This window comes from Kitasatospora sp. A2-31 (assembly GCF_022288725.1).
In the GTDB taxonomy this organism is placed as follows: Bacteria; Actinomycetota; Actinomycetes; order Streptomycetales; family Streptomycetaceae; genus Kitasatospora.
Genome location: NZ_JAKNTA010000001.1, coordinates 764156 through 876805 on the forward strand (window position 1 = coordinate 764156; position 112650 = coordinate 876805).

The following is a 112650-nucleotide window of genomic DNA, read 5'->3' on the forward strand; positions in this document are numbered from 1 at the left end:
ATGAGGTCGGTGCGGGCGCCGCGGCCGGGGCGGGTGGCGTGGGCGTACATGACTTCGGCAGTGTTGTAGATGGACTGGCCGCCCCGGCCGGGGGCGCGGCCGACGGTCGTGACGTTGAGGCGGCGCAAGGCCTTGGAGGCGGTGTCCGTGGAAGCGGCGCCCATGTGGTCCGCGGCCTGCTGAAGTGTCCACGTCTCGTCGCTGTCCCAGCGCTCGACCTCGGCGACGTAGGCGTTGTCGACGGCCTCCCAGCTGCCGGTGATGCGCCAGCCGGCGTCCTCCAGGAGCTGTTCGGCTTCGCGGATGGCCTGGTTGATGTCGCCGTCGCGGGCGTCGACGGTGGTTTCGGCCTGGAACACGTCGGTGCCGGTGGACACCCAGCTGATGACTTCCTCGCCGTCGTTGTCGTAGTCGTGGGCCTCGTCCGGGAGAACGGTGACGTCGCAGTTGTCGCCGGCCAAGCAGGAGACGTCGTTGACGAGCCAGGCGGTGAAGTGGGTTCGCATGGGGCGTGGTCCTTTCAGAGGGATGTGATGGCGGTGCGGATGCCGGCGACGGCGTGCTTGAAGATCTCGTCGCGGGTGGCGATGCGGGAGTCGGTCCAGCCGAGGCGGCAGTGGAGCTTGCCGTCGGCGGTGTCGAACCAGACCTTGGAGAGGCTGCCGAGGATGAGGCGGGCCTGGGAGTTGGAGATGGCCTCGTCGCGGTAGGTGGCGTCGGAGATGTTGCCGGACTTGTAGTAGGACACGTCCAGTCCTGCGAGCTCGGCCCAGTTGTCGAAGTACACCCGGTCCATGCCGTTGCGCTGCCAGCGCTTGCCGCCGATGGCAACCATCGCCTCGGGGGTGAAGACGACCGGGCGGCGCTTGCGGAGGAGGGTGGGGAGCTTGATGCGGTAGGCAAGGGAGGCGGCGTCGATGGCCCAGCGGCCGGCCTTCTTGACGGCAGCGACGGCGCCGGTGCGGCACCAGGTGCGGATGGTGGCGACTGTGACTCCGGCCTGGGTGGCGGCGTTGGTGGCGGTGATGGCGGTCATCGGGCCCTCCCTCTCTCGACCCTCCAACTATGTCCGACCGTCGGACATAGTGCAAGAGGGTTGCCCCAAATGGGCTACACGGGAGGCGAATTCCCGGCAATAGGACGCCCCGCCTTCCTCCGGGAGGGCGGGGCGTCTCGTCGTGCACGACTACGGGCAGTTCTCACCGAACTTGACGGCCTTGAGCGTGACCGGCTGCCCGGTGAGCGTGGCGCCGGCTGGCGGGTCCTGGGAGCACACCTGCCAGTTCGAGGCCACCAGGACCATTCGGTTCTGCGTGGTGGCGTCCTTCGCGCTGATTGACGTGGCCTTGTCGAGGGTGTCGTGGACGATGGAGACGGCCTTGCCCTTGAAGTCGGGCATCACCGTGCCCGCCTTGGTGGGGGCACTGGCGCCTTGATCCTGAGTCGGGCACTGCTCGTCCAGCTTCACCGCTCCCATGTCGATCTTTGCGTTCGTCGGCTGCTCGCCCGGCGCGGGCGTCTGGGCGCACACCTTCCAGTTGCGGTCATCGATCTGATTGCGCGACCGGCCAAGCGCGTCGTGGCTGGTCAGCGTGTAGAAGCCGGCGGCCTGCGCGGCGTTCTGGGCGGACTGCAGTCCCATCCCGACGAAGTTGGGGAGGGCCGCGGCCTTGACCTGGGGGCCGGCGGGCGCGGTGGCGGCCGGGGCTGCCGAGGGGGGGGCGGCGCCTGCTGGCGGGGGTGCTGCGGCGGTGCTGCTTCCGCTGCTGCTGGTGGGGGTGGGGTCGCAGGCGGCCAGGCTGAGGGTGGCAGCGGCGGCAAGGAGGGTGAGGGTGGTGCGGCGCATGGTCCCCCCTGGGACTGGTGCGGTCGTGGTGGGGAGACCGTATCGACGTGCGCTCGGGTGGGTGTGGAGAGTGACGAGTCCGTGACTGGTTTGTGCCCTACCCGCCAGTCACGCCGCGGCGGCGAGCGCCTTCTTCGCCTCGGTCTTGCTGTCCGACCACACCTTGTAGTGCTCGCCCCGCTCACGCGCTGCGGCGAGGTCGGGGTGTGCGACGACTGCGGCGGCGGCTGCGAGGTAGGCATCACGGAGGCGGTCCAGCTCGGCCTGCTCGGCGTCGTCCCAGGTGCAGCGGGCGATGACGTCGTCGGGGTGCTGCTCGCGTCGGCGGGTCTGCACGGTGAGGCAGTAGTCGGCCATGGCCTGCTCGGCGGTGAGTGCGGCCTGCTGGAGGGCTACGAGATCAGACACCCGTCCATGGTACGAGAGTCCACCGACAGGACGTCCTCACCCCGCTAGGCTGCGGCCATGATCAAGGCTGTCGTGTTCGATGTTGGGGAGTGCCTGGTCGACGAGACCAGGGAGTACGGCACGTGGGCGGACTGGCTGGGTGTGCCGCGACATACGTTCGTGGCCCAGTTCGGGGCGGTGATCGCGCAGGGCCGGGACTACCGGGAGACGTTCCAGGTGTTCCGGCCGGGCTTCGACCTGTACGAGGAGCGCGAGAAGCGGGCCGCTGCGGGTAAGCCTGAGAGTTTCGGCGAGGCGGACCTCTACCCGGATGTTCGGCCCGCCTTCGCTCGGCTCCGGGCGGACGGCCTGTGGCTGGCCATCGCCGGCAACCAGACCGTCCGAGCGGGCGGCATCCTCCGTGAGCTGTTCACGGCCGACGTGGACCTGATCGGCACGTCGGACGACTGGGGCGCGAGCAAGCCGGACGCGCTGTTCTTCGAGCGGGTCGCCGAGGTGACGCCGGCCGCGGTCGACGAGATCCTCTACGTTGGCGACCGGCTCGACAACGACGTGCTGCCGGCGGCCCGGGCGGGGATGCAGACGGCGCTGATTCGGCGCGGGCCGTGGGGCTGGATCCAGCAGCACGACCCGGCCGCCGAGCAGGCCACGTTCCGCATCGACTCCCTCGCGGAGCTGCCGGAGCTGATCGCGAAGGCTAACGCTGCAGGGAGCTGAGGGTCGCGGACCAGGAGTAGAGGCGGTCGTCCACGCGCCGGACGGCCGCCGAGTCCTCCCACGGGGTGAGCGCCCGGCGGGCTTCGCGTACCCGGTCCATGCCGGTGGCGTACCACGTGATGGCGAGCTGGTCGAGAGCCTGCTCCAGCAGTGCGCACGCTTCCTCGGGGCGCCGGGCGGCGGCCTCGACGGCGGCCAGGTCCCCAAGGACGACGACGCGCTGCTTGCCGTCGGCTTCGGGCAGCTCGGCGAGCGTCTGCTCCAGGGTGGTCCTGGCCTGCGGGATCAGGCCGGCCAGCAGCTCAGTGTTGCCGCGGAAAGCATGCAGCCTCACCGGGCTGAACCAGGTGAACCAATCCGGGCTGGTGGCGTCGCCGCCCGCGGCGAGCGTCTCCTCCGCCCGCCGCAGCAGAGCCAGTGCGCCGCGGTGATCGCCGCACCGGGTGAGGCATTCAGCCTCGACGGCGTCCAGCCACGCGAGCATTTCGGCGGACGCGGGCGAGCGGCGGGCGTAGGTGCGGGCGGCCTGCATGCGTTCGCGTGCGTCGCCGAGACGGCCGGCCCATCCGGGGACGAATGCGTTGTGGGCGAGGATGGCCGCGCCGAGCAAACTGTCGTCGGCCTCGCCTGCAGCTTGGAGCGCACGGACGAACGTGGCGTCAGCTGCGTCGGGCTGGCGGAGGTCGAAGAACTCGATCCGGCCCACGAGCAACAAGCTCTCGGCGAGCGCTGCGGCGAGGATCCGCCGGGCCGTGCCGGAGGTCTCGCCGAGGAGTGCTGTGCCTAGGCTGGCGTGCTCGCTCACGGCCCGATGCAGGATCGCCGGCGCGACGGACAGGTAGAGGCGGCGGTGAGCTTCGGTCACTATCGCGTAGTCAGCCCCGATGGTCCCGGGCTGGACACCGCTGCGACCAGGGGGCCGGGGTAGTGCAGCACGGAGAACCGTGACCGCAGGCTGCACGGGGACAGCGGGTGCCGCGGGCTGGGCCGGGCCGGCCCCCTGGTCCCACGGCGGCCGGAAACCGAGGTCCTCGATCGGCAGGTGGAGGACGTGGATGAGGAGTCGCTGGTAGTCCTCCTGAGGCCACGGCGGCTTGCTGGATTCCCAGCGCCGGACCTGGCGGACGCTTACAGCGATGCCTGCCAGGCCGAGCTGGGGAGCGGCTTTGGTGAGGGCAGTGGCGAGAGCCTGCTGGCTGCTGTAGCCGGCCGCGAGCCGGGCCGCCTTCAGCGCGGTGTTGGGCACGGTGTCCTCCGCGGAGCCGATGTTGGCTCAACACTACGGGGAGGTCGGCCTCTTAGGGGACTGCTCGGGCATATGACCGGCCACTAGGTCCTGTAAGAGTCCTCAAAGAGTCCTCTGCGAGACCTTCAGGACGTCCGCTTTCGGGACGACGATTATCCCTGCCGCCAGTTGGCGGTAGCAGCCTACTGGCGGAGGTATCTCGCCGTGCCCTCGGCTCAGCAACCCACCCGTGCCCAGCTTCAGGCACAGGCCTGCATCCGTTGCGGCTGCGAGGGTGGCGAGCTGGTTCCGGCCGGCCACTACCCCATGCCGACCAGCCAGGGGCGGGCCCCGCTCAGCTGGGCCGTCGTCGCTCACCCTGCATGCCTGAAGGAGCCGCAGTGACCGCCACCCCCGACCAGCAGCCCCCGGCCGAGCCGGAGCTGCGGAGCATGGCTGACATCATGGGATCGACGCCGCCCGCGCTGCCGCCGGTTCAGGAGTCGGAGCAGTGAGCGTTGCAGGCGGCGTGGCCCTCGGCACACTGTTGCCGCCTGTGCCGCGGTGCGGGGAGTGCCACCAGCTGGCGACCCGACACGCCGATGCGACGGCGCGGTTCGACCGGTCCGCAGCGGTGGACATCCGCGTACTCATGGAGCGGCATCAGTACCGGGCACACCGGTGATCGACGACCAGGCCGCCTACCGGGCGGCCGCAGACCGTGAGCGGTGTGGGGCTCCGCAGCCGCTCAGGCTGACGGCCGCGTTCGGTATCTCGGTGTCTGCGGTACTCGTGCTGGCAGTGCTGCTGCTGGTTGCCGCGAGTCGCTGAATCGGCTCCGGCTCCCTCGCGTCCGCGCCACCATGGGTGGCCTGGTCGCATCACAGAGGAGGCCCCTTGAGCGCCACCGTCCCGTATGACCGTCAGGGCCGCTGGCCTGGGCGTCGCGGCGGAGCCGCAAGCCCGACCCGGCAGAAGCGCCACCCCCCTATGCCGCCGCCGGATCAGATTCCGGTGGTCGAGGAGATCGAGGAGGACGAGATGCACGACGACGGCCAGAACCCCGCGTCCGGGGGCTCGGGCGGGATCGGCGGTCCGAAAGCTCCGCCGGCCGGGCCGAGCACCCCGCCGCCGCCGAACCCGCCCCCGACCGAGTAGGCACTGGCCCCCTGGCTGGCCGTGCGGCGGCGCGGTCGGCCAGGGCTACTTCAGGCGAATCCGCCACCGGTCTGTGGGCAGCACCATGTCCGCGGTCTCGACCGGCCGACCAGTGCTGCTGTACCGCGTGCGCTGGATCAGCCAGGCTGGCACACCGTGTGGCAGGCCGAGCTGGTCTCCCTCTGCTGCTGTGAGCTGGTGGAGTTGAGCCTCCGCGCTGCACTGCTGCCAGGTCCGGGCCCGCTCACCCGTCCACCAGGTGGTGACGAGGTGGCTGGGCCGGGAGTCGGGGTCGAGGCATTCGTCTCGGCGCCAGCGGAGGCGGGTTCCGACCGGGACGCGTAGACGGGCGGCGAGGTCGACGTCGGCTCGGCTGCTGCCCGTGGCTCCGTCGCCGGTGGGGTATGGCCAGTCCCGGTCCGGGTCAAGGAGGGTACGCACAGCAGGAGGATGCGCCACGAAGAGGCGCGTTCGCTGGGTTCCTTCGAGTTCTCCGCGGCGCCGTAAGAGGGTCATGGCGAGGCGTACGGCCGCGTCGGTCTCGCCGAGTTCGGCGGCGAGCTTGGCCCGGGAGGGGAGTTGGCGGCCGGGGGGCCATTCGCCGCTGGCGATCCTGCGGCGGATCTCTGCGGCGACGCGCTGGTATGGCGGCGCGACCCGAGGCATGCACGTCCCTGTACGTCGTCACGGTGGCCGGTAGGTGGCTGTGACCAAACCGTAGGGGGGCGTTCGAATGCTTGGGCGCCCAAGACCTTGCGCAGGTCAGAGGCTCGGATCAAGCTGTTAGTACAAAGCTGAACGGGTTGAACGATCAAAGGGACTAGTGTTCGAATACCCCGGTTGGCCATAAGCCCACACCCCCACATGCACCTCGGGAGCTCCCTGCACCCGAGGCCCAACGCGCCGAGGTGGCCTACGACCACCCCTCTACCTCGGCGTGAGCGCCCCCGGCCGTCCAAACCGGCCGGGGGCGCTTCCACATCCGCCCCGCACCTGACCTGCACGAATGCCATGATCATTTAGGGGGAATTTAGGGGCGGCGCCCCCAGAGCCAGACATCAAACAGACTCAGATGCCATACAGGAAGCCTACATACGCGACTGCGGCCCAGGTCGGGACATCTGCCCTGACCTGGGCCGCAGCCTACGTTTCAGCTGTTCAAGCTGTGGGCGCGGACGGTTTCGAACCGCCGACATCTGCTTTGTAAGAGCAGCGCTCTACCGCTGAGCTACGCGCCCCCGGCGTGGCCCGGGAGGGGGCGACGACGACTGCCTAGGGTACCTGGTCCGGACGGTGGTCCGGTGCAGGTGGTCAGTGAGTGGGACGGGTGGGGTGCCGGTGGGGTGGGGTGATCGGGAAGAATGGGCGGAGGATCAGCGGTCGGAACAGGGAGCGCGCAGTGAGGGTGGCCGGCGGGAGCAGGCGGGGGCGGCGGCCGGGGAGCGCGGTGGCCGAGGCGCTGGTGCTGCCGCTGGTGGTCGGGGGTGCGCTGGCGGCGGCCGGAGCGGCGTCGTTCGGCAGTGCGGGCACTGGGCGCGGCGGCTGGTGGGGGCGGCGCAGCGGCGAGGGGATGCGGGCCGAGGCGAAGGCGGCCCGGGACGCGGCGCAGCAGGCGTTCTACGAGCTGGACTCGACCCAGCGCGAGGTGCGGCTGGCCGTGGAGACGGTGCGCGCGGCTGCGGACGGCGCGACGGCCCAGCGGGCGGCGGCGGACTTCGAGGCGATCTCCGGCCGGGTCGACCAGGTGACGGTGAACTACCTCGCGGCGCTGGACGCGCACGATCTGGACGCGGCGGAGCTGGAGTCCGGGGCGGCGGCGCGGGCGCGGCACCAGTTGGAGGACGTGAAGGGGCAGCTCGGTTCCGCGCAGGCGGAGCTGAACGGCTTCCTGGAGCGGCTACAGCCGGTGCTGCAGCACGCGGAGTCGCAGCTGATGCGGGTGACGCCGGCGGTGGAGCAGGCGAAGCGGTCGCTGCTGGCGGCGACCACCGCGCTGGAGGCGGTGCGCGGGGCGGGGCTGAAGGCGGACGACCTGGCGGCCCGGCTGGCCGAGCTGGCGCCGGAGCTGGGCCGGCTGAACGAGGGCGCGGCCCGGCACGGCGTGGCGGCGACGCTGCAGCGGGCCGAGCGGGTGACGGAGCGGGCGGATGCCATCGCCGCGGACGCGGAGCACCTGCCGGAGCGGGCCCGGGAGATCGACCGGCGGGTGGCCAGCCTGCGGACCCGGATCCAGGCGCTGGAGACGAAGGCTGCCACGGTCGAGCCGGCGCTGAGCGAGCTGCGCCGGCGGTTCTCCACGGCGTGCTGGCAGGACCTGCAGCGGGTGCCGGACCAGGTCGCGGAGACCGGGCGGGCGGCGGAGCAGAAGCTCACGGAGGCGGCGCGGGCGCGCGACGAACAGCGTTGGGCGGACGCGACGGGCGCGATCGGCACGGTGCGCGCCCTGCTCGACACCGCGGACGGCTCGGTGGTCGCGGTGAACGAGCGGCTGCGGCAGCTGAACGAGGTGCAGCACGATCCCAACCGGGAGGTCGAGCGGACCAGGTTCGCCCTGCGCGACGCGCAGCGGCTGGCGATGGCGGGACGGCAGGCGCCGGACCCGCGGCACGCCGCCCCGCTGGACGCGGCGGTCGGCCGGCTGGACCGGGCGGTCGCGGAGCTGGAGGCAGCCGGCCGGCACCCCGACTACTGGCACTTCCTCACGGAGCTGGCGGGGGTGCGGGAGACCGCGGCGCAGGTGGTGGGGATGATCCGCGGGGACATCGGCGGCCACCGGTAGGACGTACGGGAGCGGGCAGCGGCGGAGGCGGCGTAGGGGGAGACGGCGGGAGCGCGGGGGCCGCGCGCGACGGAGGTGCAGGGGGGCGGGACAGGGAGGGTGAAGGGAGAGGGGAGAGGGGAGAGGTTCCCACGAAGGGTTACCCGCGAGTAACTTCGTGGGCTAGAGTCGCGCCATGGCTCGTAAGCGCAACGTCTCCGCCCGCACGTTCCGGCGCGGCATCAACCTCTGGCCGCCGTTCCTCTTCGCCGGGATCAAGGTCCTGGGCGTCTCGGACGACTACCGCCGGGCGAAGGTCCGCCTCCGGCTCGGGCGGCTGAACCGCAACTGGGTGGGCACGCACTTCGGCGGCTCGATCTTCGCGATGACCGACCCGTTCTGGATGCTGCTGGTGATGCAGAACCTCGGCCGCGACTACGTCGTCTGGGACGCGGCCGCCGAGATCAGCTTCGTCTCCCCCGGACGCGGCGACATCTTCGCCGAGTTCGTGCTCACCGAGGACCGCCTCGCCGAGATCCGCGAGCTCACCCAGGACGGCAAGAAGGCCCTCGTCTGGTTCGACACCGAGGTGCTGGCGGCGGACGGCTCGGTGGTCGCCCGGGTCCGCAAGCAGTTGTACGTCCGGGAGAAGCGCCGCACGCCCTGAGGCTGGGTACCCTGCCGGTATGCCACGTTACGACTTCCGCTGCCGCTCCTGCGGGGCCACCTTCGAACTCCGCCGCACGATGGCCCAGGCCAACGACCCGGCGGTCTGCCCCCAGGGGCACGAGGACACCGTGAAGCTGCTGTCGACCGTCGCCGTCACCGGCGCGGCCTCCGGCGGCGCCCCGCGGCAGGCCCCGTCCGGGGGCGGGGGCGGGGGCGGCGGCTGCTGCGGGGGCGGCTGCTGCGGCTGAGCGGCCGGTCGCCCCGGGGCGTCCGCGGCCCAGGGCCCGGGACCGCGGCCACGGACGCCCCCGCCCACGGACAGCCCTGCCGGGCGGGGCGGCGCTGCCGGACGGGTCACCCCGCCGCGACGGCGTCCACCGCGTCGACCGCGCCGCGCACCCGTGCCAGGAACTGACGGACGATCTCCTCCCCCGCCGCCACGCCGACCTGATCGAGCGCGGTGACGCCCGGTGCCGTCCAGCCGCCGTCGGCCAGCTCGCCGTGCCCGGGGCGCCAGGCGGCGTCGGCCGCGAGCAGCAGGTCCGCGTCAAGCAGCGAGTCGCCGGCCGCCAGCACGGTGGCCCCGCCGACCCGCCGCTCGACCTCGGCCAGCGCCGCGCTCTTGCTGAGCGGCGCCGGCACGGCGTAGACCTTGCGGCCCTGCAGCGAGACGTTCCAGCCGCGTTCGGCGCACCAGCCGGTCAGCTCATCCAGCCAGCCGACCGGCAACCCGGCGCGCTCCACGACCAGGTAGGCGAAGAGGTCGTCGGCGACCCGCCGCTTGTGCGTCCACTCCGGGTCGGCGCAGAGCGCCAGGTGCTCGACCACCTCGGCCAGCGGCACCGAGGTCGCGGCCAGGCGGCCGGCCACCTCCGCCTGCCAGTCCTCGTCCGGCACGCCGTCGACCAGCAGGCGCCCGCCGTTGCTGCAGATCGCGTAGGCGGGGATCCAACCGGGCGTCGGGCCGGGCAGGTTGACGCGCTCGTACTGCGTCCTGGTCCGGGTGGTGGCCGGCACGAGCACGGCCTCGCGCGCGAGCTCGACCAGCATGGCGGCGGCCCGTTCGGTCATGAACGACAGCGCCTTGCCGTCGTGCACCTCGACCGAGAGCAGGCGCGGGGCGAGCCGGTCGGGCACGTCGAGGGCGAGGGCGCGGTTGGAGTAGATCAGCGTGCGGTCGAGGTCGCTCGCGACCAGGAAGCTGCCGGTGCTGCTCATCGGGTTCAGGACTCCTTCAGGAGGACGGCCGTGCCGGAGGCGCCGGTCGCTCCGCGGCTGTAGCGGGGGTGGATCAGGCCGACGCACGAGTACGGCAGGTCGTCCACCTCCTCGACGGGGACGCCGCGCTGGGCGGCGAGCAGACGGACGTGGTCGAGGTCGGCGCCGGCGCCGCGCCGGGCCAGCACCCGCCAGGGGACGCGGCGCAGCATGACGCGGGTGGTCTCGCCCACCCCGGGCTTGACCAGGTTGACGTTGTCGATGCCGTACTCCACGCTGATCCGCTCGACGGCCGCCCAGCCGGCCCAGTCGGGGGCGCGGTCGGCGCCGGCCAGCTGGTCGGCCGCTGCCAGGGCCTCCTCGCGAACGGCGGCGAAGTGGTCGGAGACGGTGTCCAGGAAGGCCCCGGAGACGTCGGCGCCGGCCAGGTCGGCGTAGTGCTTGGCGCCGTGGAAGTCGTCCGGCCCGATCAGGTCGGCGCGCAGCACGGTACGCGAAACGAGGCCGGAGACGGTGGAGTTGAGGCAGGCCGACGGGATCAGGAAGTCGTCGCGGGTGCCGTAGGTGCGCACGCAGCGGCCGGGGTCGGCGAGGACGGCGAGCTCGGGGTTGAAAGCGGTGCCGGCGACGGCGTCGGCGAGCTCGCGGGTGATCGCGCCCTTGCCGGTCCAGCCGTCGACGAAGACCACGTCGGGGGCGTGGTGGTGGGCGGCCAGGTAGCGCAGCGCGACGGGGTCGATGCCGCGGCCGCGGATGATCGAGACCGCGTAGTGCGGGGTGTCCAGACCGTGCGAGAAGGCGAGCCAGCGGCGGATCAGGATGCCCACCGGCGTACCGGCCCGGGCCAGCGAGGCGAGGACCACGCCGCGGCCGCGCTCGCGCACCAGCGTTTCGGCGACGGTGCCGACGGCGACGGCGATCCGGCGGGCGGAGACCCGCAGCGCCTGGTGGAACAGCTCCTGGTACTCCGGGCTGGGCTGGTACTCGACCGGCAGCGACTCGGCGTAGTGGGCGCCACCGCTCTGGACGGCCTCCTCGCGCTCCTCGGTCGGGGCCTCCAGGGCGACGTCGGAGAGGTCCTTGAGCAGCCAGGCCACCTCGTCGGCACGGTAGGAGGAGAAGTCGGGGCCGTACTGGGGACGCGGCAGGCGCACCGGGCGGTGCGAGGGCAGCACGGCGAGGACCACCCGGTCGGTGACCTGTCGCAGCTGGGTCAGCAGGGCCCGCTCGCCCTCGTGCAGCGCCGGGGTGTCGGCGACGTCGTCGACCACCAGCACGACGGTGTCGAAGCGGCGGCCCGGGTCGGTGCCGGGTGCGACGTTGTAGACGAAGCGCTCGCGCGGGGAGTCGTCGCTCGGGTCGTCGTGAGCGGGGAAGGCGAGCCGGGTGCGGATGGCGTAGCCCGGGTCGTCCACGGCGAGGACGGGCGAGCGGGTGGTGGTGGAGTAGTGGACCCGCTCGTCTCCGTGCGGGAGCCGCTCGGCGAGGGCGCCGGCCAGGCGCAGCGGGGCGTACATCAGCTCCTCGAAGCCGAGGACGAGCACCCGGCCGGCGGCCCGGCTCTCGGCCGGCCCGGCGTCGCCGGCACCGTCGCCCTCCACGCCGCCCACCGCATCCCCGGCCGCCGGCTCTCCCGTTACCGGCTCGACCGCTGCTGCCAGCTGGTCGGCCAGTCGCGGCAGCACCGCGTTCAGTTGCTCGCGGTGCGCGGCGGTGAACCCGTGCCGGCCGCCGTCCGGCAGGTCCTCCGGCCAGTCCAGCTCGACCCGGACCAGCGGGGCCGGCACGGTGGCGGGCGGTTCCGGCGCCGGGCCGACCTCGGCGATCAGGCGCTCGGCGCGGTCCAGGATGTCGGCCGGCAGTTCCACGCGACCGCCGGCGGCGGCCACCAGGTCGAGGCGGGTGCCGAGTTCGGCCGCCGTGTCGGCCAGCCGGGCACGGTCCGCCTCGCCGCGCAGGTCGACCAGTGCCACCACCACGTAGTGGTCGCGCGGGTGGAGGCGGTGCAGCTCGCGGATGGTGTTGAGCACCGTGTTGCCGGTGGAGAACTCGTCGTCCACCAGCACGAGCGGGCCCTCTCCGGCCAGCAGGCCGGGATCCGCGGGCAGCAGCAGGTGGGAGGTGGCATGCGAGTGCTCCTCCTCGAAGCCGCCGACCGGGGCCACGCCGGCGACCGGGCGGCGGGTGGAGTGCAGGTAGGGGGCGTCCAGGCCGTCGGCGACGCTGTGGCCGAGCCCGGTCGCGGTCTCCGCGTAGCCGAGCACGACGGCGCGCGCGGCCGCCGCCTCGCCGAGCAGTTCGCGCACCCGGCGGCCGAGGTCGAGGCCGGCGCCGTGCACCACGGACGGGCGCTGCGGGACGTGCTTGCCGAGCACGGTGGAGACCAGCAGGTGCGCGCGCTTGCGGTTCTCGCGCAGGGCCAGCCCGACCAGTTCGGGGAGGCGGTCCGAGCCGGTCAGGGCGACTCCGGCACGGTCGGCCACCCAGCGGCCGGTCCACTCTTGCTGTGCTGTCACTACGGGTCCTGCCTTCGATGGTGCGAGTCGTGCGGGGTCCTGCGGATCGTGCGGGTCATGCGGATCGTGCGGGGTCCTGCGGATCGTGCGGATCGGCGGGGTCCTGCGGGTGGTGCGGGGTCGTGCAGGTGGTGCGGGGGTCACGCCCAGGGCGTGAACGGTGCCGGCGGACGCCCCCGGCAACCCGGCAACCCGGTCACCGGGCCACCCGGCCACCCGGCCACCCGGCCACCGGGAACCGGCGCGAGGCCTCAGCCACAGAGGCAGGCCGAGAGCAGTTCGGCGAAGCTGACGTCCTCCCGAGCCACCCCGAACACCTCGGCGCGCAGCAGCACCCGCTCCGCCCACGCCCGGTGCGGCTTGGCCTCGTTCATCTTGTTGGTGTACGCCGAGCGCAGCACGCCACCGCCGCCGCGTTCCTGGTCGAGGATGTCCCGGGCGTCGCAGTACTCCTCGTGCGTGACCACCGAGAGCGCGTGCACGGCGGGGACGTGGCTGGGGTGGATGCACGTCTTGCCGAGCAGGCCGTTGGCCCGGTCCAGCTCGAACTCGCGGATCAGACCGTCCAGGTCGTGCTCGATGATCCGCTGCCGGACCGCCTCCCCGGAGGGCTCGGCCTCGGCGAACGGGGTGCGGCGCAGCTGCGGCTTGAACATCCGCTCCTGGACCGGGAAGTACTCCCAGACCGGCCCGGTGACGGTGAACCCGGTGCCGTCGGCCCTGCCGAGCACGTTCACCACGTCCCCGATCACCGCCGCGACCAGGGCGACGTCGTACGCCGTGAGGTCGGGCGAGCGCCGCAGGCCGTACGCCGAGCAGAGGTCGGTCACGCCGAGCCGGACGGCGAGGACGCGCTCGCGGTACTTGTCGAGCAGGCGGGCGATGCCGAACAGCTGCTCACGGCGGGTCTCCAGGTGCGCCAGCTCGGGGGACTCCAGGACCGGCATCGCGAACAGCCGCCGCCCGGTGGCCGCCTCGGCGGCGGCCAGCGCCTCCAGGTACTCCGCGCCGCTCTCGTCGGTGAACTTGGGGAACACGAACCCGGTCAGCAACCCGATCGCCGGGCCGAGCCGCTCGGCGAGGTCGGTGATCTGGGCGGCGGCACGCACCCTGATGAAGAGGAGGGGCAGATTCTGTGCGCAATCGATGGAGTTTTCGACCCCCGCGGCGCCCGCATTCGGCTGCGCGCCCCCGCCCTCCGCGACCGCCCCCGCGGAGGTTCCCCGGGCTGAGGCACCCCCGGCCGGCGTCTCCCCTGCCGAGGCGCCCCCGGCCGACGCCTTCTCCGCCGACGCGTCCGCCCCCACCGCCTCCTCGAACAGGGCGCCGAGCTGCGCGACCAGATTGGCCTCGGCGCCGGTGACCTCGTGGTCGGCGATCGAGTCCTCCAGGCAGAGCACCATCGAGACGACGCCGCGGGCCGCCTGCTTGCGGATGTCCGCCTTCAGGCCCGGCCGGGTGGCCGGGCTGTAGAGCGTGGCGCCGAGTGCGGTCGCGAGCACGGCCGCGTCGCTCTCCGGGGAGAAGTCGCGGGGCGGTTCGAGGAAGAGCCGGCCGCGTACGTCGTCGGCGAGGTGGCCGAAATGGCGCAAGGTGCTCTCCTCAGGGGTTGCGACCGCTTCTCAGCGGGGTTCTGGGTGTGCGAAGGGCTCGTCGGGCGGGCCGAGGGGGCTCGACGGGGGCTCGGGGTGCCGGAGGCACCGGGACCGGGCACGGGGCACGGGGCGGGCGGCGATGGGCGGGCGGCGATGGCGGGTGGAAGCCGGAGGAGGGGCGCCGGTTCGGGCGCCGGTTCGGGCGCGGGTCCGGTGCGGCATCGGGCGGACGTCGGGCGGGAGGTCGGGCGGGGTGTCGTGGTGCTGGACTCGGAACGGGACCGTCGGATCCCGCCCCGCACGGACGGGTCCTCCGGAGGATCAACCGACTCTCCGGGCGTGGTGGTTCCCGGGCATGCGCTCCTGCCACCCCCTGCCGAACCCCTTGCCGAACCCCGCCGGAGCCTTGCGGACCCTCCCGGGGCCTCTGGCCGCCCATCGTACGGACGACTTCCGGTCGAATGCGGTTCCGAAACATCGAATTCTCGGAAGATTACCCTCCGCTTCACAAAGCGCAAGTGTTGGCAAAGTCGCCCCGGTTCGCCACCTTCGGTCACGTTGTCCGAAGGGGTGGCGAACAGGCAGGATGGTCGGCTATGACGCACGTGATGGCCAAGGGCGCCAACATCGCACTGCCGGTCGCGGCGGTCCGCGCCGTGCTGCGCTGGAGCGCCACGCCCGGTGCGCCGGACGTGGACGCTTCCGCGCTGCTGCTCGGCGCCGACGGCAGGGTCCGTTCGGATGCCGACTTCGTCTTCTACAACCAGCCACGGCACCCCTCCGGCCTGGTCCGCCACCTGCCCAAGCAGCAGACGGCCGGCGGCGCCGAGATCGCCGACACCGTGGAGGCCGAGCTCGGCAAGCTGCCGCTCGACGTCGACCGGGTGGTGCTGGCGGGCTCCTCCGAGGGCGGTTCGTTCCGCTCGGTGACCGGCCTGCGGGTCCTGCTCTACGACGCCGCCGGCGGCGAGGGCGCACCCGCGCTCGCCGAGTTCGCCATGCCCGAGGCCGACGACGTGACCGCGCTGGTCGCGGGCGAGCTCTACCGCCGGGCCGGGGCCTGGAAGTTCCGGGCCGTCGGCCAGGGGTACGCCTCGGGCCTGATCGGCCTGGCCACCGACTTCGGCATCACCGTCGAGGACGAGACGGGCGCCGGGACGGGCGCCGGCGCCGCCGCTCCGGCCGCCCCGGCGGTGGACCCGCGCACCGCGCTGCCGGACCCCCGCCCCGCCCCTCGCCCGGAGCCCGGCACGTACACCCTGGCCCCGGCAGTCCCGCTGCCCGCCGCGCCGCAGACGCCCGCGCCGCCCACCGCCGCGCCGACCGCGGGCGTCCCGGTCAACACCCCCCCGCCGCCGACCGCGCCGCCCACGCTGCCGCCCACCCCGCCGGCGCCCCCGACCACCCGGCCGGGGTACGGCTACCCGCAGCCGCAGCACGCCCAGCAGCAGGGTGGCTACGGCTACCCGCACCAGCAGCCCCAGCAGCCCCCGCAACAGGGCGGCTACGGCTACCCCCAGCCGGCACCGAACCAGCCCTACCCCCAGCCTCAGCACCCCGAGCCTCAGCACCCCCAGCAGCAGCATCCCCGACAGCAGGGTGGCTACGGCTACCCGCACCAGCAGCCCCAGCAGCCCCCGCAACAGGGCGGCTACGGCTACCCCCAGCCGAACACCGCTGCGCAGCCGCAGCACCAGCCCCCGCAGCACCAGGGGCAGCACCAGGGGCAGGGGCAGCGGCCGGCCGGCGCCGAGGAGTTCGCGCTGCCGCCGCAGGGCCCCCAGTTCCAGCCCCGCTGAGCCACCCGGCCGCCGGAGGACCCACCGGCGGCCGGCCGGTCAGCTGCTCTTGTACCCCCGCTGCCACTGCATCCCGAAGCCGTACAGCCGGTCGATGTCCGCCTGGAACCCGTTCACGTACCGCACCTCGCGCCGCACCGTGAGCGTGTTGTCCCCGGTGTTCTCGATCAGCACCACGGCGCAGGAGCGCGCGGCGTGGGCGCGCTCCTCCAGCTTGATCTCGATCCGCGGACCGGTCTGCGGCACGATCGTCACCACCGCGTTGGCCTGTTCGAAGGCCGGCGTGCCGTCGTAGATGTAGACGAAGATCAGCAGCCGCTTGAACTGGTCCTTCTTCTCCAGGTTGACGTACATCGTCTCGCCGGACGGCGCCCCGTACTGGTCGTCCCCGCTCAGCTTGACGTAGGGCGCACGCTGGAGGTCGCCGAAGTAGCCGCCGAGCGGCTGGACGACACCGCGGCTGCCGTCGGCCAGTTCGTACATGCAGGCCAGGTCGAGGTCCACGTTCACCTGGGCGTGCTGCGCGTCCGGCTCCATCGGGCTGAGGATGCGGGGGTTGAAGAACCGCCGCAGCGCGTCCCGGCCGGACGTGCGCGGGGCCTCTATCCGGTTGGTCCAGTGCAGATTGACGTAGAGGTAGCCGGTGGTGGCGGCCGCCCCGGTGATCGCGTGCTGCGGGGTGGACTTGGTGAGCGTGACCTTGTACTGCCCGCCCGGGTCGAGCGTGTTCCGCTCCCCGCGCAGGTACTCCCAAATCGAGGCCATCCCAGTCCTCCCCCAGGGCCGCCAGGCGGTCTGACGGTCCGCCGTTCCATGATCGGGCATCACCGCGCCCGCCGGGTACCGAACTCCCTACCCACCCCGGCACCCGGGACACCGCCGAGCGGCGCCGACGGCCGCGGCAGGGTACCGCCACCCCCACCGGCGGGTCGATTGGCGGGCCGAAGCTCCCCTCCCGTAACATGCCGCCCCCTCGGACGCGATATCGTCTTGCCGCACAGGTGTCCCGCCCGCCCCCGTCCAGGGGTGCGGAGGCGCACCGGCAGCAGCGACGCACCGTCAGGACCCGGTCCGGGGAGGGTTCCTGTCCTCGCGTGTCGCACTGTGACCTGTCCCCTGCGGAAACCCGAGGCCCGACCCGCAATGAACCTGACCTCCATACAGCTGGTCTGGACCGTCATCGGCGGCGCAGCCCTGCTGTTCACCGCCATCCTGGTGGCGACGCTGCGCTTCAAGAACAACAGCAAGACCGAGGAGCCCGGCGACTCCTGGGAGCGCAGCGAGGAGCGCCGCCGGCGCAAGGAGATGATCTACGGGATCTCCTCCTACGTCCTGCTGTTCTGCTGCGCCGGCGTCGCGGCCGCGCTGTCGTTCCACGGCCTGGTGGGCTTCGGCAAGGAGAACCTCGGCCTCTCCAACGGCTGGGAGTACCTCGTCCCGTTCGGTCTGGACGGCGCGGCGATGTTCTGCTCGGTGCTCGCCGTGCGCGAGGCCAGCCACGGTGACGCGGCGCTCGGCTCGCGCCTGCTGGTCTGGGTGTTCGCCATCGCCTCGGCCTGGTTCAACTGGGTGCACGCCCCGCGCGGCGTGTCGCACGACGGCGCCCCGCAGTTCTTCTCCGGCATGTCGATCTCGGCCGCGATCCTGTTCGACCGTGCGCTGAAGCAGACCCGCAAGGCCGCGCTCCGCGAGCAGGGCCTGGTCCCGCGCCCGCTGCCGCAGATCCGGATCGTGCGCTGGATGCGCGCCCCCCGCGAGACCTACGCGGCCTGGTCGCTGATGCTGCTGGAGAACGTCCGCAGCCTGGACGAGGCCGTCGAGGAGGTGCGCGAGGAGCGTCAGGCGAAGCTGGACGCCAAGCTGCGCGCCCGGACGGCCGACCGCCGCGAGCGCGCCGAGCTCAAGGCCATCGCCCGCCAGGGCGGCATGCTCGCCCGGGCCCGCGGCGGCCGCCAGGTGCCCGCCCTCACCGCCGCCGGAGACGGCCCGAGCGCTACGGAGCCTGCCCTAGCCGCCGGAGCGGACGCCACCACCTCCCAGAACGCCGCCTCCTCGCTGGAGCCGGCCTCGCGCAGCGCCCTGGAGGCCGGCCGCCGCCCGCGGGCCGCCGTCGGCACCTCGTTCGGCTCCTCCTCCGCCCTCGGCTCGTCCTCCTCGCTCGGTTCCTCCTCGCTCGGCTCGTCCTCGCTCGGGACCTCCGAGGAGCCCTCCTACCGGAGCAGCTCGTCGTCCTCGTCCTACCGCAGCTCGACCGTCGACCTGACGGCCGACGACGACACCCTGTCGATGCCCAAGCTGGACTCGCTGGAGCGCAAGCTGCGCGCCATCGAGCAGCAGCTCGGCTGACCGCACCCCGGCTCCGGACACCGGCACCGGACGACACCGGCGACCACCACCGGACCGCCCCCGGAACGCCCCCGGAGCACCCCGGAACGCCGAACGGCCCGCCCCCTCTCGCAGGGGACGGGCCGTTCGCGTCTGCGCCGGGGCGGCGCCTACTTGTTGGAGCTCACCAGCTCCTGCTCCTCGCCGTCGCCGCCCTCGGCGGCCGCGCGGCGGTTGCGCAGGATGGACGAGCCGAGGGCCAGACCGATGAACGCGACGCCGATCAGGCCGGTGACGATCTCGGGGATGTGGTACTCGATGCCGACCATCAGGATCACCGCGAGCGCACCGATCGCGTAGTGCGCGCCGTGCTCCAGGTACACGTAGTCGTCCAGGGTGCCCTTGCGGACCAGGAAGACGGTCAGCGAGCGGATGTACATCGCGCCGATGCCGAGACCCAGGGTGATCTGGAAGATGTCGCTGGAGATGGCGAACGCGCCGACCACGCCGTCGAAGGAGAACGACGCGTCCAGGACCTCCAGGTACATGAAGAGGAAGAACGCGGCCTTGCCGCCCACCTGGACGATGGACTTCCCGGCCTTCTCGGCCTCCTCCTCCTTCTCGGCCTCCTCCTCCAGGCCCGCCTCGAAGATCGAGGCCAGTCCGTTCACGGAGAGGTAGGTGACCAGACCGAGCACACCGGCCAGCAGCACCGTCTCGGCGTGCTCACCGGCGAAGAAGTTCGACGCCAGGAGCAGGGTGACCAGCGCGACGACCGTCGAGAAGGCCTCCAGCTTGCCGACCTTCTCCAGCGGCCGCTCGATCCAGGCCAGCCAGTTGTAGTCCTTCTCCTCGAAGATGAAGTCGAGGAAGATCATCAGCAGGAAGACGCCGCCGAAGGCCGCGATGGCCGGGTTGGCCGCCTCGAGGTACTGGGCGTACGTCATGCCCTCGTACGTCTTGTCCGAGTGCAGCGCCAGGTCGATGACGGTGGCCGGGTTGAGGTGCGCGGTGAGGCCGACGACCAGCAGCGGGAAGACGAGCCGCATGCCGAAGACGGCGATCAGCACACCGACGGTGAGGAAGATCTTCTGCCAGTACGGGTTCATCCGCTTCAACACCGTGGCGTTGACCACCGCGTTGTCGAACGACAGGGAGATCTCCAGGATGGAGAGGATCAGCACAATGCCGAATCCCTCGGCTCCCCAGAGCAGGCCGGCTGCGATCAGCCCGATGACGGTGATCGCGAATGACCAGCCGAATGTGCGGAGGAACACGGGACTTGGTTACCTTTCGAGTTCATGGCACCGAACACGACGTCTGCGTGTTTCGAGCCGTTACTGTACGTTTACGCCGAAATCCAGGGCAATGCCGCGCAGGCCCGAGGCGTAACCCTGGCCCACCGCGCGGAACTTCCACTCGCCCGCGTATCGGTACAGCTCGCCGAAGATCATCGCGGTCTCGCTGGAGGCGTCCTCGGTCAGGTCGTAGCGCGCGATCTCCTGGCCGTCCAGGGAGTTGACCACCCGGATGTAGGCGTTGCGCACCTGGCCGAAGTTCTGCAGCCGCGACTCGGCGTCGTAGATCGACACCGGGAACACGACCTTGTCCACCTGCGGCGGCACGAGGTCCAGGTTGACCAGCACGACCTCGTCGTCGCCCTCGCCGTCACCGGTGAGGTTGTCGCCCTGGTGCTCGACCGAGCCCTCGGGGCTCTTCAGGTTGTTGTAGAAGACGAAGTACTCGTCGCCGAGCACCCGCCCTCCCGAGCAGAGCAGCGCGCTGGCGTCGAGGTCGAACGGCGCGCCGGTGGTCGAGCGGGCGTCCCAGCCGAGGCCGATCTGCACCTGCATCAGGTTCGGCGCGGCCTTGGTCAGCGAGACGTTTCCACCCTTGGCGAGCGTGACACTCATGGCTGTCCTTCCTCCCTTTCCTCCGGGGCGCATCTCAGGTCTATTCCCCCGCGGCCCCGTCCGGCCTCGTCCGGCCGGCTGAACTTCCTGAACTCCTATCCTTCCAGTGCGCCGGGACAGCACGAAGCCGGGGCGCCCACGGACGCGTCACGTCCGCGGCCGCCCCGGCCCGCTGGTGCTGCCTCAGGCCCGCCGGGCCCGGTTCCGGGACTCAGACGTTGACGCCGAAGTCCTGGGCGATGCCGCGCAGGCCGGAGGCGTAGCCCTGGCCGATGGCGCGGAACTTCCACTCGGCGCCGTTGCGGTACAGCTCGCCGAAGACCATCGCGGTCTCGGTCGAGGCGTCCTCGGAGAGGTCGTACCGCGCCAGCTCCTTGTTGTCGGCCTGGTTGACCACGCGGATGAACGCGTTGCGGACCTGGCCGAAGTTCTGCGACCGGTTCTCGGCGTCGTAGATGGACACCGGGAAGACGATCTTGGCCACGTCGGCCGGCACGGTGGCCAGGTTGACCTTGATCTGCTCGTCGTCGCCCTCGCCCTCACCGGTGAGGTTGTCGCCGGTGTGCTCGACCGAGCCGTCGGGGCTCTTCAGGTTGTTGAAGAAGACGAAGTTGCCGTCCGTGCCGACCTTGCCCTGGTCGTTGCAGAGCAGGGCGCTGGCGTCCAGGTCGAAGTCCGTGCCGGTGGTGGTACGGACGTCCCATCCGAGGCCGACGACCACGGCGGTCAGGCCGGGGGCCTCCTTGGTGAGCGAGACATTGCCGCCCTTGCTCAGGCTGACACCCACTTGTCCTCCAAGAATCGGGAGGCACGCCCGGTGCCCCCGTAGTGCGGTTCAAGGCGTCGGAGGCGGTTGCCGCCGGGCCTCTGACCAGCCAACGGACCGATCGTAGTGCCGGGTTCCCGTCCTGGGCAGGGAACGGGCCCGGCGTGGCTGTTCGAATCTCGCCAAGCCGGGCCCGGAGGGTCCCGCGGGGTGTCCCGCGCGGCGGTGTGCGCGGGGTCGTCCACAAGGGTCGCGCGCGGGGCGCCGAGCGCCCCCGGATGCATCAGAGCGCGCCGACGACCTTCAGGTACTCCTGCTCGTCGCGGGCGTCCGGCAGGTCGTTCACGACGCTCCAGCGGACGACGCCGGCCTTGTCGATCACGAAGGTGCCGCGCACGGCGCAGCCCTTCTCCTCGTTGAAGACGCCGTAGGCGCGGGAGACCTCGCCGTGCGGCCAGAAGTCGGAGAGCAGCGGGAAGTCCAGGCCCTCCTGCTCGGCGAAGACGCGCTGGGTGAAGGGCGAGTCGTTGGAGACGCCGAGCACCTGCACCTCGTCGTTCTGCAGCCGCGGCAGCTCCTTCTGGATCGCGCAGACCTCGCCGGTGCAGACACCGGTGAACGAGAACGGGTAGAACACCAGGACGACGTTCTTCTCGCCCCGGAAGTCGGAGAGCTTGACCAGCTCGCCGTGCTGGTTCTTCAGCTCGAAGTCCGGAGCCTCGGTACCGACCTCGATGGCCATGGTGGGACCTTTCTGACGCGACGGGGCCGCGCGGCGGGCGCGACGAGCGCCATCCTCGCATTCGTCGGCACCGGTTCGGCCGGACGGGTGAGGCCGCCCGCGTCCGGAACGGCCGTTTTCGCCCTGGGCGAACGCCACCCCCGGCAGGGGCTCCAGCCCGGAGGCCGGAACGGCCGGGCCCCGCTGGAGGAAGCTCCAGCGGGGCCCGGTCCGACGGCGTCAGGGGGCGCTCAGCGCTTGCCGCCCTTGGAGGCCGCCTTGGTCGCCAGGCGGGTCGCGGCCCAGTCCTTGGCGATGGCGATCGAGCTGGTCTGCGAGAGGCCGGCGGTACGGGCCGCATCGGCGATGTCGGAGGCCTCGATGTGGCCGTCACGGCCGGTCTTGGGCGTCAGGAGCCAGATCAGGCCGCCCTCGGCCAGGTATTCCAGGGCGTCGACGAGGGCGTCGGTCAGATCCCCGTCGTCGTCGCGGTGCCACAGCAGGACGGCGTCGGCGACGTCGTCGTAGTCCTCGTCGACGAGATCCGTCCCGGTGATCTCCTCGATGCCCTCGCGGAGTTCCTGGTCAGTGTCTTCGTCGTACCCCAGCTCCTGGATGATCTGGTCCTTCTCGAAACCGAGACGGTGCGCCGGGTTGGACTTGTCCGCGGGATCCGCGGTCGCGCTCACGGGAATAACCTCCAGTATTCGGCTCGGCATCCATGCCGAGGCTGTGGCCGTAGTCCACACGGGCGCGGCGGTTCGCGCAAGTACCCGACCCCCGATCCCCTCCAAAGGTTGACGTGTCGCACCGGGACACGCCGTGGGAGGTGTCGCGAATCACACCGATTTGCCCTTCTCTGCGTAGGACAAGGATGCTTCGGGTGGTCCCGGTCCGCAGGCCGTACGCGTGCCCGAGATGCGAACGGCATTCGGGGTCCGCGCGTGCGCGGGCGTAGAGTCTCCTGTTGGCCCTCACCCCGACCGCCCGCCATCGGACGGACGGGCAACCAGGTCGGACCACCTCTTTTCGTAACACCCGGTGGTGCGCGGCGCCGGCAACAGCGCCCGCTCCGCACACCGCCAGACCGTTCCGCCCACCGGGCGGAACGGTTACCGATCGGTAGAGATGACGGATCTCCGAGCGCGGTAGCACGATGGAGGCGGCGCGACACACCTAAGTTTCGACCGACAGTGAAGGAACAGCGTGGCTTCCGGATCCGATCGCAACCCGATCATCATTGGCGGCCTTCCGAGTCAGGTCCCGGACTTCGATCCCGAGGAGACCGCGGAATGGCTGGAGTCGCTTGACGCGGCCATCGACGAGCGGGGGCGCGAGCGTGCCCGCTACCTGATGCTCCGCCTGATCGAGCGCGCCCGCGAGAAGCGTGTCGCCGTGCCCGAGATGCGCAGCACGGACTACGTCAACACCATCGCCACCAAGGACGAGCCCTTCTTCCCCGGCAACGAGGAGATCGAGCGCAAGGTCCTCAACGCGACCCGTTGGAACGCGGCCGTCATGGTCTCGCGCGCCCAGCGTCCGGGCATCGGCGTGGGTGGCCACATCGCCACCTTCGCCTCCTCGGCGTCGCTCTACGACGTCGGCTTCAACTACTTCTTCCGCGGCAAGGACGCCGAGGGCGAGTCGGGCGACCAGATCTTCTTCCAGGGTCACGCCTCCCCCGGCATCTACGCCCGCGCGTTCCTCCTGGACCGACTCACCGAGCAGCAGCTCGACGCCTTCCGCCAGGAGAAGTCGAAGTTCCCGTACGGTCTCTCCAGCTACCCGCACCCGCGGCTGATGCCGGACTTCTGGGAGTTCCCGACCGTCTCGATGGGGCTCGGCCCGCTCGGCGCGATCTACCAGGCGCGGATGAACCGCTACCTGGAGCACCGGGGCATCAAGGACACCTCCGACTCGCACGTCTACGCCTTCCTCGGCGACGGCGAGATGGACGAGCCGGAGTCGCTCGGCCAGCTGTCGCTCGCCGCGCGCGAGGGCCTGGACAACCTGACCTTCGTGGTCAACTGCAACCTGCAGCGCCTCGACGGCCCGGTCCGCGGCAACGGCAAGATCATCCAGGAGCTGGAGTCCCAGTTCCGGGGCGCCGGCTGGAACGTGATCAAGCTGATCTGGGACCGCAGCTGGGACCCGCTGCTCGCCCAGGACCGCGACGGCGTCCTGGTGAACAAGCTGAACACCACGGTCGACGGCCAGTTCCAGACCTACGCCACCGAGACCGGCTCGTACATCCGCGAGCACTTCTTCGGCGGCGACCTGCGGCTGCGCAAGATGGTCGAGAACATGACCGACCAGCAGATCCAGCACCTGGGCCGCGGCGGCCACGACCACGCCAAGATCTACGCGGCGTTCAAGGCGGCCCGCGAGCACAAGGGCCAGCCGACGGTCATCCTCGCGCAGACGGTCAAGGGGTGGACCCTCGGCCCGAACTTCGAGGGCCGCAACGCGACCCACCAGATGAAGAAGCTGACGGTCGAGGACCTCAAGCGCTTCCGCGACCGCCTGCACCTGCCGATCACGGACAAGCAGCTCGAGGAGGGCTACCCGCCCTACTACCACCCGGGCCGCAACTCCGAAGAGATCCAGTACATGCACGACCGCCGCCAGGAGCTGGGCGGCTACGTGCCGACCCGCAAGGTGCGCCCGCGCAAGCTGGAGCTGCCGGGCGACGACGCCTACAAGGCGGTCAAGAAGGGCTCCGGCAACCAGACCATCGCCACCACCATGGCGTTCGTCCGGCTGCTCAAGGACCTCATGCGCGACAAGGGCATCGGCAACCGCTTCGTGCCGATCGCCCCGGACGAGTACCGCACCTTCGGCATGGACTCGCTGTTCCCGTCGGCGAAGATCTACAACCCGCTCGGCCAGACCTACGAGTCGGTCGACCGCGAGCTGCTGCTGGCGTACAAGGAGTCCCCGACCGGCCAGATGCTGCACGACGGCATCTCCGAGGCCGGTTGCACCGCCTCGCTGATCGCCGCGGGCTCGTCCTACGCCACCCACGGCGAGCCGCTGATCCCGGTGTACGTCTTCTACTCGATGTTCGGGTTCCAGCGCACCGGCGACCAGTTCTGGCAGATGGCCGACCAGCTGGCCCGCGGCTTCGTGCTCGGCGCCACCGCCGGCCGGACCACGCTGACCGGTGAGGGCCTGCAGCACGCCGACGGCCACTCGCACCTGCTCGCCTCGACCAACCCGGGCGTCGTCGCGTACGACCCGGCGTACGGCTTCGAGATCGCGCACATCGTCCAGGACGGTCTGCGGCGGATGTACGGCTCCAGCGAGGAGCACCCGCACGGCGAGGACGTGTTCTACTACCTCACCGTCTACAACGAGCCGATCAAGATGCCGGCCGAGCCGGAGAACGTCGACGTCGAGGGCATCCTCAAGGGCCTGCACCGGTACGCGCCCGGCACCGCCGGCCAGATCCCGGCCCAGATCCTCGCCTCCGGCGTGGCGGTGCCGTGGGCCCTGGAGGCCCAGCGCATCCTCGCCGAGGAGTGGAACGTCAAGGCCGACGTCTGGTCCGCGACCTCGTGGAACGAGCTGCGCCGCGACGCGGTGGAGGCCGAGGAGTTCAACCTGCTGCACCCCGAGGAGCAGGAGCGCGTCCCGTACGTGACCCAGAAGCTCCAGGGCGCCGAGGGCCCGTTCGTCGCCGTCTCCGACTGGATGCGCGCGGTGCCGGACCAGATCTCGCGCTGGGTGCCGGGCCAGTACCAGTCGCTGGGCGCCGACGGCTTCGGCTTCGCCGACACCCGCGGTGCGGCCCGTCGCTACTTCCACATCGACGCGCAGTCGGTCGTCCTGGCGGTGCTCACCGAGCTCGCCAAGCAGGGCAAGATCGACCGCAGCGCGCTGAAGGACGCGATCGACCGCTACCAGCTGCTGGACGTGGCGGCCGCCGACCCGGGCGCCGCGGGCGGCGACGCCTGATCGGCCGGTAGGCACTGAGGGCCGGACCTCCCCCACGGAGGTCCGGCCCTTCGCCGTTCCCGGCCCCGCCCCGCCCCGCCCCGGGCGGGATTCGTCCTCCGGAGCGGGGACGGCCGCGGCCCCGGACCCTGCCCGGTCCGGGGCCGCGGCCGTGGCGCCCGGGTCAGATGTGGACGGCCGGGCCTGCGTCGGTGCTGCCGCGGCGGGTCAGCAGGCCGAGCAGGGCCGCCCCGAAGGCCACCACGGAGGCGACCGCGAAGGCGAGCGACATGCCACTGACGAAGGAGTCGTGGACGGCGGAGGCCATCGCGTCGACCGCCTGCTGCGGGGTGCCGGCCGGGGCCGGCGGGGCGATGCCGAGCTGGGCGGCCTGGTTGAGGCCCTCGGCGTGGGCGCCCTCGACCGGCGGCAGGCCCGCCTTGGCCCAGTTGTCCGGCAGCACGTCGGTGACCTTGGCGGCCATCAGCGCGCCGAGCACGGCGGTGCCCAGGCTGCCGCCGACCTGCATCGCGGCCTGCTGCACGCCGCCCGCCACGCCGGACAGCTCCAGCGGGGCGTTTCCGACGATGACCTCGGTGGCGCCGACGATGACCGGGCTGATGCCCAGGCCCATCAGCACGAACCAGAGCGACATCACGCCGGTGCCGGAGCCGGTGTCCAGGGTGGACATGCCGAACATCGCGACGGTGGTGAGCAGCATGCCGGTCACGATCGGGATGCGCGGGCCGAGCTTGCCGATGGCCAGACCGGCCAGCGGCGAACCGACGATCATCATGCCGGTCATCGGGAGCAGGTGGACGCCGGCCGAGACCGGCGACATCCCGTGCACGTTCTGCAAGTAGAAGGTCACGAAGAAGATCGCGCCGAAGAACGAGAAGGCCATCAGCACCATCAGCAGGGTGCCGGCCGACAGCGGCACCGAGCGGAACAGGCTGAGCGGGATCAGCGGCTCGCGGGCCACCCGCTGCCAGAGCGCGAAGGCCGTCATCAGGACGGCCGCGCCGCCCAGGAAGAGCAGCGTGGAGACGTCGCCCCAGCCCCACTCGGGCGCCTTGATGATGCCGAAGACCAGCGCGAACATCGCCGCCGAGAGCAGCGCGATGCCGGGGAGGTCGAAGGACTTCGCCGCGTTCTCGGCCCGGACGTCCTTGAGGACCCAGACGCCGAGGGCGAGGGCGATCAGGCCGACCGGGACGTTGATGAAGAACACCGACTCCCAGTTGACGTGCTCGACCAGGAGACCGCCGACGATCGGCCCGGCCGCGGTGGAGGCGCCGATCACGCCGCCCCAGATGCCGATGGCCATGTTGAGCTTCTCCACCGGGAACGCCCCGCGCAGCAGGCCGAGCGCGGCCGGCTGGAGCAGTGCGCCGAACAGGCCCTGGAGGACCCGGAAGGCGATCACCATCTCGATGTTGCCGGCGAAGCCGATCGCGGCCGAGGTGGCGGCGAAGCCGACGGCGCCGACCAGGAAGGTCGACTTGTGGCCGAACCGGTCGCCGATCTTGCCCGCGGTGATCAGGAAGACCGCAAGAGCAAGCAGGTAGCCGCTGGTCACCCACTGGATCTCGGAGGGCGCCGCGTGCAGCTTCTCCTGGATCACCGGGTTGGCGATCGCGACGATCGTGCCGTCCAGGGCGACCATCATCACGCCGACGGCGACGGTCAGCAGGGTCAGCCAGGGGTGGCCCTGGAGGCTTCTCCCGGGCGGGGTCTTGCGCTGCGGCGGGGCGTCCGCCTTGGCGCTCTTGACGACGGACTGGCTCATCTGGGGCTCTCCGGGTCGGTGCGGCGGACAGGCATGGGCGTGGCGCCCCGGCCCACCCGTCCCCACGAGTTACCCGGCCCGCGGGCGCCACCCGGGGAAGATTATGTCAGCTACTGCCATTCGGCAAACACTGACTTCTGGCCCGAACTGACATTTGTCAGGACGCTACAGTGGTGCTCCTGAACCCCACCCGCACCACCGTCCGGAAGGCCCTCGCCATGGCCGCTCAGCTCCCGCCCGCCGACACTGCAGCCACCACCGGCGGCCCCGGCCTGCGCGAGCGCAAGAAGCAGCGGACCAGGGCGGCGCTGATCGAGGCCGCCCACCGACTCTTCCTGACACAGGGCTTCGCGCAGACGACCGTCGACGAGATCGCCTCCGCCGTCGACGTCTCGCAGCGCACCTTCTTCCGCTACTTCGCCAACAAGGACGAGGTCGCGCTCGCGGTCCTGGCCATCGCCGAGGACTACTTCATCGACCGGCTGCGCCGGCGCCCCGCCGAGGAGAACCCGCTGCAGGCCATGCGCGCGGCGATCGTCGAGTCCTGGCGCGATCTCGGCGCCGAGCACCGGACCGGCCCCGGCTCGGTCACCAGTGCGCTGGAGCTGCTGCAGATCATCGAGGACACCCCCACCCTGCTCGCCGCCCACCTGCGCCGGGCCGCCGAGCAGGAGCGGGTGGTGGCCGGACTGATCGCCGCCCGCGAGGGGCTCGACCCGGCCGAGGACCTGCGCCCGACCGTGATCGCGGCCGTCTTCGGCAGCGTGCTGCGCGCCGCCCACCTGTCCTGGAACGCCGACCAGGAGGAGTCCGGCCCGGAGGGCATGATCGCCCTGATCGGGCGCTACTTCGACCAGCTGGGGCCCGCCCTCGCGGGCGACTGGCGACGGCCCGCCTGACCGGGCGCACTACGCCGGGACCGGGCCGGCCCGTCCGCGCGGCGCGGGGTGGCCCGTCCGTGCGGCACAGGGCCGTCCATGCGGCACAGGGCCGTCCGGTCGCGGCCCGAACGGCCGCCCGCCGGGCAGGGGATGACGGGGTGTGGGCCCGGAGCCCGTCCTTGTGACGGGCTCCGGGCCCACACCCCGTTCGCCTGCGACACGCGTTCACCGAAGCAATGGATCCGCATGCGAACCACCACTGTCTGTGATCTCCTGTGACGGTCGGCCACCACCCGGCGCCACTGAGCCCGCCCACGGCCCCGTCGCCCGTGATCCCGCCGGCCCCCTCCCGACGTTCCCCCTCCGAGGAGCCCCATGTCCCTGCCCACACCGCGGCCACGACGCCGGCCGCGGTCCTCCCGCCGGCTGTCCGCCGTCGCCACCGCCGCCGTCGTCGCACTCACCGCCGGCACCCTGCTGGCCGCCGTCACCCCCGCCACCGCGCTGGTCCGCACCCACGGCGGCGACGACACCGCCCCGCACGTCACCGCCCCGCGCGTGCTGGCCGAGCTGCGGGACGACGAGGTGGCGGCGCTCGGCCCGGAGCACGCCGAGGAGCACGCCCGCATGCGTGCGGCCGTCCGCGGCATCGGCGACTACCCGCAGACCACCCGGATCAACCGGCTGAAGGCCCTGACGGACTCCCAGACCCGCACCAACGCCGGCTTCGACCCCACCGTCTTCGGCGCGTTCAAGGAGTACTTCCCGTCGCCCGACTTCGGCGACCACATCGCCCTGCTGCCGACCGGCAAGGTGCTGGTGTTCTCGTTCGAGCGGATCGAGAGCAACCCCGAGAAGGAGCCCGCCCCCACCCAGACCACCGGCAAGGAGAACGCCGGCCGCGCCTACCTCTGGGACCCGGCCAAGGGCTCCGGTGCGGGCGCCTTCACCAAGGTCACCCCGCCGGTGGTCGACATGCCGGACGGCCTCGACCAGCCGCGCCCGGCGCCGTTCTTCTGCGCCGGGCACTCCTTCCTGCCCAACGGCATGCTCGGCGTCTTCGGCGGCAACCTCGGCGGCAACGGGGGCACCGGTGCCAAGCTGTCCCTGGTCTTCGACCCGTGGACCGAGACCTGGACCCGCAACCCCGACATGTCGGTCGGCCGCTGGTACCCGTCCGTGGTGACGGGCGCCGACGGCCGGCAACTGATCATGTCCGGCCAGTCCGAGCTCGGCTGGGGCACCCCGACCCCCGTGGTCGAGCGCTTCCCCGCCAAGGGCTACGACGTCCCGCAGACCAAGACCCAGGTCCCCAGGAACACCCCGGTCGACCGGTTCAAGGCGGACGCCCCGTTCAGCCTGGACTACCCGCACCTGTTCTCCCTGCGCGACGGCAACGTCTACGGCTTCGGCCGCCATGCCGCCGAGCAGTGGCGCTTCGACCCTGTCGCGGAGTCCCGCAGCGACCTCACCGCCCGCCCGGACGGCCACAAGCGCAACTACGGCTCGGCCGTCATGCTGCCCGGCGGCGTCAACGGCCCGGACTCCGCCCTGATCCTCGGCGGCGACCGCGACAATCCGAGCACCCTGCGCTTCTCGAACGGCAACTGGACGGCCGAGAAGTCCCGCGCGTTCGGCCGCACCCAGGACGACACCCTGCTGATGCCCGACGGCACGCTGATGACGGTCAACGGCGCGTACGACATCCGCGACTACGGCAACGGCCCGTACAACCCGAACGCCGACCTGAAGTACCGGCAGACCGAGCTGCGCGACGCCCAGGGCAACTGGAGGCTCGGCCCGGTCCAGCGGCTGCCCCGCGGCTACCACTCCAACGCCGTGGTCCTGCCCGATGGCCGCGTCATGGTGACCGGCGACGAGCTCCAGCAGCTCGCCAACGACCCGGACATCAACGACGACATGAACGGCACCATCGAGATCTACGAGCCGGCCTACCTGCACCAGGGCAACCGACCCTCGCTGGACCGGGCGCCCACCACGGCGATCGGCTACGACAAGAAGTTCCAGGTCACCACGAGCACCCCGGAACGCGCCGCCAAGGCCGTCCTGCTCGCACCGACCACCTCCACCCACTCGGTCAACACCAGCCAGCGCCACCTCGAACTGCGGCTCAGCAGCCGGGCCGGCAACCGGCTGGAGCTCCAGGCCCCGCCGGACGCCAAGGCCGCGCCCCCCGGCTGGTACATGCTCTTCCTGCTCAACGACCAGGGCGTGCCCAGCGTCGCGCAGTGGGTGCAGCTCAGCTCCTCGGCCTGATCCCCCCGAACCCCACCCGGAGGAAACCCCATGGCAACGGATCTGAGACTGCGCGAGAGCGACGAGATCCAGGGCGACATCATCGCCGGCTTCAAGAAGGACAACGTCAGCCTGCTGTTCCTCAAGTTCGAGGACCAGGCCATGGCCCGCGGGTGGCTGCGCGGGCTGGCCCCGCAGATCGCCACCACCCGCCAGGTCGCCGCCTTCAACGACGCGTTCAGCGAGGCCCGGAGGACCTCGGGCGGCGACGACCCGAGGACCCTCAAGGCCACCTGGCTGAGCGTCAGCCTCACCTACCCGGGCATGCGCGAGCTCTCCGCCACCGACCCGTTCGAACAGCCCCCGCCGGTCGGCAGCGGCCTGGAGGCGTTCATGGAGGGCTCGGCCAGGCGGGCCGGCGCCCTCGGCGACACCGGTGACAACTCCCCGGAGTTCTGGCTCTTCGGCAACGGCCGGAGCCAGCCGGTGCACGCCGTCCTGACCATCGCCTCGGACACCGAGGACGACCTGCGGACGGCCGTCGACGCCCAGCGGCTGGCGGCGGCCGAGTCCAGGATCGTCGTCGTCTACCAGCAGAACGCCAAGACCCTGCTCGGCAGCCGGCGCGGCAAGGAGCACTTCGGCTTCAAGGACGGCATCAGCGAGCCCGGAGTCCGGTTCTTCGACCGGCCGGACCCGGCCAGACCCGGGGAGGTCGAGGGCCACCCCGGCAGCCGGATCATCCCGGCCGGCGAGTTCGTCTGCGGCGAGCAGCCCGCGCCCGGCAGCTTCACCGACTTCCCCGAGTGGGCGCGCAACGGCTCCTTCCAGGTGGTCCGCCGCCTCGCCCAGGACGTCCCCGGCTGGTGGTCGCAGGTCTCCGTCAAGCTCAAGGAGCTCAAGCAGGCCAAGGCCGTCCCGGAGAGCGCCACCAGCGAGTGGCTGGCGGCCCGGATGGTCGGCCGCTGGCGCTCCGGCGCACCCGTCTGCCACCACCCCGACCGGGACGTCCCCAACGACCCGACGGCCGCGTCGGACAACGACTTCGACTTCCGGGACGACCTGGAGGGCCTGGTCACCCCGCTCTGGTCGCACCTGCGCAAGACGAGCCCGCGCGCCGGGCTGCAGGAGGACCCGGCGCACCCGCCGTTCGACGCCGAGGTCCTGGACGGGCGCCGGATCATGCGCCGCGGCGCGCCGTACGGGCACCCGTTCGACCCGGCCTCCGAGGGCCCCGGCGGCCCGGACGACCCGCGCGGCCTGCTCTTCGTCTGCTACCAGGCGGACATCGCCCGGCAGTTCGAGTTCATCCAGGCCGACTGGATGGACCAGCCGGACTTCCCGCCCAAGCGCAACCCGCTGCCCGGCAAGGACCCGGTGACCCAGGAGGCCCCGGACATCGACTTCGAGAGCCGCGGCCCGGACGGCGCGATCAAGCACACCCCGCTGAGCTTCGCGCAGTTCGTCCGGACCACCGGCTCGGTCTACGCCTTCGCGCCGTCCATCAGCACGCTCAGGGCGCTCGCCGACGGCCGGCTCGTCGGCCGGGCGCAGCAGGGCGGCCAGGGCGGGCAGACCACCCCGGCGCCCGCCCGGGCCTACCCGGTCGACGCCTTCGTCGCCGTGCCCGACCGGCAGCGCCAGGGCGGGCAGACCCAGTTCTGGGCCTGCCACGGCGACCGCTACCGGAAGATCTCGGTCGACGACGGCTCCGCCCACACCGACCGCACCGTCAAGGGCGACACGGTGCTGAGCGGCCACGACTGCTTCCGGGGCATCGGCCGGATCGACTGCGTGCTACCGATGCCCGACCTGCAGAACCCCGGCGGCAAGAGCTGGTACTGGACCTTCCACAGCACCGGCGGTCGCCAGCAGTACCGGACGGTCTCCGTCACCTGCGGCAGCGGCCACACCGGCGCCCTCGAACGTGCGGACCGCGACCTCACGGCCTGGAACTCGCTCGCCGGCGTCGACCGGGTGGACTGCTTCCTCCCGGTGCCCGACCAGCAGCGGATCGGCGGGAAGAGCTGGTACTGGGTGTTCCACACCACCGGCGGGCGGCAGCGCTACCGGCTGATCTCGATCGCCGACGGCGCCGCCCACACCGATGTGATCGAGCGCACCGACCGCGAGCTCTCCCAGTGGACCTCGCTCGGCGGGATCACCTCGGTCGACTGCTTCCTGCCGGTGCCCGACCTCCAGCGGGTCGGTGGCCGGAGCGAGTACTGGGTGTTCCACGGCGAGAGCTACCGCCGGATCGCGGTCAACGACGGCAGCGGGCACCCGGACCGCCAGGTCGCCGCGGACCGCTCCTGCAGCGGCTGGAACTCGCTGATCTGACGGCCCGGCAGCCGCTCCCGGTGCGCGCCGGGCGCATCGGAGCGGCCGCGGCCGGCTGTCCGGAGCAGGCTCTAGGCTGCCCCCATGGTGACGTTCGAGGAGTTCCTGGCGATGGCCCTGGCCCTTCCCGGGGCGGAGCAGCAGCCCACCTGGGAGATCGAGACCCTGCGGGTCCGCTCGAAGATCTTCGCGATGGGCTCGCCGGAGGGCGGGAGCGTCAGCGTGAAGGCCTCCAAGGAGGACCAGGCGGAGCTGCTCGCGGCGGACCCCGAGGTGTTCGGCTACCCGGGGTACGTCGGCCGGCACGGCTGGATCGGCATCCGGCTCGACCGCGTCGACCCCGCTGAGCTGCGGGAGCTGCTCACCGAGGCCTGGCGGCGGACCGCCCCCACACGCATGGTCCGCGACTTCGACGCGGCCACGAACAGTTGACACCGACCGGACACCCACGGTTCATGTGATCCATCCCACAGTTTGGCGCGGCGACGACGGTTCTCCGGGCCTCTAGGCTTGCGCAAGGAAGTTGGCAGTCGTACCACCCTCCGGGCCCCGCCCGCGGAACGGTCACGGGCCCAAGGGAGTTGACGCGATGCGCCGTCGCCGGTGGAAGCGTGTTCTGATCGGCGCCTTCGCGGGTTGTGCCGTGCTCGCCGATGCCGGCGCCGCCGCGGCCCAGGCCGCCGCCTCCACCGAGCAGCTGGCGATCTCCACGCCCCCGGCCGGCAGCGCCGCCTGGGTCGAGGACCACACCTTCGGGCGGTCACTGCCGGACCCGGCCACCACCACCCCGGCCGCCGCGGCCGAGTTCTTCGCCTCGCTGGCGCCCACCGAGCTGGACCGGCTGATCCAGGACTACCCGCTGGTGGTCGGCAACTTCGACGGCGCCCCGGTCGACCTGCGCTACCGCGCCAACCGGATCGCGCTGGCCGCCGAACGCGACCGCGCCAGGGCCCGTGCCGCCGACCGGAAGCTGGACTCCGAGCAGCGCGCGCTGGCCGTCTCCCGCGCCAACGACGTCGAGCACCTGCTGGCGCCCGAGCGCCAGGTCCTGGCCTTCGACCCGCGCGGGCGCGGCCTGGTCACCGAGGTCTGGGGCGACCTCGGCAACGCCGACCGGATCGCCGTGCTGGTCCCCGGCTCGGACGCCGACCTCGGCCACTTCGACCAGGCGGTCGAACCGCTGCGCTCCCCCGCCGGCATGGCCCGCGCGCTGTACGCCGAGGAGCACCGCCAGGCGCCGCGCACCCGGACCGCGGTGATCGCCTGGACCGGCTACGTCACCCCCTCGGGCCTCGGGCCGGACGCCGTCACCTCCCGGCTCGCCGACGTCGGCGCGCCCCGGCTGGAGCGACTGCTCGCCGGGCTCAAGGAGACCACCCGGCCGGACGCGCCGCCGTCCCTGCTCTGCCACTCCTACGGCTCGGTGGTCTGCGGCAGCGCCGCCCCCGAGATCCCGCGGGCGGCCGCCTCGCCGTCCGACACCTCGGGGATCACCGACCTGATGGTGTTCGGCAGCCCGGGCATGGGCGTGCAGAGCACGGCCGAGCTGGGCACCGGCGTGCACGTCTGGGCCACCCGCAACGGCAGCGACTGGATCGGCAACGTGCCGTACCTGGAGGTCGGCGGGCTCGGCCACGGCGCCGACCCGACCTCGACCGACTTCGGGGCCGAACAGATCTCCTCGGCCCGCTCCTCCGGCCACAACGGCTACTTCGCCGAGGGCACCGACAGCCTGCACAACTTCGCGGCCGTCGCGCTCGGCCGCTACGAGAACGTGGTCCGGCCGCCCGCGGACACTCCGTAGGCGGGTCCGCCTCCGACGGTCAGTAGGCGGGTTCGCCCCAGGCGGTCAGTAGGCGGGTCCGCCCCCGGCGGTCAGTCCCGGTAGAGCCGGGCGGCCTCCGCCGCGGCGCGGGCCAGCTCCCGGCGGGCCGCGGGCGGCGAGAGCACCTCGGCGTCCGCCCCGAAGGCGAGCAGCGCGCGGACGGCCGGCAGCGCCTGGAAGCCCATCGCCAGCTCCACCCAGTCGTCGGCGGCTCCGGCGCCCGACTCGGGCGGCGGGGCGGTGAGCCGGGTGGAGTGGATCCGGACGAACATGTCCAGCCGCCCGCGCCGGACCCGCACCCTGACCTGCACCTCCTTCGGCAGCCGCTCGACCTGGTCGCGCAGCACCGCCCAGACCGCGCCGAGCCCCACCCCCGGACGCCGCCGCACGGACTCCTCCGCCGTCTCGGCGGCGAGCACCCGTTCCGCCCGGAAGAGCCGCGGCTCGCCGTTCAGATCGGCCACCAGGTACCAGACACCGGCCTTGCTCACCAGGCCGTAGGGGTCGACGGTGTACTCCGCGGGGGTCGGCGCGCCGCTGTGCCGGTACCGCAGCCGCAGCCGGCGGTCGGTGAAGACGGCGTGCTGCAGCTCGCCGAGGTCCGGCCCGGAGGCGCTCCCACCGGGCTGGAGCCAGCGGACCGGGTCGACCAGGATGCGCTCGCTGATCCGCTCGGCGGCAGGCCGGTGCGGGGCGGGCAGCGCGGCCATCACCTTGCGCAGCGCCGAGCCGAGCGCGCCGTCCAGGCCGAGGTCGCTGTGCGCCCCCTGGGCGGAGAGCACGAACAGGGCCCGCGCCTCGTCGGCGGTCAGGCCGCTGACGTCGGTGCGGTAGCCGGGCAACAGGGCGATGCCGCCGTGCCGCCCCCGCTCGGTGTAGACCGGGACGCCGGCCGCCGAGAGCGCCTCGACGTCGCGGTAGATGGTACGGACCGACACCTCCAGGCGCTCGGCCAGTTCGGTGGCGGGCACCCGGCCGCGGGTCTGGAGCAGCAGCAGGATCGAGAGCAGGCGGTCGGCCTTCATGCGAACGAGGATGACAGAAATCATGACGCTCGTTGTCAGGTTTTGCCGGGAGATTGCCTCCGAAGCGAAAACCCCCTTCCGACGACGGAGTTGATCCCGCATGGACACCACCCAGGACCCCCGCCCGCTGTACCTGCTCGCGCTCGGCCAGCTGGAGAAGCTGATCGCCGAGGCCGCCCCGGCCACGCTGGACCGGCCGACCCCGTGCGAGGAGTACGACCTGCGGCAGCTGCTGAGCCACGTGGTCGGCGGCGTGCACCGGCTCGCCTACATCGGCGAGGGCGGCCGGGCGGAGGACGTCGTGGCGGCCACCGGCGACCTGGCCGACGACGCCTGGCCGGCGGCGTTCGAGCGGGCCCGGGCCCGGGTCACGGCCGCCTGGGCCGACGACGCCAAGCTGGACCGCCCGTCCTTCGCGCCCTGGGGCGAGGTGCCCGGGCGGGCCGCGGTCGGCGGCTACGTCATGGAGGCGGTCACCCACTCCTGGGACATCGCACGCGCCCTCGGGAGCGGTCTCGCCCTGGACGAGGAGCTGGGCCGGGCCGCACTGGCCGTCGCCGAGTCCGTGCTGCCGGCCGAGAACCGCGGGGGGCCGGTCCCGTTCGGCGCGGTGCGGCCCGCGCCGGCCGACGCCGACGCCACCACCCGGCTGGCCGCCTACCTGGGCCGCGAGGTCTGACGCCCCGGCCCGCCCCGGCGGGCGGCGGGGCCGGGGCTCCCCGGTCCCGCCGCCCGGACCCGCGGCCCGCTCCCGCCCGGACCCGCAGCCCGCTACTCCCGGCCGGCCGAGGTGAAGGTCATGTCCGTGTAGCGGTCGCCGACCACCCGGCCGGCGATCGGCTCCAGCAGCGCCAGCTCCTCGGCGGTGAGGCGAACCGCCGCGGCCGCGGTGTTCTCGGCGAGCCGGCTGCGCTTGCGGGTGCCCGGGATCGGCACGACCGTCAGGCCGTGCACCTGGGCCCGCTGGTGCACCCAGGCCAGGGCCACCTGCGCGGCGGTCGCCCCGCGCGCCGCGGCGATCCGCCGGATCGGCTCGACCAGCGCGAGGTTGGCCGCGGCGTTCTCCCCGTGGAACCGGGGCTGGCTGCGGCGGAAGTCGTCCGCGGCCAGCTCCTCCGCGGCGGCGAACGAGCCGGTGAGGAAGCCGCGCCCGAGCGGCGAGTACGGCACGAAGGCGACGCCCAGCTCGGCCGCGGCCGGCACCGCCGAGCTCTCGACGTCCCGGGCGAAGACCGACCACTCGGACTGCAGGGCCGCGATCGGGTGCACCGCGTACGCCTCGCGCAGCTCGCTGCCGCTCACCTCGGAGAGGCCGAGGTACCGCACCTTTCCGGCCGCCACCAGTTCGGCCATCGCGCCGACCGACTCGGCGAGCGGCACGGCCGGGTCGCGCCGGTGCATGTAGTAGACGTCGATCACGTCCACGCCGAGCCGGCGCAGCGAGGCGTCCACGGCGGAGCGGATGTAGGCCGGGTCGTTGCGGATGCCCCGGTAGGCCGGATCGTCCGCGCGGCGTTCGAGGGCGAACTTGGTGGCCAGCACGACCCGGTCCCGGTTGGCACGGACGAAGGGGCCGATCAGCTCCTCGTTGTGGCCGGAACCGTACGCGTCGGCGGTGTCGAAGAGGGTGACGCCGGCCTCCAGGGCCGCGTCCAGGGTGGCGAGGGCCTCGGCGGTGTCGGTCGGGCCGTAGAACTCGCTCATGCCCATGCAGCCGAGGCCCTGGACGCCGACGGCCGGGCCGTCGTTGCCGAGCCGGACCGTGGGGAGAGTGGGGAGAGTGGGGTTCGTCATGCCCTCTGCTGCTTCCTGTGCGAAGTCCGTGACGTCTGCGTCGGCTGTGACGTCTGCATTGCCTGCGTTGCCTGCGTTGCTTGGGGGGTCTGCGCTGCTTGGGGGATCTGTGCTGCTTGGGGGGTCTGCGCGGTCCGTGCCGCATCCGCCGGCACGCCGCAGGCGGCGAGCTTCCCGGCGTAGATGTCGATCTTGAAGTCGAGGACGGCGAGGGTGGCGTGAAGGTCGGCGATCTGCTGCCGGACCACCTCGCGGTGCGCCACCAGCAGCTCGCGCCGGTCCTCGGCGGTCCGCTCGCCCTCGCGGGCCAGCTCCACGTAGCGGAGCATGTCGGCCACCGGCATGCCGGTCAGCCGCAGCCGGCCGAGGAAGGCCAGCCGGTGCAGGTCGGCGTCGCAGTAGCGGCGCTGGCCGGAGGCGGCGCGGTCGACCGGGTCGAGCAGGCCGATCCGCTCGTACCAGCGCAGCGTGTGCACGGTCAGCCCGCTGGCCGCCGCCACCTCGCTGATGCTGTGCCGGGGCGTCCGGTCGGGCACGCCGACGGGCGCGGCGAACACCTCGGAGCAGGTCCTCAGGTCGATCTCGATCGACGCGAGCGTGGCCATGGTCGAAACCCCCAGTGGTGAGCGGCCCGCGTCCTGGCGGGCCGGTTCAAGACGCTAGCGAGTTGGAGTGCACTCGAAGCAAGCCTGCCAGCCCGGTACTCCCGGAACCCCGCCGGCTGCGGCCGGTTAGAGTCGGGCCCATGGAGAGCTTGCGGATGATCGAGACCTGGCCCGTCCCCCGCGCGGCGGCGGCCGTGGTGCGGGGTGCGGACGGCGCGGTGCTGGGCGGGCACGGCCCGCAGGACCACCTGTTCCCGCTGGCGTCGGTGACCAAGCTGCTCACCTCGTACGCCGTGCTGGTCGCGGTCGAGGAGGGCGTCTTCGAGCTGGACGACCCGGCCGGCCCCGAGGGGTCGACCATCCGCCACCTGCTCGCGCACACCTCGGGCCTCGCCTTCGACGAGCACCGGGTGATGGCTGAGCCGGGCAACCGCCGGCTCTACTCCAACGCCGGCTTCGACGTACTGGCCCAGGCCCTCCAGCAGGCCTCCGGCATCGAGTTCGGCCGGTACGCGGCCGAGGCGCTGTTCGAGCCGCTCGGCATGCGCGACACGCTCATCAACACCGCGCACAGGTCCCCCGCCGGGGCCGGCGGCCTCTCCACGGTCGCGGACCTCGCGCTGTTCGCCGCCGAGCTGCAGTCGCCCAAGCTGCTCGACCCGTCCACCCTGCGCGCCGCCACCCGCGAGGTCGCCTTCCCGGGCACCAGCGGCGTGCTGCCCGGCTTCGGCCACCGCCGGCCGAACGACTGGGGCCTCGGCTTCGAGATCCGCGACGGCAAGACCCCGCACTGGACCGGAACCGCCAACTCCCCCGCCACCTACGGTCACTTCGGCCAGTCCGGGACCTTCCTCTGGGTGGACCCGGAGGCCGGCGCGGCCTGCATCGCGCTCACCGACCGGGACTTCGGGCCGTGGGCCGCCGAGGTCTGGCCGCAGTTCAGCGACGCGGTCCTGGCCGAGCTGCGCGGCTGAGACCCGGGCGGTCGGCCCGGCCGGGGGGCGGCCGGCCCGGCAGGAACGGAGTCGGCCCGGCGGGGACGGAGTCAGCCCGCCGGCCCGCCGTCAGCCGTCAGCCGTACGAGACCGGCGAGTGCATCTCCCAGAGCAGGAGCTCGGCGCCGGTCCCGCCGGCCGTCGGGTCGGCGAAGGCGCCGCCGGTGATCCGGACGCTGTCGCCCGGCACCATCGAGCGCCCGCCGCCCTGCGGCCCGGGCACCGTCCGGTAGCCGAGCGCACCGGCCGTCAGGTGCGCGTAGCGCCAGGGCGCGGCCGGGAGTTCGGGCAGCGGCTGCCAGGGGTCGGCGGTCGCCAACCAGAGCGCGGCGTCGCTGCGGCGCAGCCGCAGCGCGTCCGTGCCGGCGTCCCGCTCCATCCCGGAGGCGAGCAGCGTCAACCCGCCGGGCGCGCGCTCCACCCGGCGCAGTCCGTACGCCGGGGGCGCGTCGAAGGCGTCGGGCTGGAGCCACATCTGGACGAAGCGGACCGGAACCTCGGCGCCGCCGACGTTGCGCTCGGTGTGGGTCACGCCGGAGCCCGCGCTCAGGTGCTGGAGCATGCCCGGACGGACCACGCCGCTGTGGCCGCGCGAGTCCCGGTGCGCCAGCGCGCCCTCCAGCACCCAGGTGAGGATCTCGGTGTCCCGGTGCTTGTGCTCGTCGAACCCCGCGCCCGGTGCGAGCAGCTCCTCGTTGCACGCGAGCAGCGCCCCGAAGTGCGTGTTCCGCGGGTCGTAGTGGCCCGAGAACGAGAACGCGTGTCTGGTCTCGATGCCCTCGGCCGGGGTGGAGAGGTAGCGCTCGGCGGTGCGGCGCAGGTCGGCGCGGGGGCGGGCGGGAGCGTCGGTCACGGGCCCACGGTAGCGCGCCCCCGGACGCGCTCCGGGCGCCCCCGCCCCGGCCCCGGCGTGCCCTCCGGAGTGCGGGTGTGACGGTTGCCACCGCGTCGCTGCGCCGGGGGTTGTGCACGAGCAGTCACTCCGGTGAGGCAGTCTTGTCCTTGTGCCAGCCGCTTCCGCGAACTCCCAGAGCGAACCCACCGCCAAGCCCGACCAGAGCGGGCCGGGCCCGACCCCCGGGGCCGGCCGCGACCGGCCCGGCCGCGCGGCGCCGCGGCTGACCGCGCAGGAGCGCAGACTCGCCGCCGAGCGGGCCGAGCGCCGGGCCGCGACGCTCAAGCGGCTGGAGAAGTCCTCGGGCAAGCTGGCCACCAACGCGATCGCGCGGATGGACGACCAGCTCGGCTGGTACCGGCGGATGCCGCCGGAGCACCGCTCGTGGATCGGCCTGGTCGCGCAGGCCGGCATCGCCGCCTTCACCGAGTGGTACCGCCACCCCGACGCCCCGCAGGCGATCTCCACCGACGTGTTCGGCACCGCGCCGCGCGAGCTGACCCGGGCCATCACGCTGCGCCAGACCGTCGAGCTGATCCGCACCACGATCGAGGTGATGGAGGAGGCCATCGAGGAGGTGGCCGCCCCCGGCGACGAGGCGGACATGCGCGAGTCCGTGCTGGTCTACGCCCGCGAGATCGCCTTCGCCACCGCCCAGGTGTACGCCCAGGCCGCGGAGGCGCGCGGCGCGTGGGACGCGCGGCTGGAGGCGCTGGTCGTCAACTCGCTGCTCTCCGGTGACGCCGACGAGGGAGTGCTCTCGCGCGCCGCCGCGCTCGGCTGGGGCCAGCCGAGCCAGGTCCGGGTGGTGATGGGCAGCGCCCCGGACGGCGACAGCGAGCTGGTGGTGGAGGCGATCCGCCGGGCCGCCCGCTACGCCAAGCTGCACGTGCTGACCGGGGTGCTGGGCAAGCGGCTGGTGGTCGTGGTCGGCGGCGACAAGGAGCCGGTGCACGCCGCCCGGGCGCTGATCGGCCAGTTCGCGCCCGGTCCGGTGGTGGTCGGCCCCACCGTGCCCGACCTGCTGTCGGCGACCCGCTCGGCGCACGCCGCCGCGGCCGGCCTGCGGGCCTGCGCCGCGTGGCCGGACGCGCCGCGCCCGGTGCTGGCCGACGACCTGCTCCCGGAGCGGGCGCTCGCCGGGGACCAGGCGGCCCGCCGTCAGCTGGTGGAGGAGATCTACACACCGCTGGACGAGGCCGGCTCGGCGCTGCTGGAGACCTTGAGTGTCTACCTGGAGCAGGCCTCCTCGCTGGAGGGAGCCGCCCGGATGCTCTTCGTCCACCCCAACACGGTGCGCTACCGGCTCCGACGTGTGACAGACGTCACGGGATACGCTCCGTCGGACGTGCGTTCGGCGTTCACGCTGCGTATCGCACTGGCGCTGGGTCGACTCACGGCCGCCGGCGAGCAGAGCTGAGCCCGATGTAGGGAACTTACAATCCCCGATGCTTTTCTTCGTTACCGTCGCCTACCCGCCCCCGGGCGTCCGGCGAGAGAGGGTTGAACCGTGCTCGTAATCGTCGCCCCTGGACAGGGTGCCCAGACCCCCGGTTTCCTCAGCCCCTGGCTGGAGCTCGACGGCGTCGCCGACCGCCTGCGCGGCTGGTCGGAGGTCGCCGGGCTCGACCTGGTGCACGCCGGCACCGAGGCGTCCGCCGAGGAGATCAAGGACACCGCCGTCGCCCAGCCGCTGCTGGTCGCGGCCGGTCTGGTGACGGCCCGTGCGCTGTTCCCGGACGAGGACCGCGCCCGTGAGCTGGTCGGCGCCGTGGCCGGCCACAGCGTCGGCGAGATCACCGCCGCCGCCGGCGCCGGGGTGCTCTCGGCCCACGACGCGCTGACCTTCGTCCGCGAGCGCAGCCTGGCGATGGCCGAGGCCGCCGCCGCCACCGAGACCGGCATGATCGCCGTCCTCGGCGGCGAGCCGGAGGTCGTCGCGGCCAAGCTGGCCGAGCACGGGCTCACCCCGGCGAACAACAACGGCGGCGGCCAGATCGTCGCCGCCGGCACGCTGCCCCAGCTGGACGCCCTGCGGGCCGACCCGCCGGCAGGCGCCCGCCTGATCGCGCTGAAGGTCGCGGGCGCGTTCCACACCGAGCACATGGCGCCCGGCGTCGAGCGCCTGGCCAAGCTGGCCCCGACCCTCACGGTCGCTGACCCGAAGGTCGCCTACGTCTCCAACAAGGACGGCGGCGTCGTCACGTCCGGCGCCGAGGTGCTGGACCGCCTGGTGTCGCAGGTCTCCAACCCGGTCCGCTGGGACCTCTGCATGGAGACGCTGGAGCGGCTGGGCGCGACCGCCGTCATCGAGCTCGCCCCCGCGGGCACCCTCACCGGACTGGTCAAGCGCAACCTCAAGGGTGTGGCGACGCTTGCCCTCAAGACCCCCGCCGACCTGGACAAGGCCCGCGAGATCGTCGCGGAGCACGGCGGTCAGGAGCCCAAGGCATGAGCGCCCCCCAGATCAAGCCGGTCACCGGCGCCCAGTACGCGCGCATCCACGGTGTCGGCGGGTACCGACCGGTTCGGGTGATTCCCAACGCCGAGGTGCTGAACTGGATCGACTCCTCGGACGAGTGGATCCGCACCCGCAGCGGGATCGCCGAGCGCCGCTGGGCCGGCCCCGAGGAGACCGTCGCCGAGATGTCGGTGCAGGCCGCCGGCAAGGCCATCGCCCAGGCCGGGATCGACGCCTCGCAGATCGGCGGCGTGATCGTCGCGACCGTCTCCCACCTCAAGCAGACCCCCGCGATCGCCACCGAGATCGCCGAGCGGCTCGGCTGCGGCACCGCCCCCGCCTTCGACATCTCGGCCGCCTGCGCCGGCTTCGGCTACGGCCTGGGCCTGGCCGACGGCATGATCCGCGGCGGCAGCGCCGAGTACGTGCTGGTCATCGGCGTGGAGCGGCTCAGCGACATGACCGACCAGTCGGACCGCTCGACCGCGTTCATCTTCGGTGACGGCGCCGGCGCCGCGATCGTCGGCCCGTCCGACACGCCCGGCATCGGGAAGGTCATCTGGGGCTCCGACGGCTCCCAGAAGGACGTCATCTCGCAGACCCAGGCCTGGGACACCGCCTTCGCCAAGGACGACGCCGTCAACGGCGCCGGCGAGGAGATCAAGTGGCCGACCCTGCGGATGGAGGGTCAGACGGTCTTCCGCTGGGCGGTCTGGGAGATGGCCAAGGTGGCCCAGCAGGCCCTGGACGCCGCCGGGGTCACCGCCGACCAGCTGGGCGCGTTCATCCCGCACCAGGCCAACATGCGCATCACCGATGCCATGATCAAGGCGCTGAAGCTGCCCGAGACGGTGCCGGTCGCCCGCGACATCACCGAGACCGGCAACACCTCCGCCGCGTCCATCCCGCTGGCGATGGAACGCATGCTGGAGAGCGGCGAGGCCCGCAGCGGCGACCTCGCCCTGATCATCGGGTTCGGGGCGGGTCTGGTCTACGCGGCGGCAGTCGTTACGCTCCCCTAGGCACTTCCGCCCCACTCATCACAAACCTGCGTCCGTCCGCCGGGGCGAGCGCATTCAACACCGAAGAGGAGCAGCCAGTATGGCTACCAAGGACGAGGTCCTGGAAGGTCTCGCTGAGATCGTCAACGAGATCGCCGGCATCCCGACCGAGGACGTCGAGTTCGACAAGTCCTTCACCGACGACCTGGACGTCGACTCGCTGTCCATGGTCGAGGTCGTCGTGGCCGCCGAGGAGCGCTTCGACGTGAAGATCCCGGACGACGAGGTCAAGAACCTCAAGACCGTCGGCGACGCGGTGGACTACATCATCGCCAACGCCTGAGCGTCCGACCCGTTCGACGCCGTCGTCGGCCGGCTCCCCGAGTCGGCCGACCCGCCGGCCGGACGCCCCACCGGGCGCCCGGCCGGGCCCACCCCCGGCCCGCCGCCGTTGCCCCGCACGAACGTGAGAGAAGAAGATCCAGTGACCGTTGAAAACCGTACCGTGGTCGTCACGGGTATCGGCGCCTTCACGCCGCTGGGCGGCGACGCCGCCACCACCTGGGAGAACCTGGTCGCCGGGCGCTCCGGGGTGGCTGCCCTGACCGAGGAGTGGGCCGCCGACCTGCCCGTGCGGATCGCCGCGCGCACCGCCGTCGACCCGGCCGATGTCCTCCCCCGCCCGGTCGCCCGCAAGCTGGACCGCTCGGCGCAGTTCGCGCTGATCGCCGCCCGCGAGGCGTGGGCCGACGCCGGCTACGAGACCCCGGCCACCGACGAGTCCTCCAAGCTCGCGCCCGAGCGCCTGGGCGCCGTGATCGCCTCCGGCATCGGCGGTGTCACCACCCTGCTCGACCAGTACGACGTGCTGCGCGAGAAGGGCGCCCGCAAGGTCTCGCCGCACACCGTGCCGATGCTGATGCCCAACTCCCCGGCGGCCAACGTGGGTCTGGAGGTCGGTGCCCGCGCCGGCGTGCACACCCCCGTCTCCGCCTGCGCCTCCGGCGCCGAGGCGATCGGCTACGCGATCGAGATGATCCGCAGCGGCCGCGCCGACGTCGTGGTGGCCGGCGGCACCGAGGCCGCGATCCACCCGCTGCCGATCGCCGCGTTCGCCAACATGATGGCGATGTCCAAGAACAACGACGATCCCGAGCGCGCCTCGCGCCCGTACGACAAGGGCCGCGACGGCTTCGTGCTCGGCGAGGGCGCCGGCGTGGTCGTACTGGAGTCGATCGAGCACGCCGAGGCCCGCGGCGCCCGGATCTACTGCGAGGCGGTGGGCCAGGGCCTCTCCTCGGACGCCCACCACATCGCCCAGCCGGAGCCGACCGGCGCCGGCGTGGCCCGCGCGCTGGCCGACCTGTTCGACCGCAACCCGCTGGACAAGGCCGAGATCGTGCACGTCAACGCGCACGCCACCTCGACCCCGCAGGGTGACACGGCCGAGCTGAAGGCGCTGCGCAAGGAGCTCGGGGAGCACCTGGACCACATCGCCGTCTCGGCCACCAAGTCGATGACCGGTCACCTGCTGGGCGGCGCCGGCGGCATCGAGACCGTCGCCACCGTGCTCGCGCTGCACCACCGGGTCGCCCCGCCGACCATCAACGTCGACGAGCTCGACGAGGACGTGGACGCGGACATCGTCCGGGACGGGGCCCGCGCGCTGCCCGAGGGCCGGATCGCCGCGCTGAACAACTCGTTCGGCTTCGGCGGCCACAACGTGGTGCTGGCCTTCCGCACCGTCTGACCCCCGTGCCCGAAGGGGCCGGCGCTCGTGACGAGCGCCGGCCCCTTCGGGCGTTCCGGGGTGCCGGCTCAGACCACCTGGTGAAGCCAGCGCACCGGGGCGCCCTCGCCCGCGTAGCGGAAGGGCTCCAGCTCGTCGTCCCAGGGCTTGCCGAGCAGCCGGGAGATCTCCGCCTCCAGGTCCGCACCCTCGCTGCGGGCGCGCAGCAGGACGGCCCGCAGCCGGTCCTCGGGAATCAGGATGTCGCCGTGGATCCCGGTGACCGCGTGGAAGATGCCGAGCGTGGGGGTGCTGCTGTACCGCTCGCCCTCGGCCGTGGCGCAGGGCTCGCTGGTGACCTCGTACCGCATCAGCTGCCAGCCCCGCAGGGCGGAGGCGAGCTTCGAGGCCGTACCGGGCTCCCCCTGCCAGGAGAGCTCGGCGCGCCAGTGTCCGGGCGCGGCCGGCTGGCGGATCCAGTCCAGGCTCACCCGCACACCGAGCACCCCCGCGACGGCCCACTCGACGTGCGGGCACAGCGCGCGGGGCGCGGAGTGGACGTACAGGACTCCACGTGTCGTCACCGGGACCTCCAGGCTGTGGACGAGGGTCGCCTTCCCCAGCTGCCTCGCGTTCGTGCCTGCAGTTGATCCACAGTTACCCACGTTAGCCGACATTAAGCCACTAAATTGAGCAAAACGGACAGGCTTTCGCTCAATGCTAGTCGAATCCCCAACGAGGTCCACCCCTCGGTCGGATCTCTCCCCCGAACGGCCCCATCGCCGGGCGGGACCACCGTACCGCGCCGCCCCGCACCGCGGCTGACGCGCTTTCGGATCCGGCCGGAATGCGGTAGTGCGGCCGAATCCCCTGCGCCCGGTACGCAAACCGCCCCGCCGGTCCCGGGGGGCGGCGGGGCGGCGGGGCGGTTCGCATCGGACCCGAGTGGTCGTCAGCCGGCGAGACGGACCACCATCTTGCCGGTGTTGGCGCCGCGCAGCAGGTCGAGGAAGGCCTCGGCGGTGTTCTCGAAGCCGTCCACCACGGTCTCCTCGTTGCGCAGCCGGCCCTCGCGCAGCCAGCCGCCCACCTCGGCGACGAACTGCGGCTGCAGGGCGGAGTGGTCGCTCACCAGCATGCCCTCCAGCCGCAGCCGCTTGCCGATGGCCATCGCGAGGTTGCGCGGGGCCGCCGGGGCGGAGGTGTCGTTGTACTGCGCGATCGCGCCGCAGAGCACCGCCCGGCCGTGCACGCCGAGCGCGCCGATCGCGGCCTCCAGGTGCTCGCCGCCGACGTTGTCGAAGTAGAGGTCGATGCCCTCCGGGGCCGCCTTGGCCAGCTGCTCGGCGACCGGGCCGTCCTTGTAGTTGAACGCGGCGTCGAAACCGTACTCGCCGACCAGCTTGGCGACCTTCTCCGCCGAGCCGGCCGAACCGACCACCAGCGCGGCGCCCTTGAGCTTGGCGATCTGGCCGACCATCGACCCGACGGCCCCGGCCGCACCGGAGACGAAGACCTTGTCGCCCTCCTTGAGGCCGCCGACCTCCAGCAGGCCCGCGTAGGCGGTCAGGCCGGTCATGCCGAGCACGCCGAGGTAGGCGGAGAGCGGCACGGACGGGTCGACCTTCACCGCGTGCCCGGCCGCCACGGTGGCGTACTCGCGCCAGCCGAGCCCGTGCAGGACGGCGTCGCCGGGCGCGAAGCCCTCGGCGGCCGAGGCCACCACGTAGCCGACCGCGCCGCCGTCCATCGGCCGGCCCAGCTGGAACGGCGGGACGTAGGACTTCACGTCGTTCATCCGGCCGCGCATGTACGGGTCGACCGAGAGGTAGGCGTTGCGGACCAGGATCTCGCCCTCTTCCGGGGCCCGGACCGGGGCCTCGACCAGGGCGAAGTCGGTCGGCACCGGCCAACCCTGCGGGCGGGCGGCGAGGTGCCATTCGCGGGCGGCGACGGGCGCTTCGTGCTCAGCCATCGGTGGTGCTCCTCGTGCATGAAAGGTTGACTTACTGAAGTAACGATGGACATGAAAGGTTCATGTTGTCAACTGTTCAGGTAGACTCGGAGGCATGGACACCCAGCCCGCCCCGACCGTCGCCTCCCAGCCCGACGAGATCACCCGCGAGGTCGTCGACCTGATGGCCAACCTGGTCGGGCTCTTCCACCGCGAGTACGAGGAGGCCGCCGCCGCCCGCTCGCTCACCGGCGCCCAGGCCAAGGTCCTCGCCCTGCTGCGGCGCGGGCCGATGCCGATGCGCCACATCGCCCAGACGCTCAGCTGCGAGCCGTCCAACATCACCGGCATCGTCGACCGGCTGGAGTCGCGCGGCTTCGTCACCCGGGAGGCCGACCAGCAGGACCGCCGGGTCAAGCTGGTCGCCGCGACCGAGACCGGCGCGGCCGCCTCCGAGGAGCTGCGCGAGTCGCTGAACTTCGCCCGGGAGCCCCTGGCCGCCCTCGGGCCGGAGGAGCGGACGGTGCTGCGCGACCTGCTCCGCAGGATGCTCGCGGGCGCCTCCGGCCCCGGAGCGTGAGCGTCCGCCGCCCTCGCGTGAGCAGCATCACAGCCCTCCGGGCCGGTCCGGGGCAATTGACCGGGCCGGGGCTGTAACCGAACACTCCCGCGAAACGTCTAAGGTTCGAGACTCGGCACCGGCCTGCCCTGGGGCGGTGCGTGTGGAGAACGACACCAGAAGACGGGGGGCCGGGGCAGGATGAGCAGCAGCTCACGACGTCGGCGCATCATACGGATCGCTGTGGGCCTCGCCGCCGTTCTGGTGCTGTCCGTCGCGGGAGCCGGAGCCTGGTTCTACCACCGGCTGGACAGCAACATCACCACCTTCGACGCGGGCGGCGTCGCCACCGAGCGGCCGCCGGCACCCGTCCCGGTCACCCCGGGCGCCTCGGTCCCGGTCAACGTCCTGGTGCTCGGCTCGGACACCCGGGACGACGGCAACGCCGACCTCGGCGGCGGCGACATCGGCGTCGGCCACTCCGACACCGCGATCCTGCTGCACGTCTACGCCGACCACAAGCACGCCGTCGGGGTCTCCATACCCCGCGACGCCCTGGTGACCGTCCCGTCCTGCCGTCTGCCGGACGGCAGCTGGACGAAGTCCAAGACCAACCAGATGTTCAACTCGGCCTTCACCATAGGCGAGTTCCCGAAGGGGAACCCGGCCTGCACGCAGAACACCGTCGAGACGCTGACCGGCCTGCGGATCGACCACACGATCGTGGTGGACTTCAAGGGCGTCGCCGCGATGACCGAGGCGATCAACGGCGTGGACGTCTGCGTCCCCAACGACGTGAACTCGCACGACATCCGGCTCAAGAAGGGCATGCAGCGGCTCTCCGGCCAGCCGGCCGTGGACTACCTGCGGGCCCGCTACGGGTTCGGCGACAACTCCGACATCGGGCGGATGAAGCGCCAGCAGGCCTTCCTCTCCTCGATGATCAGGAAGGTCCAGGGCCTCGGGTTCTCGCTGCCGACCCTGCTCCCGCTGGCAGACGCGGCCACCCGCTCGCTCACCGTGGACGAGGGCCTCGGCACCGCGATGAAGCTGGTGGACTTCGCCCAGTCGCTGCAGAGCATCAAGCTCTCCGACATCACCTTCGTCACCACCCCGTGGCGCTTCGCCGGGGACCGGGTCGCCCTGGTCCACCCGGACGTGGACACCCTCTGGAAGCTGCTCCGCGAGGACCGCACCCTGGACGGCCAGAGCACCGGCCAGGCCGGCGCCGCGGCGTCCGCCTCCCCCTCGGGCGCCCCCGCCCCCACCGCCTCGCCGACGGCGCTCAGCCCGGAGGAGGCGGCCGTGCCGGTCACCGTGGTCAACGGCGTCGGAACCCCCGGACTGGCCGGCAGCGCGGCCAAGGCGGTGCGCGGCAAGGGCTTCACCAACGTCGAGCTGGGCGCCGTCAACGGCAGCCGGCTGACCACCGAGATCGCCTACGACCCGGCGCAGAAGGCGGCAGCCGACCAGCTGGCCCCGCTCTTCCCGGGGGCGCGGCTGGTCGAGGAGCCCGGCTCGGACGGGATCACCGTGACGCTCGGCCGCGACTACCGCCCGGTGCCGTCCACGGGGATCGACTCCCTCGGCGCGGCCGCCGCCGGCCCCACCGCAGCGCCGTCCGACGCCCCGTCCGACGCCCCGTCCGGCCGCCCTTCCGGCGGTCCCTCGGCGACGCCGAGCGGGGTGCCCACCGGCATCGCCGAGAACGCCCGCGGGGCGGACACCGACCCCTGCGCCGACCTGACCTTCGGCTGACGCCAGGGCCGGTGTGCCGCGCCACCGGTGCCGGGGCCCGCACCCTGTCCGCTCAGGCGGCCGGGTCCGGGCCCCGTCCTTCTCCTAGTCCTTGTCGGTGCCCTCGGCCTCGTCCGGGCCCTCGGCCGGGTCCTGCTCCTGGTCCGGGTCCGGAAGGCCGGTGACCACGGCGGTCAGCCGGGTGCCCGCCGGGAAGGCCCCGGCCCGCGCCCCGGCGTACAGGCCGGCGAGCAGCTTGGCGACGTACCGGCGCTCCAGCGCGACACCGTGGCGCCGCTCGAAGCCCTCCGCAAAGGCGGCGAGCTCGGCCGGCACCCGGCCGTAGCCGCCGCCGTGGTGCCCGTGGTCGATCCGCCAGTTGGCGAACTCGCGCCCGTAGGCGGCCCGGTGCAGCCCGGCCACCTCGCCCTCCAGATACCCCTCGCCGCCGCGCAGCACGGCCACGCCGAGCGCCCGCGCACCCGGCGGCAGCCCGGCCGCGATGCCGGCCAGCGTCCCGCCGGTGCCGACCGGGCAGCAGACCACGTCCCGCTCACCGAGGTCGGGGAGTTCACCCGGGATCGCGGCCGCGCCGATCACCGCCGACGCGTTGGAGCCGCCCTCCGGCAGGACCAGGCAGGGCCCCCAGCGGCGCTGCAGTTCGGCCGCCACCACCGCGTCGGCGGCGCAGCGGGCGGCCGTCTCCCGGTAGGCCGACCGGGAGAGGAAGACCAGCTCCATCCCGGCCGCCTCGGCCGCCCGGAGCGACCAGTTGCGCGGTGCAGCGGCCAGTTCCTCGCCCCGGACCAGCCCGACGCTCTCCAGGCCGAGCGCCCCGGCGGCCACCGCGACGGCGCGCAGGTGGGTGGAGTAGGCCCCGCCGAAGGTCAGCAGCCGGGTGTGGCCCTGTTCCAGCGCGGCCGACAGGTTGGGGCCGAGCTTGCGCCACTTGTTGCCCGGCACGGTCGGGTGCAGCAGGTCGTCCCGCTTGAGCCGCAGCTCCACGCCGGCCCGCGCCAGCACCTCGTCGGTGCAGTCCAGCAGGGGGGTCGGCAGCAGTGCGGGTTCGAGCATCGGGCCAGGATACGGAGCCACCGCCGGCCGCCGGCACCGGGTGCGAGCGCCCGGTGGGGGCGAGCCGGGCGCCAGGACGGCGTTCCGGGCCCGGCCCTGGCCGGGCCGACGTCAACGCGCCCTCGGGGCGGACCTGTTCGAGTGACATCCGGCCTGTCGGCACGTCCGCCGGGGCCCGCGGTCACTAGAGTTCGTGCAGATGACCGCACCTGGTCAAGCCCGGTCGTCCGGGCGAAGGGTGGGGCGGGTGGGACTCGAACCCACGACCAAGGGATTATGAGTCCCCTGCTCTAACCGGCTGAGCTACCGCCCCGGTTCGCCGCCCGCACCGGTGACCCGGTCCGGCAGCAGCAGACGGCCCCGCGAGGCCGTCCCGGGCAGCATAGCCGGTCGATCACCCGTGGTGCGCGCCGGGGGCGCACATGGGTACGCGCGGACGCACGCCTCCCCGCGCGGCGCAGCCCCGGTGGCGGCCCGGCCCGACCTCCGGCCAGCCTGGGCGGATGACGGCACGTAAGCCGGCGGTGCTCGGCGCCGCCCTGGCGGTCCTGACGGCCGCGGGCTGCACCACGGCGGCCGGCCCCGGCGGCGCCACCCCGACGGTGAGCTCACGGCCCGCCTCGGCCGCCGCCGACAGCCACGGCTGGAGCCGCGAACGCCTGCGCGGGGCGCTCGGCCGGCACACCGGCGTCACCCGGACCGCCAAGCCCACCGTGCTCAACGGACTGGTCGGCGCCGTGTTCACCCGGAACGCGGACGGCGACCACTTCTGCACCGCCAGCGTGGTCGACAGCGCCGGACTCGACCTGATCGTCACCGCCGCGCACTGCGTCTGGGACCCGAAGCTCGGGCAGCGCTCGGACCTGGTCTTCGTCCCCGGATACCGGGACGGCGAGACCCCGAGCGGCGTCTGGCCCCTGCTGTCGGTCACCGTCGACCAGGCCTGGAAGGACGGCGGCGACCCCGACGTGGACGTCGCCTTCGCAGTCGTGCAGGCCCGGAACGGGCAGCAGGTGCAGCAGGTGCTCGGCGCCAACCGCCTGGGCATCGACCGCGGCTACCGGCTGCCGGTCAAGATCACCGGCTATCCGGGCACCAGCGAGGTGCCCATCACCTGCAGCAACACCACCTCCGAGCAGAGCCCCACCCAGCTGCGGATCGACTGCCCCGACTGGACCGGCGGCACCAGCGGCAGCCCCTGGGTGACCGACTTCGACCCGGACACCCGGACCGGGACCGTGGTGGGCGTGATCGGCGGCCACGAGGAGGGCGGCAACACCCCGGACACCTCCTACAGCAGTTACTTCGGCGCCCGCGTCCAGGCCCTGTACGACCGCGCCACCGGGTGAGTCCGGTGGCCGGGGACCCGGCGGTGGCGTCGCCGGGCCGGGCCTGGTAGATCTTCCTCACGAACGGCGGAACGCACGACCCGCAGAGCCCGCCCCCGAGGACGAGACGGAGCGCCCGGATGGCCCCCCGCCCGGTACGGCCCGCACGTACGGCCCAGGCGGCCGTGCTGGCGGCCCTGCTGCTGGCGGCCGGCGCCGCCTGCGGCGGTGGGGAGGAGAAGCCTCCGAGCGCCGCGGTGGCACCGCCGAGCCCGGCCGGCGACCGGGTGGGCACCCTCTCGATCCGCGACGCCCAGGGCCCGCGGGCCTGCACGGCCAGCGTGGTGCACAGCCCGCGGCGGAATCTGCTGGTGACCGCCGCGCACTGCGTGCAGAGCCGCCGGATCGGCCTGCTGGACGGCCTGGTGTTCACCCCCGGCTACCGCAACGGCTACTCGCCCTACGGGAGTTGGCCGGTGCAGTCGATCACCGTCGACCCGCGCTGGGCGGCCGAGGACGACCCCGAGTACGACGTGGCGTTCGTCACGGTCCGGGCGATCGGCGGCCGGGAGGTCGAGGACGCGGTGGGCGGCAACCCGCTCGCCACCGGGCAGGGCGTCGGTCTGGCCGTCTCGGTGACCGGCTACCCCAACGAGAGCGACGAACCGATCACCTGTTCGGCCCGGACCAGCTCGCAGAGCCCCACCCAGGAGCGCTTCGACTGCGGTGGCTACACCAACGGCACCAGCGGCAGCCCCTGGGTCACCGCGGCCGGCACGGTGGTCGGCGTGATCGGCGGTTACCAGGAGGGCGGCGAGACCGACGGCACCTCCTACAGCGTCGCCTTCGACGACCGGGTCGCCGAGCTCTACCGCCGGGCCACCGCCTGAGCCGGACCGCCGCGCCGCCCGCCGGGCCCGTCGTGCCGCCCGCCGGGCCCGTCGCGTGCGAGCGACCCCGAGGGCGAGGACGTGACGGACGCAACACCCGGCCGTGCGGCGCCGGCCGCCCTGGGACAACACGAAGGCCCCCCGGTCGTCCGAGGGGCCTTCGCTCTGAGCAGTCACCGGGCGCACCCGGTGCAGCTCCCGCATTTGGACTCGAACCAAAAACCTGCCGGTTAACAGCCGGCTGCTCTGCCAATTGAGCTATGCGGGATCGCGGCGGGCAACTGCCGCACCACGGACAGGAGAACCGGCCTTCCGGCCGTCCACCTGAGCTCCCCCAATTGGACTCGAACCAATAACCTGCCGATTAACAGTCGGCTGCTCTGCCAATTGAGCTATGGGGGATCGGGCTTCCGCTTCGGCCCCCGGCTTCCCGGGCTCCTCGGCGCTCGCTGCGGGACATACATTAGCGCACTCGGGGGGGTGGTCCGCCAATCGCTTTCCCCGGCCGCCCCGGCGCCCGTCCGGCGCGCCCCCCGCGCGCCCGGCCCGCCGTCCGGAGATGCTGGGAGCACGGACGGTTCGCCGCCCCGACGGACGGGTAGGGCAATGCGGCAGAGGCCGCCAGGAGAGGGTGGAATCCGATCATGTGGAAGCTGTCGTTCATCGTCGGACTCGCGGCGGGCTACGTCCTGGGCTCGCGGGCCGGGCGCCAGCGGTACGAGCAGATCGCCAAGGTCACCCGGCAGGTCGCCCAGAACCCCAAGGTGCAGAGCGCCGCCGACAAGGCCAAGCACCAGGCCGGGGCGGTCGCCGGGAAGGCCGCCGGAGCCGTCGCGGACAAGGTCGGGGACCGGCTGCCGAACCGGGTGACGGACCGGGTGCCGTACTTCAACCGTCCCCGGACGGAGGACGACAGCTGGGGTACCTTCCGTCCGTGACGCGGAGGTGACGGCAGGCCGTACGCCGCGCCGGTACGAGGGAACCGGCCGGGCAACACTTGCCCGGGTCGCCAGCGTCGGCGCGCCCGCTGAGGCATGATCTCGACATGGCCATCGTCGCGGGGATAGACAGCTCGACCGATCGCACCCGGATCGTCGCGTGCGACACGGAGACCGGCGCGGTCCTGCGGTCCGGCAAGGCCCCGCACCCCGCGCCGGAGCGGGCGGAGACACGGGCCGGCGAGGCCGACCCGCAGCTCTGGCTGCACTCGCTCGGCGACGCCGCGGCGGGCGGCCTGCTGGAGGGCGTCCGGGCGATCGGCGTCAGCGCGCAGCAGCACGGCATGATCGGCCTGGACGCCGGCGGCGTGCTGGTACGGCCCGCGATCCTCTGGAACGACCCGCGCTCCAGCGGCGCCGCCGCCGCGCTGGTGGACGCCCTCGGCGGCCCGGCGGCCTGGACGGCGGCGATCGGCGCCGTCCCCGGCCCCACGTACACCATCGCCAAGCTGCGCTGGCTGGCCGAGTTCGAACCGGCCAACGCCCGCCGGATCGCCGAGGTGCTGCTGCCGCACGACTGGCTGGTCTGGCAGCTGCTCGGACACCCCAAGCGGCGCACCACCGACCGCGGCGACGCCTCCGGCACCGGCTACTGGTCGCCGATCACCGGCGAGTACCGCCAGGACCTGATCGAGCTGGCGCTCGGCCACGGTCTGAAGCTCCCCGACGTGCTCGGCCCCGCCGAGCCCGCCGGGCAGACCCCCGAGGGCCTGCTGATCTCCGCCGGCACCGGCGACAACATGGCCGCCGCGCTCGGCCTCGGCCTCGGCCCCGGCGACGCGGCGGTCTCGCTCGGCAGCTCCGGGACCATCTTCGCGGTGCACGGGGAGGCCGTGGTGGACGCCACCGGCCTGGTCTCCTCGTTCGCCGACGCCACCGGCCGCCACCTGCCGATGGTCGCCACCCTGAACGCCGCCCAGGTGCTCCGCTCCACCGCCGCCCTGCTCGGGCAGGACCTGGAGGGCCTGAGCAACCTCGCCCTGCAGTCCAGCCCCGGCGCGTACGGGCTGGTGCTGCTGCCCTACCTGGACGGCGAGCGGACGCCCGCGCTGCCGCACGCGGCCGGGACCCTGACCGGGATGCGGGCCGAGTCGATGGCCCCGCAGCACGTCGCCCGGGCCGCCGTCGAGGGCATGCTCTGCAACCTCGCCGACGCGCTGGACGTCCTGCGCGCCCGGGGCGTGCCGGTGAACCGGGTCTTCCTGCTCGGGACCGCCGGGCGGCTGCCCGCCGTCCGGCAGATCGCCCCGCTGGTCTTCGGCGTCCCGGTCGTCGTGCCGCCGCCCGGCGCCCACGCGGCGCGCGGCGCCGCCCGGCAGGCCGCCTGGGCGCTGGCCGGCACCGCTGAGCCGCCGCGCTGGGAGCTGCCGGGGGCCGAGACCGTCGCGCCGGACGCCGAGCAGGACGTGCCGGTCGGCTCGGCGGTGCGCCAGCAGTTCCGGGCCGCCCGCGAGCAGATCCACCCGGAGACGGCCGGCTGAGCCGGGCCGGGGTCCGGTGGGGCCCCGGGCGACGGGTGGGACGGCGTTCGACGCGTTCGGGGCGGTCGGCGTTCTCGGGACGGCCGGCGTGTTCAGGACGGTCGGTGCGTGCGGGACGGTCGGCGTGTTCGAGGCTTCGGCGTCTTCGAGCCGTCACGGCGACCACGGGGCCGCGGGACTGCGGGGCCGACCTGGGCGGTGGAGGAAGGAGCCGTTCCGTCGCAGAGAGCGGTGTGCCGGGTCCGACGGCCTTGCGGCCCTGACGGCCCGCCACGCGGAGGCGAAACGAAGTCGCGGCGGGGAGGGCGGCCGAAACCCCCCCCCCCGCCGCGCGTCCCTGCGATCCGGGGCAGCCTCCCCCCGCGAGGCTGCCCCGACCGGTGGGGGATTCGGGACGGCAGGGAGCCAGGTCCACGGCGGTCTCCGGACGAAGGACCCGGGCTCCGCAGTGGGCCGACGCGAGAACTCTGCACGACTGACCAGTGAATGTTCGAGCCGTGACCGGGGTTGTGAGACACTTCCGTCCGTCTCAGAGCGGTGACCTGGGGTTTGAGACGGCTGGTCGGTGAGGTTGGAGACGCGACGCCGCCCCTGGGCCGGGCCGGTGCACCTCCCGACCCCGTTCGCTCCCCGCGTCCCCCCGTCTCTCGTGTTGGGAAGACCGCATGGCATCCGCCTGGAAAGAACTGCCGGACGAACTGTCCGAGCCCGCTGCGCGCCTGACGGAGCGGCTGCGCGCCGTGAAGGACGCGACCGGACTCTCGCTGTCCGAGCTGGCCACCCGGACCCACTACAGCCGGGCCTCCTGGGAGCGCTGGCTGAACGGCAAACGGGTCATCACCGAGCAGGCGCTGGAGGCACTGATCGGGACCGTCGAGTGCGACGGGCCCGCGCTGCGGGCGCTCTGGGTCCAGGCCTCGGCCCCGGCGGCCGTCGTCGCGACCGAGGAGGGCGCCGGGCCGGACGCGGCGGGCGGGGCGGAGGTGCCGGAGACCGTGCCGGCCGTTGCGGCTGCCGAGGAGTCCGCCGAGTCGTCGGCGGACGCCGCCGATCCCCTGGCCGCGGACGCCGGGGCCGAGCGGCCCGCCGCCGAGGCGGTCCCGGTCGAGGGCCCGTCAGGTGATCCGGCGTCCGCCGGACACCTCTCCGCCGGCCGGCCTTCCGCCGAGGAGCGCGAGGTCGAGCCGGTGCCGACCGGCCGGGCGACCGGGCCGTGGTGGCGGCGTCCGGTCGCGCTGGTGGCCGGCGGCCTGGTGCTGGCGGTCCTCCTGGGCGCGGCCGGATTCCGGTACAGCCGCGACGGCGCGGAGGAGCCGACCGCCCACGCACAGCCCGCTCCGACCGCGACGGCCGGTACGACCCCGTCCGCCAAGCCCGCCTCCCCGGCCCCGCCCGGGCCGAGCTGCCAGGCGATGGGCTGCGCGCACAAGGACCCCAAGACCACCGGCTGCGGGGCCGACGCCCGCACGCTGCAGACCGGCAACATCGGCAAGGTGGTCATCTACCTCCGCTACAGCCAGAAGTGCCAGGCCGCCTGGGCCGCCATCACCGAGGGCCAGCCGGGCGACAGCGCGACCGTCACCAGCAGCGCCGGCGAGGAGGAGACCGCCCTGATCCACTGGGGCTACGACAACTACTCGATGATGGTGAACGCCGGCGACCCGGCCACCACCTTCCGGGTCTGCGGGCACCAGCCGGCCGGGGACGACTGCACGGCGAGCGTCTCGCACCTCGCCCAGCTGGTCGCCTCCACCCCGATCCCGATCGGCCCGGCCTCCCCGCCCCCGGCCTCCCCGTCCTCCGCAGCCGCCAGCCCTTCGGCCCCGGCAGCCACGGCGACGGCGACGGCGACGGCGACGGCGACGGCCAACCCTTCCTAGTCGGCCGCGCCGTAGCTCTCCGGACAGGGCCTCTAGTCGAGGTAGCCGCGGAGCTGTTCGGCGAAGGCGTGGTCGCGGAGTTTCACCAGGGTCTTGGACTCGATCTGGCGGATCCGCTCCCTGGTCACCCCGAACAGCACACCGATCTCCTCCAGGGTGCGCGGGCGCCCGTCGTCCAGGCCGTAGCGAAGCTGGACGACCTGGCGCTCGCGCTCACCGAGGGTGGCCAGGACCGCCTCCAGGTGCTGACGCAGGAGCAGGAAGGCGGCCGACTCCGCGGGTGAGGCGGCGTCGGCGTCCTCGATCAGGTCGCCGAGCGCCACGTCGTCCTCCTCCCCGACCGGGGTGTGCAGCGAGATCGGTTCCTGGGCGAGCCGCAGCAGCTCGCGCACCCGCTCCTCGGTCAGCTCCAGGGCGGCGCCGATGTCGGCCGCGGTCGGTTCCACGCCGCGTTCCTGGAGCAGTGTGCGCTGGACCCGGATCACCCGGTTGATCAGCTCGACGACGTGCACCGGCACCCGGATCGTCCGGGCCTGGTCGGCCAGCGCCCGGCTCATCGCCTGCCGGATCCACCAGGTCGCGTAGGTGGAGAACTTGTAGCCCCGCGCGTAGTCGAACTTCTCCACCGCCCGGATCAGGCCGAGGTTGCCCTCCTGGATCAGGTCGAGGAGGCTCAGCCCACGGCCGACGTAGCGCTTGGCGACCGAGACCACCAGGCGCAGGTTGGCCTCGATCAGCCGCCGCTTGGCGATCCGGCCGATCACCACCAGGGCGTCCAGTTCGCCGGCCAGCGGGTCGGCGGGCACGGGTTCGCGGTGCAGCCGTTCCTCGGCGAACAGGCCGGCCTCGATCCGGCGGGCCAGCTCCACCTCCTCGGCGGCGGTCAGCAGCCGGATCCGGCCGATCTCGCGCAGGTACTGGCGGAGCAGGTCGGCGGCCGGGCCGCTCGCGCCGGCGGCCACGGGGCCGGGGTCGTCGGCGGCGTCGGGCTCCGAGTCAGCGGCGGCGTCGGCGTCGGCTTCGGCGGCTTCGGCGTCGTCGTCGGCGGCGGCTTCGGCGTCCGGGGCGGGCCCGGGTCTGAGCTCGCCGGACTCCTCGCCACCGTCGCACGCCTCGGGGTGGCCCTCGGGGAGGCCCTGGGAAGGCACCCGGGCCCCGTCCGAGGCCGGAGCCCCGGCCCGGCCGTGGTCGTCGTGGGGGGCGAGCTGGTCGGTGATCGGGCGGGCGGTCGTGGCAGAGCCTTGGTCCACGGGCATCCCCTCGGGGCGGGCGCGACTCTGGCGGACCCGCGCTGGACGGAGCTGGGACGCCCTCCAGTGTGCGGCACGCCACACTCCGTGGCCGAGACTCGTGCGCCGACTTTCTGAGCGCTCTCCGGCACGTGCCGCACGGCTCGCGCCCCGCCGCGCCCGATCGGAGCGACGGGGGTTCCGGCCGCTCCCGTCAGGTGCGGCGGTGGGCTCCGCGGCGACGGTGGCCGGCGAGCACGATGCCGCCGGCCGCGACGAGTGCCACCTGTTCTTCCCTGCGGGTCCGGCGCTAGCACGGCGGATGGGGCCGGTCGGACACCAGGCAGAACGGCTCCGCGGCCGGGCCCGGTTCACCGGCCGGCCGCGGGCCCCGAGCACTCCAGCGCGAGGGCTCCGGCGGCTACGACGGCCGCAGAAAGCGGGATGACCGACCGCCAGCCAAGAGAGGGAGACCCGGACCCGGTCAGAGCGCGGCGGCGCCCCGGCTGCGCAGCTGCTGGCCGTACTGCTGGAGCTGCCACAGCTCGGTCTGCACCGCGTGCAGCTCCTCGGCGGAGGCGCGGGTGCCGAGGCGCTGGAGGTGGGCGCGGACCTCGTCCACGCGCCGGTCCACCGCCAGCAGGCGCAGCTTCACCAGGAACTCCCCCGCGTAGACCGCGTCCGCCTTGCGGCGCGAGCGCACCGGCTCCACGGTCAGCTCGGTGACCAGCGAGCGGACCTGGTCGTCCGGCGCCGCCTCGCGCACCGCGCCGGTGAAGTCGGCCAGGCCGGCCCCGTACGCGGCACCGCCCGCCTGGGCGATGGCTCGGCGCACGGCGGTGTACGGCGGGGTCGGGAACTCGTCCTCGCCGTAGTGGTCGAAGGCCGGCGAGACCAGGTCCGGGTGCTGGAGGGCGAGTTTGAGCAGCTCGCGCTCAACGAACTGGGCCGGGTCGCGCGGATTGAGCACGAAGGCCGGACGGGCGGGCCGGACCGGCTGAGCGGGGTCGGGGCGGCGCTGCTGGCCGTTGGCGCGCGGGTTCTGCTGGCGCTCGCGCTCCCAGCGGGCGAGCTGGGAGATCCGGCGCACCACGAACTGCTCGTCCAGGATGCCGAGCATCCCGGCCAGCCGGACGGCGTACTCGTGCTGGATCGAGCGGTCCTTGATCCGGGCGACGATCGGCGCGGCCTCCTCCAGCGCCGCCGACCTGCCCTCGGGGTTCTCCACCCGGTGCCGGGCGACGGCCGAGCGCAGCGCGAACTCGAAGAGCGGCACCGGGTTGTCGATCAGTTCGCGGACGGCCTCGTCGCCCTTGGCCAGCCGCAGGTCGCACGGGTCCATGCCGCCGGGGCTGATCGCGATGGACGTCCGGGCGGCGAACTTCTGGTCGTCCTGGAAGGCGCGCAGGGCGGCCTTCTGACCGGCCGCGTCGCCGTCGAAGGTGAAGACCGTCTCGCCCCGGTAGCTGGCGTTGTCCATCATCAACCGGCGGATGATCTTGATGTGGTCCTCGGCGAAAGCGGTACCGCAGGTGGCAACCGCCGAGGTGACGCCAGCCAGGTGGCAGGCCATCACGTCGGTGTAGCCCTCCACCACCACGGCCCGGCCGGACTTGGCGATCTCCTTCTTCGCCAGGTCGATGCCGTACAGCACGTGGGACTTCTTGTAGATCGGCGTCTCGGGGGTGTTCAGGTACTTCGGGCCGTTGTCGTCCTCGCGCAGGCGGCGGGCGCCGAAGCCGACCACCTCGCCCGCGATGTCGCGGATCGGCCAGACCAGCCGGCCCCGGAAGCGGTCGATCAGGCCGCCGCGCTGGCCCTGCGAGGCCAGGCCGCCGAGCAGGATCTCCTTGTCGCTGAAGCCCTTGCCGCGCAGGTAGCGGACCAGGTGCTCCCAGCCGGCCGGGGCGTAGCCGACGCCGAAGGTCCGGGCGGCCTCCTCGTCGAAGCCGCGCTCGGCCAGGAAACGGCGGCCGATCTCCGCCTCGGCCGAGGCGAGCTGCTCCTGGTAGAAGGCGGCGGCCACCTTGTGCGCCTCGACCAGCCGGGTCCGCTCGCCCTGCTGGTGGCGGGGGCTGTAGCCGCCCTCCTCGTAACGGAGCGTGATGTTGGCCTGGGCGGCCATCCGCTCGACGGCCTCGGCGAACGTGAAGTGCTCGATCTTCATCAGGAAGGCGATGGTGTCGCCGTTCTCCTGGCAGCCGAAGCAGTGGAAGACACCCTTGGAGGGGTTCACGTAGAAGGAGGCGGACTTCTCGTCGTGGAAGGGACAGACGCCCTTGTACTCGCCACCGCCACCGTTGGTCAGCTGTACGTAGTCGCCGACCACCACGTCGATCGGCAGTGCGCTGCGCACCGCCTGTACGTCTTCGTCCCTGATCCGCCCGGCCACCCCGGAAGTCTACTGGGGCGGTCGGGCTTTCCCGGGGGCCGGCGGGGTCGGCGTGAGCGGCGCCTCACCGGCGGGGCCGCGGCCCCGGGGATCACGTCCAGGCGGCGCCGACCAGCTTGGCGTGGAGTGCCAGGGCGGAGGCGTCGGTGAGGGTGGCGATCTGGTCGATCACCGCGCGGAGGGCGGCGCGGTCGTCCTCCGCCTCCCGGTAGAGGGCAGCGAAGACCGGGTCCAGTCCCTCCGGAGCGCGCCGGTCGAGCACGTGGGCGAGCTCGGCGATCACGATCCGCTGGCGGGCCCGCAGCTGGGCCTGCTCGTCGCGCTGCATCACGAACCGGACGGCGACCGCCTTGAGCACGGCGCACTCCAGCCGGACGTCGCGCGGCACCACGAGTTCCGCCGCGTACCGGGTGAGCCGGCCGGGGCCGTAGCGGGCGCGGGTGGCCTGCTCGGCCGCCAGGCAGAAGCGGCCGATCAGCTGGCTGGTGAGGTCCTTCAGGCCCGCCCGGGCGCGGGCCGAGCCGTCGTACGAGCCGGGCCACCACTCCTGGGCGAGCAGCCGGTCCAGCGCGGCGGCCAGCTCCTCCGGCTCGGCGTCCGGGGCGTAGCGCTCGGCCACCTTGAACAGCTCGGCCCGCTCGCTCGGGGCCCGCAGCGCGGCCGGGTCGATGTGGCCGGCCTGGAGGCCGTCCTCGACGTCGTGGGTGGAGTAGGCGACGTCGTCGGCCCAGTCCATGACGGTCGCCTCGAAGCACTTGCGCCCGGCCGGGGAACCGGCCCGCAGCCAGCGGAAGACCGGGAGGTCGTCGGCGTAGACGCCGTACTTGTGCGAAGCCGGGTCGACCGGGTGGGAGCCTTGCGTCCAGGGGTACTTGGTGGCGGCGTCGAGCGCGGCGCGGGTCAGGTTGAGGCCGACGCTGCGGCCGGGCCACGGTGCGAGCCGGGCCGGCTGGTCGTCCTGCGGGGCGAACCGCTTGGGCTCCAGGCGGGTGAGGATGCGCAGCGACTGCGCGTTGCCCTCGAAGCCGCCGCAGGCCTCGGCGGCCTGGTCGAGGGCCTCCTCGCCGGTGTGGCCGAACGGCGGGTGGCCGATGTCGTGGGCGAGGCAGGCGGTCTCGACGAGGTCCGGGTCGCAGCCCAGCGCGGCGCCCAACTCGCGCCCGACCTGGGCGCATTCGAGCGAGTGGGTGAGCCGGGTGCGGGGGAAGTCGCTGCGCATCGGCGCCACCACCTGGGTGGTTCCGGCCAGCCGGCGCAGGGCGGCGGAGTGGAGCACGCGGGCACGGTCGCGCTGGAACGCCGTCCGGCCGGGGCGCTTGTCCGGCTCGGGCACCCAGCGGGCCTCGGCGGCGTGGTCGTACGGGCTCGGGGCGGCGATGAGGCTCTGCGCGGTGTCGTCCATATGACCTTCACGGTACGCCGGACGTCCGACACCGGAAGTATGCCGCGCGCGACGGGTCGCGGGCCGGGACGTGAATCCTCGCCCGCGCTCGCCCGGTGTGCGACCGAGCCGGGGGAGGCTCCCGGCTCAGCCGCGCACCGCCTTGAGCACCGCCGCGGCCACGCCCTCCTGCCCCTTGGCGTTGGGGTGGATCGCCGCCAGGCCGGGCGCCGGGAAGGGCGGCTCGACCCAGCGGGCGGCCTGGCCGGCGCACATGTCGTGGCCGGCGGAGGGCGCGGCCGCGTCGACGAACACCGCACCGGCGGCCTCGGCGCGGTGCTTGAGCATGGCGTTCAACTGCTGCTCCTTCTCCACCAGGAAGCCCAGGTCGCCGGGGGCGACGGCGCTGCCGAGCACCGGGAGGCAGCTCGCCGGGTCGGCGGGCAGCAGCGTCGGATAGCCGACCACGTAGACCCTGGCCTGCGGGGAGCGCTGCCTGATGTCCGTCAGGATGCGGCCCAGCCGTTCGCCGGCCGCGTCCACCTTCCGCTGCACCTGGTCGCCGGCACCGCCGGCCGAGGCGTAGTGCTCGCGGCAGGGCGCCTCCGTCCGGGCCGCGCCGACCAGACCCTTCACCGCGTCGACCAGGTTCTCCCGGGCGCAGGCGCCGACGACCTCCATGAACCCGGCGTCGTTGCCGCCGATCCCCACCGTGACCAGCCGGGTCGCCGGGGTGAGCGCTTCGAGCTGCGGCGGGTTGGCCCCGCCGTCGGTCTGCTGGGAACCGGTGAGGTCCCCGGTGCGGGCGCCGCTGCAGCTGACGTCCTTGAACTGCCCGGCCGCCAGGCCCAGCGCCTTGGCCACCAGGGACGGGTAGTTGACCGCCGAGCGGGCGCAGCCGGCGGGCTCGCCCACCTGCGGGGCGATCTTCAGGCCCGAGGTGTAGGAGTCACCGAGGGCGACGTAGGGGCCGGTGGGGGGCGGAGTCGGGGTGGGGGTGGCCGTCGGCGTGGCCCGCAGCGGCCGCGGGCCGTCCGACGCCGGGGCGGCGGAGCCCTCGGAGCCGCCGCCGGTGCAGCCGGCCAGCAGCAGCGCGGTGAGGGCGGCGGACAGGACGGCCGCGGTCGTCGGGCGTGCGGGCACAGGCATGGATCCCCCCGGGGGTCGGAACGGCGACGTCTCTCCCTTGCGGCGGCCCGTCCCCCGGGCACCTCTGCCTCAACGAACGGACCGCGTCGGATGACTCCCGCCCCGGGTGCGGGATTTTCCGTCCCCGCTCCCCAGCTCCCCCGCTCCCCCGCTCCCCCGCTCCCGCAGGCGGTGATCCGCCGCACGGACGCGGGCCCGGCTTCTTCCGGCGCGGGGCCCGCGGGCGCCGGCCGTCTTCCGGCGCGGGGCCCCCGAACGCGGGCCCGGCTACTCGGGGCCGCGCTCGTGCTCGGCGAGGAACTGCTCGAAGCGCCGGCCCAGCTCGTCCGCCGAGGGCAGGTCCACCGGCTCGGCCAGCAGGCTCTCCCGGCCCTCCGCGCCCGCCACCGCGTCGTACTGGCCCTCCATGCCGCGGATCGCCGAGCGCAGCTCGCCGTCACCCTGGGCCAGTTGCTCCTCGATGTCGGCGTAGACCTCGCCGACCCGGGCGCGCAGCCCGGTGCCGGGAAGGACCAGGCCGGTGGCCGACTGCACCGCCTCCAGGATCAGCACCGCCGCGGCCGGGTACTCCGAGCGGGCCACGTAGTGCGGCACGTGCACCGCGAAGCCGAGGACGTCGTGCCCGGCCTCGGCGAGCCGGTACTCCAGCAGGGCCTGGGCGCTACCGGGGACCTGCGCCTGCTCGAACCACTGCGGGTAGCCGGCCGCGAGGTCCAGCCGGTTGCCGTGCGGCGTCAGACCGACCGGGCGGGTGTGCGGCACGCCCATCGGGATGCCGTGGAAGTCCAGGGTGAGCCGCACGCCGAACTGCTCGACCAGCTCGCGCACGGCGGCGATGAAGCGCTCCCACTCGACGTCCGGCTCAGGCCCGGTGAGCAGCAGGAACGGCGAGCCGGCCGCGTCGTGGACCAGCTGGAGCAGGATCTCCGGAGAAGCGTAGGACGTCCAGCTCTCGCGGTCGAAGACCATCGCGGGGCGCCGGGCCCGGTAGTCCACCAGGCGGTCGTGGTCGAAGCGGGCCACCACCTGGGGCGAGCCCTCCGCGAGCAGGTGGGCCACCACCTGGCCGCCGGCCTCGCCGGCGTCCATGAAGCCCTCGAAGTGGTGGAGCAGCACCAGCCCGGCGCCGGTGTCGGCCAACGCGGCGTTCGCCGCGGCCACGGCGGCCACGCCCTGCTGATCCAGCTCGTACAGCGCCTGGGGATCACGCACCGCGAACCCAACCCCGTTCCCTGATCGTCGACTCGTACCTGCTTCTCCTCGTGTCCAGCGTGCCGGGGCGCGCCGGAATTCCCGCCGCCGGCCGGCGGCGGGACGACGTGGCCGCCGGTCGGGGGCCGGGGAACCTCCGGGGCGCTCCCGAAGTGCTCCCGGAGCACCTTCGGAGCGCCTTCGCAGGCTCGTCCCGACCATGATCGCATCCGGCCGGAAACCCCCTGGTCACCGGCGTCCGGACGGCCTCCGGCGGCCGCGTCGGGAAGTGCGGCGCGCCCATTAGTGTGCTGCGAAGTGACGCACCGCCTTCTGGCGGGTATCGTCCTCTCGCTGCCTCGCATCGTCGCGTCGTCGTCACGTCGTACCGTAACGCCGTCGATCACGTCCCGGACCGGTGCTCGGCCAGCCACCCACGACGCATCTTGCCTTCACCTGGCCGCCTGCTTCCCTTCGCGCTCTCGTTTCCTCCTCGGCCATTTCGCGGACGCACACTGTCCCCTCGCTCATCCCGCCGGACCGGTCCGTGGACCCGCGTCCGTTCCGGCACCGCGCTGCCCGCCTCCGGGCCGCCGCCCCCGCCCCGCTCGACCGGACGTCCGGCGTGCACGGGTACCGGCGGGCGGGCCCCGGACCGGGGCGAACGTCCACCGCGTCCTGTGCCGCACCCCGGCGCGGGACGCGCCCTACGACCGATGAAGGACCGAAGGTTCCGTGCCCGTACCTGTCATCCTCACCGGCCGCACCGTGCGGCTGGAGCCCCTTGCCGCGCACCACGCCGAGGCCATCGCCGAGGCCGGCGCCGAGGACCGTACGACCTACGCCTTCACCCCCGTCCCGCACGGCCTGGAAGCGGCCCGCGACTACATCGCGCGCGCCCTCGCCGACCAGGCCGCGGGCCGGTCGCTGCCGTTCGCGACGGTGAACCTCGCGGACGGCCGGGTGGTCGGCTCCACCCGGTTCCTGGAACTGGACTACTGGCAGGGCCCGGTCGTCTGGCCGCCGGTGCCGGGCGTGCCGTTCGGCGACCCGGCCACGGCCGTGCCGGACGCCGCCGAGATCGGCAACTCCTGGCTCTCCCCGCGCGCCCAGGGCACCGGCATCAACACCGAGGCGAAGCTGCTCATGCTGCGGTACGCCTTCGAGGAGTGGAGCGTGCAGCGGATCTCGATGCGCGCGGACGCCCGGAACATGCGGTCCCGGGCGGCGATCGAGCGGCTCGGCGCGACCTCCGAGGGCGTCCGCCGGGCACACTCGCGCGGTCTGGACGGCGTGGTGCGCTCTACCGCGTTCTACTCGATCCTCGACGCCGAGTGGCCGGCGGTGCGGGACATCATCGAGCTGCGGATCGCCGCCGCCACGTCTCCGAGCGCCCCGGACCCGGCGATCAACCAGGAGTGCCTTAGACACGGCGGCGGCGCCGGGCAGCTGATCACGGCCTGACGGCGCGGCGGGGCCCCCGGGGGGGGGGCCCCGCCGTTCCGTAACGGGCCCGGGCAGGGGGCCGGGCTGTTCCGGTGCCGGCGCTCGCGTCCGGACCTGGGTTCCGTCCGGACCTGGGAGTCCGTCCTGACCCGGAGTCCGTCCGCCCGGCGCCCGTCCGCGAAGGGTCGCGTCCGGCCGGTGGGCACGGCTCGCGCCGTGGCCCACCGGGCCGGGTCAGGGCCGCTCGCCGGTGGCGGCGGCCCGCAGCACCTGCACGAGGAGGGCGGGATCGCGCTCGCCGCCCTCCGACAGCGACCACCGGCGGTCGATCGCCTCGGCCACCGCGGAGACCGGGCGCCAGCCGTCCCGCCCGCGGACGACGGTCAGCTCCCACACCGGGTCCCGCCGCGAGCGGCAGATCCGGACCGTGCCCTCGTGGGTGTGCACGGACCACCGGCGGTCCGGCCCGATCTCCTGCGGCCCGCGCCGGATCCGCTGCCACTCCTCCTCGCTCCACCGCAGGTCGGGGACGGGCTGGGGGCGCGGCACCAGCATGTCGTCCCGGCCGCGGCCGCCGGGGACGCTCCCCGGCTCGGGGAACGCCCAGGCCGGGAGGGCCTCGCGGGCGGCCATCCAGGCGGCCGGGATACCGGCGGTGCCGGTGCACGCGGCGACCACGCCGCCGGTGATGGCCGCGACGGTGTCCATGTCCCCGCCGGCGCCGATCGCCTCCCAAATCGCGGCCGGGTAGTCGGTGAGCCGACGGGCCGCGCACCAGAGCGCGTACGGCACGGTGTCGGCGGCGCTGGTCCGGCTGCCGTTGCCGAGCACCCGCGCGGCGACCGCGGGATCGGGCTCGCCCAGCAGGGCGACGGCCTCAGCCAGGCCGTCCCGCACCGCGCCGGCCGGTGTGTGGGCCCGGACCCGCTCCAGGAACGTGGCCGGGGTCATCCGGACCCGCTGTCCCACCTGCACCGCGAAGGCGGCGGCCACCGCGACGGCGATCGCGCCGTCCACGGCCTGCGGATGGGTGTGGGTGATCAGCGCCGTCTCGGCGGCCGGCCGGATCGCCCCGGTGGGATCGGCGTGGTGGAGCGCGCCCAGTGGGGCCACCCGCATCGCGGCACCGTTGCCGTAGGAGCCCTGGCCGTCGAAGAGCTCGGCGGCGAGTGCCCTGGCGTCGCCGCCCTCGCGGACCAGGCGGAGCAGGCGGTTCGCGGCCGGGCCGTAGCCGCGGTCGAAGTCGTGGCGGCCGGCGAAGGAGTGCGTGAGGTCGAAGGTGTCGACCGAACCGCGTTCGGTCGACACCGCGTACACCGAGCAGGCCATCTCGGTGTCGTCGGTCCACGGCCAGGGGCCGGGCGGAACGGTACGGGCGGCGAGGTGGGCCGCGGCGGTGGCGGGAACGAAGAACTGGGCGCCGAGGGCGTCACCGACGGAGAGGCCGTTCAATGCGTCGAGCGCGGGGCCGGAGTGAGGGGTCGTCATCGCGTCCAAGCTCACCGCGCGGGCTGCTCCGCGTCAACCTCGATACCGGCCCGCTCCCCGGCGGGGGATGTTTCGCATACTTCCGACCCTGGTGGGAAGCACCCCGGCATGAGTCGAGCCGATCCGATCGCCCCACTGCTGCTGCTCGGCGCCGACCAGCACGCACATCGTCACCCGGGCGCAGTTGCGCCGCCTCGGCGTGCCGTCCGGCACGATCGCGTACCGGCTTCGACCGGGCGGCCCGTGGCAACAGGTCCTGCCGCGGGTGATCTGTCTGCAGACCGGGCGGTTGACGCCGCATCAGCGGCTGCGCTCGGCGCTCGCGTACGCGGGGCCGAAGGGCCGCGCGCCGCAGGCGGGTGAGGTGCTGCTGACCGGGGCTGCCGTCCTGGCCGACGCCGGACTGCCGAGCGCCGGGCACCCGGCCGACCTCACGGAGGTCGACGTGCTGGTCCCCGGCCCGCGCCGGGTCGCCGACCGGGAGTACGTCCGCATCCACCGCGCGGCCGGGCCGAGGCCGGGCGGCTTCGAGCGGGACGACGGGCTCTGGAGCACCACGGTCGCCCGGGCGCTCGCGGACCTGGCACCGCGGGAGACCGGCCGGCGGCGCTACCGGGCACTCTGCGCGGAGGCCGTGCAGCGGCGGCACTGCGGACTCGGTGAGCTGCTGGAGCAGTTGCTCGCGCGACCGGGAACGACCGAACTTCCCCACGTGGCAGAGGTGGTGGAGGACCTCACGGCCGGAGTCCGCTCGGTGGCGGAGGGCGAGGCGCGGGAGCTGCTCCGCGGGTCGGGCCTGCCCGAGCCGCTCTGGAACCCGGTGCTCTTCCTCGACGGCGCCTTCCTCGCCGTTCCGGACGCGTACTGGCCGAAGGCCTGCGTCGCCCTGGAGATCGACTCCCGGGCCTGGCACCTGCGACCGGCCGACCACGAGCGGAGCCTGGCCCGCGCCAACCGGCTGACCGCGGCCGGCCTCCCGGTCGTCCGCGCCACCCCCGTCCAGCTGCGCCGCGATCCCGCCCCCGTCCTGCGGGAGTTGGCCGCCCTGATCGCCTCCGGGCCGCACGGGCCTCATGCCCGGGTCAGCTGGCGCCGGGCGCGGTGAGCCCGGGCCCCGAGCCGGGTCCGGGTGGGCCGGCACGGGCGGAGGGCACGGACGGAGGGCACGAGCGGAGGGCGGACAGGAGGGCAGGGGCGGGAGGACACGAGCCGTCCGACGCGGACGGTCCCGCACGGGCGGGCCGGGCTATTCCCGGTCGTGTTGCGCGCCGGCCGCCTCGGCGGCGGCCACCAGGCGCTGGAGCTCGGCGATGTGCCCGGCCAGCGCGCCACGCCCGGACTTGGTGGCGGCGAGCCAGGTGCGCGGACGCTTGCCGACGTAGCCCTTCTTCACCTTGACGTAGCCGACCTCCTCCAGGGCGGTCGCGGCCTTGCTGAGCACCGAGTCGGAGACCTCGCAGTGGTCCCGGACGGCGCCGAACTCGGCCTCCCGGCAGGCGCTCAGGAAGGCGAGCACGGCGAGCCTGGTCGGGTGCTGCAGCAGCGGGTCGAGTCCGGCGGGCATCAGCGGACCTCGACCTCGCGCCGGATCCGGGCGTTCAGCCACCGGGCCGTCACCCAGAACGCCACGCCCGCCGCGGCGCCGATCGCCGCTCCGAGCCCGCGGGCGTCGGCGCCGGCGGCGTAGGCCAGCCCGGCGGCCACCAGCGCCGCCGCGGCCACCTGCCCGAACGCCCGCCAGATCAGGCGCCGGTGGTCACTGGCCGGCCACTGCACGATCCCCCCGGAGCGGGCGGAGACCGCGGTCAGGCCCCCGGTCAGGGCGGCGAAGACCACGGCCAGCACACCGCTCAGCCAGCCCGCGTGGGCGTAGGTGGCGAATCCGACTCCGGCCCCGTAGAACGTGAAGGCCGCGGCGTACACCGGGCCGAACCAGCCGGGCAACGAGCGCGGGGCCTGGGCCGCGGCACGGGCCCGCTCGGCGACGCGCAGCGCCTCCCCCGCGGGAAGGCCGGCCGCAACGGCGTCATCCATGGAATCCCCCCTGGAGTTCGGCACCCCGTCGGAGCGCCTCGACGCTTCCACTATGGCAAATACTTTCCAGATTGGAAAGTAGTTCCTGAAGGAGAGCTCTGCTGATCAGAAGGTTCTGCCGGCCGGTCAGGGCCCGTCAGCAGCGGGCGTCGATCTCCTGGAAGCTGTTGTAGTGGTCGGCCGTCCAGTACTGCTCGCCGGAGCCTCCGGTGACGATCCGTCGGGTGCCGCGGTCGGCCGAGCCGGGGGTGACGACGGTGTACTCGTGGTAGTACCCGGAGGCCTTGCGCGGGAGCCGGTTCTCCCGGTTCTCGAAGACGATCCCGTCCGAGCGGTACGGGTACGGCCCGCCCCCGGCGATCAGGCCGAGGGTGTCGAGCGCCTGCGCGGGCAGCCTGGTGCGGCAGACGTCGGCGAGCGCCGGGTCGGTGGGCACCCAGGTGCCGGCCGGGGCAGGAGTGGCGGTGGTCGTCCTGGGCGCGGAGGGCTTGGGAGCGCTCGGGCGGGGCGCGGTGGCCGCGCCGGCGGAGGCGGCATCGGGGGCGGTCGCGGTGGCGGTGGCGTGGTGATCCGTGCCGGTGCACCCGGCCGTCACCGCCAGGGCGCAGAGCAGCACGGCCAGACGGACGGCCAGGCGGACGGGCAGGCGGACGGGCAGGCGGACGGCCAGAGGGGCGGGCAGGCGGGCGGGCAGGCGGCTTCTGCTGGTCATGGGCCCAGCTTCGCAGCCGGGTGGGCCTCGGAGGCGGACGGCGGGCCCGGCCGCGCCGCCCCGCACAACATGCGGCCGGGGCGGGAACGGACGCCGTTGTCCGTTCCCGCCCCGGCTGCGTTACGTACGCCGGTTCTCCTGCGCCGAGCTCCGGTGTACGCCCTCCCGACGGGAGGGATTGCGGTCAGCGAATGGAACCGCGCTGGAGGGATGCCTTCCTCAGCGCGAGTCGCTGCCCGCAGACTCGATGGCGGCGCGGCCGGCCTCCAGGCGCGCCACCGGGATCCGGAAGGGGGAGCAGGAGACGTAGTCCAGCCCCACCTCGTGGAAGAAGTGGACCGAGTCCGGGTCGCCGCCGTGCTCGCCGCAGACGCCGAGCTTGAGGTCGGGGCGGGTGGCCCGGCCGGCCTCGACGGCGTGCTTCACCAGCGAGCCGACGCCGTCGCGGTCGATGGTCTCGAACGGCGAGACCCCGAAGATGCCCTTCTCCAGGTAGGCCGTGAAGAACGAGGCCTCCACGTCGTCCCGGGAGAAGCCCCAGACGGTCTGGGTGAGGTCGTTGGTGCCGAAGGAGAAGAACTCGGCGGCCTCGGCGATCTGGCCCGCGGTCACCGCGGCGCGCGGCAGCTCGATCATGGTGCCGAGCTTGATGTCCAGCTGGACGCCGGTGGACTGGGCGACCTCGGCGAGCACGCGCTCGCACTCGTCGCGGACCAGCTCCAGCTCCTGGACGGTGCCCACCAGCGGGATCATCACCTCGGGGCGCGGGTCCCCGCCGGCCAGCTTGCGCTCGGCGGCGGCCTCGGCGATGGCACGGACCTGCATGCCGAACAGGCCGGGGATGACCAGGCCGAGGCGGACGCCGCGCAGACCCAGCATCGGGTTCTGCTCGTGCAGCTTGTGCACGGCCTGGAGCAGGCGCAGGTCGTTCTCGTTCGGGTCCTTGCGGGCCTCGGCGAGGGCGACGCGCACCGACAGCTCGGTGATGTCGGGCAGGAACTCGTGCAGCGGCGGGTCGAGCAGGCGGACCGTCACCGGGAGGCCGTCCATCGCCTGGAAGAGCTCCAGGAAGTCGCCCTTCTGCAGCGGCAGCAGGGTGGAGAGGGCCAGCTCCCGGTCCTTGTCGTTGTCCGCCAGGATCAGGTGCTCGACCTCCTTGCGGCGCTCCTCACCGAGGAACATGTGCTCGGTGCGGCACAGGCCGATGCCCTGGGCGCCGTAGCGGCGGGCGCGCCCGCCGTCCTCGGCGTTGTCGGCGTTGGCGCGGACGGCGAGCCGGCGGCGGCCGTCGGCGTGCGACATCAGGCGGTGCACGGCCTGGACCAGGCCGCCCTGGACGTCGGCTCCGGCGTGCAGGGTGCCCTCGAAGTACTCGACCACCGGGGACGGCAGGACGGGCACCTCACCCAGGTAGACCTTGCCGGTGGCGCCGTCGATCGAGACGACGTCGCCCTCCTCCAGCACCATGCCGTCGGCGGTGGTCATCCGGCGGCGCTTGGTGTCGACCTCCAGCTCCTCGGCACCGCAGACACAGGTCTTGCCCATGCCGCGGGCGACGACGGCGGCGTGCGAGGTCTTGCCGCCGCGCGAGGTCAGGATGCCCTCGGCGGCGATCATGCCGTCCAGGTCGTCCGGGTTGGTCTCGCGGCGGACCAGGATGACCTTCTCACCGGAGCGGGACCACTTGACGGCGGTGTACGAGTCGAAAACGATCTTGCCGATGGCCGCACCGGGGGAGGCGGCGAGACCCCAGGCGATCTGCTTCGACTCCGCGTTCGGGGCGAAGCGCGGGAACATCAGCTGCGAGAGCTGGCCGCCGGTGACCCGCATCAGGGCCTCGTCCAGGTCGATCAGGCCCTGGTCGACCAGCTGGACGGCGATCCGGAAGGCCGCGGCGGCGGTGCGCTTGCCGACACGGGTCTGCAGCATCCAGAGCTTGCCGCGCTCGATGGTGAACTCGATGTCGCAGAGGTCGCGGTAGTGGTTCTCGAGCTTCTGCATGATCGCCATCAGCTCGTCGTACGACTTCTTGTCGAGGTTCTCGAGCTCGGACAGCGGCAGGGTGTTGCGGATGCCGGCGACGACGTCCTCGCCCTGGGCGTTGGACAGGTAGTCGCCGTAGACGCCCTGGGCGCCCGTGGAGGGGTCACGGGTGAAGGCGACACCGGTGCCGGAGTCCTCGCCGAGGTTGCCGAAGACCATGGTGCAGACGTTGACCGCGGTGCCCAGGTCGTTCGGGATGCGCTCCTGGCGGCGGTACAGCCGGGCGCGGTCGCCGTTCCAGGAGTGGAAGACGGCGTGGACGGCGAGGTCCATCTGCTCCCGCGGGTCCTGGGGGAAGGCCCGGCCGGTCTCGCGCTCGACGATGCCCTTGAACACCTCGACCAGTTCCCGGAGGTCGGAAGCGTCCAGGTCCAGGTCGTTGGTGGTGCCCTTGGCGTGCTTGGCCTCGTCCAGGGCCTCCTCGAACAGCTCGCCGTCGACGCCCAGCACGGTCTTGCCGAACATCTGGACCAGGCGGCGGTAGGAGTCCCAGGCGAAGCGCTCGTTGCCGGACTGCGCGGCCAGACCGACGACCGAGGCGTCGGAGAGACCGATGTTCAGGACGGTGTCCATCATGCCGGGCATGGAGAACTTGGCGCCCGAGCGCACCGAGACGAGGAGCGGGTTGTCGGCCTGGCCGAGCTTCTTGCCCATCTCCTGCTCGAGCGACTCGAGGTGCGCGCTGATCTCCTCGTGGAGCGAGGCCGGCTCGCTGCCGGTCTCCAGGAAGACCTTGCAGGCCTCGGTGGTGATGGTGAACCCCGGAGGGACGGGGAGTCCCAGGTTGGTCATCTCGGCCAGGTTCGCGCCCTTGCCGCCAAGAAGATCCTTGAGGTCCTTGTTTCCTTCGGTGAAGGAGTAAACAAACTTCTGCTGGGACGGCACGGGTCGGTCTCCTCGTACGCGGTTGCCCTGACGCCGGAGAACATACCCATTTCGAAGGCACTTTTGCGTCGCCGATAGGCCGTACGTGGCCAGTACGGCGCGGTAACCCAGCAGATCGAATGCACATAAAGGCGTTCACCTCTGTTGGTGAAATCGTCCGGATGACGCGAGCGAGCGTTCAAGTCTTGAACACAAGGAAACCGGAAGATCACACGAGCGGGACGCAGGGTAGTGACCGGCGGTCGAGTGCGTCCCCCCGGCTTGATTTCCTGCACCCCGACCGGCCGATCCGCACCACTCCCCTTCGGGAAGCGATTCCCGGCCGAACTGGCCAATTCGTCCTCTGAGTAACCGTCAGCACCCACCGTATGTGGCAAGCGTCACGAGCGCATCTCGCCGATCGGGCGTAGTCCACCTGCGCCGATCGTCGCACTCCGTCCAGAAGCATGCCCGCTGAGTGACGCCAAAGCGCCAAAAGGGAGCCCTCTTGGCCGGATTGGACAAGAGGGCTGGGCCGCGGCGTCCAGGGCCCCCGTCGAGTCCTTTTCGCCACTATGGACAGATCATCCGCCAGATGTGTCCGACTCGGCGTCCGCGCTGGGCAGCGCGCAGTCGTACGGATCGTCCAACCAGCCCTCGGGCAGAACCACCCGGTTGTTGCCGCTCGTCCGGCCGCGCGGGCCGTCCGCACCGGCCGGCCACAACTGGGACTGCTCCACCATGGACAGCGTTTCGGCCAATTCGGCCAGGGAGGACGAGTTGGCCAGCTTCACCCGAAGTTCGGAGCCGACCGAGAAGCCCTTCGTGTACCAGGCCACGTGCTTGCGGAAATCGATCACACCCCGGGCCTCGTCGCCCAGCCACTCGCCGAGCAGCTGCGCGTGGCGCACCATCGCCCGCGACACGTCGGCGAAGCTGGGGCGGGCGTAGTCGACCTCGCCCTCGAAGATCGCGACCAGGTCCTTGAACAGCCAGGGCCGGCCCAGGCAGCCCCTGCCGACCACCACGCCGTCGCAGCCGGTCTCCCGCATCATCCGCACCGCGTCGTCCGCCGACCAGATGTCCCCGTTGCCGAGCACCGGGACGTGCGCCGGGACGGACTCGCGCAGCCGGGCGATCGCCGACCAGTCCGCGGTGCCGCCGTAGTGCTGGGCGGCGGTGCGCCCGTGCAGGGCGATCGCCGCCACGCCCTCCTCGGCGCCGATCCGGCCGGCGTCCAGGTAGGTGAGGTGGTCGTCGTCGATGCCCTTGCGCATCTTCATGGTGACCGGGAGGTCACCGGCGTTGGCCACGGCCTCCCGGAGGATCTCGCGGAGCAGGTTCCGCTTGTAGGGCAGGGCCGAGCCGCCGCCCTTCCGGGTCACCTTGGGGACGGGACAGCCGAAGTTCAGGTCGATGTGGTCGGCCAGGTTCTCGTCCGCGATCATCCGGGCCGCCTTGCCGACGGTGACCGGGTCCACCCCGTAGAGCTGGATCGAGCGGGGCTTCTCGCTCGCGTCGAACTTGATCAGCTGCATGGTCTTGGCATTGCGCTCGACCAGCGCCCGGGTGGTGATCATCTCCGAGACGTACAGGCCCTTGCCGCCGCTCTGCTCGCGGCACAGGGTGCGGAACGGAGCGTTGGTGATGCCGGCCATCGGAGCCAGCACGACGGGCGGCCAGACCTGCATCGGGCCGATGGTCAGCGGCGCGAACTCGTCGGTGGTCACGGTGGGTGCGGGCGTGGCTGTCATGCGCGGCTGACCTCGGGGACGGGGATGCGGGACTCTTCATTGTCCCCCACTCGGCGGACGACTCCGGAGGCGTCGGAATCGGTCGCCCGGGGCCGGCCGCCGGGAACGGCCACCGGGAACGGCCACCGGGGCCGGCCACCGGGGACGGCGGGGCGCCCGGCGGTGGTCGCCGGGCGGTCGTCGTCGGGCGGTCGTCGTCGGGCGGTCGTCGTCGGGCCGACGTTCGCGTCGTGCCGGCCGGCCCCGGTCCGCCCGTCGTTCTCTTCCCGCCGCCCGGTCAGTCGTCCGAGGAGGTCGCGCTCACCGATCCGGACGTCACCGCGACCCGGATCCGGTCGGGGCTGGAAGGGTCCGCCAGCAGCGGGTCGACGTGCCGGCTGCCCGAGCCCGCCTCACCCGTGAAGGCGTATCGGGACCCCTTGGGCACGACCAGCTCCACCGAGCCGGAGGTCGCACCGACGTCCACCAGGTGCGGCGGCCTGGCGAAGTCCAGGGACACCGAACCGGAGGTCGCCCCGACCTCCACCCGGGAGGAGGAGAGGCCCTTGCCCCGCACCGAGCCGGAGGTGGTCCGCGCGACCACCGACCCGGAGATCCCGTTCATCCGGATCTCCCCCGAGGTGGAGGAGAGCCGCACCTCCCCGCTCAGGCCCGAGACCTGCAGGCTGCCGGAGGAGCCCTGCCCCTCCACCGCGACCGAGGGCGGCACCTCCAGCTCGATCAGCGCGCCGCAGCTGACGTCCACCCCCGGGAGCAACTGGTTGCACCGCATCGCGACGGTCAGCGTGCTGCCCAGGAACTCGGCCGAGACGACCGGCTTGCGCACCGTCCAGTCCAGCCGCCGCCGGACCACCACCTGGCCCTCGGCACCCGGCCTGACCACCACCGCCGCGGGGCCGGTGTCCAGCACCACCCTGGTCGCCGCGACCGGGTACGTCCGCTCCGACACCGTCTGCTGCTGCACCGCCACGGCCCAGGTCTGCACCGCCCCGGCGACCAGCACCGCCGCCAGGGACAGCGCCCCGACCGTCCGCCAGACCCGACCCTCCCGCACGGCTATCCGACCTCCAGGAAGCGCAGCACCGCCAGCACCCGGCGGTGGCTGTCGTCGGCCGGGGGCAGGTCGAGCTTGGTGAAGATCGAGTTGATGTGCTTGGCCACCGCGCTGTCGCTGACCACCAGGGCGGCGGCGATCGCGGCGTTGGACCGCCCCTCCGCCATCAGGCCGAGCACGTCCCGCTCGCGCGGGGTCAGCTTCTCCAGCGGGTCCCGGTGGCGGCGGACCAGCAGCTGGGCGACGACCTCCGGGTCGAGCGCGGTGCCGCCCTCGGCGACCCGTTGCAGCGCCTCCACGAAGTCGTCCACATTGGCCACCCGCTGCTTGAGCAGGTACCCGACCCCGCTGGTGTTGGTGGCCAGCAGGTCTGCGGCGTAGCGCTCCTCGACGTACTGGGAGAGCAGCAGCACAGCGATCTCCGGCCACTGCCGGCGGATCAGCAGCGCGGCCCGGACGCCCTCGTCGGTGAAGCCCGGCGGCATCCGGACGTCGGCCACCACCACCTGCGGGCGGTGCTCCTCGACCGCGGCGAGCAGCGCCTCGGCGTCCCCGACCGCGGCGGCCACCTCGAAGCCCACCGCCTCCAGGACCTTGACCAGACCGACCCTGAGCAGGACCGAGTCCTCGGCGATCACAGCGCGCACGGCAACTCCACGGTGATGGTGGTCGGGCCCCCGAGGGGGCTGAGAACGGACAGCGTGCCGTCGACCGAGGCGGCGCGCTTGCGCAGGCCGGTGAGCCCGGTGCCGCGCGCGGCGTCCGCGCCGCCGACGCCGTCGTCGCTGATGACCAGGCGCAGCCGGCCGCCCGCCGTCCGCACCGAGAGGTCCACCCGGGAGGCCCGGGCGTGCTTGGCGACGTTGGTCAGCGCCTCGGAGACGGTGAAGTAGGCGACCGCCTCGACGGTCGGGGCTATGCGCTCGGCCAGCCGGACGTCGAGCCGGACCGGCAGCGGCGCGCGGGCCGCGATGCCGGAGAGCGCCGCGTCCAGACCGCGGTCCTCCAGGACGGCCGGGTGGAGGCCGCGGACCAGGTCGCGCAGCTCGTCGATGGCGGCCTGGGCCTCCTCGTGCGCCTCGACTATCACCTGCATGACCTCCGGCGGCACGTCCCTGAGGGTGCGCCGGGCGAGGCCGAGGTTCATCGCCAGCGAGGTGAGCCGCTGCTGGGCGCCGTCGTGCAGGTCGCGTTCGATCCGGCGGCGCTCGGCGTCGACGGCGTCGACCAGGCCCGCCCGGCTCTCCACGACCTCCTCGATCCGGTGCTCCAGCGTCTCCGCCAGCCCCGGGCCGAGCAGCCGCACGGCCGCCCGCTCCTCCAGCCGGGCCAGCAGGGCCGCCGCCCACGGCAGCACCGCCAGCAGCACGGCGCCGCCGGCCGAGAGCGGGACGTCCAGCTGGTACCACTGGTGCCGCACCGGGCTGGAGACCGGCATCAGCCAGGCCCACGCCCAGACGGTGGTGCCCGCCAGGGCGACGCCCCAGGCGTAGACGAGCACCAGCGCGCCGAGCGCCAGCAGCGGCCCGGCCAGCAGGTGGTAGCCGACCTGGCGCCAGCTCACGCCGGTGCGGATCCGCGGCAGCAGGCCGCTCGGGGCGTCGTCCGCCCGCAGCAGCGGGGGCACCTCGATCCCGCGCAGGGCACGGAGGCGGCTGCGCTGGAGGGCCGTGAGCGGCCGCAGGCAGAGCAGGACCAGGCCGAGCATCACCAGGGCGACCCGCGGTGCCATGACGGCGAGCCAGATCGGCAGGGCCGGCGGGATCCCGGCTGCGACGAAGCGCGTGTCGCGCCAGGGCGCCGCCGACCACGGCGGCCGGGCGGCGCCCCTGGCGAGCGCGCGGCGCAGCGTCGTGGTGGGCACGGCCGACAGCGTAGAGGGCGGTGATCGACAGCTTCCATGAAGGGGGCTGCCGAGTAGGGGTGTACCTGGCTACACCCCCGATTCGGTGCGGCGCACTACCGACGCGGAGCCCTGCCGGACGGGAGTCTTGACGGCATGACGAGCACTGCGCCGCACTCCGAAACCCCGCCGTCCGGGCGCCCCGCCGAGGGCGCCGACGGCGCCGAGGGTCCGCTGCCGGTCGGGCCCCCGGGCCCGACCGGGCCGGCCGGGCCGTGGTCCGTACGGAGCACCCGGGCGACGCGCGGGCGCCTGGCCCTGGAGGTCTACGAGTACGGCGAGTTGGCGGACGTGCTGGTCGCCACCCGGCTCGGCTTACCGCTGCTGCGGGGCGCCCGGCGCTGCGCACTCCGCGGGGCGCGCGGGTCCTCCGCGCTGGCCTGGGGCCGGTTGCCGTCCGGCGGCACCGTGCCCACCGTGGGGTTCACCGGCAGGCGGCTGCACCGGCCGGGGAGCCCGGGTCGGATCGTCGCCGTGCCCGAAGTCGTCACGGTGGCCGATGAGTTCTGGCTCGCCTGGGCCGAAGGGCGGTTCGACGGGGTGCTGGTCCGGCACGCGGGCGGCTGCGAGCGGCAGGCTCTGGAGCGGGTGCGCCCCTGGCGGCGGCTCCCGCTGCGGGCCGGGAGCGTGCTGTGAGCACCGCCGTCCTGGCGGCGCGTCCGGCGCCCCGGTCCCGCGCCCTCGCACCGGCCCGCCCGGCCGACTCCCCCGCCCGCACCGCCGGCTCGCTGCCGGCCTGGGCCCGGCGGCTCCCCGCCGTGGCCGCCGCCGCGCTGCTGCCCTGGCTGGCGGTGCTGGCGGTCTGTCACGAGACCGCCTGGGTCGCGCTGGACCTCGGCGAACTGGCCGCCCTGCTGCGGCTGGACGCGCTGCTGCGGCGCCGGAGCCCGGCCGCGTTCCCGGCGGCCTGCGCGGTCGCGGTGCTGCTCACCGGCGATGCCCTGGCCGATGTCGGCACCGCCGGCCACGGCCTGCCGCTGCTCGCCGCCGTGGTGATGGCCGGCTGCGTCGAACTGCCGCTGGCGGCCGTCTGCCTGGCGCTCGGCCGGTGCTCGGCGGCCCGCGCCTGACCTTCCGCCCCTCAGGCAACGGCCGACCCGCCCAACGCTGCGCCGGCGGAGCCCGGCCGCACAGGCCCACCGCCGACCGGCCCTCCCACCGGGGGTCCGCCCGCTACAGCCCGTCGGCCATCAGGTCCAGCCGCGCCCGGGTCTCCTCGTCCCGGGGCGTGTACGCCACCAGCCGGGCACTGGGCCGCGGCCCCAGCCAGAAGCTGGTGTAGTCGAAGTGCAGCAACCCGACGCCCGGCACCATGAACCGCTTCAGCCCGTTGCCCGGGGTCATCACGTCGTGCCGCTGCCAGGCCGCCTCGAAGTCCGGCGAGGCCTTGCGCAGCCGGGCGAGCAGCGCCTTCCAGGCCGGCTCGGCACCGTGGTCGGCCATCGCCGCACGGAACCGGGCCACCATGGTCTCCCGCTCGTTCTCGTGGTCCACCAGCACCTCCCGGAAGCGGGAGGGCGTGAACGCCATCCACATCAGGTTCCGGTCCTCGAACGGCAGCTCGTCGATGTTCCCGACGATGTGCGTGTAGGGCCGGTTGAACGCCAGGACGTCGAACCGGACGTTGACCACCGCGGCGGGCATCGGCGACATCTGCTCCAGGACCAGCCGGATCGCCGGCGTCACCGTCAGGCACTCCCGCACCGGCGCCGGGTCCTCCGCCCCGGCCAGCACGAACAGGTGGCCCCGCTCGGCCGGGTCCAGCAGCAGCGCACGGGCCACCGCGTCCAGGACCTGGGCGGAGACCTGGATGTCCCGGCCCTGTTCGAGCCACGTGTACCAGGTGACGCCGACCGCGGCGAGCTGCGCCACCTCCTCGCGGCGCAGCCCGGGCGTCCGGCGGCGGCCGGTCATCGGCAGCCCCACCTGCTCCGGCGCGATCCGCTCCCGGCGGCTGCGCAGGAAGGCGGCGAGCTCGTGCCGCCGGGCCTCGGCGGGCGCGACGGGGGCGGCGCCCCCGGGGACGGGGGCAGGGGCTGTCGTCAGGCTCATGGCCCCAGCATGCGCCAGCGCGGAGCCTATTGCCAGGTACTTCTTATACCTGGATAAGCACACTCTGGTACCAGGTTGTCGGGCGGCACATCGTATGACCCGTGACCCAACAACTCGCCGTCGCCAGGCCCACCACCGCCAGGACCACCACCGCCGAGACCACCGTCGCCGGGACCACCGTCGCCGCGTCCCCCGAACCGGCCGGAGCCACCACCGCCACCACCGGTGCCGCCCCGGCGGGCGTCGCCCCGCTCGGCACCGCCGGGCTGGCCACCCTGCTGCTCGGGGCGTTCCTGACGATGCTCGACTTCTTCATCGTCAACGTCGCCCTGCCCACCATCGACCAGGACCTGGCCGCCGGTCCAGCCGTGCTGGAGCTGGTGGCCGCCGGGTACGGCATCGCCTTCGCCGTCCTGCTGGTGCTCGGCGGCCGGCTCGGCGACATCTTCGGGCGCCGCCGCCTCTTCACCGCCGGCGCCGCCGCGTTCGCGCTGACCTCGCTCGCCTGCGGGCTCGCCCCGGACGCCTGGTCGCTGGTCGCCGCCCGCGCCGCGCAGGGCGCCTCGGCCGCGCTGCTGATCCCGCAGGTGCTCGGCACCGTCACGGCCGCGACCCACGGCGCCCGGCGCGGCCGCGCGCTCAGCCTCTACGGCGCGGTCGGCGGTATCTCGGTGGTGATCGGGCAGGTGCTCGGCGGCATCCTCGTCGCCGCCGACGTCTTCGGCACCGGCTGGCGCTCGGTCTTCCTGATCAACGTGCCGTGCGCGCTGCTCGCCCTCGTCCTCGCCGTCCGGTACGTGCCGGAGACCCGCGCCGAGCGGGCCGCCCGGGTCGACGTCCCCGGCACCGTGCTGCTCGCCGCCGCGCTGCTGGCTCTGCTGGTTCCGCTGATGGAGGGCCGCGCGGCCGGCTGGCCGCTCTGGTCCTGGGTCCTGCTCGCGCTGTTCCCGGTCCTCGCCACCGCGTTCGTCCTGGTCGAGCGCCGCACCGAGCGCAACGGCGGCTCCCCGCTGGTGCCGCCCACCATGCTGCGGATCCCCGAGATGCGGCGCGGCCTGGGCATCGCGCTCCCCTTCTTCGCCGGGTTCGGCGGGTTCATGTTCGTCATCGCCGTGGCGCTCCAGCAGGGCCTCCACCTCGACCCGGTGACGGCCGGGTGGGCGCTGGTCCCGATGGCCGTCGGCTACTTCGCCGCCTCGCTCGCCGGCCCCCGGCTGATCGGCCGCTTCGGCAGCCGGGTGCTCACCGCGGGTGCGCTCGTCCAGGCGAGCGGTCTGGCCGTCCTGGCGGCGACCGTCCTCGCCGACTGGGCGCACTTCTCCCCCCTCCGGATGGTGCCGGGGGTCGCCCTCGCCGGCATCGGCCAGGGCCTGATCGGCACCCCGCTGTTCCGCGTGGTCCTCTCCAAGGTGCCGGCCGACCGGGCGGGCGTGGGCAGCGGCGTCCTCGCCACCGGTCAGCAGTCCAGCCTCGCCCTCGGCGTGGCCACCCTGGGCTCCCTCTTCCTGGCCCTCGCCCCCACCCTCGGCATGGACCGGGCGCTGGCCCTCTGCCTCGGCATCCAACTGCTGGGCGCGCTGACCATCCTCGGCCTGACCCTCCGGCTCCCCCGCTCGATCGGCTGACGGTCCGCCCTCGGGTCACGGCCGAGCACCCGGCCCCCGCCGCTCATCGCAGCGGCGGGGGCCGCTTCGTCGTCCCGACCACCGGCTGCGGTCGACCCGCAGGGCAAGCTCCCGAGGGTGACGTTCCACCGGCCGTGGCCCCCGGGGCCCGGGACCGGCCGTGGCCCCAGGGCCCGGGACCGCCCTGGGCCCGGGACCGCCCGAGACCGCCCGGGGCCACCCGGGTGGCCCGCTTCGACCGCAGGTCGCTCAGGTGAGGGAGAAGAACAGCGTGTCCTGGGTGTACCAGTCGATGTCCCGGGTGGCGCGCTCCCACTCCTCGTGCTCGAACTCCAGCTTCTCGATGAGCTCCTGGACGTCGTAGCGGAAGTCCGGGTCCATCCGGTCCAGGACGGCGCGGTAGGCGTCGGCCGCGGGCTTGGCCTTGGCCAGCGGGAGGTGGCCGATGGCCGGGTAGCCGTCGAGCGACCACGGGATGTCGGGGAACTCGTCGGGCAGGCCGCCGTAGAGGTAACCGTGGGGCAGCAGATCGGCCGGCACGCCGAGGCGGCGCATCTCGTCGTCGACCAGGCCGAAGAACGTCGACGGCTTGGAGTAGGTGCCCAGCTGCGACGGGTCGGACGCGTTGCGATCGATGACGAGCTGCATGGCGGCGTGGTAGGCGTTGCCCGCGCAGGCCGCGTCGGAGTCCGCGCGTCCGGCTATCAGGTGGTCGAGGGCCTCGGGGACGGACAGCCCCCAGTCCACGTCCTGGTGGTCGAGGCTGTCCTGGTAGGCCTGGGCGAGCCGGCGCATGTTGCCGAGGCGGCGCTGCTGGTCCTCCGTCAGGTTGCCGCCGGAACCGAGGAACGCCAGGACGTCGGCCTTGTCGGCGGTCGAGTACGAGATGTTGTGGCTCATGCCGATCATGATGCCAAGCGGCACCGACACCACGAGCGGCGGAGCTCACCTCGGGCCGTCGACGCGCCGGGCGGGCGACCAGGCGGGCCCGCGACGCGCCGGGCGGATCGCCGAGCAGGCCCGTCGACGCGCCGGGCGGACGACCGGCCAGGCAGGCCCGTCGACGCACCGGGCCGAGACGCAGCACGATCCGCGCCGGCCCGGCGTCACGGCCTCGCCCGAAAGCCGTTGGCCGGCCGCCACCCCTTTGTGTCAGTATGACGATATGAGCAAGGAATTCACGGGGAACCCGCTCGACGCCCGCAACCGTGCGGAGCTGGTGGCCGCGGTCGCCGGCGGCGCGGAGCCGAAGTGGCTGCTCTTCTGGGGGCACCGGCCGCAACGGGACGGGTCGATCGGGCCGGGGGCGCTGAGCCAGTGGTGGCCGTGCACCTTCACCGTCGACGGCGTCGAGTACGCCTCCGCCGAGCACTGGATGATGGCCGGCAAGGCGCGGATGTTCGGGGACGAGGCGATCGTGCCCCGGATCCTCGGGGCCGCCACCCCCGCCGAGGCGAAGAAGCTCGGACGGATGGTCAAGGGCTTCGACGCCGCGGCCTGGACGGCCGGCCGGTTCGAGCTGGTCGTCCAGGGCAACCTCGCCAAGTTCGGGCAGGACGAAGCGCTCGGGGAGTACCTGCTCGGCACCGATCGTCGCGTCCTGGTCGAGGCCAGCCCGGTGGACCGGATCTGGGGCATCGGGCTCGCCGCCGACGACGAGCGGGCGCAGCGTCCGGCCGACTGGCGGGGGGAGAACCTGCTCGGCTTCGCCCTGATGGAGGCCCGCACCAGGCTGGCGCGGTGAGCACGATCGCTCCCGTGCTGGACGGCACGGTGGTGCTGTCGACGGGGGCCGCACTCGCCCTCGCACCCCGGGTCCTGCGCCCCGGGGCCCGGCCGGGGCACCGGACCCCGACCGGGCCGGACGCCCGGCTCGACACAGGGCCCCGGCCCGGGCGTGCACCCGGGCCGGAGGCGCTGCTCGCGCTCGTCGGGGCGCTGTTCCTCCTCAACCAACTGGCCTTCGCCGTCCACGTCCGGCGGGTGCACGACGGGAGCACGGCGTTCATCGCGCGCCACCTCCCGCCCGGGTGGTTCGAGGTGCCGCGCGACAGCCGGCCGATCGACTGGCTCGCCGCGCACACCCCCGCGCCGGAACTGCTCGCGCCGTCCGTCCTGCGCGTCCAGGCGTTCCTCGAACTCCCACTCGTCCTGCTGGCGTTCGCCGCGGTGCTGCGCCGGCTGGACCGCTCGCTGTACACCCGGGTGGCCGCCTCGCCCCTGCTGCCGCTCGCCGCCGCCTCCTACACCGCGGCGTTCTGCGCGGTGGAATGGGACCTGCGCAATCCCTACACGGTGGACGACATCGCCCTGCGGATCGCGTCGGCGCTCCTCACACCGCTGCTGCTCGCCCGGATCGCCGCGCACGAGCCGGACACCGCGCCGGCCGCACCCCGGCCGGTCGTCTTCGCGGTCGAGCTGTGGGCGTACGGCCAGCTGATGCTCGTCCTCTACGACACCGTGCTGCTCTACAACCTCGCCCGGCTGGACGAACAGCGGCTGTCACGCGCGTTCGTCGCGCTCTCCGTGCTCGGCGCGACCCGCTTCGTCCCCCGGTCCGACCGTCCACCCGGCCCCCGCGTCACCGCGCTCGCGGACGCCCTGGGCCGGGGGCTCGTGCTGTTCTTCGTCCCCGCGCTCGCCGTCCGGTACGCCGGGAGCTTCGGTACGCCCGCGCTCGCCGCCGCGGCGGGCGCCGTGGTACTGGTCGCCGCCACCGCCCGGCATGCCGCCCGGCTCGCGCTCCCCGCCGCAGCGGGCGCGGCCGCGGGCTGCCTGACCGTCCTCTGCTTCACCGACCCCTACTACGAGGCCGCGCTCCTCCGGGCGGCCGTCGTCGCGCTCGGCACCACGGGCGCCGTGTGCGCACTCCTGGACGCCAGTCGCAAGCCACTCGACGCACTCTCGTAACGTGAACGCCGTATACCGACGCCAGGATGACCCGCAGTCAGGGTCGAGATGGACAGGGTGCGGCGATCATGCGGATACGGCACACGGAACAACCCCGAGCCGAACACACAGGTGAGAGCGAGCAGGACGCCCTCGAACTGCGGGCGGAGCTGGACGAGTTACTCCGCGCACGGCAGTACGCCGACCAGCGCGAGCGCCGGCTCACCGATGCGGTGCGGGCCGTCCCGGAGCGGCAGCGGCCGGACGCGGAACTGCTGCGACAGCTCGCCAGGGCCCGGACACTGCGCGAGGAGATCGGCGCACGCTGCCTGGAACTGAGCGAGCAGCTCATGGACTTGGAGCACCGCCTGCGCCAACCCGCCCCCCGTCAGGCGCCACCGGGGTCGGGGCCGAGCCCGGGGCCGGTCCCCCGCCCGAGCGCCGACACCCGGTTCGGGGGCGCGTACGACGATCCGTACGCCCCGTCGGCGCCACGACCCGCTCCCCAGGCCGCCACCGGAGTCCGGTCCCCCACCGGCACCCGTTCGGCCCCCGGCACCCGGCCCGGGGTCGCGCAGGGCCGCTCCGCCGGCACGCAGGCCCACCCCGACGAGCCCGCAGCCCCGGTGGCCGCCCCGGCGTCGCCCGCACCACCGCCCGCACCCAGGCCGCCCCGCCGCCGCTCCCCCGGCGAACTCGCCGCCCTCGCCGAGCGGATCGCCGCCCTGCACCGCCAGGGCGCCGCCCGGGAGAGCGCCGCCCTGCTCGACCAGGCCGCCGCCCTCCTCCTGCCGCCCGACGCCGCCCGCCTCGCCGCCCTACTGGTCCGGGGCGGCCCGGACGGCGCCTCCGTCCAGCTGGCCCGCGGCGCCGCGAACGGCGAGCCGGATCAGATCGCCGCCACCCTCGCCGAGCTGCGCCAGGCCGGCCTCGCCGAGGAGGCCACCGAGCTGTTCCACGCCCTCTGGGGCCACCCGGTGGACGCCCTGCCGGCCCTGCTCACCGCCCTGGAACAGACCGGACAGCCCGCCGACGGCGCCACCCTGCTCTGGAACTGGGGCTCCGCGCCGACCACCGAACTGGCCGCCCTCGCCGCCGCCCTGGAGCGGGCGGGCCGCCCTGGCGACGTCCGGACCCTGCTGCGCCAGGCGGCCGGCCGGCCCACCGCCGACCTCGCCGCCTTGGTCGGCACGCTGCCCGCGCCCCTGCCCGCCGCCCTGCTGCACGAGCTGGCCGCGCTCCGCCCGTCCGCGGAACTGGTCCAGCTGGCGTCCGCGTTGAAGGACCGCCGGGAACTCTACGACGGGCTGCTGGCCGCTCTGACCGCGGACGAGGGCCGCCACCGCACCACGCTCGCCGCCCTCCGCACGACCGGGCTGCCCACCACCCCCGCCGGGCGGCCCCGCTCCCGCTGGGGCCGGCGCTGAGCGGCGGCGCCGCGCGAGCCACCGCGCCGGCGCCCAGCCGCCCGAACACCGCCCAGCCGCCACCGGTCAACCGCGCCACCGAGCCGCCGAGCCGCCGACCGGCGCCACCCGCCACGGGCGCCACCCGCGGCAACGCCGGAGCCCCCGCCCGCCCGGAAGGGCGAACGGGGGCTCCGGTCGGACGGAAGGGCCTCAGCAGCCGATCAGCCGCGCCGCCAGGTACGACTTCACCTGGTCCAGCGAGACGCGCTCCTGCGACATGCTGTCGCGGTCGCGCACGGTCACGGCGTTGTCCTCAAGGGTGTCGAAGTCGACGGTGACGCAGAACGGCGTGCCGATCTCGTCCTGGCGGCGGTAGCGCTTGCCGATCGCGCCGGCGTCGTCGAACTCGACGTTCCAGGCGGTGCGCAGGTCGGCGGCCAGGCCGCGCGCCTTCGGCGAGAGGTCGGCGTTGCGCGACAGCGGCAGCACCGCGACCTTGACCGGGGCCAGGCGCGGGTCGAGCCGCATGCCGACGCGCTTCTCCATGACGCCCTTGGCGTTCGGCGCCTCGTCCTCGAAGTAGGCGTCGATCAGGAAGGCCAGCATGGCGCGGTTGAGGCCCGCTGCCGGCTCGATGACGTACGGGAAGTACCGCTCGCCGGACTCCTGGTCGAAGTACTTGAGGTCCTGGCCGGAGGCCTCGCTGTGCACCGTGAGGTCGTAGTCGGTGCGGTTGGCGATGCCCTCCAGCTCGGAGAACTCGCTGCCGCCGAAGTTGAAGCGGTACTCGATGTCCACCGTGCGCTTGGCGTAGTGGGAGAGCTTCTCCTTCGGGTGCTCGAAGAAGCGCATGTTCTCGGTGCGCAGGCCGAGGTCGACGTACCAGTCCCAGCGCTGCTGGAGCCAGTACTCGTGCCACTGCTCGTCCTCGCCCGGCTTGACGAAGAACTCCATCTCCATCTGCTCGAACTCGCGGGTGCGGAAGATGAAGTTGCCGGGGGTGATCTCGTTGCGGAAGCTCTTGCCGGTCTGGGCGATGCCGAACGGCGGCTTCTTGCGCGACGTGGTCTGGACGGCCTTGAAGTTGGTGAAGATGCCCTGGGCGGTCTCCGGGCGCAGGTAGGCCAGGCCGCTCGCCTCCTCGGTGACGCCGAGGTGGGTCTTCAGCATGCCGGAGAAGTCCTTGGGCTCGGTGAAGGAACCCTTGGTGCCGCAGTCCGGGCAGTTGATGTCCTGGAGGCCGTTCGGCGGCGGGAAGCCGTGCTTGGCCTCGTACTTCTCCTCCAGGTGGTCGGCCCGGTGGCGCTTGTGGCAGGAGAGGCACTCGGTCAGCGGGTCGTTGAAGGTCGCGACGTGGCCGGAGGCCTCCCAGACCTCGCGGGCCAGGATCACCGACGAGTCGAGTCCGACGACGTCCTCACGGGCCTGGACCATCGCGCGCCACCACTGGCGCTTGATGTTCTCCTTCAGCTCGACGCCCAGCGGCCCGTAGTCCCAGGCGGCACGCGTGCCGCCGTAGATCTCGCTGCAGGGGTAGACGAAGCCACGGCGCTTGCTCAGGCTGACGATCGTGTCGATCTTGTCGGCGGCCACAGTGCTCTCTTCAGTACGACGGCACGGTCAGGGCACGGCTGGTTGCACGTTCCCGAATACCTCAGGTTACCGGCCATCCGGGTACGAGGTTCAAATCGGTATCGCCCGGCCCGTCCCGGCCACCCCGACCGACCGTTCACCCGCCCGAGTGATTTGACAATCATTTCCAATTAACCTGAGAATGGTTGTCATGATGATCCGACGACCCGCCGGCACTTCCATAGCCTTGGCCGCCACCACCCTCGCGGCCGCCCTCCTCCTCACCGCCTGCGGCGGGGACAGCAGCGCCAAGGGCACGGACGGCAAGCTGGACGTCGTCGCCTCCTTCTATCCGATGGAGTACCTCGCCGCGCAGATCGGCGGCGAGCACGTCAAGGTCACCGACCTCACCGCCGCCGGCGTCGAACCGCACGACCTGGAGCTCACCGCCAAGCAGGTGGCCGCCGTCAAGAAGGCCGGTGCCGTGGTCTACCTCAAGGGCCTGCAGCCCACCGTGGACAAGGCGGTCGCCGGGTCCTCCGCCAAGCACGTGGTCGACGCCGCCGCGGCCAGTCCGCTGGAGGACCACCACCTCGCGGAGGACCACGCCGAGGGCGACGGGCACGACCACGACGGGGCCGCCGGCGACCCGCACATCTGGCTCGACCCGACCCGCTACGCGTCGGTCGCCAGGAGCGTCGGCGCCGAGTTCGCCAAGGCCGACCCGGAGCACGCCGAGGACTACCGGAAGAACACCGACGACCTGGTCGCCAGGCTCACCGCCCTGGACGAGGAGTTCAAGGCCGGCCTGAAGGACGCCGGGAGCAGGACCTTCGTCACCAGCCACGCCGCCTTCGGCTACCTCGCCGAGCACTACGGCCTCACCCAGGTCGCCATCAACGGCGTCGACCCGGAGTCCGAGCCCACCCCGGCCCGTCTCGCCGACGTCCAGAAGGCCGCCAAGGAGAACGGCGTCACCACGATCTTCTTCGAGACCCTGGTCAGCCCCAAGCTCGCCGACACCGTCGCCAAGGACCTCGGCCTCAAGACCGCCGTCCTGGACCCGCTGGAGGGCGTCAAGGAGCCGGCCAAGGACGACTACCTGACGGTCATGCGCCGGAACCTGGCCAACCTCCGGGCCGCACTCGGCGCCACCACCAGCTGACAGGACGGCAGAAGCGATGACCCACCCGACACCCCCGGCCGTGCACCTGCGTGCCGCCGTCGCCTCCCGCGGCGGCCGGCCGGTGCTGCGCGGCGTCGACCTGACCGTGGCCGCTGGCGAGGTCGTCGCCCTGCTCGGCGCCAACGGCTCCGGCAAGTCCACCACCGTCAAGGCCGTGACCGGCGCCGTGGCCCTGGAGCACGGCGAGCTGGAGCTGTTCGGCACGCCGTTCGCCAAGTTCCGCGCCTGGCACCGGATCGGCTACGTGCCGCAGCGCACCACCGCCGCCTCCGGCGTCCCGGCCACCGTCCGCGAGGTGGTCTCCACCGGACGGCTGCCGCAGCACCGGCTGCTGCCGTTCCGGCGCCGGGACCGGGAGGCGGTGGACCGCGCCCTGACCGCCGTCGGCATGCTCGACCGGGCCTCGGACGGCGTCGCCGACCTCTCCGGAGGCCAGCAGCAGCGGGTGCTGATCGCCCGCGCCCTGGTCGGCTCGCCCGACCTGCTGATCATGGACGAGCCGATGGCCGGGGTGGACGCCGCCAGCCAGCAGGTGCTCGCCGACACCCTGCGCAGCGAGGTCGCGCGCGGCGCCGCCGTCCTGCTGGTGCTGCACGAACTGGGACCGCTGGAACCGCTGATCGACCGCACGGTGGTGCTCCGCGACGGCTGCGTGGCCCACGACGGGCCGCCCGTCCCCAACACCGGCCTGCACGCCCTGCCCGGCCACGACCACGTCCACCCGCACGCCGACCACACCCCGCCGAGGCTGCTCGCATGATCGACCTGTCCGAGATGCTCAGCTACGACTTCATGCAGCGCGCCCTGCTCGCCGCCGTGCTGGTCGGCTTCACCGCGCCCGCCGTCGGCATCTACCTGGTGCAGCGGCGCCAGGCGCTGATGGGCGACGGCATGGGCCACGTCGCGATGACCGGCGTCGGCCTCGGCTTCGTCTTCGACACCAGCCCGGTCTGGATGGCCGTGCTGGTCTGCGTGCTCGGCGCCGTCACCATGGAGCTGGTCCGCTCACGCGGCAACCAGCGCGGCGACATCGCCCTCGCCCTGCTCTTCTACGGCGGCATGGCCTGCGGCAAGCTGCTGGTCTCCACCTCCGCCCAGGGCGGGGCCACCGCCCTGGAGAGCTACCTCTGGGGCTCGATCCTGACCGTGGACCCGGCCGACCTCGTCACCATCGCCGTCCTCGGCGCGGTGGTCATCGCCGTCACCGTCGGCCTGCGCCGCCAGCTCTTCGCGATCTGCCAGGACGAGGACTTCGCCCGCGTCACCGGCCTGCCGGTGCGCCTGCTCAACCTGTTGCTCGCCGTGATGGCCGCGGTCACCGTCACCGTGGCCATGCGGGTGGTCGGCCTGCTGCTGGTCAGCGCGCTGATGGTGGTCCCGGTGGTGGCCGCCCAGCAGCTCACCCGCTCCTTCGCCGTCACCCAGGCGGCCTCGATCGCGCTCGGCGTGGTGGTCTCGCTGGCCGGCGTCACCACCTCCTTCGAGGCCGAACTGCCCCCCGGCCCCGCCATCGTGCTGCTGGCCATCGTCGTGTTCGCGGTCTTCAGCGCGATCGCCGGCCCGCTGGCCCGCCGCCGGCACCGGCCGGCCGCCGACGCCGGCCCGGCGGTCTGCGACGTGCGGCTGCCCGGTCAGGGTCCGTCCGGCCAGGGTCCCTCCGGCCGCGGTCCGTCCGGTCGGGGCCCGTCCGACGCGACCACTCCGGAGCGGAGGGCGGGACTGGCACAATGAGGGGCGAGACGCCCACACCCCCAGGAGGACCCACGGTGACCACCGCAGGCCCGTCGCCGCGCGCCCGATCGACCCGGCAGCGTGCCGCCGTCTCGGCGGCCCTGGACGAGATCGCGGACTTCCGCAGCGCGCAGGAGCTCCACGACATGCTCAAGCACCGCGGCGACTCGGTGGGCCTGACCACGGTCTACCGCACGCTGCAGTCGCTCGCCGACGCGGGCGAGGTGGACGTCCTGCGCACCGCCGACGGCGAGGCCGTGTACCGGCGCTGCAGCAGCGGGCACCACCACCACCTGGTCTGCTGGCACTGCGGCGCCACGGTGGAGGTCGAGGGCCCGGCCGTCGAGCGCTGGGCCAACTCGGTCGCCGCCGAGCACGGGTTCAGCGACATCGCGCACACGCTGGAGATCTTCGGCACCTGCGCGGAGTGCGCCAAGAAGCAGGCCTGAGCAGGCAGCCGGCCGGTACGGACCACGCAAGGGCCCCGCGGGACGCGTCCCGCGGGGCCCTTGCGGCTGTCCGGGCGTCAGCACCGCGCCGTCCCCGGCGTCGGCGCCGCCCCCTCCGGCGCGTCAGCGCTGCGAGGGAAGCTCCGCCGCCACCGGCTGGGCCACCTCGTTGGGGATCGCCCCGCCGAAGCGGCGGTCGCGCATCGCGTACTGCTCGCAGGCCCGCCAGAGGTCCCGGCGGGCGAAGTCCGGCCAGAGCACGTCCTGGAACACGAACTCGGCGTACGCGGACTGCCAGAGCAGGAAGTTGGACGTCCGCTGCTCGCCGCTCGGGCGCAGGAAGAGGTCCACGTCCGGCATGTCCGGGTGGTACAGGTACTTGGCGATGGTCTTCTCGTTGACCTTCCGCGGGTCCAGCCTGCCGGCCGCGACGTCCGCCGCGATGGCCTGCGCCGCGTCCGCCAGCTCGGCCCGGCCGCCGTAGTTGACGCACATGTAGAGCGTCACGGCGTCGTTGCCCTTGGTCTGCTCCTCGGCGATCTGGAGCTCCTGGACGACGCTCTTCCACAGCTTCGGCATCCGGCCGGCCCAGCGGATCCGCACGCCCATCGCGTCCATCTCGTCGCGGCGGCGGCGGATGACGTCCCGGTTGAAGTTCATCAGGAACTTCACCTCGTCGGGCGAGCGCTTCCAGTTCTCGGTCGAGAACGCGTACAGCGAGATGTTCTTCACGCCGAGCTCGATCGCGCCCCTGAGGACGTCCAGCACGACGCTCTCGCCGACCTTGTGGCCCTCGGTGCGCGGCAGCCCGCGCTCCTTCGCCCAGCGCCCGTTGCCGTCCATCACGATGGCGACGTGGTCGGGCACCAGCTCGCCGGGGATCTTCGGGGGCTGGGCGCCACTGGGGTGCGGGGTCGGGGGGACGTACGCCCGCTGCTTGCCGCCGCCGAAGAGCCGTCGCGCTGCCATGTGCTCACTTCTCCACGTATCTCATCGAGCGGATGCCCCGCTCCAGGTGCCACTGCAGGTAGGCCGCGACCAGGCCGCTGCCCTCCCGCCAGTACCTCGGCTCGCAGGTGTCGGCCGTCTGCCAGTCCCCTGACAGCAGCGCCCCGAGCAGTACCAGTGTCTCAGGGGAGGGTACGGCACATCCGGGCACTCGGCAGTCCGCGCAGAGCACGCCGCCCGCCTGGAGCGAGAAGAACCGGTTCGGGCCCTCCAGACCGCACTTGGCGCAGTCGGTGAAGCTCGCGCCGTACCCGTTGACCGCCAGCGAGCGCAGCAGGAAGGCGTCCAGCACCAGGTGCGACTCGTGCAGCCCGGCGGCCAGCGTGCGCAGCCCGCCGACCAGCAGCAGGTACTGCTGGACGGCCGGCTCGCCCTCGTTCTCGGCGAACCGCTCGGCCGTCTCCAGCATGGCCGTCCCGGCGGTGTAGCGGCCGTAGTCCGTGACGATCGAGCCGCCGTACGGGGCGATGGTCTCCACCTGGGTGCAGAGCGGCAACCCGCGGCCGACCAGCTCACTCCCGCGGCTGAAGAACTGGACGTCCACGTGCGAGAACGGCTCCAGCCGGGCACCGAACTTGGACTTGGTCTTGCGCACCCCGCGGGCCACCGCACGCACCTTGCCGTGCTGGCGGGTGAGCAGGGTGATGATCCGGTCGGCCTCGCCGAGCTTCTGCGCCCGGAGCACCACGCCGTCGTCCCGGAAGAGGCTCATGCCGCGGCCCCGCGGCCGGCGTCGAACAGTGTGGACATCCCACCATTGTCGCGCAGGACGGCGGGCGGCCGGCGCACCGAGCGGTGGCAGCCGTGTGCCCGCACCGGGGGCCGTGGGGGTGTGCCGGTCGGCGCGGGTCACGGCGGGCCCGGGAGGGGCGCGGGCCCGGTTCTGTGGGGGTCTCGGATCCTGTCGCCCGTTGCGAAGCGGGTGGGATCGCGAAGCGGGTGGGATCGCGAAGCGGGTGGGATCGCGAAGCGGGTGGGATTGCGGAGCGGGTCGGGTTGCGGAGCGGGTCGGGTTGCGGAGCGGGCGGCGCCGGTTCGGCCGGGGCCCTAGCGCGAAGCCCGGGTGGCCGCCTCCAGCAGCGCCCCGACCGAACTCTGCGGCAGGTCCAGGCAGCGCCCGACCGCGGCCAGCGCCTCGCGTTCCTGCGGCAGGTAGCGCCCGTCGGCCAGGGCGATCGCGGCCCCCTGGAGCAGCAGCCGCTCCCGGCCCTGCTGGGCCAGGTGCACGGCGAGCGGTTCGAGCACCGCGTGCAGCTCGACGGCCAGGCCGGCGGCCACGCCGTGGGCGTCGTGGAGCTCGCCACCGAGACCGGAGAGGGCGGCCAGCGCCGCCAGCACCTGGGCCTCGCCGCAGTCCTCGAAACCGGCCTCCCGCACGGCCGCGCAGGCCGCCTCGCGGGCCGCCCGGTGCGCGGTGCCGCCGGCGGCGAGCAGGGCCAGCGCGACCGTGTACTGCGCGTCGCGCAGCATCCCGCCGAGGCGCACGCAGGTGGGCTGCTCCAGGCTCTCCACCCCGTACCGGCCGTGGCAGGTGGTGCACTGCACGCTGCCGAGGACGGGGCCGAGCGGCAGCACCGGGGTACCCAGCAACCGCAGCCACCGCCGGCCGTGTTGCCGGCGGTAGTTGCGGTCGCCACCGCAGCCCGGGCAGAAGAATTCACCGAGAACGTCAGTCCGCCACCGCGGGCGAACACCCCACAACCCTGTCACGGCGCCACTCCCCAGACACGGCAGGCGGCCTGCACAACCATGGGCAGGTCACGCGACCGGACACCGAGGCCGTCCCACCGGCCCGGCTTTCCGGTGCGTCGATGTTGCCACGGTTACCGGCACGTGTCAGCACCTCGAACGGCCCGGAATCCGAAAAAGTGTGGCGCAGGCCACACCCCGCGGGCGCCCCGCCCGGCCCCGGCCGCCCGGAACGGCACCGGGCCGCCCCGAAGGACGGCCCGGCGACTACCACTCGTACGAACTACCCGCGCTGCGCGCGGTTGACGGCACTGATCATCGCCTTCAGCGAGGCCAGCACCGTGTTGCCGTCGATGCCGACGCCCCACAGCACCTTGCCCTCCACCGCGCACTCGACGTACGCCGCGGCCTGGGCGTCACCGCCCTCGCTCAGCGCGTGCTCGGCGTAGTCCAGCACCCGGACGTCCACGCCGATCCGGGCCAGCGCGTCGGCGAACGCGGAGACCGGGCCGTTGCCGGTACCGGCCAGGGTGACCGGCACGCCGCCGACGACGGCCTCGGCGGTCAGCGCGTCCCGGCCGTCCTCGGTGGTCAGGGTCCGCGAGCCGCTCAGCGCGATCCGGCCCCACGGGTTGGCCGTGGTCGGCAGGTACTCGTCCTCGAAGACCGCCCAGATGTCGGCCGGGGTGACCTCGCCGCCCTCGGCGTCGGTCTTGGCCTGGATGATCCGGGAGAACTCGATCTGCATCCGGCGCGGCAGGTCCAGCTTGTGGTCGTTCTTCAGGACGTACGCGACGCCGCCCTTGCCGGACTGGCTGTTGACCCGGATGACCGCCTCGTAGGTGCGGCCGACGTCCTTCGGGTCGATCGGCAGGTACGGCACGCCCCAGGTGTGCTCCTCCACCGGTACGCCGGCCGCCTTCGCGTCCGCCTCCAGGGCATCGAAGCCCTTCTTGATGGCGTCCTGGTGCGAGCCGGAGAAGGAGGTGTACACCAGGTCGCCGGCGTACGGGTGGCGCGGGTGCACCTCCATCTGGTTGCAGTACTCGGCGGTGCGGCGCACCTCGTCGATGTCGGAGAAGTCGATCTGCGGGTCGATGCCCTGCGAGAACAGGTTCATGCCCAGGGTGACCAGGTCGACGTTGCCGGTCCGCTCGCCCTGCCCGAACAGGCAGCCCTCGATCCGGTCGGCGCCGGCCATGTAGGCCAGCTCGGCGGAGGCGACCGCGGTGCCGCGGTCGTTGTGCGGGTGCACCGACAGGCAGACGTACTCGCGGCGGGACAGGTTGCGCGACATCCACTCGAACTGGTCGGCCTGGACGTTCGGGGTGGCCCGCTCGATGGTGGCCGGCAGGTTCAGGATGATCTCGCGGCCCTCGCCCGGCTGCCAGACGTCCATGACCGCCTCGCAGACCTCCAGCGCGAAGTCCAGCTCGGTGTCGACGAAGATCTCCGGCGAGTACTGGAAGCCGAAGACGGTGTCGTCCCCCAGCAGCTTGTCCGCGTACTCCATCACCAGCCGGGTCCCGTCGGTGGCGATCGCCTTGGTGGCTTCCTTGTCGTTGCGGAAGACCACCCGGCGGAACAGCGGCGCGGTCGCGTTGTACAGGTGGACGGTCGCCCGCGGGGCGCCCACCAGCGACTCCACCGTCTTCTCGATCAGCTCCTCGCGCGCCTGGGTCAGCACGGAGATGGTCACGTCCTCCGGGATCGCGCCCTCCTCGATCAGCGACCGCACGAAGGCGTGGTCGGTGGCGCCGGAGGACGGGAAGCCGACCTCGATCTCCTTGTAGCCCATCGCGACCAGCAGGTCGAACATCTTCCGCTTGCGGGCCGGGGACATCGGGTCGATCAGCGCCTGGTTGCCGTCCCGCAGGTCGGTGGAGAGCCAGCGCGGCGCCTTGGTGATCACCTTCGACGGCCAGGTGCGGTCCGGCAGGTCGACGGTGCCGAACGGCAGGTAGCGGCCGTGACGCATGCCCGCGGGCTGCTGGCGGACGGTCGCGGCGGTGATCGGGGTGGGACGGTCGGTGAAGGCCCGACCGGCGGGGACGGACGCGGCGGAGCTCTGCTCGGTCATGGAGGTGACTCTCGGCTTCCTGTGGATGCGGGGCGTGTCGGGGTGAGGTGGACACCCGACTGGCCGGCCTGCTGCCGCTCGCGACCCGTCGCCGGATCGCCCGATTCCTACGCGCACAGCACAGTCCCCGCGGCGAGGGAGCCGGCCCTTGGTGGACTACAGGCCCTCGACGCGGCAGCTAAGAAGAAGCAGCCAGTTGCGCATGATGTGCTCCAGCGTAACCGAGCGGAGCGCGCCCCCGAAGCGAGCCGGGCGGACATTCCACTCCTTGAGACGGCGCGCGATTTCGTCCGCGCCGGTGACAACACGTCACGCTTGCCTCACTCTTGGCCACATGACCGCTGAACCGGCGCTCTGCGCGATCGTTCCGCCGTACGTCCTGGACCGCCTCGCCGAGGACGGTCACGAGCCCGCCGCCCGCTCCCTCGCCCTCGACGCCGTGCACCGCACGGCCCGCCTCACCGCCGCCCCGCCCCGGCCCGGCTCCGAACGGCTCGACCGGGTGATCGGCGACGCGGAACACACCGAGCAACTGCCCGGGCGCACCGTCCGCCGGGAGGGCCAGGGCCCCGTCGACGACCAGTCGGTCGACCACGCCTACGACGGCCTCGGCGCGACCTACGCACTCTTCGCCGACGTCTACGGACGCCGCTCGATCGACGGCGAGGGCCTGCGGCTGGACGCCACCGTGCACTACGGGGTGCACTACGACAACGCCTTCTGGGACGGCCGGCAGATGGTCTTCGGGGACGGCGACGGCGAGGTGTTCGGCGACTTCACCGCCTGCCTCGACGTGATCGGCCACGAACTCACCCACGGTGTCACCCAGTTCACCGCCGGCCTGGAGTACCGCGGCCAGCCCGGTGCGCTCAACGAGTCCGTCTCCGACGTGTTCGGCTCCCTGGTCAAGCAGTACGCGCTGGGCCAGGACGCCGCCGACGCGGACTGGCTGATCGGCGCCGGTCTGCTCGCCCCGGGCGTGCAGGGCGTCGCGCTGCGCTCGATGAGAGCCCCCGGCACCGCGTACGACGACCCCCGGCTCGGCAAGGACCCGCAGCCGGCCCACCTGCGCGACTACGTCCGCACCGCCCGGGACAACGGCGGCGTGCACATCAACTCCGGCATCCCCAACCACGCGTTCTACCTGCTCGCCACCGCGCTCGGCGGGCCGGCGTGGGAGCGGGCGGGGCGGATCTGGTACGACGCGCTGACCGGTCGGCGGCTGCCCTCCGACGCCGGGTTCACCGCCTTCGCCCGGGCCACCGTCGCGGCCGCCAGGGCCCGCTACCCCGAACCCTCGGTGGCCGACACGGTGACGGCGGCCTGGGCGCAGGTCGGCGTCAGCGCCGGCTGATCCCCGGACCGCCGGCCGGGCGGCGGATCCCGCAAGGTCAAGGTCCGGGAAAACCCCGGCAAACACCATCCCTGCGCATCACCATGGACACCATGCGTATCCAGGTGACCCGGACCGGTGGCCTAGCGGGCCAGGTCCGCCGTGCGGAACTCGACACCACCGAGCGGATCGACGCCCCGCACGTGCACGCGCTCGCCCGCGAGGCCGTCGCGGGCGGGCTGCGGGCGCCCTCGTACGGGGTGCCGGACGGCTTCCACTACGAGATCACCGTCGACGGCCGGACGGTCCACTGCGCCGACCCCAAGCTGACCGAGTCGCAGCGCGAGCTGGTCTCGCTGGTGCTGCGCGAGGGCGCCTAGCACCGGTCGCCCGACGCGGAACAGCGGCCCGTCCGGAGGTCTCCGGGCGGGCCGCCGTCGCGGCTCCGGGCCGGGAGCCGAGCGTGCGACCTGGGGTCAGAAACCGAGCTTGCGCAGCTGCTTGGGGTCCCGCTGCCAGTCCTTGGCCACCTTGACGTGCAGGTCCAGGTAGACCGGCGTGCCGAGCAGCGCCTCGATGTGCTTGCGGGCGGTGGTGCCGACGTGCTTGAGCCGCGAGCCCTTGGCGCCGATCACGATCGCCTTCTGGCTCTGGCGCTCGATGTAGACGTTGGCGTGGATGTCCAGCAGCGGACGGTCCGCCGGGCGGCCCTCGCGCGGGAGCATCTCCTCGACCACGACCGCCAGCGAGTGCGGCAGTTCGTCCCGGACGCCCTCGAGCGCCGCCTCGCGGATCAGCTCGGCGACCATGATCTGCTCCGGCTCGTCGGTGAGGTCGCCGTCCGGGTAGAGCGGCATGCCCTCGGGGAGCAGCTTGGTGATCAGCTCGCCGACCAGGTCGACCTGCTTGTCGCCGAGGGCCGAGACCGGGATGATCTCCGCCCATTCGATGCCCAGCTCGGCGCCGAGCTGCTGGACCGCGATCAGCTGCTCGGCGAGCCGCTTGGAGTCGACCAGGTCGGTCTTGGTGACGATGGCCACCTTGGGGGTCTTCTTGATCTCGGCGAGCTCCTTGGCGATGAACTTGTCGCCGGGGCCGAGCTTCTGGTCGGCGGGCAGGCAGAAGCCGATCACGTCGACCTCGGCCCAGGTGGTGCGGACCAGGTCGTTGAGGCGCTCGCCGAGCAGGGTGCGCGGCTTGTGCAGGCCGGGGGTGTCGACCAGGACGAGCTGGGCGTCCGGGCGGTGCACGATGCCGCGGACGGTGTGCCGGGTGGTCTGCGGGCGGTCGGAGGTGATCGCGACCTTCGTCCCCACCAGGGCGTTGGTCAGGGTCGACTTGCCCGCATTGGGACGGCCGACGAAGCACGCGAAGCCGGAGCGGTACGAGGAGGAAGGGGCATTCATGGGCTCCATTCTCCCTGATCACCCGAGCCGGGACGGACGCACCGCCACGGTCAGCCCTTCTTGCCGCCGCCCAGCGAGGAGATCCCCATGATCAGCACCATCAGCAGGAAGGCCACCGAGCCCCAGAGCCAGAACGGCGAACCGGTCTCCTGCCACTTGCCCATGCCCATCACGCCCAGCAGCAGCCCCGCGAAGAACGCGTACGGCCCCATCTCCCCCAGCCCTCTCACCGCGCCAACTTCCGGTGAGATTATCGGCTGAACGAAGTCGGCCCTACAGCGCGGGCCGGGCGCCCCGGGTCGCGGCCCCGGGCGCCCGGAGGTGCGTCGTCGGTCAGCGGGCCCCGACCGAGAGCCGCAGCGCGCCGTCCGGACCGGCCAGCAGCACCGGCGTCCCGGCCCCGCCGAGGTCCCGCACGGCGGCCAGGTCGGCCTCGGCGGGCTCCCCCGCCTCGGTCACCACGGCCGCCGCCTCCAGCGACTTCGCACCGCTGGCCACCGCCATCGCGACCGCCGTCTGCAGCGCGCTCAGCCGCAGCGACTCCAGCGCGACCGTCCCGGCCACGTAGGTGCGCCCGGTCTCGTCGCGCACCGCGGCCCCCTCCGCGACGCCGTTGCGGGCGCGGGCGGAGCGGGCCAGGGTGATGATCTTCTTGTCTTCGGGGTCGATCTCGACGATGTCACTCATGCCGCCGAGCATAGGACGCCGCTCCGGTCGGCCGTCCAGACGTTCCACCGCGGCCGCCGGCCGGCACCGGCCTCGGCCTCCGCGGCCGGCGGGTTCGAGCCTCAGTGGCCGATCGGGTTCGGCGGTCCGGGCCGCATCACCTTGACGAAGGTCTTGGGGCCGGACGGCAGCGGCTCCTCGTTGTCGGCGCGCCGCTTCCAGTACGGGTTGTCGTGCGGAAGGTGGCTGCTGACCCGCCCGTACATCCCGAAGGTGGTCAGCACCAGCCCGAAGATGAATGCGAACAGCACGTTGGCCATCCGGAAGTTCAGGATGTTGGCGTCCGGCCGGCCGAGCACCGTCAGGCCGTAGAAGCCGGAGAGCACGAACAGCACCCCGGCCGCCATGTTCAGGTTGGCGGCGACGTTGCCGCCGATGAAGGCGCCGATCACGAGGATGCCGCCCACCACGACGGAGAGGATGCTCAGCGCCCCGTTGGTGGACATCCCGGCGACGTCGTTGCCCTCCGTGGACAGGAAGCCCGGATGGTCCGCCAGCCCGAGGCAGCCGAACACGATCAGGAAGACTCCTCCGAGCCCCGCACCGATCCGCCACACCGTGGCGAGCTTGCGGTCGACGGGCAGTTCGTCCTTCAGCTTCATGGTGACCTCCGCTGGAGACGTCGGACGGCCTTGTCCACGCTACTCCGGTCTCCCGGAAGCGCTCGGCCGCCGGACGGCTAGCTGTAGGGATGGCTCCCCTGCATGTGCGGCACCTCGTGCATGTAGAGGGAGCCGCACTGCTGGCAGCAGCGCAGACCGGTGCCCCACTCCTCCTCCGCCCGGGTCTCGGCGTCGGTGTCCATCGTGCGGCCGCAGAGGGCCGTCGCGGGATCGGCGGCCCGGACGACGTGCCAGGTGCTCGCCCCGGCCGACCGACCCCGCGGACCGTACTCCGCACGCAGTAGATGACTCATGACGCCATCGTCGCCCCACCGCCGCCGGGGCGCTACTCGCCGACCTCCTCGACGGAGCGGTCGGCGGACCGGCGGACCGGGAGGGCGACCATCGAGCCGATGCGGTTCCTCCGGCCGGCCGAGCTCTCGGCGGTGAGCCGGATCCCGGACAGCGTGGAGGTGCTGTCCTCCGGGAGCGGGATCTCGCAGGACGAGCCCGGGATCGGCACCCGGCCGAGGTGCTTGGCGAGCAGGCCGCCGACGGTCTCGACGTCCTCGTCCTCCAGCTCGATGCCGAACAGCTCGCCCAGGTCCTCCACCAGCAGCCGCGCGGTGATCCGGTAGGAGCCGTCGCCGAGGTCCTCCACCGGCGCGATCTCCCGGTCGTACTCGTCGGTGATCTCGCCGACGATCTCCTCCAGGATGTCCTCGATGGTGACCAGCCCGGCCGTGCCGCCGTACTCGTCGATCACGATCGCCACGTGCGAGCGGATCTGCTGCATCTCGCGCAGCAGGTCGGCGGCCGGCTTGGAGTCCGGGACGAACACGGCCGGCCGCATCACGCTGCCCACCTCGTCCGACTCGGACTCCCGGTTGATGTGGGTGCGGCGGACGAGGTCCTTGAGGTAGACGATGCCGACCACGTCGTCCTCGTTGTCGCCGACCACCGGGATCCGCGAGAAGCCCGAGCGCAGCGCCAGGGTGAGCGCCTGCCGGACGGTCTTGTGCCGCTCGATCATCACCAGGTCGGTGCGCGGCACCATCACCTCGCGGACGATGGTGTCGCCCAGCTCGAAGACGGAGTGCACCATCCGGCGCTCCTCGTCCTCGATCACGTCGTTCTTCTCGGCGAGGTCGACCAGGGCCCGCAGCTCCGCCTCCGAGGCGAACGGACCCTCCTTGTAGCCCTTGCCCGGGGTCAGCGCGTTGCCGAGCAGGATCAGCAGCTTCGGGATCGGGCCGAGCACGGCGGCCAGCGGAAGCAGCACGAAGGAGGCCGCCGTCGCCGTGGTCAGCGGGTGCTGGCGGCCGATCGTGCGCGGCGAGACGCCGACCGCCACGAACGACACCAGCACCATCACGCCGAACGCCAGCAGCACGGCCTGCCAGGTCTCGTCGAGGTTGCGCACGCAGACCACGGTGACCAGCACCGCGGCCGCCATCTCGCTGGCCACCCGGATCAGGGTGGCCAGATTGAGGTAGCGGATCGGATCGGAGGCCACCGTCAGCAGCCTGGCCGACCCGCGCCGCCCCGCCCGGACGGCCTCCTCCGCACGGAACTTCGAGACGCGGGAGATGCCCGCCTCGGCGCACGCGGCCAGCCAGCCGAGCACGACGAGCAGCACGGCACCGAGGATGAAGCTCGTACTCTCACCACTCACAGGGGTTCGGGCTCCGCGCTCAGTGGGTGGTGGGGGCCGGGGAGATGCCGCCGAGGCCGCGGCCGGCCCGCCAGCCGTCCAGGATGGCCTTCTGGAGGCCGAACATCTCCTCCTCCTCGTCCGGCTCCTCGTGGTCGTAGCCGAGCACGTGCAGCACGCCGTGGACGGTCAGCAGCTGCAGCTCCTCGTCCATCGAGTGCTTGGACGGCGCCGCCTTGCCCTGCTGCTCGGCCACCTCGGGGCAGAGCACGATGTCACCGAGCAGACCCTGCGGCAGCTCCTCGCCCTCCTTGCCGGGGCGCAGCTCGTCCATCGGGAAGGACATCACGTCCGTCGGGCCCGGGAGGTCCATCCACTGGATGTGCAGCTCCTCCATCGCCGCACCGTCCACCAGGATCACGGACAGTTCGGACTGCGGGTGGATCCGCATCTTGTCCAGTGCGTAGCGGGCGACGTCGAGGATGGCTTCCTCGTCGGCGTCCCAACCGGACTCGTTGGCGATGTCGATCGACATGACGGGCTGGTTACTCAGCTTTCGGTGCGATGGGACTGTCGGGGTGCGCGGGGCGCGGTCGCCTTGCCGGTACGCCGCTGGGCGGGCTTGCGGGCGGCGGCCGGCGGAGCGGTGTCCTCGGCCTCCTGGCGGGCGTCCCAGCGCTCGTAGGCGTCCACGATCCGGCCGACCAGCTTGTGGCGGACCACGTCGGTGCTGGTGAGGACGGAGAAGTGGATGTCGGGCACGTCGGCCAGGATCTCCTGGACGACCTTGAGGCCGCTGCGGGTGCCGCCCGGGAGGTCGATCTGGCTGGTGTCGCCGGTGACGACCACCCGGGAGTTGAACCCGAGGCGGGTGAGGAACATCTTCATCTGCTCGGGCGAGGTGTTCTGGGCCTCGTCCAGGATGATGAAGGCGTCGTTGAGGGTGCGGCCGCGCATGTAGGCGAGCGGGGCGACCTCGATGGTGCCGGCCGCCATCAGCCGCGGGATGGAGTCCGGGTCCATCATGTCGTGCAGCGCGTCGTAGAGCGGGCGCAGGTACGGGTCGATCTTCTCGTAGAGGGTGCCGGGCAGGAAGCCCAGCCGCTCCCCCGCCTCGACGGCCGGACGGGTCAGGATGATCCGGTTGACCTCCTTGGCCTGGAGGGCCTGGACGGCCTTGGCCATCGCGAGGTAGGTCTTGCCGGTACCGGCCGGGCCGAGGCCGAAGACGATCGTGTGCTTGTCGATCGCGTCGACGTAGCGCTGCTGGTTGAGGGTCTTGGGGCGGATGGTGCGGCCCCGGTTGGACAGGATGTTCGCGGTGAACACCTGCGACGGCGCCGGGCTGTCCGGGTCGTCGACGGCGCTCCGGAGCATGGCGATGGAGCGCTCCACGGAGTCCTCCGTCAGGGGTTGGCCGGTGCGCAGCACCAGCATCATCTCGTTGAAGAGCTGCTGGACGAGGGCCACCTCGGCGCGCTCTCCGGTGGCGGTCACCTCGTTGCCGCGGACGTGGATGTCGGCGGCGGGGAAGCCCCGTTCGATCACCCGCAGCAGCGAGTCGGCGGTGCCGAGCAGGGTGACCATCGGGTGCTTCTCGGGGACGACGATCCGGGTGCTGACGCGGCCGTCGTCGGCCGTCTCGGGGCGCGACTGTCCGTCGGTACGGGTCTGCGATGTGTCACTCATAGGTCGGCGCTGGGGCCTGCCTCATCCCATCCGTCTCTCGTGGGCCGCTCGGTTCTCTCCGGGGCACCAGGGTACGCCGCGCACGTGATCGCTGCGGCGGGCGGCGGGGCCGCACCCGACGATGCTGCGGCAGATCGCGGGGCGGCGCGAGCGGTTTTCCACGCCGGTCGGGGCCGCTCCGCCGGTCGGCCGTGCCCCGGTCGGCACCCGGTCCCCGCCCGGTCCCCGCCCGGGCCGCTGTGGACGGTCACCGGCGGCGCCGGGGCGGCACGGGCACCCGGGCGAGGTCCTCGGCGAGCACCACGGTGCCGTCGAAGTGCTTGCGGGCGTCGGCGAGGTGCTGGCCGAGGTCCGGGTAGCGCTGCGAGAAGTGGGTCAGGACGAGGGTCTGGACGCCGGCCTCGGCGGCCGCCTTGGCGGCCTGGCCGGCGGTGAGGTGGCCGTGCTCCTCGGCGAGCCGGGCGTCGGCGTCGGTGAAGGTCGCCTCGATGACCAGCAGGTCGGCCCGCTCGGCGAGCTCGTGGACGCCCTCGCAGAGCCGGGTGTCCATCACGAAGGCGAAGCTCTGGCCGGGCCGGGGCTCGCTGACCTGGTCCAGGGTGATCCGCCGGCCGTCCACCTCGATCGCCCCGAGGTGCTGCAGCCGGCCGACGTCCGGGCCGGCGATGCCGAGGGCGGCGAGCCGCTCGGGCACCAGCCGGCGGCCGTCGGGCTCGGTGAGCCGGTAGCCGAAGGACTCGACCGGGTGCGAGAGCCGGACGGCGTCCAGCGCGAAGCGGGCGCCGGGGGCCGGCAGCGGGCCGGGCTCCTCGATCGGGCGGGGGCGCAGCACGGCCGTCTCGTGGAAGGCGGTGGCGTGCCGCAGCCGTTCGAAGTAGACCTCCCCGGAGGCCGGGAAGTAGACGTCCACCGGGTGCGGCACCCGGTCCAGGTTGATCCGCTGGATCACCCCGGCGAGGCCCAGGCTGTGGTCGCCGTGGAAGTGCGTGACCGCGATCCGGGTCAGCTGGGTGGCGGAGACCCCGGCGTGCAGCATCTGCCGCTGGGTGCCCTCGCCGGGGTCGAACAGCAGGCCCTCGCCGTCCCAGCGCAGCAGGTAGCCGTTGTGGTTGCGGTGCCGGGTCGGCACCTGGCTGGCGGTGCCGAGGACGACGAGTTCGCGCTGTGACACGGTCAGACCATGCGCTCGTTCATCGGGACGCCGCCGAGCACGTGGACGTGTGCGTGGAAGATGGTCTGCCCTGCGCCGGCACCGGTGTTGAAGATCAGACGGTAGTCCTGGATGCCCTCGTCCTCGGCGACCCGGCCGGCCTCGGCGAGCAGCTCGCCGGCGATCTCCGGTTCGGCCGCGGCCAGCGCGGCGGCGTTCGGGTAGTGGACGTGCGGGATGACCAGGACGTGGGTCGGGGCCTTCGGGGCGATGTCGCGGAAGGCGACGGTGCGCTCGGTCTTGCGCCCCAGGGTGGCCGGGCCCCCGCCCGCCACGATCTTGCAGAACAGGCAGTCGGGCTGCGGCTCGCCGGCCATCGGGGTCTCCTCGCGGTGTCGCACGGTGTCGGTCGGGGCGTACGGCCGCATGCTAGCCGAGCCGCGCCCTGGCCTGCTGGTACTCGCTCAGATGCTTCCAGCGCACCACGCGGACGCCGAAGACCTCCTCGTCCTCGAAGTCCTCGGTGATCAGCGAGACCGCGATGATCACGAAGCCGATCGCCCAGCGCTTGGTGAGCCGCCAGGTGTGCGGGCGGCTGCCGTCCTTCTTGCGGATCACCCGGAGCGCCATCAGCCCCTTGCCCACGCTGAAGCCGGTGAGCCGGGCGAACAGCACCTGGTTGACGTAGGAGACGCCGAAGCCGACGGCGAGCAGGGCCATGAAGTAGGAGCCGGGGTGGTCGCTCTTCGGACCGCCGACGGCCTTGGCGGCGATGACGCCCAGGACGACGGCGAGCAGCCAGTCGAGGAGGATCGCCGGGTAGCGGCGGAAGCCGCTCGCCTCCTTCGGCCGGGGCACCCGGGCGTAGGACGGCTGCTGCGGCTCCTGCCCGTAGGGCTGCTGCGGGTGGCCGTAGGGCTGGGCCTGCGGGTACTGCTGCGGGTGCCCGTACGGCTGGGCCGGCGGCGGCACCTGCCCGTACTGCTGCGGGGGCCCGTACGGCTGGGCCTGCCCGTACGGCTGGGCCTGCCCGCCGTAGGGCTGCTGCGGGTGGGGCTGCTGCCCGCCGTACGGCTGCTGCCCGTGGGGCTGCCGGGGTGGGTACGGCTGCGGGGCGTACTGCTGCGAACCGTACGAACCCGGTGGATATCCCTGTGCCACGACCGCCCCCGTACCTACCGATGATCAAGAACAGCCCCGCATCCTACCCAGGACCGGAGCGGAAGGTCGGACCGGCCGACCCCCCGCTCCCCCGCGGCTACTGCCAGGGCATCGGCGGCGGCGTCTTGGCCGGGGTCTCGGCCAGGGCGGCCAGCGCGATCCGGACGCCCTCCGCCAGCTGCGGGTCCTCCCCCGCGGCCCAGTGGTGCGGCGCGAACGGCACCTCGACGTCCGGGTCGACGCCGTGGTTCTCCACGCCCCAGCCGTAGCCCTCCAGCCAGAAGGCGTACTTGGGCTGGGTCACCAGCGTGCCGTCGACCAGGCTGTAGCGGCTGTCGATGCCGATCACCCCGCCCCACGTTCGGGTGCCGACCACCGGGCCGAGCTTCAGCGCCTGGATGGCGGCGTTGACGATGTCGCCGTCCGAGCCGGAGTACTCGTCGGCGAGCGCCACCACCGGCCCGCGCGGGGCGTCGCCGGGATAGGGCACCGGGCTGGTGATGTCCCGGGCGACGTCCCAGCCGACGATCCGGCGGGCCAGCTTCTCGATCACCAGCTGGGAGGTGTGGCCGCCCCGGTTCTCCCGGATGTCGACGATCACGCCCTCCTTGGCCATCTCCGAGCGCAGGTCCCGGTGGATCTGCGCCCAGCCGGTGGTCTGCATGTCGGGGATGTGCAGGTAACCGAGCCGGCCGCCGGACAGCTCGCGCACGGCCGCCCGCCGGCCGGACACCCAGTCGTGGTAGCGCAGCGGCTCCTCGTCGGCCAGCGGGACGACCACCGGGTGGCGCTGGTCGGTGCCGTCCTTGCCGGCCACGGTCAGCTCGACCGGCTGCCCGGCGGTGCCGGCCAGCAGCGGCGCCGGACCGGTGACCCGGTCCACCGGGCGGCCGTTGACGGCCAGGATCGCGTCGCCCGGCCGGATCGCGGCGCCCGGCGCGGCCAGCGGTGAGCGGGCCCGCGGGTCGGAGGACTCGCCGGGCAGGATGCGGGCGATCCGCCAGACGTCCCCGTCCCTGACGAGGTCCGCGCCGAGCAGGCCCTGCCGGCGGGCGGCCTCGGTGTGGACGCCGTGCGGCAGCACGTAGGCGTGCGAGGTGCCCAGCTCGCCGTGCACCTCCCAGAGCAGGTCCACCAGGTCGTCGTGCGAGCCGACCCGGTCCACCAGCGGCCGGTAGCGGTCCAGCACGCCGGCCCAGTCCACCCCGTCGAGGTCGGGGCGCCAGAAGTTGTCGCGCATCAGGCGGCCGTTCTCCTCGTACATCTGCCGCCACTCGGCCGCCGGGTCGACGGTCACACGCAGCCGGGCGAGGTCGACGTCGACCTCGTCGTCCTCGCCGGCCTTGTGGTCGGCCGGGACGATCCGCAGCCCGCCCTCGTCCAGTACGGCGATCCGGCTGCCGTCGCCGCTGACCGCGAACCCGTCGAGGCCGTCGACCAGCTGCTCGACCCGGCGCTTGCGCAGGTCGAACCGCTCCAGGGCCGGGCGCGGCCGCTCGTCCTCCAGCGAGGCCGCCTCGTCGCCGAGCTCACCGATCAGCGGGACCCTCGTCCAGAGCACGGCGTCCTTGGCGGCGCGCAGGGTGCCGAACCGGCCGCCCTCGACCGGGAACGGGACGATCCGGTCGGCGATGCCGTCCAGGTCGACCCGGGTGACCGGCGGCGCGTCCCCGGCGGACTCCTCGCCGTCCGCCTTCCGGCCCTTGGACTCGTCCTCGTCCCCGCCGACCGGCCGCCCGGCCCGCTGCGGCCCGAACGGGGACGGGGTGTCGGCGGCCAGCGTGACCAGGTACGGGCGGCAGCCGTTGGGGAACGACAGGTCGAAGACGTGCGAGTCGTAGACCGGGTCGAAGTTGCGCACCGAGAGGAACGCCAGGTGGCGGCCGTCGGAGGTGAACGCGGGCGAGGTGTCGACGAACCGCTGCGGGGTGACCTCGCTGACCGTGCGGGTGGCCAGGTTGGCGAGCACGATCTGGCGCAGCGAGAAGGGGCCCATGCCGGGGGCCGGGCGGGACCAGGCCAGCCAGGCCGAGTCGGGGCTGAACGCCAGGCCGCTGACCTCGCCGTCGGTGCTGCGCTCCAGCTCGTGCACGGTGCCGTCGGCGAGCACGACCAGCAGCACCCGGCCGTCGTGCGAGCCGACCGCGGCCTGCTTGCCGTCCGGCGAGACGACCAGCGAGCGGACCCGGCCGAGCCGGCCGCCGGCCAGCCGGCGGCGCTCGGCGCCGAGCACGGCGGGGGCGTACTCCAGCGCGTCGTCTCCCTCGGCGTCGGTCACCCAGAGCACGCCCTGGCCGCCGTCCTCGCCCGGCACCACCCTGGCCTGCCGGCCGCGGACGCCGGGCGTCTCGTCCAGCACCCGGGCAGGGCCCTCCCGGTGGGTCAGCCAGTGCACGGTGCCGCGCACGACGACGGCGCCGGCCCGGCCGGTGCGGTCGGGGGCGGCGGTCTCCAGCCAGTGCGCGGCGTACACCGGGCGGGGGCGGCGCCCGGCGCGCTGGCCGGCGGGCCGGATGTCCAGGCGGCGCGGCTCGGCGCCGGCCAGGTCGTCCAGCAGCCAGAGGTCGCCGGCGCTGTGCCAGACCACCCGGGTGCCGTCGGTGCTCGCGTTGCGGGCGTAGAAGCCGTCCCGCGAGGTGGTGTGACGGCGCAGGTCGGAGCCGTCGGGGAGGCTGGAGTAGAGCTCGCCGACGCCCTCGTGGTCGGCGAGGAAGGCGATCCGGTCGCCGACCCAGAGCGGCGAGGACAGCTGGCCGTCGAGGTCCTCGTGGACCCGGACGAACTCCTCCCGGCCGATCCAGAGCTTGCCGGCCCGGCCGCCCCGGTACCGCTTCCACCAGGCCGGCTCCCGGTTGTTCACAGTGGAGAGCAGCACGCGGTCGCCGTTCGGCTCGAACGCCAGCCCGCCGATCGGCCCGTACGGCAGCCGGACCGGCTCGCCGCCGTCCAGCGGCACGGCGTGCGCCCAGGTGCGGCGCAGCGTGGACTGCCCGGCGGTGGTGGTGGCGACCGGCCGGCCGTCGGCGGTCCACCCCTCCAGCCGGGTCTGGACGCTGCCCCAGTAGGTCAGCCGGCGGGACGGGCCGCCGTCCACCGGGGCGACGTGCACCTCGGGGGCGCCGTCCCGGGTGGAGGTGAAGGCGACGTCCCGGCCGTCCGGGGAGAAGCGCGGGTTGCGGACCGGGGCGTGGTCGGCGGTGAGCCGCCACGCCCGTCCGCCGTCCACCGGGGCCAGCCAGACGTCGTTCTCGGCCACGAAGGTGACCAGGTCACCGTGCAGGTGCGGGTGGCGCAGGTAGGCGCCGGCGGAGGTGCTCGGGGATTCGCTCACCCCGCCAGCCTAGGCACGTACGCGTACGACGCACCGGCTTTTCGGCAACAGCCTCCCCCAGTGGGCGACGGCGGGACCGGGAGGCGGCCGTCGCCCCGGCGCCGGCCGGCTCCACGGCCGGGTCCGGCCGTCCCCCACGGGCGCCGGGTCAGCTCCAGCGGCCGGTGCGGCCCAGCAGCAGGGCGCCGGCGGCCACCCCGGCGGTCGAGGTGCGCAGCACCGAGGCGCCGAGCCGGTAGGGCTTGGCGCCGGCCTCCGCGAAGGCGGCCAGCTCGTCCGGCGAGACCCCGCCCTCGGGGCCGACCACCAGCACGATGTCCCCCGCGGCGGGCAGGGCGGCGCCGGCCAGCGGCTCGGCACCCTCCTCGTGCAGCACCCCGGCGAACGCGGCGGCGGCCAGCACCGGGGCCAGCTGGCGGGTCGTCATCGGCTCGCGGACCTCGGGGAAGCGCAGCCGGCGGGACTGCTTGCCGGCCTCGCGCGCGGTGGACCGCCACTTGGCGAGCGCCTTGGCGCCGCGCTCGCCCCTCCACTGGGTGATGCAGCGGGAGGCGGACCACGGGATCACCGCGTCCACGCCGACCTCGGTCATAGTCTCCACGGCCAGCTCACCCCGGTCGCCCTTGGGGAGCGCCTGGACGACGACGATCCGCGGGGCCGGCTCGGGCTCCCGGCGGACGGCGGCCACCGCCACGTCGACCGCGTCCTTGCCGTGCACCGCCGCGACCGTGCCGTCCACGCCGAGGCCGAGGCCGTCCGCGAGGGTCACCGCCTCGCCCGGCTCCAGCCGCTTGACGGCCGCGGCGTGCCGCCCCTCCGGGCCGTCCAGCCGGACCACCGCGCCGGGTGCGGCGGTGGCGAGCTGGGCGGTCTCGACGACGAACACGGGCGCGGTCATGGCGGGTCCTGGAGGTCGGGCGGGCGGGGGAACGACGGCGCCCGGCGATCCTCGCGGATCACCGGGCACCGGCGGTGCGGGCGACGGCCCGGTCAGCGGCCGTCGGACGGGTCAGCGGCCGTCGGACGGAGTCAGCGGCCGTCGGACGGGTCAGCGGCCGTTGAAGGCGTCCTTCAGCCGGGAGAACAGCCCCTGCTGGCCCGGCGCGAACTGGCCGGCCGGCCGCTCCTCGCCGCGCAGCACCGCCAGGCGGCGCAGCAGCTCCTCCTGCTCGGGGTCGAGCTTGGTGGGCGTCTGCACCTCGACGTGCACTATCAGGTCGCCCCGGCCGGTGCCGCGCAGGTGGGTGATGCCGCGGCCGTGCAGCGGGATCGACTGGCCGGACTGGGTGCCGGGCCGGATGTCGACCTCCTCCAGGCCGTCCAGGGTCTGCAGCGGCACCTGGGTGCCCAGCGCGGCGGCCGTCATCGGGATGGTCACCGTGCAGTGCAGGTCGTCCCCGCGGCGCTGGAAGACGGTGTGGGTGGTCTCGGCGATCTCGACGTAGAGGTCGCCGGCGGGGCCGCCGCCGGGGCCGACCTCGCCCTCGCCGGCCAGCTGGATCCGGGTGCCGTTGTCGACACCGGCCGGGATCTTGACGGTCAGGGTGCGGCGGGCGCGGACCCGGCCGTCGCCGGCGCACTCGGGGCACGGGGTCGGCACGACGGTGCCGAAGCCCTGGCACTGCGGGCACGGCCGGGAGGTCATGACCTGGCCCAGGAAGGACCGGGTGACCTGGGAGACCTCGCCCTTGCCGCGGCACATGTCGCAGGTCTGCGCGGAGGTGCCGGGCGCGGCACCCTCACCGCTACAGGTGGTGCAGGTGACGGCGGTGTCGACCTGGAGCTCCTTGGTGGTGCCGAACGCGGCCTCCTCCAGGGTGATCTCCAGGCGGATCATGGCGTCCTGGCCGCGCCGGGTCCGCGAGCGCGGGCCGCGCTGGCCGGAGGCGGCGCCGAAGAAGGCGTCCATGATGTCGGAGAAGCCGAAGCCCGCCGCGCCGGCGCCGAAGCCGCCCGCACCCCCGCCGCCGTTCGGGGAGAGCGGGTCCCCGCCGAGGTCGTAGACCTGCCGCTTCTGCGGGTCGGAGAGCACCTCGTAGGCGGCGTTGATCTCCTTGAACCGCTCCTGCGTCTTCGGGTCCGGGTTGACGTCCGGGTGCAGTTCGCGTGCCAGGCGCCGGAACGCCTTCTTGATCTCGTCCTGCCCCGCATCCCGTCGGACGCCGAGTACCGCGTAGTAGTCCGTGGCCACCAAATGCTCCGCTTGTTCCGCCTGTAGAAGTGCCTGCGACTGGGACCACCGCCGGAATTCCCGACGGCGGCCGTTCCTACGACTCGGCCAGGATCTGGCCGACGTACCGTGCCACCGCTCGCACCGCCCCCATTGTGCCCGGATAGTCCATCCGGGTCGGACCGATCACACCCAGTTTGGCCACGCTCTCGTCGCCCGAACCGTAGCCGACCGAGACGACCGAGGTGGAATTGAGCCCTTCGTAGGCGTTCTCGCGGCCGATCCGCACCGTCATCCCGGCGTCCGCGGTCTCACCCAGGAGGCGGAGCAGGACGACCTGCTCCTCCAGCGCTTCGAGCACCGGCTGGATGGTGAGCGGGAAGTCGTGCCCGAAACGGGTCAGGTTGGCCGTGCCGGCCAGCATGATCCGCTCCTCGTTCTGCTCGGCGAGCGCCTCGAACAGCGTCGCCAGGACGGTGGTGACGGTCGGCCGGTCGGCCGCCTCGAACTGCGCCGGCACGTCCTCCAGCAGCTCCGGGACCTCCGGCAGCCGCCGGCCGACGGCCCGCGTGTTGATCTTGGCGCGCAGGTCCGCGAGGACCACCTCGCCCACGGCGCCCGGGCAGTCGACCATCCGCTGCTCGACCCGGCCGGTGTTGGTGATCAGCACCAGCATCACCTTGCCGGGGGCCAGCGACACCAGCTCGATGTGCCGCACGGTGGAACGGGACAACGAGGGGTACTGGACCACCGCGACCTGGCGGGTCAGCTGGGCGAGCAGCCGGACCGTGCGGGCGACCACGTCGTCGAGGTCGACCGCGCCGTCCAGGAAGTGCCGGATCGCCCGCCGCTCGGGCGCGCTCATCGGCTTGACCTCGGCCAGCTTGTCGACGAAGAGGCGGTACCCCTTGTCGGTGGGGATCCGCCCGGCGCTGGTGTGCGGCTGGTGGATGTAGCCCTCCTCCTCCAGCGCCGACATGTCGTTGCGGACCGTCGCCGGTGACACCCCGAGGTTGTGCCGCTCGACCAGGGCCTTGGAGCCGACCGGCTCCTCGGTGCCCACGTAGTCCTGGACGATGGCGCGAAGCACCGCGAGCTTGCGGTCGTCCAGCTGGCGGACCTCACCGGCCATGGGGCACGCACCTCCGTCTTCGCACGTTGTCCGTTGTGACATGTGTTTCCGTACCTGCAGCTTCCGGGCCGAACCGGGCGACCCCGGTCTTGGCACTCTGAACACACGAGTGCCAGAACCGTACCTGCCAGTGTAAGGCCCGGGTCCCACGGCAGGAACGGCCCGGCCGGAGTGATCCTGCCCGCAGTACGCGGCGGCGGGTCGCGCGCCGGATGATGCCCTGCGGCGGTCCGGGTGGGAGCATCGACAGCAGACGGCGAACGGAGGACAGCGATGTCGACCTCGGGCCAGCCCACCCGCTTCGCACCGGACCGCGGCCTCACCGGCCGGATGGTCGCCACGATGTTCTTCATCGGCCTGCTCTACGTCGGCTTCACCGGGCTGCTGATCGCGCTGCTGCGCGGCGCCTGGCCGCTGATCGTGCTGATCTCCGGCGGCCTGTTCGTCGCCCAGTTCTGGTTCAGCGACAAAATCACCGAGCGGGCGATGGGCGCCCACCGGGTGACCCCCGAGCAGTACCCCCAGCTGCACGGCGCCGTCGACCGGCTCTGCGCGCTCGCCGACATGCCCAAGCCCCGGGTGGCGGTCGCCGACAACGACATGCCGAACGCCTTCGCCACCGGCCGCAACCCGCAGAACGCCGTGGTGTGCGTCACCACCGGGCTGCTGCGGCGGCTGGAGCCGGAGGAGCTGGAGGGCGTCCTCGCTCACGAGCTGTCGCACGTCGCCCACCGGGACGTCGCGGTGATGACCGTCGCCGGCTTCCTGGGGGTGCTGGCCGGGGCGATGACCCGGATCGCGGTGTACGGCGGGTTCGCCGGCGGCCGCAGCAACAACGACTCCAACGCCGCGATCGTCGCACTGATCATCCCGCTGGTGTCGGTGGTCGTCTACGCAAT

Annotated in this window: 101 protein-coding genes, 4 tRNA genes and 1 pseudogene (2 of these 106 only partly in view); 43 read left to right on the forward strand and 63 right to left on the reverse strand. The window is 73.3% G+C overall.

Annotated elements, in window-relative coordinates; genetic code table 11:
- The 4 genes from MCM47_RS03610 to MCM47_RS03625 all read right to left on the reverse strand — a co-directional run.
- Positions 1-506, reverse strand: partial view of a hypothetical protein gene (locus MCM47_RS03610; protein WP_238740879.1) — the 5' portion only. The gene continues 16 nt to the left of window position 1, outside the view; only the first 506 of its 522 coding nucleotides appear in the window; the start codon lies at positions 504-506; its stop codon lies beyond the left edge, outside the window.
- A gap of 14 nt (positions 507-520) precedes the next feature.
- Positions 521-1036, reverse strand: coding sequence for a hypothetical protein (locus MCM47_RS03615; RefSeq protein WP_238740881.1), 516 nt, complete (start codon positions 1034-1036; stop codon positions 521-523).
- 150 nt (positions 1037-1186) lie between these two features.
- A complete protein-coding gene (locus tag MCM47_RS03620) occupies positions 1187-1846 on the reverse strand; it encodes a hypothetical protein (RefSeq protein WP_238740883.1) in 660 nt (219 codons plus the stop codon).
- Between the two features lie 108 nt (positions 1847-1954).
- A complete protein-coding gene (locus MCM47_RS03625; protein ID WP_238740885.1) occupies positions 1955-2254 on the reverse strand; it encodes a hypothetical protein in 300 nt (99 codons plus the stop codon).
- A gap of 57 nt (positions 2255-2311) precedes the next feature.
- Between MCM47_RS03625 and MCM47_RS03630 the strand changes: the two genes are divergently transcribed.
- The gene (locus MCM47_RS03630) at positions 2312-2971 is read left to right on the forward strand and encodes an HAD family hydrolase (protein ID WP_238740887.1); all 660 of its coding nucleotides are present in this window, start codon (positions 2312-2314) and stop codon (positions 2969-2971) included.
- Here the strand turns inward: MCM47_RS03630 and MCM47_RS03635 are convergent.
- Positions 2952-4217 carry a transcriptional regulator gene (locus MCM47_RS03635; protein ID WP_238740890.1) on the reverse strand — a complete coding sequence of 422 codons (1266 nt, stop codon included), beginning with the start codon at positions 4215-4217 and terminating at the stop codon, positions 2952-2954. The genes MCM47_RS03630 and MCM47_RS03635 overlap by 20 nt on opposite strands.
- A gap of 660 nt (positions 4218-4877) precedes the next feature.
- Here MCM47_RS03635 and MCM47_RS03640 point away from each other — a divergent pair.
- Positions 4878-5027: a hypothetical protein gene (locus tag MCM47_RS03640; protein ID WP_238740892.1), complete on the forward strand. Its 150-nt coding sequence runs from the start codon at positions 4878-4880 to the stop codon at positions 5025-5027.
- Positions 5028-5186: 159 nt separating this feature from the next.
- The gene (locus tag MCM47_RS03645) at positions 5187-5354 is read left to right on the forward strand and encodes a hypothetical protein (RefSeq protein ID WP_238740894.1); all 168 of its coding nucleotides are present in this window, start codon (positions 5187-5189) and stop codon (positions 5352-5354) included.
- Between the two features lie 45 nt (positions 5355-5399).
- Here MCM47_RS03645 and MCM47_RS43955 read toward each other — a convergent pair whose 3' ends face one another.
- On the reverse strand, positions 5400-6020 hold the full coding sequence (locus MCM47_RS43955) for a GntR family transcriptional regulator (RefSeq protein ID WP_374209058.1): 621 nt from the start codon (positions 6018-6020) through the stop codon (positions 5400-5402).
- Between the two features lie 500 nt (positions 6021-6520).
- Positions 6521-6592, reverse strand: a tRNA-Val gene (locus MCM47_RS03650).
- Between the two features lie 332 nt (positions 6593-6924).
- Here MCM47_RS03650 and MCM47_RS03655 point away from each other — a divergent pair.
- The 3 genes from MCM47_RS03655 (at position 6925) to MCM47_RS03665 (ending at position 9029) form a co-directional block, all read left to right on the forward strand.
- Positions 6925-8133 (forward strand): hypothetical protein, encoded by a 1209-nt coding sequence (locus tag MCM47_RS03655; protein ID WP_238741503.1) that lies wholly within the window; start codon positions 6925-6927, stop codon positions 8131-8133.
- Positions 8134-8308: 175 nt separating this feature from the next.
- The gene (locus MCM47_RS03660; protein ID WP_238740897.1) at positions 8309-8779 is read left to right on the forward strand and encodes a DUF4442 domain-containing protein; all 471 of its coding nucleotides are present in this window, start codon (positions 8309-8311) and stop codon (positions 8777-8779) included.
- A gap of 19 nt (positions 8780-8798) precedes the next feature.
- Positions 8799-9029, forward strand: coding sequence for a zinc ribbon domain-containing protein (locus MCM47_RS03665; protein ID WP_238740899.1), 231 nt, complete (start codon positions 8799-8801; stop codon positions 9027-9029).
- Between the two features lie 106 nt (positions 9030-9135).
- Here the strand turns inward: MCM47_RS03665 and MCM47_RS03670 are convergent, their stop codons facing one another.
- The 3 genes from MCM47_RS03670 to MCM47_RS03680 all read right to left on the reverse strand — a co-directional run bounded on the left by MCM47_RS03670 (position 9136) and on the right by MCM47_RS03680 (position 14107).
- Entirely contained in the window at positions 9136-9999 is an 864-nt protein-coding gene (locus MCM47_RS03670) for an HAD family hydrolase (protein ID WP_238740901.1), read from the reverse strand.
- Between the two features lie 5 nt (positions 10000-10004).
- Positions 10005-12515 carry a phosphoribosyltransferase gene (locus tag MCM47_RS03675; protein WP_238740903.1) on the reverse strand — a complete coding sequence of 837 codons (2511 nt, stop codon included), beginning with the start codon at positions 12513-12515 and terminating at the stop codon, positions 10005-10007.
- Positions 12516-12766: 251 nt separating this feature from the next.
- Positions 12767-14107, reverse strand: coding sequence for an HpcH/HpaI aldolase/citrate lyase family protein (locus tag MCM47_RS03680; RefSeq protein WP_238740904.1), 1341 nt, complete (start codon positions 14105-14107; stop codon positions 12767-12769).
- Between the two features lie 599 nt (positions 14108-14706).
- Between MCM47_RS03680 and MCM47_RS03685 the strand changes: the two genes are divergently transcribed.
- Complete coding sequence (locus tag MCM47_RS03685) at positions 14707-15909, forward strand: TerD family protein (RefSeq protein WP_238740906.1); 1203 nt, start codon at positions 14707-14709, stop codon at positions 15907-15909.
- A 39-nt stretch (positions 15910-15948) separates the two neighbouring features.
- Here MCM47_RS03685 and MCM47_RS03690 read toward each other — a convergent pair whose 3' ends face one another.
- On the reverse strand, positions 15949-16674 hold the full coding sequence (locus MCM47_RS03690) for a Tellurium resistance (RefSeq protein ID WP_238740908.1): 726 nt from the start codon (positions 16672-16674) through the stop codon (positions 15949-15951).
- A gap of 378 nt (positions 16675-17052) precedes the next feature.
- Here MCM47_RS03690 and MCM47_RS03695 point away from each other — a divergent pair, with 378 nt between their 5' ends.
- Positions 17053-18255, forward strand: coding sequence for a DUF2637 domain-containing protein (locus MCM47_RS03695; protein WP_238740910.1), 1203 nt, complete (start codon positions 17053-17055; stop codon positions 18253-18255).
- Positions 18256-18404: 149 nt separating this feature from the next.
- Here MCM47_RS03695 and MCM47_RS03700 read toward each other — a convergent pair whose 3' ends face one another.
- The 5 genes from MCM47_RS03700 to MCM47_RS03720 all read right to left on the reverse strand — a co-directional run bounded on the left by MCM47_RS03700 (position 18405) and on the right by MCM47_RS03720 (position 22323).
- Positions 18405-19511 carry a DUF475 domain-containing protein gene (locus MCM47_RS03700; RefSeq protein ID WP_238740911.1) on the reverse strand — a complete coding sequence of 369 codons (1107 nt, stop codon included), beginning with the start codon at positions 19509-19511 and terminating at the stop codon, positions 18405-18407.
- Between the two features lie 60 nt (positions 19512-19571).
- On the reverse strand, positions 19572-20147 hold the full coding sequence (locus MCM47_RS03705) for a TerD family protein (protein WP_238740913.1): 576 nt from the start codon (positions 20145-20147) through the stop codon (positions 19572-19574).
- A gap of 211 nt (positions 20148-20358) precedes the next feature.
- Complete coding sequence (locus MCM47_RS03710; RefSeq protein WP_238740915.1) at positions 20359-20934, reverse strand: TerD family protein; 576 nt, start codon at positions 20932-20934, stop codon at positions 20359-20361.
- Positions 20935-21196: 262 nt separating this feature from the next.
- Positions 21197-21655: a peroxiredoxin gene (locus MCM47_RS03715; RefSeq protein WP_238740917.1), complete on the reverse strand. Its 459-nt coding sequence runs from the start codon at positions 21653-21655 to the stop codon at positions 21197-21199.
- 230 nt (positions 21656-21885) lie between these two features.
- On the reverse strand, positions 21886-22323 hold the full coding sequence (locus tag MCM47_RS03720) for a DUF3052 domain-containing protein (RefSeq protein ID WP_238740919.1): 438 nt from the start codon (positions 22321-22323) through the stop codon (positions 21886-21888).
- A gap of 517 nt (positions 22324-22840) precedes the next feature.
- Here MCM47_RS03720 and aceE point away from each other — a divergent pair.
- Positions 22841-25591 carry a pyruvate dehydrogenase (acetyl-transferring), homodimeric type gene (gene aceE / locus MCM47_RS03725; protein ID WP_238740921.1) on the forward strand — a complete coding sequence of 917 codons (2751 nt, stop codon included), beginning with the start codon at positions 22841-22843 and terminating at the stop codon, positions 25589-25591.
- A gap of 163 nt (positions 25592-25754) precedes the next feature.
- Here the strand turns inward: aceE and MCM47_RS03730 are convergent, their stop codons facing one another.
- Entirely contained in the window at positions 25755-27359 is a 1605-nt protein-coding gene (locus tag MCM47_RS03730) for an MFS transporter (RefSeq protein ID WP_238740923.1), read from the reverse strand.
- Positions 27360-27532: 173 nt separating this feature from the next.
- Here MCM47_RS03730 and MCM47_RS03735 point away from each other — a divergent pair, with 173 nt between their 5' ends.
- From MCM47_RS03735 to MCM47_RS03755, 5 genes are all read left to right on the forward strand, one after another.
- A complete protein-coding gene (locus MCM47_RS03735) occupies positions 27533-28258 on the forward strand; it encodes a TetR family transcriptional regulator (protein ID WP_238740925.1) in 726 nt (241 codons plus the stop codon).
- 357 nt (positions 28259-28615) lie between these two features.
- The gene (locus tag MCM47_RS03740; RefSeq protein WP_238740927.1) at positions 28616-30517 is read left to right on the forward strand and encodes a glyoxal oxidase; all 1902 of its coding nucleotides are present in this window, start codon (positions 28616-28618) and stop codon (positions 30515-30517) included.
- Between the two features lie 30 nt (positions 30518-30547).
- Positions 30548-32836: a Dyp-type peroxidase gene (locus MCM47_RS03745; RefSeq protein WP_238740930.1), complete on the forward strand. Its 2289-nt coding sequence runs from the start codon at positions 30548-30550 to the stop codon at positions 32834-32836.
- 84 nt (positions 32837-32920) lie between these two features.
- Positions 32921-33268 carry an MmcQ/YjbR family DNA-binding protein gene (locus tag MCM47_RS03750; RefSeq protein WP_238740932.1) on the forward strand — a complete coding sequence of 116 codons (348 nt, stop codon included), beginning with the start codon at positions 32921-32923 and terminating at the stop codon, positions 33266-33268.
- Positions 33269-33425: 157 nt separating this feature from the next.
- Positions 33426-34640 (forward strand): alpha/beta hydrolase, encoded by a 1215-nt coding sequence (locus MCM47_RS03755; RefSeq protein WP_238740934.1) that lies wholly within the window; start codon positions 33426-33428, stop codon positions 34638-34640.
- A gap of 71 nt (positions 34641-34711) precedes the next feature.
- Here MCM47_RS03755 and MCM47_RS03760 read toward each other — a convergent pair whose 3' ends face one another.
- Entirely contained in the window at positions 34712-35686 is a 975-nt protein-coding gene (locus MCM47_RS03760; RefSeq protein WP_238740936.1) for a YafY family protein, read from the reverse strand.
- A gap of 100 nt (positions 35687-35786) precedes the next feature.
- On the opposite strand from MCM47_RS03760, the gene MCM47_RS03765 reads away from it, so the two are divergent.
- Positions 35787-36365 (forward strand): TIGR03086 family metal-binding protein, encoded by a 579-nt coding sequence (locus MCM47_RS03765; protein ID WP_238740938.1) that lies wholly within the window; start codon positions 35787-35789, stop codon positions 36363-36365.
- A gap of 92 nt (positions 36366-36457) precedes the next feature.
- Here MCM47_RS03765 and MCM47_RS03770 read toward each other — a convergent pair whose 3' ends face one another.
- Together MCM47_RS03770 and MCM47_RS03775 are read right to left on the reverse strand one after the other, a co-directional pair.
- Entirely contained in the window at positions 36458-37480 is a 1023-nt protein-coding gene (locus MCM47_RS03770; protein ID WP_238740940.1) for an aldo/keto reductase, read from the reverse strand.
- A 161-nt stretch (positions 37481-37641) separates the two neighbouring features.
- A pseudogene (locus MCM47_RS03775) lies at positions 37642-38085 on the reverse strand (MerR family transcriptional regulator); the annotation flags it as partial.
- Positions 38086-38225: 140 nt separating this feature from the next.
- On the opposite strand from MCM47_RS03775, the gene MCM47_RS03780 reads away from it, so the two are divergent.
- A complete protein-coding gene (locus tag MCM47_RS03780; protein WP_238740942.1) occupies positions 38226-39059 on the forward strand; it encodes a serine hydrolase in 834 nt (277 codons plus the stop codon).
- Positions 39060-39156: 97 nt separating this feature from the next.
- Here MCM47_RS03780 and MCM47_RS03785 read toward each other — a convergent pair whose 3' ends face one another.
- Complete coding sequence (locus MCM47_RS03785) at positions 39157-39933, reverse strand: pirin family protein (RefSeq protein ID WP_238740944.1); 777 nt, start codon at positions 39931-39933, stop codon at positions 39157-39159.
- Positions 39934-40198: 265 nt separating this feature from the next.
- On the opposite strand from MCM47_RS03785, the gene MCM47_RS03790 reads away from it, so the two are divergent.
- The 5 genes from MCM47_RS03790 (at position 40199) to fabF (ending at position 45187) form a co-directional block, all read left to right on the forward strand.
- Positions 40199-41395 (forward strand): CdaR family transcriptional regulator, encoded by a 1197-nt coding sequence (locus tag MCM47_RS03790; RefSeq protein ID WP_238741507.1) that lies wholly within the window; start codon positions 40199-40201, stop codon positions 41393-41395.
- A 90-nt stretch (positions 41396-41485) separates the two neighbouring features.
- Positions 41486-42430, forward strand: coding sequence for an ACP S-malonyltransferase (locus tag MCM47_RS03795; protein WP_238740946.1), 945 nt, complete (start codon positions 41486-41488; stop codon positions 42428-42430).
- Positions 42427-43458: a beta-ketoacyl-ACP synthase III gene (locus MCM47_RS03800; protein ID WP_238740948.1), complete on the forward strand. Its 1032-nt coding sequence runs from the start codon at positions 42427-42429 to the stop codon at positions 43456-43458. The genes MCM47_RS03795 and MCM47_RS03800 overlap by 4 nt, the downstream gene beginning before the upstream one ends.
- Before the next feature lie 79 nt (positions 43459-43537).
- Positions 43538-43780: an acyl carrier protein gene (locus MCM47_RS03805; protein WP_238740950.1), complete on the forward strand. Its 243-nt coding sequence runs from the start codon at positions 43538-43540 to the stop codon at positions 43778-43780.
- Between the two features lie 141 nt (positions 43781-43921).
- The gene (fabF, locus tag MCM47_RS03810; protein WP_238740951.1) at positions 43922-45187 is read left to right on the forward strand and encodes a beta-ketoacyl-ACP synthase II; all 1266 of its coding nucleotides are present in this window, start codon (positions 43922-43924) and stop codon (positions 45185-45187) included.
- Positions 45188-45255: 68 nt separating this feature from the next.
- Here fabF and MCM47_RS03815 read toward each other — a convergent pair whose 3' ends face one another.
- Together MCM47_RS03815 and MCM47_RS03820 are read right to left on the reverse strand one after the other, a co-directional pair.
- Positions 45256-45750, reverse strand: coding sequence for a DUF3145 domain-containing protein (locus MCM47_RS03815; RefSeq protein WP_238740953.1), 495 nt, complete (start codon positions 45748-45750; stop codon positions 45256-45258).
- A gap of 368 nt (positions 45751-46118) precedes the next feature.
- Positions 46119-47141 carry an NADP-dependent oxidoreductase gene (locus tag MCM47_RS03820; protein ID WP_238740955.1) on the reverse strand — a complete coding sequence of 341 codons (1023 nt, stop codon included), beginning with the start codon at positions 47139-47141 and terminating at the stop codon, positions 46119-46121.
- A 94-nt stretch (positions 47142-47235) separates the two neighbouring features.
- On the opposite strand from MCM47_RS03820, the gene MCM47_RS03825 reads away from it, so the two are divergent.
- Both MCM47_RS03825 and MCM47_RS03830 read left to right on the forward strand, forming a co-directional pair.
- Positions 47236-47700: a MarR family winged helix-turn-helix transcriptional regulator gene (locus tag MCM47_RS03825; protein WP_238740957.1), complete on the forward strand. Its 465-nt coding sequence runs from the start codon at positions 47236-47238 to the stop codon at positions 47698-47700.
- Between the two features lie 222 nt (positions 47701-47922).
- Positions 47923-49437: an LCP family protein gene (locus tag MCM47_RS03830; protein WP_238740960.1), complete on the forward strand. Its 1515-nt coding sequence runs from the start codon at positions 47923-47925 to the stop codon at positions 49435-49437.
- 84 nt (positions 49438-49521) lie between these two features.
- On the opposite strand, the gene MCM47_RS03835 is transcribed toward MCM47_RS03830, so the two are convergent.
- The gene (locus MCM47_RS03835; protein ID WP_238740962.1) at positions 49522-50490 is read right to left on the reverse strand and encodes a 1-aminocyclopropane-1-carboxylate deaminase/D-cysteine desulfhydrase; all 969 of its coding nucleotides are present in this window, start codon (positions 50488-50490) and stop codon (positions 49522-49524) included.
- A gap of 239 nt (positions 50491-50729) precedes the next feature.
- A tRNA-Ile gene (locus MCM47_RS03840) sits at positions 50730-50803 on the reverse strand.
- A 190-nt stretch (positions 50804-50993) separates the two neighbouring features.
- On the opposite strand from MCM47_RS03840, the gene MCM47_RS03845 reads away from it, so the two are divergent.
- Positions 50994-51839 carry a serine protease gene (locus MCM47_RS03845; protein WP_238740964.1) on the forward strand — a complete coding sequence of 282 codons (846 nt, stop codon included), beginning with the start codon at positions 50994-50996 and terminating at the stop codon, positions 51837-51839.
- A gap of 119 nt (positions 51840-51958) precedes the next feature.
- Entirely contained in the window at positions 51959-52708 is a 750-nt protein-coding gene (locus MCM47_RS03850) for a serine protease (protein WP_238740969.1), read from the forward strand.
- A gap of 195 nt (positions 52709-52903) precedes the next feature.
- Here the strand turns inward: MCM47_RS03850 and MCM47_RS03855 are convergent.
- Both MCM47_RS03855 and MCM47_RS03860 read right to left on the reverse strand, forming a co-directional pair.
- Positions 52904-52976 (reverse strand) — tRNA-Asn (locus MCM47_RS03855).
- A 61-nt stretch (positions 52977-53037) separates the two neighbouring features.
- Positions 53038-53110, reverse strand: a tRNA-Asn gene (locus MCM47_RS03860).
- A 239-nt stretch (positions 53111-53349) separates the two neighbouring features.
- Between MCM47_RS03860 and MCM47_RS03865 the strand changes: the two genes are divergently transcribed.
- The 3 genes from MCM47_RS03865 to MCM47_RS03875 all read left to right on the forward strand — a co-directional run bounded on the left by MCM47_RS03865 (position 53350) and on the right by MCM47_RS03875 (position 57067).
- Positions 53350-53646 carry a hypothetical protein gene (locus MCM47_RS03865; protein WP_238741509.1) on the forward strand — a complete coding sequence of 99 codons (297 nt, stop codon included), beginning with the start codon at positions 53350-53352 and terminating at the stop codon, positions 53644-53646.
- A 107-nt stretch (positions 53647-53753) separates the two neighbouring features.
- Complete coding sequence (locus MCM47_RS03870) at positions 53754-55187, forward strand: FGGY family carbohydrate kinase (protein WP_238740970.1); 1434 nt, start codon at positions 53754-53756, stop codon at positions 55185-55187.
- Positions 55188-55852: 665 nt separating this feature from the next.
- Positions 55853-57067 carry a DUF2690 domain-containing protein gene (locus tag MCM47_RS03875; RefSeq protein ID WP_238740972.1) on the forward strand — a complete coding sequence of 405 codons (1215 nt, stop codon included), beginning with the start codon at positions 55853-55855 and terminating at the stop codon, positions 57065-57067.
- A 32-nt stretch (positions 57068-57099) separates the two neighbouring features.
- On the opposite strand, the gene MCM47_RS03880 is transcribed toward MCM47_RS03875, so the two are convergent.
- From MCM47_RS03880 to MCM47_RS03900, 5 genes are all read right to left on the reverse strand, one after another.
- Positions 57100-58323 (reverse strand): RNA polymerase sigma factor, encoded by a 1224-nt coding sequence (locus tag MCM47_RS03880; RefSeq protein ID WP_238740974.1) that lies wholly within the window; start codon positions 58321-58323, stop codon positions 57100-57102.
- Between the two features lie 457 nt (positions 58324-58780).
- Positions 58781-60688: a DNA primase gene (dnaG, locus tag MCM47_RS03885; RefSeq protein ID WP_238740976.1), complete on the reverse strand. Its 1908-nt coding sequence runs from the start codon at positions 60686-60688 to the stop codon at positions 58781-58783.
- 91 nt (positions 60689-60779) lie between these two features.
- Complete coding sequence (locus MCM47_RS03890) at positions 60780-62090, reverse strand: deoxyguanosinetriphosphate triphosphohydrolase (protein WP_238740978.1); 1311 nt, start codon at positions 62088-62090, stop codon at positions 60780-60782.
- Positions 62091-62216: 126 nt separating this feature from the next.
- Positions 62217-63218: an SGNH/GDSL hydrolase family protein gene (locus tag MCM47_RS03895; protein WP_238740981.1), complete on the reverse strand. Its 1002-nt coding sequence runs from the start codon at positions 63216-63218 to the stop codon at positions 62217-62219.
- 267 nt (positions 63219-63485) lie between these two features.
- Complete coding sequence (locus MCM47_RS03900) at positions 63486-64430, reverse strand: PAC2 family protein (protein ID WP_238740983.1); 945 nt, start codon at positions 64428-64430, stop codon at positions 63486-63488.
- Between the two features lie 714 nt (positions 64431-65144).
- On the opposite strand from MCM47_RS03900, the gene MCM47_RS03905 reads away from it, so the two are divergent.
- Complete coding sequence (locus MCM47_RS03905) at positions 65145-65873, forward strand: GNAT family N-acetyltransferase (protein WP_238740985.1); 729 nt, start codon at positions 65145-65147, stop codon at positions 65871-65873.
- A 216-nt stretch (positions 65874-66089) separates the two neighbouring features.
- Here MCM47_RS03905 and MCM47_RS03910 read toward each other — a convergent pair whose 3' ends face one another.
- Positions 66090-67343, reverse strand: a complete 1254-nt coding sequence (locus MCM47_RS03910) for an ADP-ribosylglycohydrolase family protein (protein ID WP_308222277.1) — start codon at positions 67341-67343, stop codon at positions 66090-66092.
- Positions 67344-67632: 289 nt separating this feature from the next.
- On the opposite strand from MCM47_RS03910, the gene MCM47_RS03915 reads away from it, so the two are divergent.
- The gene (locus MCM47_RS03915) at positions 67633-68448 is read left to right on the forward strand and encodes a hypothetical protein (RefSeq protein WP_238740987.1); all 816 of its coding nucleotides are present in this window, start codon (positions 67633-67635) and stop codon (positions 68446-68448) included.
- Positions 68449-68589: 141 nt separating this feature from the next.
- Here the strand turns inward: MCM47_RS03915 and MCM47_RS03920 are convergent, their stop codons facing one another.
- The 8 genes from MCM47_RS03920 to MCM47_RS03955 form a co-directional block, all read right to left on the reverse strand.
- Positions 68590-68907 (reverse strand): transcriptional regulator, encoded by a 318-nt coding sequence (locus MCM47_RS03920; protein ID WP_238740989.1) that lies wholly within the window; start codon positions 68905-68907, stop codon positions 68590-68592.
- Positions 68907-69377 carry a hypothetical protein gene (locus MCM47_RS03925; protein WP_238740991.1) on the reverse strand — a complete coding sequence of 157 codons (471 nt, stop codon included), beginning with the start codon at positions 69375-69377 and terminating at the stop codon, positions 68907-68909. Before MCM47_RS03925 ends, MCM47_RS03920 begins: the two co-directional genes overlap by 1 nt.
- A 136-nt stretch (positions 69378-69513) precedes the next feature.
- A complete protein-coding gene (locus tag MCM47_RS43960; protein ID WP_374209059.1) occupies positions 69514-70089 on the reverse strand; it encodes a ribonuclease in 576 nt (191 codons plus the stop codon).
- Between the two features lie 219 nt (positions 70090-70308).
- Positions 70309-73017 (reverse strand): pyruvate, phosphate dikinase, encoded by a 2709-nt coding sequence (gene ppdK / locus MCM47_RS03935; RefSeq protein ID WP_238740992.1) that lies wholly within the window; start codon positions 73015-73017, stop codon positions 70309-70311.
- 563 nt (positions 73018-73580) lie between these two features.
- Positions 73581-74750, reverse strand: coding sequence for a tRNA dihydrouridine synthase DusB (gene dusB, locus MCM47_RS03940; protein ID WP_238740994.1), 1170 nt, complete (start codon positions 74748-74750; stop codon positions 73581-73583).
- Between the two features lie 277 nt (positions 74751-75027).
- Positions 75028-75804, reverse strand: a complete 777-nt coding sequence (locus MCM47_RS43145) for a DUF4097 family beta strand repeat-containing protein (RefSeq protein ID WP_238740996.1) — start codon at positions 75802-75804, stop codon at positions 75028-75030.
- 2 nt (positions 75805-75806) lie between these two features.
- Complete coding sequence (locus MCM47_RS03950; RefSeq protein WP_238740998.1) at positions 75807-76451, reverse strand: response regulator transcription factor; 645 nt, start codon at positions 76449-76451, stop codon at positions 75807-75809.
- Positions 76439-77668: a sensor histidine kinase gene (locus MCM47_RS03955; protein WP_238741000.1), complete on the reverse strand. Its 1230-nt coding sequence runs from the start codon at positions 77666-77668 to the stop codon at positions 76439-76441. Before MCM47_RS03955 ends, MCM47_RS03950 begins: the two co-directional genes overlap by 13 nt.
- A 135-nt stretch (positions 77669-77803) precedes the next feature.
- Between MCM47_RS03955 and MCM47_RS03960 the strand changes: the two genes are divergently transcribed.
- Positions 77804-78343 (forward strand): hypothetical protein, encoded by a 540-nt coding sequence (locus MCM47_RS03960; protein WP_238741002.1) that lies wholly within the window; start codon positions 77804-77806, stop codon positions 78341-78343.
- Positions 78340-78777 carry a hypothetical protein gene (locus tag MCM47_RS03965; RefSeq protein WP_238741004.1) on the forward strand — a complete coding sequence of 146 codons (438 nt, stop codon included), beginning with the start codon at positions 78340-78342 and terminating at the stop codon, positions 78775-78777. The genes MCM47_RS03960 and MCM47_RS03965 overlap by 4 nt, the downstream gene beginning before the upstream one ends.
- A 103-nt stretch (positions 78778-78880) precedes the next feature.
- Here MCM47_RS03965 and MCM47_RS03970 read toward each other — a convergent pair whose 3' ends face one another.
- Positions 78881-79759: a helix-turn-helix transcriptional regulator gene (locus MCM47_RS03970; RefSeq protein ID WP_238741005.1), complete on the reverse strand. Its 879-nt coding sequence runs from the start codon at positions 79757-79759 to the stop codon at positions 78881-78883.
- 101 nt (positions 79760-79860) lie between these two features.
- Here MCM47_RS03970 and MCM47_RS03975 point away from each other — a divergent pair, with 101 nt between their 5' ends.
- Entirely contained in the window at positions 79861-81384 is a 1524-nt protein-coding gene (locus MCM47_RS03975) for an MFS transporter (RefSeq protein ID WP_374209060.1), read from the forward strand.
- Between the two features lie 249 nt (positions 81385-81633).
- Here MCM47_RS03975 and MCM47_RS03980 read toward each other — a convergent pair whose 3' ends face one another.
- Entirely contained in the window at positions 81634-82284 is a 651-nt protein-coding gene (locus tag MCM47_RS03980) for a hypothetical protein (protein WP_238741008.1), read from the reverse strand.
- A 265-nt stretch (positions 82285-82549) separates the two neighbouring features.
- Here MCM47_RS03980 and MCM47_RS03985 point away from each other — a divergent pair, with 265 nt between their 5' ends.
- The 3 genes from MCM47_RS03985 to MCM47_RS03995 all read left to right on the forward strand — a co-directional run bounded on the left by MCM47_RS03985 (position 82550) and on the right by MCM47_RS03995 (position 85700).
- Entirely contained in the window at positions 82550-83128 is a 579-nt protein-coding gene (locus MCM47_RS03985; protein ID WP_238741010.1) for an NADAR family protein, read from the forward strand.
- Positions 83125-84294, forward strand: a complete 1170-nt coding sequence (locus MCM47_RS03990) for a hypothetical protein (RefSeq protein WP_238741012.1) — start codon at positions 83125-83127, stop codon at positions 84292-84294. The genes MCM47_RS03985 and MCM47_RS03990 overlap by 4 nt, the downstream gene beginning before the upstream one ends.
- Positions 84295-84362: 68 nt before the next feature.
- On the forward strand, positions 84363-85700 hold the full coding sequence (locus MCM47_RS03995) for a hypothetical protein (protein ID WP_238741014.1): 1338 nt from the start codon (positions 84363-84365) through the stop codon (positions 85698-85700).
- A gap of 192 nt (positions 85701-85892) precedes the next feature.
- Here MCM47_RS03995 and MCM47_RS04000 read toward each other — a convergent pair whose 3' ends face one another.
- Entirely contained in the window at positions 85893-87275 is a 1383-nt protein-coding gene (locus tag MCM47_RS04000; RefSeq protein ID WP_238741019.1) for a glycine--tRNA ligase, read from the reverse strand.
- A gap of 190 nt (positions 87276-87465) precedes the next feature.
- Here MCM47_RS04000 and MCM47_RS04005 point away from each other — a divergent pair, with 190 nt between their 5' ends.
- Genes MCM47_RS04005 through MCM47_RS04020 form a run of 4 tightly spaced genes read left to right on the forward strand, consistent with a single transcriptional unit; the run spans position 87466 to position 90620 of the window.
- On the forward strand, positions 87466-88419 hold the full coding sequence (locus MCM47_RS04005) for a metal ABC transporter substrate-binding protein (protein WP_238741021.1): 954 nt from the start codon (positions 87466-87468) through the stop codon (positions 88417-88419).
- A gap of 16 nt (positions 88420-88435) precedes the next feature.
- A complete protein-coding gene (locus tag MCM47_RS04010) occupies positions 88436-89200 on the forward strand; it encodes a metal ABC transporter ATP-binding protein (RefSeq protein ID WP_238741023.1) in 765 nt (254 codons plus the stop codon).
- Complete coding sequence (locus tag MCM47_RS04015) at positions 89197-90171, forward strand: metal ABC transporter permease (RefSeq protein WP_238741025.1); 975 nt, start codon at positions 89197-89199, stop codon at positions 90169-90171. Before MCM47_RS04010 ends, MCM47_RS04015 begins: the two co-directional genes overlap by 4 nt.
- A gap of 35 nt (positions 90172-90206) precedes the next feature.
- Complete coding sequence (locus tag MCM47_RS04020) at positions 90207-90620, forward strand: Fur family transcriptional regulator (RefSeq protein WP_238741026.1); 414 nt, start codon at positions 90207-90209, stop codon at positions 90618-90620.
- 123 nt (positions 90621-90743) lie between these two features.
- Here the strand turns inward: MCM47_RS04020 and MCM47_RS04025 are convergent, their stop codons facing one another.
- The 4 genes from MCM47_RS04025 to leuA all read right to left on the reverse strand — a co-directional run bounded on the left by MCM47_RS04025 (position 90744) and on the right by leuA (position 95397).
- Entirely contained in the window at positions 90744-91589 is an 846-nt protein-coding gene (locus tag MCM47_RS04025; protein ID WP_238741028.1) for an isoprenyl transferase, read from the reverse strand.
- Positions 91590-91593: 4 nt separating this feature from the next.
- Positions 91594-92340 (reverse strand): DNA repair protein RecO, encoded by a 747-nt coding sequence (gene recO, locus MCM47_RS04030; protein WP_238741029.1) that lies wholly within the window; start codon positions 92338-92340, stop codon positions 91594-91596.
- Between the two features lie 335 nt (positions 92341-92675).
- A complete protein-coding gene (locus MCM47_RS04035; protein ID WP_374209061.1) occupies positions 92676-93338 on the reverse strand; it encodes a TerB family tellurite resistance protein in 663 nt (220 codons plus the stop codon).
- A gap of 262 nt (positions 93339-93600) precedes the next feature.
- Positions 93601-95397, reverse strand: coding sequence for a 2-isopropylmalate synthase (leuA, locus tag MCM47_RS04040; protein WP_238741036.1), 1797 nt, complete (start codon positions 95395-95397; stop codon positions 93601-93603).
- 334 nt (positions 95398-95731) lie between these two features.
- On the opposite strand from leuA, the gene MCM47_RS04045 reads away from it, so the two are divergent.
- Both MCM47_RS04045 and MCM47_RS04050 read left to right on the forward strand, forming a co-directional pair.
- A complete protein-coding gene (locus tag MCM47_RS04045) occupies positions 95732-96751 on the forward strand; it encodes a M4 family metallopeptidase (RefSeq protein ID WP_238741038.1) in 1020 nt (339 codons plus the stop codon).
- A gap of 92 nt (positions 96752-96843) precedes the next feature.
- Entirely contained in the window at positions 96844-97110 is a 267-nt protein-coding gene (locus MCM47_RS04050) for a protealysin inhibitor emfourin (RefSeq protein WP_238741040.1), read from the forward strand.
- 96 nt (positions 97111-97206) lie between these two features.
- Here MCM47_RS04050 and era read toward each other — a convergent pair whose 3' ends face one another.
- The 15 genes from era to hrcA form a co-directional block, all read right to left on the reverse strand.
- The gene (era, locus tag MCM47_RS04055) at positions 97207-98136 is read right to left on the reverse strand and encodes a GTPase Era (RefSeq protein ID WP_238741042.1); all 930 of its coding nucleotides are present in this window, start codon (positions 98134-98136) and stop codon (positions 97207-97209) included.
- A gap of 50 nt (positions 98137-98186) precedes the next feature.
- Positions 98187-98366: a hypothetical protein gene (locus MCM47_RS04060; RefSeq protein WP_238741044.1), complete on the reverse strand. Its 180-nt coding sequence runs from the start codon at positions 98364-98366 to the stop codon at positions 98187-98189.
- A 103-nt stretch (positions 98367-98469) separates the two neighbouring features.
- Positions 98470-98835 (reverse strand): cytidine deaminase, encoded by a 366-nt coding sequence (locus tag MCM47_RS04065; RefSeq protein ID WP_238741046.1) that lies wholly within the window; start codon positions 98833-98835, stop codon positions 98470-98472.
- A gap of 89 nt (positions 98836-98924) precedes the next feature.
- Positions 98925-99464, reverse strand: a complete 540-nt coding sequence (locus MCM47_RS04070; protein WP_238741048.1) for a DUF4383 domain-containing protein — start codon at positions 99462-99464, stop codon at positions 98925-98927.
- 77 nt (positions 99465-99541) lie between these two features.
- Positions 99542-99778, reverse strand: a complete 237-nt coding sequence (locus tag MCM47_RS04075) for a hypothetical protein (protein ID WP_238741050.1) — start codon at positions 99776-99778, stop codon at positions 99542-99544.
- Between the two features lie 32 nt (positions 99779-99810).
- Positions 99811-101139 carry a hemolysin family protein gene (locus MCM47_RS04080; RefSeq protein WP_238741052.1) on the reverse strand — a complete coding sequence of 443 codons (1329 nt, stop codon included), beginning with the start codon at positions 101137-101139 and terminating at the stop codon, positions 99811-99813.
- A gap of 19 nt (positions 101140-101158) precedes the next feature.
- Entirely contained in the window at positions 101159-101653 is a 495-nt protein-coding gene (gene ybeY / locus MCM47_RS04085; protein WP_238741059.1) for an rRNA maturation RNase YbeY, read from the reverse strand.
- A gap of 14 nt (positions 101654-101667) precedes the next feature.
- Positions 101668-102705, reverse strand: coding sequence for a PhoH family protein (locus MCM47_RS04090; protein ID WP_238741514.1), 1038 nt, complete (start codon positions 102703-102705; stop codon positions 101668-101670).
- Between the two features lie 349 nt (positions 102706-103054).
- Positions 103055-103978 (reverse strand): ribonuclease Z, encoded by a 924-nt coding sequence (locus tag MCM47_RS04095; RefSeq protein WP_238741061.1) that lies wholly within the window; start codon positions 103976-103978, stop codon positions 103055-103057.
- 2 nt (positions 103979-103980) lie between these two features.
- Positions 103981-104334: an HIT domain-containing protein gene (locus tag MCM47_RS04100; RefSeq protein ID WP_238741070.1), complete on the reverse strand. Its 354-nt coding sequence runs from the start codon at positions 104332-104334 to the stop codon at positions 103981-103983.
- 52 nt (positions 104335-104386) lie between these two features.
- Positions 104387-105118, reverse strand: a complete 732-nt coding sequence (locus MCM47_RS43150; protein WP_308222278.1) for an RDD family protein — start codon at positions 105116-105118, stop codon at positions 104387-104389.
- Between the two features lie 97 nt (positions 105119-105215).
- Positions 105216-108449 carry a S41 family peptidase gene (locus MCM47_RS04115; protein ID WP_238741072.1) on the reverse strand — a complete coding sequence of 1078 codons (3234 nt, stop codon included), beginning with the start codon at positions 108447-108449 and terminating at the stop codon, positions 105216-105218.
- 148 nt (positions 108450-108597) lie between these two features.
- Positions 108598-109347, reverse strand: coding sequence for a 16S rRNA (uracil(1498)-N(3))-methyltransferase (locus MCM47_RS04120; protein ID WP_238741074.1), 750 nt, complete (start codon positions 109345-109347; stop codon positions 108598-108600).
- 150 nt (positions 109348-109497) lie between these two features.
- Positions 109498-110640: a molecular chaperone DnaJ gene (gene dnaJ / locus MCM47_RS04125; RefSeq protein WP_238741076.1), complete on the reverse strand. Its 1143-nt coding sequence runs from the start codon at positions 110638-110640 to the stop codon at positions 109498-109500.
- 76 nt (positions 110641-110716) lie between these two features.
- Entirely contained in the window at positions 110717-111751 is a 1035-nt protein-coding gene (gene hrcA / locus MCM47_RS04130; RefSeq protein WP_238741078.1) for a heat-inducible transcriptional repressor HrcA, read from the reverse strand.
- A gap of 273 nt (positions 111752-112024) precedes the next feature.
- On the opposite strand from hrcA, the gene htpX reads away from it, so the two are divergent.
- Positions 112025-112650, forward strand: the 5' portion of a protein-coding gene (gene htpX / locus MCM47_RS04135; RefSeq protein ID WP_238741080.1) for a zinc metalloprotease HtpX. Its footprint extends 292 nt past the window's final position; 626 of the gene's 918 nt are visible here — the first part of the coding sequence; the start codon lies at positions 112025-112027; its stop codon lies off the right edge, out of view.

What these genes read in the sequence shown, in the direction of transcription:
- MCM47_RS03615 (WP_238740881.1), bottom strand. Translation starts at nt 1,036, where the DNA reads ATGACCGCCATCACCGCCACCAACGCCGCCACCCAGGCCGGAGTCACA.
- MCM47_RS03620 (WP_238740883.1), bottom strand. Translation starts at nt 1,846, where the DNA reads ATGCGCCGCACCACCCTCACCCTCCTTGCCGCCGCTGCCACCCTCAGC.
- MCM47_RS03630 (WP_238740887.1), top strand. Translation starts at nt 2,312, where the DNA reads ATGATCAAGGCTGTCGTGTTCGATGTTGGGGAGTGCCTGGTCGACGAG.
- MCM47_RS03645 (WP_238740894.1), top strand. Translation starts at nt 5,187, where the DNA reads ATGCCGCCGCCGGATCAGATTCCGGTGGTCGAGGAGATCGAGGAGGAC.
- MCM47_RS43955 (WP_374209058.1), bottom strand. Translation starts at nt 6,020, where the DNA reads ATGCCTCGGGTCGCGCCGCCATACCAGCGCGTCGCCGCAGAGATCCGC.
- MCM47_RS03655 (WP_238741503.1), top strand. Translation starts at nt 6,925, where the DNA reads ATGCGGGCCGAGGCGAAGGCGGCCCGGGACGCGGCGCAGCAGGCGTTC.
- MCM47_RS03660 (WP_238740897.1), top strand. Translation starts at nt 8,309, where the DNA reads ATGGCTCGTAAGCGCAACGTCTCCGCCCGCACGTTCCGGCGCGGCATC.
- MCM47_RS03665 (WP_238740899.1), top strand. Translation starts at nt 8,799, where the DNA reads ATGCCACGTTACGACTTCCGCTGCCGCTCCTGCGGGGCCACCTTCGAA.
- MCM47_RS03670 (WP_238740901.1), bottom strand. Translation starts at nt 9,999, where the DNA reads ATGAGCAGCACCGGCAGCTTCCTGGTCGCGAGCGACCTCGACCGCACG.
- MCM47_RS03685 (WP_238740906.1), top strand. Translation starts at nt 14,707, where the DNA reads ATGACGCACGTGATGGCCAAGGGCGCCAACATCGCACTGCCGGTCGCG.
- MCM47_RS03690 (WP_238740908.1), bottom strand. Translation starts at nt 16,674, where the DNA reads ATGGCCTCGATTTGGGAGTACCTGCGCGGGGAGCGGAACACGCTCGAC.
- MCM47_RS03695 (WP_238740910.1), top strand. Translation starts at nt 17,053, where the DNA reads ATGAACCTGACCTCCATACAGCTGGTCTGGACCGTCATCGGCGGCGCA.
- MCM47_RS03705 (WP_238740913.1), bottom strand. Translation starts at nt 20,147, where the DNA reads ATGAGTGTCACGCTCGCCAAGGGTGGAAACGTCTCGCTGACCAAGGCC.
- MCM47_RS03715 (WP_238740917.1), bottom strand. Translation starts at nt 21,655, where the DNA reads ATGGCCATCGAGGTCGGTACCGAGGCTCCGGACTTCGAGCTGAAGAAC.
- MCM47_RS03730 (WP_238740923.1), bottom strand. Translation starts at nt 27,359, where the DNA reads ATGAGCCAGTCCGTCGTCAAGAGCGCCAAGGCGGACGCCCCGCCGCAG.
- MCM47_RS03740 (WP_238740927.1), top strand. Translation starts at nt 28,616, where the DNA reads ATGTCCCTGCCCACACCGCGGCCACGACGCCGGCCGCGGTCCTCCCGC.
- MCM47_RS03745 (WP_238740930.1), top strand. Translation starts at nt 30,548, where the DNA reads ATGGCAACGGATCTGAGACTGCGCGAGAGCGACGAGATCCAGGGCGAC.
- MCM47_RS03750 (WP_238740932.1), top strand. Translation starts at nt 32,921, where the DNA reads ATGGTGACGTTCGAGGAGTTCCTGGCGATGGCCCTGGCCCTTCCCGGG.
- MCM47_RS03755 (WP_238740934.1), top strand. Translation starts at nt 33,426, where the DNA reads ATGCGCCGTCGCCGGTGGAAGCGTGTTCTGATCGGCGCCTTCGCGGGT.
- MCM47_RS03760 (WP_238740936.1), bottom strand. Translation starts at nt 35,686, where the DNA reads ATGAAGGCCGACCGCCTGCTCTCGATCCTGCTGCTGCTCCAGACCCGC.
- MCM47_RS03765 (WP_238740938.1), top strand. Translation starts at nt 35,787, where the DNA reads ATGGACACCACCCAGGACCCCCGCCCGCTGTACCTGCTCGCGCTCGGC.
- MCM47_RS03770 (WP_238740940.1), bottom strand. Translation starts at nt 37,480, where the DNA reads ATGACGAACCCCACTCTCCCCACTCTCCCCACGGTCCGGCTCGGCAAC.
- MCM47_RS03780 (WP_238740942.1), top strand. Translation starts at nt 38,226, where the DNA reads ATGGAGAGCTTGCGGATGATCGAGACCTGGCCCGTCCCCCGCGCGGCG.
- MCM47_RS03800 (WP_238740948.1), top strand. Translation starts at nt 42,427, where the DNA reads ATGAGCGCCCCCCAGATCAAGCCGGTCACCGGCGCCCAGTACGCGCGC.
- MCM47_RS03805 (WP_238740950.1), top strand. Translation starts at nt 43,538, where the DNA reads ATGGCTACCAAGGACGAGGTCCTGGAAGGTCTCGCTGAGATCGTCAAC.
- MCM47_RS03820 (WP_238740955.1), bottom strand. Translation starts at nt 47,141, where the DNA reads ATGGCTGAGCACGAAGCGCCCGTCGCCGCCCGCGAATGGCACCTCGCC.
- MCM47_RS03825 (WP_238740957.1), top strand. Translation starts at nt 47,236, where the DNA reads ATGGACACCCAGCCCGCCCCGACCGTCGCCTCCCAGCCCGACGAGATC.
- MCM47_RS03835 (WP_238740962.1), bottom strand. Translation starts at nt 50,490, where the DNA reads ATGCTCGAACCCGCACTGCTGCCGACCCCCCTGCTGGACTGCACCGAC.
- MCM47_RS03845 (WP_238740964.1), top strand. Translation starts at nt 50,994, where the DNA reads ATGACGGCACGTAAGCCGGCGGTGCTCGGCGCCGCCCTGGCGGTCCTG.
- MCM47_RS03850 (WP_238740969.1), top strand. Translation starts at nt 51,959, where the DNA reads ATGGCCCCCCGCCCGGTACGGCCCGCACGTACGGCCCAGGCGGCCGTG.
- MCM47_RS03870 (WP_238740970.1), top strand. Translation starts at nt 53,754, where the DNA reads ATGGCCATCGTCGCGGGGATAGACAGCTCGACCGATCGCACCCGGATC.
- MCM47_RS03875 (WP_238740972.1), top strand. Translation starts at nt 55,853, where the DNA reads ATGGCATCCGCCTGGAAAGAACTGCCGGACGAACTGTCCGAGCCCGCT.
- MCM47_RS03880 (WP_238740974.1), bottom strand. Translation starts at nt 58,323, where the DNA reads ATGCCCGTGGACCAAGGCTCTGCCACGACCGCCCGCCCGATCACCGAC.
- MCM47_RS03890 (WP_238740978.1), bottom strand. Translation starts at nt 62,090, where the DNA reads ATGGACGACACCGCGCAGAGCCTCATCGCCGCCCCGAGCCCGTACGAC.
- MCM47_RS03895 (WP_238740981.1), bottom strand. Translation starts at nt 63,218, where the DNA reads ATGCCTGTGCCCGCACGCCCGACGACCGCGGCCGTCCTGTCCGCCGCC.
- MCM47_RS03910 (WP_308222277.1), bottom strand. Translation starts at nt 67,343, where the DNA reads ATGACGACCCCTCACTCCGGCCCCGCGCTCGACGCATTGAACGGCCTC.
- MCM47_RS03920 (WP_238740989.1), bottom strand. Translation starts at nt 68,907, where the DNA reads ATGCCCGCCGGACTCGACCCGCTGCTGCAGCACCCGACCAGGCTCGCC.
- MCM47_RS03925 (WP_238740991.1), bottom strand. Translation starts at nt 69,377, where the DNA reads ATGGATGACGCCGTTGCGGCCGGCCTTCCCGCGGGGGAGGCGCTGCGC.
- MCM47_RS43960 (WP_374209059.1), bottom strand. Translation starts at nt 70,089, where the DNA reads ATGACCAGCAGAAGCCGCCTGCCCGCCCGCCTGCCCGCCCCTCTGGCC.
- dusB (WP_238740994.1), bottom strand. Translation starts at nt 74,750, where the DNA reads ATGACAGCCACGCCCGCACCCACCGTGACCACCGACGAGTTCGCGCCG.
- MCM47_RS03960 (WP_238741002.1), top strand. Translation starts at nt 77,804, where the DNA reads ATGACGAGCACTGCGCCGCACTCCGAAACCCCGCCGTCCGGGCGCCCC.
- MCM47_RS03970 (WP_238741005.1), bottom strand. Translation starts at nt 79,759, where the DNA reads ATGAGCCTGACGACAGCCCCTGCCCCCGTCCCCGGGGGCGCCGCCCCC.
- MCM47_RS03980 (WP_238741008.1), bottom strand. Translation starts at nt 82,284, where the DNA reads ATGAGCCACAACATCTCGTACTCGACCGCCGACAAGGCCGACGTCCTG.
- MCM47_RS03985 (WP_238741010.1), top strand. Translation starts at nt 82,550, where the DNA reads ATGAGCAAGGAATTCACGGGGAACCCGCTCGACGCCCGCAACCGTGCG.
- MCM47_RS03995 (WP_238741014.1), top strand. Translation starts at nt 84,363, where the DNA reads ATGCGGATACGGCACACGGAACAACCCCGAGCCGAACACACAGGTGAG.
- MCM47_RS04005 (WP_238741021.1), top strand. Translation starts at nt 87,466, where the DNA reads ATGATGATCCGACGACCCGCCGGCACTTCCATAGCCTTGGCCGCCACC.
- MCM47_RS04010 (WP_238741023.1), top strand. Translation starts at nt 88,436, where the DNA reads ATGACCCACCCGACACCCCCGGCCGTGCACCTGCGTGCCGCCGTCGCC.
- MCM47_RS04015 (WP_238741025.1), top strand. Translation starts at nt 89,197, where the DNA reads ATGATCGACCTGTCCGAGATGCTCAGCTACGACTTCATGCAGCGCGCC.
- MCM47_RS04025 (WP_238741028.1), bottom strand. Translation starts at nt 91,589, where the DNA reads ATGGCAGCGCGACGGCTCTTCGGCGGCGGCAAGCAGCGGGCGTACGTC.
- recO (WP_238741029.1), bottom strand. Translation starts at nt 92,340, where the DNA reads ATGAGCCTCTTCCGGGACGACGGCGTGGTGCTCCGGGCGCAGAAGCTC.
- leuA (WP_238741036.1), bottom strand. Translation starts at nt 95,397, where the DNA reads ATGACCGAGCAGAGCTCCGCCGCGTCCGTCCCCGCCGGTCGGGCCTTC.
- MCM47_RS04045 (WP_238741038.1), top strand. Translation starts at nt 95,732, where the DNA reads ATGACCGCTGAACCGGCGCTCTGCGCGATCGTTCCGCCGTACGTCCTG.
- MCM47_RS04050 (WP_238741040.1), top strand. Translation starts at nt 96,844, where the DNA reads ATGCGTATCCAGGTGACCCGGACCGGTGGCCTAGCGGGCCAGGTCCGC.
- era (WP_238741042.1), bottom strand. Translation starts at nt 98,136, where the DNA reads ATGAATGCCCCTTCCTCCTCGTACCGCTCCGGCTTCGCGTGCTTCGTC.
- MCM47_RS04065 (WP_238741046.1), bottom strand. Translation starts at nt 98,835, where the DNA reads ATGCTCGGCGGCATGAGTGACATCGTCGAGATCGACCCCGAAGACAAG.
- MCM47_RS04070 (WP_238741048.1), bottom strand. Translation starts at nt 99,464, where the DNA reads ATGAAGCTGAAGGACGAACTGCCCGTCGACCGCAAGCTCGCCACGGTG.
- MCM47_RS04075 (WP_238741050.1), bottom strand. Translation starts at nt 99,778, where the DNA reads ATGAGTCATCTACTGCGTGCGGAGTACGGTCCGCGGGGTCGGTCGGCC.
- ybeY (WP_238741059.1), bottom strand. Translation starts at nt 101,653, where the DNA reads ATGTCGATCGACATCGCCAACGAGTCCGGTTGGGACGCCGACGAGGAA.
- MCM47_RS04090 (WP_238741514.1), bottom strand. Translation starts at nt 102,705, where the DNA reads ATGGTCACCCTGCTCGGCACCGCCGACTCGCTGCTGCGGGTGATCGAA.
- MCM47_RS04100 (WP_238741070.1), bottom strand. Translation starts at nt 104,334, where the DNA reads ATGGCCGGCGAGCCGCAGCCCGACTGCCTGTTCTGCAAGATCGTGGCG.
- MCM47_RS04120 (WP_238741074.1), bottom strand. Translation starts at nt 109,347, where the DNA reads ATGACCGCGCCCGTGTTCGTCGTCGAGACCGCCCAGCTCGCCACCGCC.
- hrcA (WP_238741078.1), bottom strand. Translation starts at nt 111,751, where the DNA reads ATGGCCGGTGAGGTCCGCCAGCTGGACGACCGCAAGCTCGCGGTGCTT.